95 protein-coding genes and 1 riboswitch (2 of these 96 cut by a window edge) are annotated in these 114534 nt (G+C 73.3%); of the genes, 57 read left to right on the top strand and 38 right to left on the bottom strand.

Annotated features, from left to right (window positions below; genetic code table 11):
• From ACIPN7_RS07935 to ACIPN7_RS07925, 3 genes are all read left to right on the top strand, one after another.
• On the top strand, positions 1 to 1328 hold the end of the coding sequence (locus tag ACIPN7_RS07935) for an MMPL family transporter (protein WP_400539798.1). Its footprint begins 1408 nt before the window's first position; the window shows 1328 of its 2736 coding nt (coding positions 1409-2736); its start codon lies beyond the left edge, outside the window; its stop codon occupies positions 1326 to 1328.
• Positions 1328 to 3556 carry a YhgE/Pip family protein gene (locus ACIPN7_RS07930; protein WP_400539796.1) on the top strand — a complete coding sequence of 743 codons (2229 nt, stop codon included), beginning with the start codon at positions 1328 to 1330 and terminating at the stop codon, positions 3554 to 3556. The genes ACIPN7_RS07935 and ACIPN7_RS07930 overlap by 1 nt, the downstream gene beginning before the upstream one ends.
• Positions 3557 to 3853: 297 nt before the next feature.
• Positions 3854 to 7264 carry a S8 family serine peptidase gene (locus ACIPN7_RS07925; protein ID WP_400539794.1) on the top strand — a complete coding sequence of 1137 codons (3411 nt, stop codon included), beginning with the start codon at positions 3854 to 3856 and terminating at the stop codon, positions 7262 to 7264.
• Positions 7265 to 7353: 89 nt separating this feature from the next.
• Here the strand turns inward: ACIPN7_RS07925 and ACIPN7_RS07920 are convergent, their stop codons facing one another.
• Positions 7354 to 11175, bottom strand: a complete 3822-nt coding sequence (locus tag ACIPN7_RS07920) for a S8 family serine peptidase (protein ID WP_400539792.1) — start codon at positions 11173 to 11175, stop codon at positions 7354 to 7356.
• Positions 11176 to 11322: 147 nt separating this feature from the next.
• Here ACIPN7_RS07920 and ACIPN7_RS07915 point away from each other — a divergent pair, with 147 nt between their 5' ends.
• From ACIPN7_RS07915 to ACIPN7_RS07890, 6 genes are all read left to right on the top strand, one after another.
• Positions 11323 to 14232 (top strand): ATP-binding protein, encoded by a 2910-nt coding sequence (locus ACIPN7_RS07915; protein ID WP_400539790.1) that lies wholly within the window; start codon positions 11323 to 11325, stop codon positions 14230 to 14232.
• 125 nt (positions 14233 to 14357) lie between these two features.
• Positions 14358 to 15395, top strand: coding sequence for a LacI family DNA-binding transcriptional regulator (locus ACIPN7_RS07910; protein WP_400539788.1), 1038 nt, complete (start codon positions 14358 to 14360; stop codon positions 15393 to 15395).
• Positions 15392 to 16678 (top strand): extracellular solute-binding protein, encoded by a 1287-nt coding sequence (locus tag ACIPN7_RS07905; protein ID WP_400539786.1) that lies wholly within the window; start codon positions 15392 to 15394, stop codon positions 16676 to 16678. Before ACIPN7_RS07910 ends, ACIPN7_RS07905 begins: the two co-directional genes overlap by 4 nt.
• 5 nt (positions 16679 to 16683) lie before the next feature.
• The gene (locus ACIPN7_RS07900) at positions 16684 to 17592 is read left to right on the top strand and encodes a carbohydrate ABC transporter permease (RefSeq protein WP_400539784.1); all 909 of its coding nucleotides are present in this window, start codon (positions 16684 to 16686) and stop codon (positions 17590 to 17592) included.
• Between the two features lies 1 nt (position 17593).
• Positions 17594 to 18427, top strand: a complete 834-nt coding sequence (locus ACIPN7_RS07895) for a carbohydrate ABC transporter permease (RefSeq protein ID WP_397393116.1) — start codon at positions 17594 to 17596, stop codon at positions 18425 to 18427.
• Between the two features lie 9 nt (positions 18428 to 18436).
• Entirely contained in the window at positions 18437 to 19423 is a 987-nt protein-coding gene (locus ACIPN7_RS07890; RefSeq protein WP_400539782.1) for a glycoside hydrolase family 130 protein, read from the top strand.
• A 79-nt stretch (positions 19424 to 19502) separates the two neighbouring features.
• Here the strand turns inward: ACIPN7_RS07890 and ACIPN7_RS07885 are convergent, their stop codons facing one another.
• Positions 19503 to 21161, bottom strand: a complete 1659-nt coding sequence (locus tag ACIPN7_RS07885; RefSeq protein ID WP_400539780.1) for an alpha-amylase family glycosyl hydrolase — start codon at positions 21159 to 21161, stop codon at positions 19503 to 19505.
• Between the two features lie 105 nt (positions 21162 to 21266).
• On the opposite strand from ACIPN7_RS07885, the gene ACIPN7_RS07880 reads away from it, so the two are divergent.
• Positions 21267 to 22505 (top strand): ROK family protein, encoded by a 1239-nt coding sequence (locus ACIPN7_RS07880; protein WP_400539778.1) that lies wholly within the window; start codon positions 21267 to 21269, stop codon positions 22503 to 22505.
• On the opposite strand, the gene ACIPN7_RS07875 is transcribed toward ACIPN7_RS07880, so the two are convergent.
• A complete protein-coding gene (locus ACIPN7_RS07875; protein WP_400539776.1) occupies positions 22502 to 24016 on the bottom strand; it encodes an RNA polymerase sigma factor in 1515 nt (504 codons plus the stop codon). The two genes, ACIPN7_RS07880 and ACIPN7_RS07875, sit on opposite strands and share 4 nt — an antisense overlap.
• A gap of 400 nt (positions 24017 to 24416) precedes the next feature.
• Here ACIPN7_RS07875 and ACIPN7_RS07870 point away from each other — a divergent pair, with 400 nt between their 5' ends.
• Together ACIPN7_RS07870 and ACIPN7_RS07865 are read left to right on the top strand one after the other, a co-directional pair.
• Positions 24417 to 25646, top strand: a complete 1230-nt coding sequence (locus ACIPN7_RS07870; protein ID WP_400539774.1) for an alpha/beta hydrolase family protein — start codon at positions 24417 to 24419, stop codon at positions 25644 to 25646.
• Between the two features lie 165 nt (positions 25647 to 25811).
• Positions 25812 to 26306 carry a YbaK/EbsC family protein gene (locus ACIPN7_RS07865; RefSeq protein ID WP_400539772.1) on the top strand — a complete coding sequence of 165 codons (495 nt, stop codon included), beginning with the start codon at positions 25812 to 25814 and terminating at the stop codon, positions 26304 to 26306.
• A gap of 43 nt (positions 26307 to 26349) precedes the next feature.
• Here ACIPN7_RS07865 and ACIPN7_RS07860 read toward each other — a convergent pair whose 3' ends face one another.
• Both ACIPN7_RS07860 and ACIPN7_RS07855 read right to left on the bottom strand, forming a co-directional pair.
• Positions 26350 to 26505, bottom strand: a complete 156-nt coding sequence (locus tag ACIPN7_RS07860) for a hypothetical protein (RefSeq protein WP_400539770.1) — start codon at positions 26503 to 26505, stop codon at positions 26350 to 26352.
• A 392-nt stretch (positions 26506 to 26897) separates the two neighbouring features.
• Positions 26898 to 27449: a hypothetical protein gene (locus tag ACIPN7_RS07855; protein ID WP_400539768.1), complete on the bottom strand. Its 552-nt coding sequence runs from the start codon at positions 27447 to 27449 to the stop codon at positions 26898 to 26900.
• 157 nt (positions 27450 to 27606) lie between these two features.
• On the opposite strand from ACIPN7_RS07855, the gene ACIPN7_RS07850 reads away from it, so the two are divergent.
• The gene (locus tag ACIPN7_RS07850; protein ID WP_400539766.1) at positions 27607 to 28908 is read left to right on the top strand and encodes an FAD-dependent monooxygenase; all 1302 of its coding nucleotides are present in this window, start codon (positions 27607 to 27609) and stop codon (positions 28906 to 28908) included.
• Here the strand turns inward: ACIPN7_RS07850 and ACIPN7_RS07845 are convergent.
• From ACIPN7_RS07845 to ACIPN7_RS07805, 9 genes are all read right to left on the bottom strand, one after another.
• Positions 28892 to 29785, bottom strand: a complete 894-nt coding sequence (locus ACIPN7_RS07845) for an SMP-30/gluconolactonase/LRE family protein (RefSeq protein ID WP_400539764.1) — start codon at positions 29783 to 29785, stop codon at positions 28892 to 28894. The two genes, ACIPN7_RS07850 and ACIPN7_RS07845, sit on opposite strands and share 17 nt — an antisense overlap.
• A gap of 265 nt (positions 29786 to 30050) precedes the next feature.
• Positions 30051 to 30647, bottom strand: a complete 597-nt coding sequence (locus ACIPN7_RS07840) for a cysteine hydrolase family protein (protein ID WP_400539762.1) — start codon at positions 30645 to 30647, stop codon at positions 30051 to 30053.
• Positions 30644 to 32071, bottom strand: a complete 1428-nt coding sequence (locus ACIPN7_RS07835; RefSeq protein WP_400539760.1) for a purine-cytosine permease family protein — start codon at positions 32069 to 32071, stop codon at positions 30644 to 30646. Before ACIPN7_RS07835 ends, ACIPN7_RS07840 begins: the two co-directional genes overlap by 4 nt.
• Positions 32072 to 32163: 92 nt before the next feature.
• Positions 32164 to 33003, bottom strand: coding sequence for a C40 family peptidase (locus ACIPN7_RS07830; protein ID WP_400539758.1), 840 nt, complete (start codon positions 33001 to 33003; stop codon positions 32164 to 32166).
• Position 33004: 1 nt separating this feature from the next.
• Positions 33005 to 33173, bottom strand: a riboswitch (cyclic di-AMP (ydaO/yuaA leader).
• Positions 33174 to 33367: 194 nt separating this feature from the next.
• Positions 33368 to 34717 carry an FAD-binding oxidoreductase gene (locus ACIPN7_RS07825; RefSeq protein WP_400539756.1) on the bottom strand — a complete coding sequence of 450 codons (1350 nt, stop codon included), beginning with the start codon at positions 34715 to 34717 and terminating at the stop codon, positions 33368 to 33370.
• Positions 34718 to 34830: 113 nt separating this feature from the next.
• Positions 34831 to 35145: a helix-turn-helix domain-containing protein gene (locus ACIPN7_RS07820; RefSeq protein ID WP_400539754.1), complete on the bottom strand. Its 315-nt coding sequence runs from the start codon at positions 35143 to 35145 to the stop codon at positions 34831 to 34833.
• A 22-nt stretch (positions 35146 to 35167) separates the two neighbouring features.
• Positions 35168 to 36154 carry an ornithine cyclodeaminase family protein gene (locus ACIPN7_RS07815; protein ID WP_400539753.1) on the bottom strand — a complete coding sequence of 329 codons (987 nt, stop codon included), beginning with the start codon at positions 36152 to 36154 and terminating at the stop codon, positions 35168 to 35170.
• Complete coding sequence (locus tag ACIPN7_RS07810; protein ID WP_400539751.1) at positions 36151 to 37173, bottom strand: proline racemase family protein; 1023 nt, start codon at positions 37171 to 37173, stop codon at positions 36151 to 36153. The genes ACIPN7_RS07815 and ACIPN7_RS07810 overlap by 4 nt, the downstream gene beginning before the upstream one ends.
• A 77-nt stretch (positions 37174 to 37250) precedes the next feature.
• Complete coding sequence (locus ACIPN7_RS07805) at positions 37251 to 37766, bottom strand: MarR family winged helix-turn-helix transcriptional regulator (protein ID WP_400539749.1); 516 nt, start codon at positions 37764 to 37766, stop codon at positions 37251 to 37253.
• Positions 37767 to 37795: 29 nt separating this feature from the next.
• Between ACIPN7_RS07805 and ACIPN7_RS07800 the strand changes: the two genes are divergently transcribed.
• The gene (locus ACIPN7_RS07800) at positions 37796 to 38884 is read left to right on the top strand and encodes a GNAT family N-acetyltransferase (protein ID WP_400539747.1); all 1089 of its coding nucleotides are present in this window, start codon (positions 37796 to 37798) and stop codon (positions 38882 to 38884) included.
• 37 nt (positions 38885 to 38921) lie between these two features.
• On the opposite strand, the gene ACIPN7_RS07795 is transcribed toward ACIPN7_RS07800, so the two are convergent.
• On the bottom strand, positions 38922 to 39500 hold the full coding sequence (locus tag ACIPN7_RS07795; protein WP_400539745.1) for a hypothetical protein: 579 nt from the start codon (positions 39498 to 39500) through the stop codon (positions 38922 to 38924).
• A 264-nt stretch (positions 39501 to 39764) separates the two neighbouring features.
• Here ACIPN7_RS07795 and ACIPN7_RS07790 point away from each other — a divergent pair, with 264 nt between their 5' ends.
• From ACIPN7_RS07790 to ACIPN7_RS07780, 3 genes are read left to right on the top strand one after another with little or no spacing between them, the layout of a single operon-like run.
• Complete coding sequence (locus ACIPN7_RS07790) at positions 39765 to 41849, top strand: serine hydrolase domain-containing protein (protein ID WP_400539743.1); 2085 nt, start codon at positions 39765 to 39767, stop codon at positions 41847 to 41849.
• A gap of 3 nt (positions 41850 to 41852) precedes the next feature.
• Positions 41853 to 43256: a sensor histidine kinase gene (locus tag ACIPN7_RS07785; RefSeq protein WP_400539741.1), complete on the top strand. Its 1404-nt coding sequence runs from the start codon at positions 41853 to 41855 to the stop codon at positions 43254 to 43256.
• A complete protein-coding gene (locus ACIPN7_RS07780) occupies positions 43253 to 43942 on the top strand; it encodes a response regulator (RefSeq protein WP_400539739.1) in 690 nt (229 codons plus the stop codon). Before ACIPN7_RS07785 ends, ACIPN7_RS07780 begins: the two co-directional genes overlap by 4 nt.
• A gap of 9 nt (positions 43943 to 43951) precedes the next feature.
• On the opposite strand, the gene ACIPN7_RS07775 is transcribed toward ACIPN7_RS07780, so the two are convergent.
• Positions 43952 to 47185, bottom strand: a complete 3234-nt coding sequence (locus ACIPN7_RS07775; protein WP_400539737.1) for a right-handed parallel beta-helix repeat-containing protein — start codon at positions 47183 to 47185, stop codon at positions 43952 to 43954.
• A 145-nt stretch (positions 47186 to 47330) separates the two neighbouring features.
• Between ACIPN7_RS07775 and ACIPN7_RS07770 the strand changes: the two genes are divergently transcribed.
• Positions 47331 to 48686, top strand: coding sequence for a DUF1254 domain-containing protein (locus ACIPN7_RS07770; protein WP_400539735.1), 1356 nt, complete (start codon positions 47331 to 47333; stop codon positions 48684 to 48686).
• Here the strand turns inward: ACIPN7_RS07770 and ACIPN7_RS07765 are convergent.
• The 3 genes from ACIPN7_RS07765 to ACIPN7_RS07755 form a co-directional block, all read right to left on the bottom strand.
• A complete protein-coding gene (locus tag ACIPN7_RS07765; RefSeq protein ID WP_400539733.1) occupies positions 48661 to 50178 on the bottom strand; it encodes a flavin-containing monooxygenase in 1518 nt (505 codons plus the stop codon). The genes ACIPN7_RS07770 and ACIPN7_RS07765 overlap by 26 nt on opposite strands.
• Positions 50175 to 52550: a 7,8-didemethyl-8-hydroxy-5-deazariboflavin synthase CofG gene (gene cofG, locus ACIPN7_RS07760; RefSeq protein ID WP_400539731.1), complete on the bottom strand. Its 2376-nt coding sequence runs from the start codon at positions 52548 to 52550 to the stop codon at positions 50175 to 50177. Before cofG ends, ACIPN7_RS07765 begins: the two co-directional genes overlap by 4 nt.
• A 73-nt stretch (positions 52551 to 52623) precedes the next feature.
• The gene (locus ACIPN7_RS07755) at positions 52624 to 52920 is read right to left on the bottom strand and encodes a hypothetical protein (RefSeq protein ID WP_400539729.1); all 297 of its coding nucleotides are present in this window, start codon (positions 52918 to 52920) and stop codon (positions 52624 to 52626) included.
• Between the two features lie 201 nt (positions 52921 to 53121).
• Here ACIPN7_RS07755 and ACIPN7_RS07750 point away from each other — a divergent pair, with 201 nt between their 5' ends.
• The 10 genes from ACIPN7_RS07750 (at position 53122) to clpX (ending at position 63812) form a co-directional block, all read left to right on the top strand.
• The gene (locus tag ACIPN7_RS07750) at positions 53122 to 54225 is read left to right on the top strand and encodes a glycoside hydrolase family 5 protein (RefSeq protein ID WP_400539727.1); all 1104 of its coding nucleotides are present in this window, start codon (positions 53122 to 53124) and stop codon (positions 54223 to 54225) included.
• Positions 54226 to 54357: 132 nt separating this feature from the next.
• Positions 54358 to 54747, top strand: coding sequence for a cupin domain-containing protein (locus ACIPN7_RS07745; RefSeq protein ID WP_400539725.1), 390 nt, complete (start codon positions 54358 to 54360; stop codon positions 54745 to 54747).
• Between the two features lie 29 nt (positions 54748 to 54776).
• On the top strand, positions 54777 to 55913 hold the full coding sequence (locus tag ACIPN7_RS07740) for a flavin-containing monooxygenase (RefSeq protein ID WP_400539723.1): 1137 nt from the start codon (positions 54777 to 54779) through the stop codon (positions 55911 to 55913).
• Positions 55914 to 55986: 73 nt separating this feature from the next.
• The gene (locus tag ACIPN7_RS07735) at positions 55987 to 57291 is read left to right on the top strand and encodes an ABC transporter substrate-binding protein (protein WP_400539721.1); all 1305 of its coding nucleotides are present in this window, start codon (positions 55987 to 55989) and stop codon (positions 57289 to 57291) included.
• Positions 57288 to 58211 carry a carbohydrate ABC transporter permease gene (locus ACIPN7_RS07730; protein WP_400539719.1) on the top strand — a complete coding sequence of 308 codons (924 nt, stop codon included), beginning with the start codon at positions 57288 to 57290 and terminating at the stop codon, positions 58209 to 58211. The genes ACIPN7_RS07735 and ACIPN7_RS07730 overlap by 4 nt, the downstream gene beginning before the upstream one ends.
• The gene (locus ACIPN7_RS07725; RefSeq protein ID WP_400539717.1) at positions 58208 to 59017 is read left to right on the top strand and encodes a carbohydrate ABC transporter permease; all 810 of its coding nucleotides are present in this window, start codon (positions 58208 to 58210) and stop codon (positions 59015 to 59017) included. Before ACIPN7_RS07730 ends, ACIPN7_RS07725 begins: the two co-directional genes overlap by 4 nt.
• Positions 59018 to 59220: 203 nt before the next feature.
• On the top strand, positions 59221 to 60609 hold the full coding sequence (gene tig, locus ACIPN7_RS07720; protein ID WP_400539715.1) for a trigger factor: 1389 nt from the start codon (positions 59221 to 59223) through the stop codon (positions 60607 to 60609).
• A 231-nt stretch (positions 60610 to 60840) separates the two neighbouring features.
• The gene (locus ACIPN7_RS07715; RefSeq protein ID WP_400539713.1) at positions 60841 to 61476 is read left to right on the top strand and encodes an ATP-dependent Clp protease proteolytic subunit; all 636 of its coding nucleotides are present in this window, start codon (positions 60841 to 60843) and stop codon (positions 61474 to 61476) included.
• A gap of 43 nt (positions 61477 to 61519) precedes the next feature.
• Positions 61520 to 62233: an ATP-dependent Clp protease proteolytic subunit gene (locus tag ACIPN7_RS07710; RefSeq protein WP_285105261.1), complete on the top strand. Its 714-nt coding sequence runs from the start codon at positions 61520 to 61522 to the stop codon at positions 62231 to 62233.
• A 289-nt stretch (positions 62234 to 62522) separates the two neighbouring features.
• Complete coding sequence (gene clpX, locus ACIPN7_RS07705; protein ID WP_400539711.1) at positions 62523 to 63812, top strand: ATP-dependent Clp protease ATP-binding subunit ClpX; 1290 nt, start codon at positions 62523 to 62525, stop codon at positions 63810 to 63812.
• A gap of 93 nt (positions 63813 to 63905) precedes the next feature.
• Here clpX and ACIPN7_RS07700 read toward each other — a convergent pair whose 3' ends face one another.
• The gene (locus ACIPN7_RS07700) at positions 63906 to 65738 is read right to left on the bottom strand and encodes an AMP-dependent synthetase/ligase (RefSeq protein ID WP_400539710.1); all 1833 of its coding nucleotides are present in this window, start codon (positions 65736 to 65738) and stop codon (positions 63906 to 63908) included.
• Between the two features lie 150 nt (positions 65739 to 65888).
• Here ACIPN7_RS07700 and ACIPN7_RS07695 point away from each other — a divergent pair, with 150 nt between their 5' ends.
• The 3 genes from ACIPN7_RS07695 (at position 65889) to ACIPN7_RS07685 (ending at position 68297) form a co-directional block, all read left to right on the top strand.
• Positions 65889 to 66236, top strand: a complete 348-nt coding sequence (locus ACIPN7_RS07695) for a chorismate mutase (RefSeq protein WP_285105256.1) — start codon at positions 65889 to 65891, stop codon at positions 66234 to 66236.
• A 201-nt stretch (positions 66237 to 66437) separates the two neighbouring features.
• Positions 66438 to 67616 (top strand): Vms1/Ankzf1 family peptidyl-tRNA hydrolase, encoded by a 1179-nt coding sequence (locus ACIPN7_RS07690; protein WP_400539707.1) that lies wholly within the window; start codon positions 66438 to 66440, stop codon positions 67614 to 67616.
• A gap of 174 nt (positions 67617 to 67790) precedes the next feature.
• The gene (locus ACIPN7_RS07685) at positions 67791 to 68297 is read left to right on the top strand and encodes a DUF1877 family protein (protein WP_400539704.1); all 507 of its coding nucleotides are present in this window, start codon (positions 67791 to 67793) and stop codon (positions 68295 to 68297) included.
• A 121-nt stretch (positions 68298 to 68418) separates the two neighbouring features.
• Here ACIPN7_RS07685 and valS read toward each other — a convergent pair whose 3' ends face one another.
• Complete coding sequence (gene valS / locus ACIPN7_RS07680) at positions 68419 to 71187, bottom strand: valine--tRNA ligase (RefSeq protein WP_400539701.1); 2769 nt, start codon at positions 71185 to 71187, stop codon at positions 68419 to 68421.
• A gap of 288 nt (positions 71188 to 71475) precedes the next feature.
• Between valS and ACIPN7_RS07675 the strand changes: the two genes are divergently transcribed.
• From ACIPN7_RS07675 to ACIPN7_RS07660, 4 genes are all read left to right on the top strand, one after another.
• Entirely contained in the window at positions 71476 to 72453 is a 978-nt protein-coding gene (locus ACIPN7_RS07675) for an ABC transporter permease (protein ID WP_400539698.1), read from the top strand.
• Entirely contained in the window at positions 72450 to 73457 is a 1008-nt protein-coding gene (locus ACIPN7_RS07670; RefSeq protein ID WP_400539695.1) for an ABC transporter permease, read from the top strand. Before ACIPN7_RS07675 ends, ACIPN7_RS07670 begins: the two co-directional genes overlap by 4 nt.
• Positions 73458 to 73552: 95 nt before the next feature.
• Complete coding sequence (locus ACIPN7_RS07665; RefSeq protein ID WP_400539692.1) at positions 73553 to 75259, top strand: ABC transporter substrate-binding protein; 1707 nt, start codon at positions 73553 to 73555, stop codon at positions 75257 to 75259.
• The gene (locus ACIPN7_RS07660) at positions 75256 to 76977 is read left to right on the top strand and encodes a dipeptide ABC transporter ATP-binding protein (RefSeq protein WP_400539690.1); all 1722 of its coding nucleotides are present in this window, start codon (positions 75256 to 75258) and stop codon (positions 76975 to 76977) included. The genes ACIPN7_RS07665 and ACIPN7_RS07660 overlap by 4 nt, the downstream gene beginning before the upstream one ends.
• Before the next feature lie 12 nt (positions 76978 to 76989).
• On the opposite strand, the gene ACIPN7_RS07655 is transcribed toward ACIPN7_RS07660, so the two are convergent.
• The gene (locus ACIPN7_RS07655) at positions 76990 to 80613 is read right to left on the bottom strand and encodes an ATP-binding cassette domain-containing protein (protein WP_400539687.1); all 3624 of its coding nucleotides are present in this window, start codon (positions 80611 to 80613) and stop codon (positions 76990 to 76992) included.
• Positions 80614 to 80739: 126 nt separating this feature from the next.
• Here ACIPN7_RS07655 and ACIPN7_RS07650 point away from each other — a divergent pair, with 126 nt between their 5' ends.
• The 3 genes from ACIPN7_RS07650 (at position 80740) to ACIPN7_RS07640 (ending at position 83431) form a co-directional block, all read left to right on the top strand.
• Entirely contained in the window at positions 80740 to 81468 is a 729-nt protein-coding gene (locus ACIPN7_RS07650; RefSeq protein WP_400539684.1) for a DUF6597 domain-containing transcriptional factor, read from the top strand.
• 10 nt (positions 81469 to 81478) lie between these two features.
• Positions 81479 to 82354 carry a hypothetical protein gene (locus tag ACIPN7_RS07645; protein ID WP_400539681.1) on the top strand — a complete coding sequence of 292 codons (876 nt, stop codon included), beginning with the start codon at positions 81479 to 81481 and terminating at the stop codon, positions 82352 to 82354.
• An 84-nt stretch (positions 82355 to 82438) separates the two neighbouring features.
• Positions 82439 to 83431 (top strand): TIGR03557 family F420-dependent LLM class oxidoreductase, encoded by a 993-nt coding sequence (locus ACIPN7_RS07640; protein ID WP_285105240.1) that lies wholly within the window; start codon positions 82439 to 82441, stop codon positions 83429 to 83431.
• Positions 83432 to 83480: 49 nt separating this feature from the next.
• Here ACIPN7_RS07640 and ACIPN7_RS07635 read toward each other — a convergent pair whose 3' ends face one another.
• Complete coding sequence (locus ACIPN7_RS07635; protein ID WP_400539678.1) at positions 83481 to 85055, bottom strand: protein kinase; 1575 nt, start codon at positions 85053 to 85055, stop codon at positions 83481 to 83483.
• Between the two features lie 110 nt (positions 85056 to 85165).
• Here ACIPN7_RS07635 and cofE point away from each other — a divergent pair, with 110 nt between their 5' ends.
• Entirely contained in the window at positions 85166 to 85954 is a 789-nt protein-coding gene (gene cofE, locus ACIPN7_RS07630) for a coenzyme F420-0:L-glutamate ligase (RefSeq protein ID WP_400539676.1), read from the top strand.
• Between the two features lie 116 nt (positions 85955 to 86070).
• Here cofE and ACIPN7_RS07625 read toward each other — a convergent pair whose 3' ends face one another.
• From ACIPN7_RS07625 to ACIPN7_RS07615, 3 genes are read right to left on the bottom strand one after another with little or no spacing between them, the layout of a single operon-like run.
• The gene (locus ACIPN7_RS07625; RefSeq protein WP_400539673.1) at positions 86071 to 89931 is read right to left on the bottom strand and encodes an ATP-binding protein; all 3861 of its coding nucleotides are present in this window, start codon (positions 89929 to 89931) and stop codon (positions 86071 to 86073) included.
• A complete protein-coding gene (locus ACIPN7_RS07620; protein WP_400539670.1) occupies positions 89928 to 90668 on the bottom strand; it encodes a DUF4194 domain-containing protein in 741 nt (246 codons plus the stop codon). Before ACIPN7_RS07620 ends, ACIPN7_RS07625 begins: the two co-directional genes overlap by 4 nt.
• Positions 90665 to 92179 (bottom strand): DUF3375 domain-containing protein, encoded by a 1515-nt coding sequence (locus ACIPN7_RS07615; protein WP_400539667.1) that lies wholly within the window; start codon positions 92177 to 92179, stop codon positions 90665 to 90667. Before ACIPN7_RS07615 ends, ACIPN7_RS07620 begins: the two co-directional genes overlap by 4 nt.
• A 206-nt stretch (positions 92180 to 92385) precedes the next feature.
• Between ACIPN7_RS07615 and ACIPN7_RS07610 the strand changes: the two genes are divergently transcribed.
• The 5 genes from ACIPN7_RS07610 to ACIPN7_RS07590 all read left to right on the top strand — a co-directional run bounded on the left by ACIPN7_RS07610 (position 92386) and on the right by ACIPN7_RS07590 (position 95997).
• Complete coding sequence (locus ACIPN7_RS07610) at positions 92386 to 92673, top strand: helix-turn-helix domain-containing protein (RefSeq protein WP_400539665.1); 288 nt, start codon at positions 92386 to 92388, stop codon at positions 92671 to 92673.
• A 189-nt stretch (positions 92674 to 92862) separates the two neighbouring features.
• Positions 92863 to 93546 (top strand): YdcF family protein, encoded by a 684-nt coding sequence (locus ACIPN7_RS07605; protein WP_400539662.1) that lies wholly within the window; start codon positions 92863 to 92865, stop codon positions 93544 to 93546.
• Between the two features lie 81 nt (positions 93547 to 93627).
• Positions 93628 to 93981 (top strand): DUF1232 domain-containing protein, encoded by a 354-nt coding sequence (locus ACIPN7_RS07600; protein WP_400539659.1) that lies wholly within the window; start codon positions 93628 to 93630, stop codon positions 93979 to 93981.
• Between the two features lie 51 nt (positions 93982 to 94032).
• Positions 94033 to 95292, top strand: a complete 1260-nt coding sequence (locus tag ACIPN7_RS07595) for an NAD(P)/FAD-dependent oxidoreductase (protein WP_400539657.1) — start codon at positions 94033 to 94035, stop codon at positions 95290 to 95292.
• A 114-nt stretch (positions 95293 to 95406) separates the two neighbouring features.
• Positions 95407 to 95997 (top strand): 1-acyl-sn-glycerol-3-phosphate acyltransferase, encoded by a 591-nt coding sequence (locus ACIPN7_RS07590; protein WP_400539654.1) that lies wholly within the window; start codon positions 95407 to 95409, stop codon positions 95995 to 95997.
• 12 nt (positions 95998 to 96009) lie between these two features.
• On the opposite strand, the gene ACIPN7_RS07585 is transcribed toward ACIPN7_RS07590, so the two are convergent.
• Entirely contained in the window at positions 96010 to 96732 is a 723-nt protein-coding gene (locus ACIPN7_RS07585; protein WP_400539651.1) for a TetR/AcrR family transcriptional regulator, read from the bottom strand.
• A gap of 107 nt (positions 96733 to 96839) precedes the next feature.
• On the opposite strand from ACIPN7_RS07585, the gene ACIPN7_RS07580 reads away from it, so the two are divergent.
• Positions 96840 to 97217 carry a VOC family protein gene (locus tag ACIPN7_RS07580; RefSeq protein ID WP_400539648.1) on the top strand — a complete coding sequence of 126 codons (378 nt, stop codon included), beginning with the start codon at positions 96840 to 96842 and terminating at the stop codon, positions 97215 to 97217.
• Between the two features lie 32 nt (positions 97218 to 97249).
• Here ACIPN7_RS07580 and ACIPN7_RS07575 read toward each other — a convergent pair whose 3' ends face one another.
• A complete protein-coding gene (locus ACIPN7_RS07575) occupies positions 97250 to 97699 on the bottom strand; it encodes a TIGR03668 family PPOX class F420-dependent oxidoreductase (protein WP_400539645.1) in 450 nt (149 codons plus the stop codon).
• A gap of 83 nt (positions 97700 to 97782) precedes the next feature.
• Here ACIPN7_RS07575 and ACIPN7_RS07570 point away from each other — a divergent pair, with 83 nt between their 5' ends.
• The 3 genes from ACIPN7_RS07570 to ACIPN7_RS07560 are packed head-to-tail and all read left to right on the top strand — an operon-like array spanning position 97783 to position 99657.
• Positions 97783 to 98241, top strand: coding sequence for a type II toxin-antitoxin system RelE/ParE family toxin (locus tag ACIPN7_RS07570; RefSeq protein WP_400539642.1), 459 nt, complete (start codon positions 97783 to 97785; stop codon positions 98239 to 98241).
• Positions 98228 to 98548 carry a helix-turn-helix domain-containing protein gene (locus tag ACIPN7_RS07565; RefSeq protein WP_400539639.1) on the top strand — a complete coding sequence of 107 codons (321 nt, stop codon included), beginning with the start codon at positions 98228 to 98230 and terminating at the stop codon, positions 98546 to 98548. Before ACIPN7_RS07570 ends, ACIPN7_RS07565 begins: the two co-directional genes overlap by 14 nt.
• 35 nt (positions 98549 to 98583) lie before the next feature.
• The gene (locus ACIPN7_RS07560; protein ID WP_400539636.1) at positions 98584 to 99657 is read left to right on the top strand and encodes a P1 family peptidase; all 1074 of its coding nucleotides are present in this window, start codon (positions 98584 to 98586) and stop codon (positions 99655 to 99657) included.
• Here ACIPN7_RS07560 and ACIPN7_RS07555 read toward each other — a convergent pair.
• The 3 genes from ACIPN7_RS07555 to ACIPN7_RS07545 all read right to left on the bottom strand — a co-directional run bounded on the left by ACIPN7_RS07555 (position 99627) and on the right by ACIPN7_RS07545 (position 102094).
• The gene (locus tag ACIPN7_RS07555; protein WP_400539633.1) at positions 99627 to 100310 is read right to left on the bottom strand and encodes an SIMPL domain-containing protein; all 684 of its coding nucleotides are present in this window, start codon (positions 100308 to 100310) and stop codon (positions 99627 to 99629) included. The two genes, ACIPN7_RS07560 and ACIPN7_RS07555, sit on opposite strands and share 31 nt — an antisense overlap.
• 73 nt (positions 100311 to 100383) lie before the next feature.
• Positions 100384 to 101487, bottom strand: a complete 1104-nt coding sequence (locus ACIPN7_RS07550) for a winged helix DNA-binding domain-containing protein (protein WP_400539630.1) — start codon at positions 101485 to 101487, stop codon at positions 100384 to 100386.
• On the bottom strand, positions 101471 to 102094 hold the full coding sequence (locus tag ACIPN7_RS07545) for a DUF4126 domain-containing protein (RefSeq protein ID WP_400539627.1): 624 nt from the start codon (positions 102092 to 102094) through the stop codon (positions 101471 to 101473). The genes ACIPN7_RS07550 and ACIPN7_RS07545 overlap by 17 nt, the downstream gene beginning before the upstream one ends.
• Positions 102095 to 102246: 152 nt before the next feature.
• Between ACIPN7_RS07545 and ACIPN7_RS07540 the strand changes: the two genes are divergently transcribed.
• A complete protein-coding gene (locus tag ACIPN7_RS07540; RefSeq protein ID WP_400539625.1) occupies positions 102247 to 102621 on the top strand; it encodes a helix-turn-helix domain-containing protein in 375 nt (124 codons plus the stop codon).
• Between the two features lie 3 nt (positions 102622 to 102624).
• On the opposite strand, the gene ACIPN7_RS07535 is transcribed toward ACIPN7_RS07540, so the two are convergent.
• Positions 102625 to 103092: a hypothetical protein gene (locus ACIPN7_RS07535; RefSeq protein WP_400539622.1), complete on the bottom strand. Its 468-nt coding sequence runs from the start codon at positions 103090 to 103092 to the stop codon at positions 102625 to 102627.
• A 161-nt stretch (positions 103093 to 103253) separates the two neighbouring features.
• Between ACIPN7_RS07535 and ACIPN7_RS07530 the strand changes: the two genes are divergently transcribed.
• From ACIPN7_RS07530 to ACIPN7_RS07510, 5 genes are read left to right on the top strand one after another with little or no spacing between them, the layout of a single operon-like run.
• Entirely contained in the window at positions 103254 to 103709 is a 456-nt protein-coding gene (locus ACIPN7_RS07530) for a DUF1772 domain-containing protein (RefSeq protein ID WP_400539619.1), read from the top strand.
• Between the two features lie 39 nt (positions 103710 to 103748).
• Positions 103749 to 104804, top strand: a complete 1056-nt coding sequence (locus tag ACIPN7_RS07525) for a diaminopropionate ammonia-lyase (protein ID WP_400539616.1) — start codon at positions 103749 to 103751, stop codon at positions 104802 to 104804.
• Between the two features lie 38 nt (positions 104805 to 104842).
• A complete protein-coding gene (locus ACIPN7_RS07520; RefSeq protein WP_400539613.1) occupies positions 104843 to 105721 on the top strand; it encodes a putative RNA methyltransferase in 879 nt (292 codons plus the stop codon).
• A 47-nt stretch (positions 105722 to 105768) separates the two neighbouring features.
• Positions 105769 to 105999, top strand: coding sequence for a hypothetical protein (locus ACIPN7_RS07515; RefSeq protein WP_020016915.1), 231 nt, complete (start codon positions 105769 to 105771; stop codon positions 105997 to 105999).
• Positions 105996 to 106418 (top strand): type II toxin-antitoxin system VapC family toxin, encoded by a 423-nt coding sequence (locus ACIPN7_RS07510; RefSeq protein ID WP_400539610.1) that lies wholly within the window; start codon positions 105996 to 105998, stop codon positions 106416 to 106418. The genes ACIPN7_RS07515 and ACIPN7_RS07510 overlap by 4 nt, the downstream gene beginning before the upstream one ends.
• 6 nt (positions 106419 to 106424) lie before the next feature.
• Here the strand turns inward: ACIPN7_RS07510 and ACIPN7_RS07505 are convergent, their stop codons facing one another.
• Both ACIPN7_RS07505 and ACIPN7_RS07500 read right to left on the bottom strand, forming a co-directional pair.
• The gene (locus tag ACIPN7_RS07505) at positions 106425 to 107711 is read right to left on the bottom strand and encodes a glycosyltransferase (protein WP_400539608.1); all 1287 of its coding nucleotides are present in this window, start codon (positions 107709 to 107711) and stop codon (positions 106425 to 106427) included.
• 33 nt (positions 107712 to 107744) lie between these two features.
• Positions 107745 to 108392 (bottom strand): TetR/AcrR family transcriptional regulator, encoded by a 648-nt coding sequence (locus ACIPN7_RS07500; protein ID WP_400539605.1) that lies wholly within the window; start codon positions 108390 to 108392, stop codon positions 107745 to 107747.
• Positions 108393 to 108594: 202 nt separating this feature from the next.
• Between ACIPN7_RS07500 and ACIPN7_RS07495 the strand changes: the two genes are divergently transcribed.
• On the top strand, positions 108595 to 109671 hold the full coding sequence (locus tag ACIPN7_RS07495; RefSeq protein WP_400539603.1) for a pentapeptide repeat-containing protein: 1077 nt from the start codon (positions 108595 to 108597) through the stop codon (positions 109669 to 109671).
• Positions 109672 to 109716: 45 nt separating this feature from the next.
• On the opposite strand, the gene ACIPN7_RS07490 is transcribed toward ACIPN7_RS07495, so the two are convergent.
• Entirely contained in the window at positions 109717 to 110310 is a 594-nt protein-coding gene (locus ACIPN7_RS07490; RefSeq protein WP_400539600.1) for an HhH-GPD-type base excision DNA repair protein, read from the bottom strand.
• Between the two features lie 99 nt (positions 110311 to 110409).
• Here ACIPN7_RS07490 and ACIPN7_RS07485 point away from each other — a divergent pair, with 99 nt between their 5' ends.
• Entirely contained in the window at positions 110410 to 110784 is a 375-nt protein-coding gene (locus ACIPN7_RS07485; protein ID WP_400539598.1) for a helix-turn-helix domain-containing protein, read from the top strand.
• A gap of 62 nt (positions 110785 to 110846) precedes the next feature.
• Here ACIPN7_RS07485 and ACIPN7_RS07480 read toward each other — a convergent pair whose 3' ends face one another.
• The 3 genes from ACIPN7_RS07480 to ACIPN7_RS07470 all read right to left on the bottom strand — a co-directional run bounded on the left by ACIPN7_RS07480 (position 110847) and on the right by ACIPN7_RS07470 (position 113764).
• Complete coding sequence (locus tag ACIPN7_RS07480; protein WP_400539595.1) at positions 110847 to 111434, bottom strand: ClpP family protease; 588 nt, start codon at positions 111432 to 111434, stop codon at positions 110847 to 110849.
• Positions 111431 to 112072 (bottom strand): ClpP family protease, encoded by a 642-nt coding sequence (locus tag ACIPN7_RS07475; RefSeq protein ID WP_400539592.1) that lies wholly within the window; start codon positions 112070 to 112072, stop codon positions 111431 to 111433. The genes ACIPN7_RS07480 and ACIPN7_RS07475 overlap by 4 nt, the downstream gene beginning before the upstream one ends.
• A gap of 105 nt (positions 112073 to 112177) precedes the next feature.
• Complete coding sequence (locus tag ACIPN7_RS07470) at positions 112178 to 113764, bottom strand: hypothetical protein (protein ID WP_400539591.1); 1587 nt, start codon at positions 113762 to 113764, stop codon at positions 112178 to 112180.
• A gap of 83 nt (positions 113765 to 113847) precedes the next feature.
• Here ACIPN7_RS07470 and ACIPN7_RS07465 point away from each other — a divergent pair, with 83 nt between their 5' ends.
• Positions 113848 to 114534 carry the 5' portion of an alpha/beta fold hydrolase gene (locus ACIPN7_RS07465; RefSeq protein WP_400539588.1) on the top strand. The gene runs 111 nt beyond the window's last position, so 687 of the gene's 798 nt are visible here — the first part of the coding sequence; its start codon is at positions 113848 to 113850; the stop codon falls past the right edge of the window.

Here is a 114534-nt window from a genome sequence, read left to right as displayed (position 1 = left end):
ACGAGAAGGGTGACACGGCCATCATCTCGGTGGTCCCCACCACGGCGCCGGACGACGCCCGCACCGACGCGCTCGTGGAGCGGATCCGGGACCAGGAACCGCACTGGCTCGCCGAGCACGACACCCAGACGGCCGTCACGGGCCTGACCGCCGTCGGCATCGACGTCTCCGCCCGGCTGGGGGCGGCGCTGGTCCCGTTCGGCCTGCTTGTGGCCGGGCTCTCGCTCGTGCTGCTGGCCATGGTGTTCCGCTCGGTCTGGGTGCCGGTCAAGGCGACCGTGGGCTACCTGCTCTCGATCGGTGCGGCGTTCGGCCTCACCTCGCTCGTGTTCCAGGAGGGGCACGGCGCCGCCCTGCTCGACGTCGCGCACGTCGGGAGCGTCATCAGCTTTCTGCCGATCATCCTCATGGGCGTGCTGTTCGGCCTCGCGATGGACTACGAGGTCTTCCTCGTCTCGCGGATCCGTGAGCACTACGCCCACCACGGCGGCGCGCACGAGGCGATCGAGGAGGGTTTCGTCTCCGCCTCCCGCGTCGTCGTCGCGGCCGCGCTCATCATGTTCGGCGTCTTCGCGGCGTTCGTGCCGGACGGGAGCGCGACCATCAAGCCGATCGCGTTCGCGCTGGCGGTGGGCGTCTTCATCGACGCGTTCATCGTCCGGATGACGTTCGTGCCCGCCGTGCTCGCGCTGCTCGGCGACCGGGCCTGGGGCCTGCCGCCCGCGCTCGACCGCCGCCTGCCCGTGTTCGACGCCGAGGGCGACGGGCTGCTGCACGAGCTGCGCCTGGCGGACTGGCCCGACCGGGGCAGCGACGAGGTGATCAGCGCGCAGGCCCTGAACCTGGACGACGACCGCGGCCGCCCGGTCTACCGCGACGTCGAGCTGAACGTGCCCCGGGGCGAGGTGCTGGTGCTGCACGGGTCCGGCGCGGTGGGCAAGTCGGCCCTGCTGCTCTCGCTCGCGGGGCGCGTGACCCGGCACCGCGGCGACCTGAAGGTGCTGGGGCAGGTGCTGCCGCAGCACGTGCACGCCCTGCGGCCGCGGGTCGCCGTCGTCGACGGCCGCGGCGACCGGGACCCCGCGGGAAAGGTCACCGAGGCCCTGGCCCGCGACATCGAGCTGATCCTGATCGACGACGCCGACCTGGTGCTCCGCTCCGAGGCCCGCGCCCGGCTGCGCGACCAGCTCGGCTTCCGCGTGACCTCCGGCGGCTCGCCCGCCACGTTCGTCCTGGCCTGCCAGGACCCCGACCGGGTGGTCGACCTGCTCCCGCTGGATGCCACCCAGCTCTACGCGATGACCCACCGACCCGCAGAGGTCCTGTGATGACCATGTCGTTCGCCGCCTCCGCCCGGTCGCTGACCACCCGGCCCCTGACCTGGCGCACCTGGACCGCCCTGGTGGCCGTACCGCTGCTCGTCATGGGCCTGCTCACCTGGGCCTTCTGGTCCCCGGGCACCGACCACCAGACCGCCCAGGCCGCCGTCGTGAACAACGACGAGCCCGTCGAGGTGAACGGGCAGCAGATCCCGCTCGGCCGCACGCTCGCCGGGAACCTGACCCATGACGACGACTCCGCGTACGCCTGGGTGCTCACCGACGCCGCCGACGCGCGCGACGGGCTCCGCAGCGGCACCTACGCCGCCGTCGTCACCATCCCGAAGGACTTCTCCACCCAGGGCATGTCGGCCGCGACCGCGGACGACCCGATGGACGCCGTCCAGGCCGGGCTGGAGGTACGGACCACCACGGCCGCCGGCGTCGCGGACCCGTACCTGGCGGGCGGAGTGGCCGACGACACCCAGGACGCCCTGAACCAGACCGTCGTGGAGTCCTACCTGGGCAACATCTACGGCAGCTTCACCACGCTGCACCAGCAGCTCGGGGACGCCTCCGACAGCGCCGGCCAGCTCGCCGACGGCACGGCCCAGCTCAGCGACGGCGCCGACGAGCTGTCCGGCGGTGTGGACCAGGTCGCCGAGGGGGCCGACGAGCTGTCCGGGGGCGCCGGGGCGCTCGCGGCCGGCACCGGCCAGCTCGCGGCCGGGGCGGCAGGGCTCACCTCGGGTGCGTCCGCGCTGGCCGGTGCCACCAGCGACCTCGCCGCCGGGGTCGGGCAGGTCGCCGACGGCACGGCGGCGCTGTCCTCCGGCCTGGACGACGCCGCGCAGCGCGCGGCGCGGCTGCCCGCGGCCGCCCAGGAGCTGGCCGACGGCGCCGGCCGGGTCGCCGACGGCAACAAGCGGCTCGCGGACCGGGTGGTCCCCGTGGCGAACCGGGCGATCGACGGACTGGACCGGCTCCCCGACACCCAGGACGTCGTCGCCGAGCTGGACCGGCTCGCCGAGCGGTGCGGCACGAGCGTGGTGGCCGACCGCGACTTCTGCCAGGCGCTGGAGCGCGCCGCCGGCCGGGCCGACTCCGCCGCGCAACGGATCGAGGACGGCAAGGCCCGGGTGCGGGACGACGTCGTGGCCGCGCGCGACGCGGTGCAGGCCCTGCGGACCGGCTCGCGGCAGGTGGCCCGGGGCAACGCGGAGCTGGCCATGCGGTCGGGGGAACTTGCCGCCGGCATCGCCGCGGCGGCGAGCGCCGCGGACGACCTGGACGCGGGGGCGCAGGGCGTCGCGTCGGGCACCCGGCAGGTCGACGCCGCGGCGGGGCAGCTCGCCGCGGGCGCCGCGGAGCTCGGCGCCGGGGTGGCGCAGACGGACGCGGCGGCGCAGCAGGTCGCCGTCGGCGCGAGCGGGCTGGCCACGGGCGCGGACGACCTGGTGCCAGGTGCGGACCAGGTCGCGAGCGGCGCCCACGACGCGGACGACGGCGCGGGACAGCTCGCCTCCGGACTGTCGGACTCCGTCGAGCAGGTGCCGACGTACACCGACGACGAGCAGGACCACCTCTCCGCCGTGGCGTCCGACCCGACGACGTCGACCACCACCTCCGCGGCGTTCGGCGTGCTGTCGATCGCGCTGTTCTCCGCGCTGGCGCTGTGGGCCCTCGCGTTGGTGACGTACCTGGCCACGCGCCCGCTGCCGGCCGGGATCCTGACGTCGCGCGAGCCGACGTGGAAGCTCACGCTGCGGGCCGCGGTGCCGGGGTCGGTCGCGGCGGCGAGCGCCGCGCTGGTCATCTCGGCCGTCGCGATCCCGGTGCTGCGGCTGCACCTGTCGGCGGCGGTGGGCTTCGTGCTGGTCGCGCTGCTGTCGGCGGCCACGTTCGTGGCGCTCAACCAGGCGCTCGCCGCGATCTTTGGCCCGGCGGGGCGGCTGGCGTCGCTCGCGGTCGCCGTCCTGACCGTGGCGACGGGCGTGGTGAGCACGCTGCCCGGTCCGCTGTACGCGCTCGGTGACGTGCTGCCGACGCACGGTGCGATCGTCGCGCTGCGGGCCGTGACGGCCGGTGACGCGAGCCTCGCCGGCGGCGTCGCGGAGCTTGTCGCCTGGCTGGTGGTGGGGCTGCTGGCCACGATCCTGGTGACGGACCGCCGCCGGTACGTGTCCCCGAGGGCGCTGCGCCTGGACGCTCCGGCGCGGCAGGCAGCGGCCGCGTAGGGACGCTGGCGCTGTTGGCGGGGGCGGTGGGCTCGGCCGGTCGGGGATCGCTTCCTTCGAGGCCGGGGTTCCTCCGCTTTGGACCGCCTCAAAAGGGAGAAACCCCGGCCTCGAAGAGGACCGCCGCGGCGGCGCTTCAGCGCCTGGCATCGCGGAAGAGGGCTGCGCCCGGATTCGCCCGTCGAATAAGTACGTTCCGAGTATTTTCGCAGGTCACGCAACCTCGCGGAGGTTCGCGTGCGTCTGGGATACGTGGCGCCGCACAGGCGGCGTGCTCGACTCGGACGGGAGAACCCGATGCGCAAGAGAGCAAGTGCAGCGGCGGTCGCTCTGGCGATCGCACTGGGCGGGGGGACGTGGGCGACCGCGGCCGTACCGCAGGACACACCGGCACCGCGCGACACCCAGGAGCGGCCCACGGCCGCCGGGCAGGGGCGCACCACGACGGTGACGCTGCTGACGGGCGACGTCGTCACCGTGGAGACCACGGCCGACGGCTCGCCGGACGCCGAGACCGTGACGGTGCGGCCCGGCCCGGGCCGGGAGCACATGGCGTTCTTCCAGCAGCGCGAGGGGGACCACCTCTATGTGATCCCGCGGGACGTGGCGCGGCTGGTGCCCGGCCGCCTGGACCGTGCGCTGTTCGACGTGACCGGCCTGGTCGAGGCCGGGTACGACGACGCCTCGCGCGACTCGCTGCCCGTGATCGTCCAGACGGCCGCGGCCGCCGACGCGGCCGCCGACGCCGCCGGTTCGGACGCCGCCGCGCGCGCCGCAGCACCCGCCGAGCAGGACTGGGCGGCGTCCGGCGTCACGCCCGACCGGGACCTGGAGTCCGTGGGCGCGGTGGCCGACGTGCTGCCCAGGGGCCGGGCGGAGAAGCTGCTCGACGCCCTCGCGCCGGTGGCGGAACCGGGCGCCGAGAAGCGGACCAAGCAAGCCGACCCCGACGCCGTCGGGTACGTCTGGCTGGACCAGCCGGTCCGCGCGTCGGACGCCGACTCGATGCCGCAGATCGGCGCGCCCGAGGCCTGGGACGCGGGGTACACGGGCGAAGGGGTGACGGTCGCCGTGCTCGACTCGGGCATCGACGCGACGCACCCCGACCTCGACGAGGTGGTGGTCGGCGAGCGCGACTTCACCGGCAAGGGTGACGTGACCGACGGCGCCGGCCACGGCACGCACGTCGCCTCGATCCTGGCCGGGTCGGGCGAGGCGTCCGGCGGCGTGAACCAGGGCGTGGCGCCGGACGCCGACCTCCTGGTCGGCAAGGTGCTGGACGACGACGGCTTCGGCGAGCTGTCCGGCGTCATCGAGGGCATGGAGTGGGCGGCCGCGGAGGGCGCCGACGTGGTCAACCTGTCGCTCGGCAGCCTGTTCTTCGACGTCCCGTCGCCGGACGCCGTGGCGGTGGACGAGCTGTCCGCACAGTTCGGGACGCTGTTCGTGGTGGCCGCGGGCAACGACGGTGACCTCGGGTACGGCACCGTCGGCTCGCCGGGGATCGCGGCATCGGCCCTCACGGTGGGCGCTGTGGACGACGACGACGCCGTCACCTGGTACTCCAGCCGCGGCGGCGTCGACCCGGGCCTGCTCAAGCCGGACGTCGTCGCGCCGGGTGACGGGATCGTCGCCGCGCGCGCCACGGGCACCACCGCGGGCGACGTGGTCGACGACCTGCACGTCGCGCTGAGCGGCACCTCCATGGCCACCCCGCACGTCGCGGGCGCGGCCGCGGTGCTCAAGCAGGCGCGGCCCGACCTGGACGGCCCGGCCCTCAAGTCCGCGCTGATGGCCTCGGCCGAGCCCACGGGCGCGGACGTCTGGTCCGAGGGCGCGGGGCGGATCACCATCCCCGGCGCCGTGGCGCAGGAGGTGACCGCCACCCCGGCGTCGCTCGCGCTGGGCACCTTCACCTGGCCGCACGACGGCGAGACCGCCGCCGGCACCCTGACGTACTCGAACGCGGGCGCCGACGACGTCACGCTCACCCTGGCGGCCGACGTCACCGACGCGGCGGGCGCCGCGCTGCCCGATGCGCTCACGCTGTCGGCCGGCTCGGTGGTCGTGCCGGCGGGCGGCACCGCCGAGGTCGACGTGACCGTGACCGACGGACCCGGCGCGATCGGCGCGATCGGCGGCACCGTCGTGGCGACCGCGGCGGACGGCACAGCGGTCCGCACGCCCGTCGGCTGGGCCAAGGAGCGCGAGTACGTGGACCTGACGGTGCGCGCCGTCGACCGCGAGGGCGAGCCCGTCAGCGCGGACACCTGGGGCGCGGCGATCCGCCTGGACGCGGACGCCGGCGAGCCGTACGCCACCAACCTGTTCTTCAGGGACGGCGTCGCCACGGCGCGCGTCATCCCGGGCATCTACAGCCCGGTGGCGTTCATCGAGACCCTCGACGACGACGGCGCGGTCACCGACGCGCTCTTCCTGGGCAGCGGGGAGGTCGACGCCACCGCCGACGCGGAGGTGCTGCTGGACGGGACCACGGCGCAGGAGATCACCACCTCGACGCAGCGCCCGGCAGACCTGGCGAGCCTGGGCCTCTCCCTGGAGACCGAGGACTCGCTGGAGTGGGTCTCGGCCAGCATCAACGTGAAGTACGGGCCGGAGACGGACCTCGCGCTCACACCCGTGCCGGCGGCGACCCACGGCGACTACGACACCATCGTCCAGGCGACGCTGCTGCCGTCGACCACGGGGGACGAGGCAGCCCCCTACCGCTACGACCTCGCGCACCACAGCGAGGGCGTCGAGGTGCCGGCGCTGCGGGGTGACCGCCGCACGACGGTCGCCGTGGAGACGACCTACGGCGCCTCGGTCGGCGACACGCACCTGGCGGAGCGCATGTACTGGGAGCCGGGCACGATCATCGCCGGCGGCCTCGTGGAGCCGGTCCCCGTGGGCACGCGGCGCACCGAGTACCTGACGGCGCTGCCGGGCTCGTGGTACCTCCGGTCCGAGATCCAGGAGGACGGCGTGGGCGTGGTGCTCGCCGAGGCCGAGACGCACGTCTGGAGCGAGCCGGGCCGTGTCCGGCAGGGTCTCGCGGCGGGTGCGCTGGCACCGGACATCTCGTCGATCACGCCGGTGGAGCACTGGGACGACCGCCTCTCGCTGGCGCCGACCGACCGGGCCGACGACGACGGCGGCGTGCTGTGGGGCGCGGACGTGGGGGAGCGGCTGCGTGTCTGGCAGGACGGCGAGCTGGTCGACGACGTCCCGGACCCCTACTCGTTCCCCACCGTGCCGGAGGGCGGGGCCGACTACCGCGTGCTGCTGGAGAGCACGCCCGGCGACCCGGCCTACCGGCTGGCCACCAGCGTGAGCGGCGAGTGGAGGTTCCACGCGCGGTCCGACGTCGCGGCCAACGCGCGCCCGCCGCTGCTCGACACGGCGTGGGACGTGCGCGGGCTCGACCCGTCCGGCTCGGCGCCCGCCACCACCCGGGTGCGGGTCACCGCCGTCCACCAGGACGACGCGTACGACCCCTCGGCGGTCCAGGACGTGCGCCTGTGGTGGTCGGCGGACGACGGCGCCACCTGGCACCGGGCCACGACGGTCCGGACCGGTGCGGACGTGCTCGTCGCGTCGGTCCGGGCACCGGCCGGGACCGAGCACGTCTCGCTCCGGACCGAGGCCCGGGACGCCGCCGGCGGCTCGGTGCGGAAGACGGTGATCCGGGCCTACGCCGTCGAGTGAGCGAGCCGGAACGATGAACGCGGGCCCGGTGGCACTCCGATCGAGTCGGAGTGCCACCGGGCCCGCGCTCACCTACCTCCGGAGAACCGTCAGCTCCACGGGACCAGGTAGGACACCGTCGCCATGTCGGCGTCGCTGGTCATCTCGTCGAGCTGGTAGTTGCTCTGGCCCGTGACCACCACGCGGGTCTGCGACCCCGGACCCTCGGTGACGGCCACGGCGTTGGCCACGTCGCCGGAACCACCGGCGTCGTACAGCGCCGACCAGACCTGCTCGCCCGTGGCGACCGAGTAGGCGACGGTCGCGAAGTCCTCCTTGGTCTCCGCCTCCGCGCTCTGGCCCGTGACCACCACGTGGTCACCGCTGGGGGTGAACGCCGCGGTGTACGCGACGTCGAGCCCGTGCGCCGACCCGTCGTACCGCGTCGACCAGCGCTTCTCGCCCGTCGCGGTGTCGTAGACGGCGGTGAGGTAGTCGCTGCCGGTGCCCTCGCCCCACGAGTTGCCGGTGATGGCGACGGAGCCGCCGTCCGGGCTCACCACGACCGAGCGGGGCACGTCCGTGTCGCCGGTGCCCCCGTCGAGGCGCTCGGTCCACAGGGCCTCGCCGGTCTCCAGCGAGTAGCCGATGGTGACCCAGTCCGTCGAGGTCGCGGTGCTCTGGTTGTCACCGGTCACCACCACGGTGCCGTCCGGGGTCACCGCCACCGCGCCGCCCGAGCCGCCCTTGTCGTCCGGGCTGTCGTAGGTGGCGGCCCAGAGCTGCTCGCCGGTGGCCGCGTCGAACGCCACGGTGCCCCAGTCGACGAGGCTCTTGCCCTCGCCGCGGCTCTGCCCGGTGACCACCACGGCCGAACCGTCCGGCGACGCGGCGATCGCGCGGGCGGCGTCCGTCTCGCCCACCGGGCCGTCGTACAGGGTGCGCCACAGCTCCTCGCCCGTGGCGGCGTCGTACGCGACGGTGCCGTAGTCCGCGCCACCCTCGTCGTCCAGGAGCGACATGCCGGTCACGTAGACCGCCGAGCCGTCGGGGCTCACGGCCAGGGCCTCGCCGTAGTCTGACACGCCGGCGGCGTCGTACACCGAGACCCACAGGCGCTCGCCGGTGGCGGCGTCGTAGGCGATGGTGACGTAGTCGGCCTCGTTCCCGTAGCCCCCGCCCGCGGCCAGCACGAACAGCGTGCTGCCGTCCGGGCTGAGGCCGAGGCCGGTCTGCTCACCGCCCACCCCGGTGGGGCCTCCGTACACGTCCGACCACAGCGGCCGGCCCGTCGCCGCGTCGTAGGCCGCGGTCACCGGGGAGTTCTGGAACCCGCCGAAGCTCGCGGGCGAGGTCTGACCGGCGGTGTAGACGATCTTTCCGTCCGGCGAGGTGAGCGTCTCGTTGCCGTTGTCGTCGTTGGCGCCCAGGCCGTTCTCGCCGCCGTTGAACCGGGCGGTCCAGGCCTCGGCGCCCATACGCAGCACGATGGGGGAGCGGACGCTGTGGCCGCCGCGCCCGTCGGACCAGGTCAGGTGGCCGGCGAGCCGCACGTTCAGCGCGGCCTCGCCGCGCGTGAACGTGACGGTGAACGACGCCGACTTCCCGGGCGACAGGGTCAGCCTGCGGGGGCTGACCTGCACCCCAAGCCCGTCCAGCCCCGTCACGTCGGCCGTGTACGTGGCGCGCTTCGTGCCCACGTTGGTCACCGTGCGGGTCACGGTCTGGCCCTCGGCGGCCCGCCCGATCGCGATCGAGGGGGTGTTCAGGTCGGACGGCGCGAGGGAGTGCCCGTCCTCCTGCAGCGCGTCGCAGGTGTCCTGCTGCACGCCGTCGGTCGCACCGCAGAGGAAGGCGAACCAGTCCTCCACGCTGCTGTCGTAGACCAGGCCGGGGTCGGTGGAGTCGTCCGCGGCCACGTGCCCGCCGCCCTGCTGGAACAGGGTGGCCGGGGTCGCGGGGTCGGCGTCCAGCACGTCCGTGCCGGTGGTCATCAGGGCCGACTTGACCGCCATCGGCGACCACCTCGGGTGCTCCTCGACCAGCGCCGCCGCCAGGCCCGCCACGTACGGCGCGGACATGCTGGTGCCGCTCATCAGGTTGAAGTCGAGGCCCTGCTGCCCCGGGGGTGCCACGGAGGCGAGGATGTCCTGGCCGGGCGCGGTGACGTCGGGCTTGAGGATGTCGCCGTTGCCCGCGAGCGACGGGCCGCGCGAGGAGAACGCCGCCGTGTACGGGGCGGGTGTCGAGGTGTCGACCGAGGCCGCGGCGATCGTGGCCGTGGCGCCGGAGGTCTTGGAGTACGCGATCAGCGCGTCGCGCTCGGTGTCGGCCACGTGCACGGACGGCACGGCCTGGACGTCGGTGTTGAGCGTGTCGCCCTCGACGGTGTTCACGAGGATCATGCCGACGCCGCCGGCCTCGGCCACCGCCGCGCCCTTGTTGACGCGGGGGTTCTCGCCACGGTCGCAGAGCACGATCTTGCCGGCCACCTTCGCCGGGTCGAGCGCGGGCTTGCCGTTGTTGTCCGCGGTGGTGAAGCACAGGCCCGCGTTCGAGACCGTGGCTCCCGCCGCGACGACGTCGCGCCCGTAGACGAACGACGCCGGGCCCACGACCTTCGCGGCCAGCGACGTGCCGGAGACGGTGGTGCCGTTGCCGAGCGTCGCGGTGGACCGCGCCGAGGTGGAGTGCGTGGCCGCGGCCACCGTGGTGATCCACGGGCTCGGGTGCGCCACCGTGCCGGACGCCGGGCCGCTGTTGCCCGCCGAGGCGGAGACGAACACGCCCGCCTGCGCCGCCGCGAGGAACGCGAGCTCCGTCGGGTCCAGGAAGTCGGTCAGCGTGCCCGAGACGGAGAAGTTGATGACGTCCACGCCGTCCGCGACGGCCTGGTCCACGGCAGCGACGATGTCGGAGGGGTACCCGCTCGCCGTCGAACCGTCCTCGGCGGACCACAGCGCCTTGTAGGCGGCGATCCGGGCGCGCGGCGCGATGCCGCTCACCGTGGAGCTGAACTTGTTGAGCGGACCGGTGACGGCGACGTCCTTGTTGCCGCCCGCGGTCGAGGCCGTGTGGGTGCCGTGCCCGTTGTAGTCACGCGCCGACTGGAACTCCCACGGCATCTCCTGGGCGATGCCGGCGTCGCCGCCCCACCCGTCGTTGAAGTGCCGGGCCGAGACGAGCTTGTTGTTGCACGCGTTGTCGTCCCACGAGTCGTCGCCGACCGTCTCCGCGTCGTCGCACTCGCCGTCGAACCCGCGCAGGCGCTGGTAGGCGGGGCGGCCGCGCTTGTCCTTGTCGGAGAAGCTGGCGCTGTCCGGCCAGATGCCGGAGTCGATGACGCCGATGACGACGTCCTCGCCCGCGGCGGAGTGCTTGGTCAGGCCCTGCGGGCTCTTGAGCTGCGCCGGGGCGTCGGAGCCGTCCTTCTGGTCGCTCCAGACGGTGATGCCCTGGTCGTCGTCGCCCTTGTCGTCGGCGGTGGTGGTGTGCACCAGCACGTCCTCGGTGACCGACACGACGCCCGGCTCGGTGCGCAGCTCGGCCGCCTGGGCGGACGTCAGCGACGTCGCGAACCCGTCGAACGAGTACACGTACTGGTACAGCGTCTCCTTGGCGCCCACGCTCGACAGGGCGGCGCGGTGCCGGCCCTTGAGGTGCTGGGCGTACTCGACCACCTCGGGGGCGGCCGGGTCGATCTTCTCGCCGTCGGCCGGCTTCGTGGCGGCCAGGCCGGCCACGCCACCCGTGTAGGTCGCGACGGGCTCCAGCGCCATCTGGACTATGTAGTTCTTCTTCGCCGTGGCCTCGGGCTGTGCCCCGGCCGCGGGAGTCGTCGCCGTCGCCGTGAGCGCGAGCGCGATCGTCACCGCCGCCGCGCGGCGCACATGCCCGCGTGACAGCCGGCGTTCGTCGGACCGTCGGTCCATGTGCCCTCCTCTGGATCAGCCACGGTGAATCCGCGGCTGATCAGTGAAGGTAATCGCGTCGATTGTCGGAAACATCAGTGCCATACACTGACTTTTGCCTCACGACGGGCACCCCGGCCCCCGGGTACGACACGGAGGGAGCGGCAGTTGAGTCTTCCCCAGACGGCTGCCGCGCCGGTCCGGCCGCGAGTTTCACCCGTCCTGGTGGGTCGCACCGCCGAGCTCGAGTCCCTGGTCCGCAAGGTCCTTCAGACCCCCTCGCTGGTCGTGATCGACGGCGAGGCGGGCGTCGGCAAGAGCCGGCTCGTCCGGGAGCTCGCCAACGACCCGGCGCTCGCGGGCCGGCCCGTGCTGATCGGGCACTGCGAGCACCTCCAGGAGCCGCTGCCGCTCGCGCCGGTGCTCGACGTGCTCTCGCACCACGCGGACCTGGTGCCGCCCGGCGACCACAACCCGATCGTCGGCGCGCTCGCCCCGCTGGTCCCTGAGCTCGGCGACCGGCTCCCGCCGCCGCCCCCCGAGCTGGCCGACCAGGGCGCCGCCCGGCACCGGGTGTTCCGCGCCGCTGCCGAGCTGCTGGACCGGATGGGACCCGCCGTGCTCGTGCTGGAGGACGTGCACTGGGCCGAGAGCAGCACGTTCGACTTCCTCACCTTCCTCGCCGCGCACCAGCCCGCGGGCCTGTGCATCGTGCTGACCCTGCGCAGCGGCGGGGCGCCGCTCCCGGTCCGGGAGTCGTTCGCCCGGGCGGCGTCCGGCCCGCCGCTGGCCCTCACCCTGCGCCCGCTCGACGCCGCCGGGGTGGGCGAGCTGGCCGGGCGGATCCTCGGCACCCAGGTCTCCGACGCGTTCGCCGCCTCGCTCCACGAGCGCACCGGCGGCATCCCGTTCGTCGCCGAGGAGGTGCTCGGCACCCTGCACGAGACCCCGCTGCCCGACGACGGCGCGCACCAGGACGACGTGCTCACCGACCTCGCGGTGCCCACCGCGCTGCGCGACGTCGTGCTCGGGCGGCTGGACGGCGTCGCCGAGGGCACCCGCGAGGTGCTGGGTGTCGCGTCCGTGCTCGACCACCCCGTCGACGTCGACCTGATCGCGGAGGTCACCGGGCTCCAAGCCGCCGACGTCGTCGCCGCCCTCGTCGACGCGATCACGGCAGGCCTCCTGCACGAGCAGGACGGGCAGGTGCGGTTCCGGCACGTGCTGGCCGAGCAGATCGTCTACGACGCGCTGCCCCTGCCCACCCGCCGGCTGCTGCACCGCACGGTCGCCCGCGCCATCGAGGACCGCGAGGGCCCGCGGCCCGTGGCGCGCCTGGCGCACCACTACCAGCGCGCGGGGGACACCATCCGGTTCGTCCGGTACGCGGAGGACGCCGCCGACCTGGCCGTCACGCACGGCGACGACGCCCACGCCGCGCGGCTCCTGGTGCAGGCCATGGAGACCGACCTGCCCACGGACCACCGGCTGCGGCTGGCGGTCAAGCTCGGCCGGGCGGCGGTCGACGGGCTGGCCCACATCGAGGCCGTGCCGCTGCTGCAGCAGCTCCTGGCCACGGAGCTGCTGCCGAGCGACGTGCGCGGCGAGCTCCGGTTCGCCCTGGGCCGGCTGCTCCGCCAGCAGGGCCTGGCCGACGCCGGCTACCGCGAGATCGAGCAGGCCCTGCCCGACCTCGCCGCGAACCCCGCGCTGCTCGCGCGGGCGCTCGCCGTGCTCGCCGCGCCCGAGACGGTGGCCGACCGCCCCATGACCGTGCACGCGGCGCGCGGGGAGCAGGCCCGCGACGCCGCCCGGCGCAGCGGGGCCACCGACGTGGAGCTCGCGGTGCGCATCGCCGACGCGTCGCTCCTGATCGAGCAGGGCCGGCCCGAGGGCTGGTCCGTCGTGGAGGAGCTGCTCGCCGACGAGGCCCTGGCCGACTTCCCGCGCGAGCACGCCCGCGCCTGCGTGAACTGGTCGCAGGCGGCGCTGCACGTGGGGCACGTGCGGCGCGCCGAGCGGCTGCTGGCCGAGGGGCGGCGCGTCGTGGCGGCCGCGGAGTACCTGCGGGTCACCGACGTGATCGAGCTGGTCGCGGCCGCCGTCGACTGCTCCGCCGGACGCTGGGCCGACCTGGCCGGCCGCGCGCACGAGCTGGTGGTCCGCCGTCCGGGCTACGACGCCGCCACGCTGGACGACCACCTGCTGCACGGCATCATGCTGGCCGCCTCCGGCGGCACCCAGGAGGCCGTCGCCCACTTCACCGCGCTCGTGGAGGACGCCGCCCGCGTGGGCGCCGTCTGGCCGCTGCTCGCCGGCCGCAGCGCGCTGGCCCGCCTGCTGCTCACGCTCGACGACGTCGAGGGCAGCGCCCACCAGGCCGGCCTCGCGGTGGCCACGGCACGGCAGAAGGGCAACTGGGTGTGGGCGGCGGAGCCCCTGCTGTGCCTGGTCGACGCGCTCGTCGCCCAGGGCCGCACCGCGCAGGCGCGCGCCCACGTCGCGGAGCTGGCCGCCGGGCTCGGCGTGGTCGACGCCCCGCTGGCCCTGGCGGCCCTGCACTCGTGCCGGGCGGTCGTGGCGCACGCCGACGGTGACCACCCCGCCGCCGTCGGGCTGCTGCGCCAGGCGCGCGCGGTCGTGGCCGACGCCGGTCTGCGCCACGAGGAGTCGCGCGTGGTCGAGCGGCTCGGGGTCTGGCTGGCCGAGGACGGCGACGCCGAGGGCGCCGCGCTCCTCGAGGAGGCGCTGCGCGGCTACGGCGGCCGCGCCGCGAGCAACGACGTCGCCCGGGTCACGCGGACCCTGCGCCGTCTGGGCCTGCCCGTGCCCTACCCGTGGCGCGGCGGACGGCGCTCCAACGGGCTCGGGCTGTCCGGCCGCGAGCGCGAGGTCGCGCTGCTCGCCGCGCAGGGCCGCACCAACCGGCAGATCGCGGCCGACCTGTTCCTCTCGCCGCGCACGGTCGAGAGCCACGTCCGCAACGCCCTGCGGAAGCTCGGCTGCAGCTCCCGGGCGGACCTCGCCGTCCACCTGCTCGACGACGCCGGCGAGGACCGCGCGGCCGTCGCGGGCTGATACGCCCTACCCGCCTCACCTCTCTCACCTGCCCTGATCCGGCGCTTCGAGACCTGATCGTCAAACCGGTTGACCGATTCGTCAAACCGGTTTTACGTTGACGGCCCCGATGACGGAGGAGCGTTATGGACAGGCCGACGATCGACGACGTCGCCCGCGCGGCGGGCGTCACCAAGGCGACCGTGTCCCACGCCTACAGCGGCAAGCGGCCGATCTCCGCGACCACGAAGGCCCGGGTGTTCGCCGCCGCGAAGCGGCTGGACTGGGTCCCGAGCTCACGGGCCCGCGCGCTCGCCGCGCGGCGCACCGATGCGGTGGGAGTCGTGCTGTCCCGCGATCCTTCGATCCTGGCGTCCGACGCCTTCTTCCCCGCGTTCATCTCCGGCGTGGAGGCGGTGCTCGCGGAGCACGAGATCGCTCTCGTGCTGCAGGTCGCGAGCACCCGCACGGCGGAGGAGCGCGCCTACCGGGCGATGGCGAGCGGGCGGGCGGACGGCGTGATCGTCCTCGACCTGCACCGCGTCGACTGGCGGGTGGGCTACCTCCAGCAGATCCGCCTGCCGGCGGTGCTGCTCGGGGCGTACGACGCCGAGAGCCCGTTCTCCACCGTCCGCACGGACGACGCCGCGCCGGTCCGCGACCTGGTCGCCCACCTGCGCGAGCTCGGCCACACCCGGATCGCCCACGTGTCGGGTCCGCTCGACTACGTGCACTCGCACGCCCGCGCGGGGGCGTACGTCCGCAGCGTCGGCAGCAAGGAGCTGCTGCGTGAGGGGGACTTCACCGCCGGGAGCGGCCGTGCCCTGACTGCCGAGCTGCTCGACCTGCCCGACCGGCCGACGGCGATCCTCTACGCCAACGACACGATGGCCATCGCCGGCTATTCCTATGCCCGGAGCCGGGGCCTGCTGGTCCCCGACGACCTCGCCGTCGCCGGCTTCGACGACGACCACCTCTCGGCTCACCTGAGCCCTGCCCTGACCAGTGTCTCGACCGACCCGTTCCGGCGGGGGCGGGTGGCCGCCGAGCGGCTGCTGGCCGACCTCGCCGGCGAGCCGCCCGAGTCCGTGACGGTCGACTGCAACGCGCTTCGCCTGCGAGCCAGCACTGCCGGCCCCGCACCCGAGGCACCCCACACCGAACTCGAGGAGGAGTTCTCATGAAGCACCCCCGAATGGCCGGAACGGCCGCCCTGCTCACCGCGGTGGCCCTGACCGCCGCCTGCTCGTCCGGCGGCGGCGGAGGTGACGGCGGCGGCGAGAGCCCCTCCGGCACCGGCCCCATCACGGTCTGGCTGTCCAACAACGAGCAGGAGGTCGGCTGGGGGCAGGACGTCGTCGACGCCTGGAACGCCGAGCACCCCGACGAGGAGGTCACCGCCCAGGAGATCCCGGCCGGCTCGTCGTCCGAGGAGGCCATCACCGCCGCGATCACCGCGGGCACGGCGCCCTGCCTGGTCTACAACATCTCCAGCGCCGCGGTACCCGGGTGGGTCCGCCAGGGCGGGCTCGTGAACCTGTCGCAGTTCGAGGACGGCACGAGCTACATCGAGGACCGCGTGGGCGAGGGCGCGCAGACGTACCTCACCGACGACGGCTACTACCAGCTCCCCTGGAAGTCGAACCCGGTCATGGTCATGTACAACAAGACGGTCTTCGAGAAGGCCGGCATCGACCCGGAGAACCCGGACATGGCCACCTACGACGACTTCCTCGCGGGCAGCCGCAAGATCGTGGACTCGGGCGCCGCGGACAGCGCCATCTGGCCCTCGCCGACCAACGAGTTCTTCCAGCCGTGGTTCGACTTCTACCCGCTGTACCTGGCCGAGTCGGGCGGCACGTCCCTGGTCGAGGACCAGCAGGCGACGTTCGACGACGAGAACGGGAAGGCCGTCGCCGACTTCTGGGCGACGATCTACTCCGAGGGCCTCGCGCCGCAGGAGGCGTCGACGGACGACGCCATGTCGGCCGGCACCACCGCCATGCAGCTCGCGGGGCCGTGGGCCATCGCGTCGTACGCCGAGAGCGTCGACGTCGGCTTCATGCCGGTGCCGACGTCGAGCGGCGAGGCGGAGCCGATCACGTTCGCCGACTCCAAGAACGTCTCCATGTTCACCTCGTGCGAGAACCAGGCCACCGCCTGGGAGTTCCTCAAGTTCTCCACCAGCGAGGAGAGCGACGGCCAGCTCCTGGAGGCCACCGGCCAGATGCCCCTGCGCACCGACCTGGCCACCACCTACGCCGACTACTTCGAGGCGAACCCCGCCTACGAGGTGTTCGCCGACCAGGCGCAGCGCACCGGCGACGTGCCGAGCATCCCGAACTCGGTCGAGGTGTGGCAGGCCTTCCGCGACGACTACTCGTCTGCCGTGATCTTCGGCAAGACCAGCGTGGACGAGTTCCTGAGCGGCGCCGCGGAGACCATCAACGGGCTCGTCCAGGGCTGATCCGGGTGAGCACGGCATCAGGTGAGCTGCGCACCACGCGGCAGAGATGGTGGGGGCGGCAGCCGATCGGCACGCTGTTCGCGCTGCCCTACCTCGTCTTCGTCCTCGCGATCTTCGCCTACCCGCTCGGGTTCGCCGTCTACATCGCGTTCCACGACTACTTCTTCACCGCGCCCGGTGTCGACGTGCCCAAGCCGTTCGTGGGGTTCGACAACTTCGCCGCCGTGCTCACCGACCCGCAGGTCCTGGAGGCCTTCCGGAACATCGGGGTCTTCCTGGTCATCAACGTGCCGCTCACGGTGGTGCTGTCGATGGTGCTGGCCACGGCCCTGAACGCGGGGATCCGCTGGGCGGCGGCGTACCGCATCGCCTTCTACGTGCCCTACCTGACGGCGAGCGTGTCGCTGGTCGGGGTGTGGATGCTGCTGTTCTCGTCGGGCGGGCTGGTCAACTCCGTCCTCGGGCCGCTGGCCCCGGACCCGTCCTGGCTGGTCAACTCCTCGCTCGCCATGCCGACCATCGCGCTCTACGTGACCTGGAAGCAGCTCGGCTTCTACATCCTGCTGTACCTCGCGGCGCTGCAGAGCGTGCCGCGCGAGCTGCACGAGTCGGCAGCGACCGACGGCGCGAACGCCTGGCAGCGGTTCCGCAACGTGACCGTGCCCGGCGTCCGGGCCACCACCGTGCTGGTGCTCGTGCTCGCGATCATCACCGGGGCCAACCTGTTCACCGAGCCCTACCTGCTGACGAACGGCGGCGGCCCCGACGGCGCGTCCGTGACCCCGGTGCTGCTGATCTACCAGCGCGGCATCCAGCAGCAGAACCCGGACACCGCGGCGGCGATCGGCATGCTGCTGGTCATCGTCGTCGGCGTCCTCTCGCTCGCCGCCAACCGCATCAACCGGGAGCGCTGACATGCGACGACAACGCGGGACCTGGGTGCGCTACCTCCTGCTCACCCTCGCGGCGGCCGTGTTCGCCTTTCCCTTCTGGTTCATGGTGGTGGGGGCGTTCCAGGAGAGCCCCACCAACACCCCCGACCAGCTCCTGCCGACCTCCGGCTGGACGCTCGACAACTTCGCGGCGATCGACTCACGGATCGACCTGCTCGGCTCGCTGGGCAACTCGCTGATCTTCACCGCCGGCGTGCTGCTGGGCACGGTGACGTTCGGGCTCCTGGCCGGCTACGCGATGGCCCGGCTGGACTTCCGCGGCCGGGGCGCCACCTGGGTGCTCATGCTGCTGGTCCAGATGGTGCCGTTCCAGCTGCTGATGATCCCGCTGTACGTGCAGATCACGCGGGGCTTCGGCCTCGGCGACACGTACCTCGGGATGATCCTGCCGTTCGCGATCAACACCACCGCCGTCTTCATCTTCACGCAGTTCTTCCGGGCGCTGCCGCAGGAGATGTTCGAGGCGGCGCGGATCGACGGCGCGAGCGAGCTGCGCATCCTGCGCTCGATCGCCGTGCCGCTGGTCAAGCCGGCCCTGACGACGGTCGTGCTGGTCACGTTCATCGGGCCGTGGAACGAGTTCCTCTGGCCGTTCCTCATCACCAAGGACGCCACGCTGCAGCCGCTCGCGGTCTCCCTGGCGAACTACATCTCCAACGTGGCCCAGTCCACCGCCAACCCGAACGGCGCGATCCTCGCGGGCGCCACCACGCTCGCGTTCCCCGTCGTCATCCTCTTCTGCCTGTTCCAGCGGTACTTCACCGCATCCAACATCGGCTCCGCCGTGAAGGGCTGACCCACCACCATGGACGTCACCAGCATGTTCACCCACGCCACGTTCCCGCTCGGGCCGTTCGTCCCGTACGAGAACAACCCGATCCTGCGCCCTCGCGGGGGCAGTTGGGAGTCGGCGAACCTCTACAACCCGGCGGCCCTCGTGGTCGACGACGAGGTGGTGCTCCTGTACCGGGCCCACGCCGAGGACATCGTGTCCCACATCGGGCTGGCCCGGAGCAGCGACGGGTTCCACTTCGAGCGCGAGGCCGAGCCGATCCTCTCGCCGGTGGAGGACTACGAGCGCTACGGGTGCGAGGACCCCCGCATCGCGTACATCGACGGCACCTTCTACCTGACCTACACCGGCTGGGACCGGCACAGCGCCCAGCTCTGCCTCGCCACGTCCACCGACCTGCACGACTGGACCCGGCACGGGCCGATGTTCGAGTCGTTCGACACGTTCGCCACCGTGGACCCGCGCGGCTTCAACTGGTCCAAGGCCGGCGTGATCGTCCCGGTGCGGATGCAGGGCAAGTGGTGGATGTACTTCGGCGAGGGCGCGATCTACTGGGCCACCAGCGACGACCTGATCCACTGGACGCCCGGCACCCCCGACACCGAGCCCATGTACTCGCCGACGCCGGGGTCCTTCGACGCCGACCTCGTGGAGATCGGCACCTCGCCGGTGCTGACGGAGAACGGCCTGCTCGTCATGCTCACCAACGGGGCGACGCGCACCATCAACCCGGACGGGAGCGTCGACGTCGACTACCGGTGCGGCCAGATCGCGATCGACCCCGACGACCCGACCAAGGTGCTCGCCCGGCTGCAGGACCCGTGGCTGCGGCCGCAGACGTTCGAGGACCGCAACGGGCTGGTGTCCAACGTGACGTTCGTCGAGGGCCTGGTGCACTTCCAGGGCCGGTGGCTGGCGTACTACGGCCAGTCCGACACCACGCTGGCCGTGGCCGTGCACGACCCGAAGCAGACCTGGGGCGCGACGCTGGGCGCCTGAGCCGGCCCGCCGGCCCCGGTGACCATGCGGTTGCTGCCAGGACGAGTCCCGTCCTGGCGGCAACCGCACGGTCCTGCGATCACGCCGTGCGGACCCACGCCGTCGTCGCGCCCGGGAGCAGGCCGCCGGCCAGGGGCTCGCTGGTGAGCAGCACCTCGCCGTCGGGCAGCGGCGTCGGCTCCGCGCCGAAGTTCGTCACCACGCGCCAGCCGCCCGGCCGCGCGAAGTGGACGACGTCGTCGGGCGCGTCCACCCACTCCAGCGTCTCGTCGGTCTGCAGCTCGTCGCGCAGCGCGAGCGCCGCCCGGTAGAGCTCCAGCGTCGAGCCTGCGACGCCGTCCTGCGCCTCGACCGACAGGTCGCCGTAGCCCGCGGGCTGCGGCAGGTGCGCGCCCGCCGTGCCGAAGCCGAACGACGCGCCCTCGCGCGTCCACGGCAGCGGCACGCGGCAGCCGTCCCGGCCCGGGTCCACGCCCGGGTTGCGGAAGAACGCCGGGTCCTGGTGCTGGTCGGCCGGGATGTCGGCGACCTCGGGCAGGCCGAGCTCCTCACCCTGGTACAGGTAGGCGCTGCCCGGCAGGCCCAGCATGAGCAGCGTCCCCGCGCGGGCGCGGCGCAGGCCCAGCTCGACGTCGGCGGCGGGCTCGGTGCCGCCCGACAGCAGCCAGGCCTGCCCCTGCTTGCCCGGCTTGCCGTCGCGCGGCGGCAGGGCGTAGCGGGTGGCGTGGCGGACGACGTCGTGGTTGGAGAACACCCACGTCGTCGACGACCCCGACGCGGCGGACAGCGCCAGGTTGTCGGTGATGATCTTCTTGTACTGGGCCGCGTCGAAGTCGGCCTCCAGCAGGTCGAAGTTGAACGCCTGGCCCAGGCCGTCGGCGCTCGCGTACCGGGGCCGCCGGGGCGTGTCGACCCAGGCCTCGGCCACGGCGATGCGCGGCGGGGTGTACTCGTCGAACACCTGGCGCCAGCCCGCGTAGATCTCGTGCACCTCGTCGCGGTCCCACAGGGGGTGGGCGCCGGGCTCGGTGATGGCGTCGAGCTCCGCCTGGCTCGGCAGCGTCTCCGCGAGCTCCTTGGTCAGCCCGTGGGCCACGTCGATGCGGAACCCGTCGACGCCGCGGTCCGACCAGAAGCGCAGGGTCTGGTGGAAGTCCTCGCGGACCTCGGGGTTGTCCCAGTTGAAGTCGGGCTGCTCCTTGGCGAACAGGTGCAGGTACCACTGGCCGTCGGGCACGCGGGTCCACGACGGGCCGCCGAAGATGCTCGTCCAGTCGGCGGGCGGCTGCGCGCCGTCCGCGCCCAGGCCGTCGCGGAAGATGTAGCGGTCCCGCTCGGGGCTGCCCGGCGCCGCGGCCAGCGCCTGCTGGAACCAGACGTGGAGGTCCGAGGAGTGGTTCGGCACGATGTCGACGATGACGCGGATGCCCACGCCGTGCAGGGCCTGGACCATCTGGTCGAACTCGTCCAGCGTGCCGATCCGCGGGTCGACGTCGCGGTAGTCGGCCACGTCGTAGCCGCCGTCGGCCAGGGCCGACGGGTAGAAGGGGCTCAGCCAGACGGCGTCGATCCCGAGGCGCTTGAGGTACGGCACACGCGAGATGATGCCCCGCAGGTCGCCGATGCCGTCGCCGTTCGCGTCGGCGAAGCTGCGCGGGTAGATCTGGTAGACGGTGGCCTGCCGCCACCAGGTGGGGTCGTCGACGAGGAGCTGCTGCTCGCTGAGGGTGCTGGTCACGGTGCGGGATCCTTTGCTGTCGTGGTCGAGCGGTCGCAATTTTATGCAAGCGTTAGATTTAATGCCCTGGGGAGAGCCTCCAGCGTCGGGGACGAAAGGTCAAGCGTGAGCCGAGCACCCCAGAACGCGTCGTCGTCCGGACTGCTGAGACGCATCAACGCCGTGAGCGTGCTCGACTTCGCCTGGGCCAACGACGTCTTCACCGCCACCGAGGCCATGGACGCGACCGGGCTGACCCGGTCCACCGTGATCAGCCGGTGCGCCGAGCTGATCGAGCTCGGCTGGATGCGCGAGGTCGAGCGCGCACCCGAGCCCGCGGGCAAGGGCCGGCCCGCCCGGCTCTACCAGCTGAGGGCCGACGCCGGGTACGTGGTGGGGGTCGACGCCGGACAGCACCGCGTGCTCGCCACCGTCAGCGACCTCCGGGGCGCCGAGGTGGGGCGGCAGGAGCACCCGATCGACCGGGCGCACGACAACGCGCCCGACCGGCTCGCCGTCACCGATGCCACGATCGACGAGGCGCTCGCCGCGGCCGGCGTCGACCCGTCGCGAGTGCTGGGGATCGCCGTCGGCGTGCCGGCCCTGACGGACGCGCAGGGCGCGACCCCGCCGGGCCCGAACACGTTCTGGGCGCGGATGAACCCGGGCTTCGCCGAGCACTTCCGTGAGCGCGGCTGGCACGTGACCGTCGAGAACGACGCCAACCTCGCCGCGCACGCCGAGCGCGCGCTCGGGGCGGGGCGCGACGTCGGCTCGTTCGCCGCGCTCCTGTCCGGCGAGCGGTTCGGCGCCGGCATCGTGGTGGACGGCGCCCTCGTGCGCGGCAGCAACGGCGGGGCCGGCGAGATGCGCCTGCTCGACTACGTGGTCGGCGTGGGCAGCCCGCACGGCCTCGGCCACCTCGCCCGTGCCTGGGGCCGGGAGGCGCACGAGTCGGGCGTGCTGCCCGCCGACAGCGCGCTGGGCGCCCTGCCCACGAGCGCGATCGACGCCCCGGCGGTGTTCGCGGCGGCCGCGGCCGGCGACGTCGGCGCCATCGCCGTCGTCGACCGCCTGGCCGACCGGCTCGCGCGGGTGTGCGCCGTCATCGACGGCATGCTCGACGTGGACCGGATCGTCGTGGCGGGCGGCGTGGCGCCCGTGGTCGGCGACCTGCTGCGACGGACCGCGGCCCTCCTGGACTCGATGGTGCACCCGCCCGCCCCGGAGCTCGTCGCCTCGTCCTTCGGGGCGGACGCCGTGATCGTCGGCGCGTCCACGCTCGCGCTGGAGCGTGTGCGGACGGACGCGCTCGACCTGGCCCTGGGGGTCGAGGACCAGGGGCGTGCGCCGGTGACGGGCTAGCGGCCTCGGCCGTTGGGGTGGCCGTTCCCGTGGCCCGTGCCGGAGCCCTTGGCCTGGTCGCTGCCCTTGTCCTTGCCGTGACCCTTGCCGTTGCCGTGGCTCTTGTCGTTGCTGCTGCCGGGGCCCTGGCCACTGCCGTTGCCGTTGCCCGGGCCGTTGCCCTTGGCCGGGCCCTGGTCGTTCTCCTTCGCCGGCCCCTTGCCGTGGTCGTTGGAGGGGTTGCCGGGCGGGCCGCCGGGGCCCTTGTCGGGCGGGCCGGGTGCCGGGGGTGTCTCGGGTTCCGGCTCGGGGGCCGGCGGGGCCGGCGGCGTCTCCGGCTCGGCCGGGTCGGGGTCCTTCGGCGCGGGCGCGGGCTTGTCCTTCGCCGGTGCGGGGGCTTTCCGGGGCGGTGCGGGGGTCGCCGCGGGCTCGGGCGGGGTCTCCGCCGTCACCGCGGACGCGGGCACGGCGGTGGTGACCTGGTCCGGCGCCGCGACCGGCTCGGCGTCGGTGTGTTCCTCGGCGGGCGCGGCCGGACGCCGCGGCGGGTCGGCGGGCGGCGACGGGTCCTGCGGCGGGTCCGACTCGACGGGCGCCTCCGTGCCCCCGCCGTCGAACGGCTCGCCGTCGGCCTGGATGGAGGGGCTGTCGGGCTGGACGGCGATCAGGGCCATGGCGCCGGCACCGATGGCCAGCGCGGCGGCCACACCCGCCGCGACCGCGGCGTGCTTGGTGCCGAACGAGCGGAGCCTTGTCGTGCGGGTGGATCTTGTCGTGCGGGTGGATCCGGCGGCGCCCGCGATACCCGCACCGGCGGCGGTGCCGGTGAGGAGTCCGCCGGCGATGAGGTGCTGGCCGAGGTCGCGGAGCATCCAGGAGACCTCGCGGACGTCGATGAACGCGCGGGTGCATTCGCCGCAGCCGTCCATGTGGACTTCCAGGCGGCGTTGCCGGCGGGGCAGGAGGCGGCCTTTGAGGTAGTCGTGCATGGCGGCGCGGGTGGTGCGGCACTCGGGTTCGTTGACGGTTTGTGCGTGGGCGGCGGCGAAGGCGCCGGCGAGGCGTTCCTCGGCGCGGCGCAGGCGCATGGTCACGGCGTGGGGTCGGACGCCGAGGCCGGTGGCGATGTCGGTGACGGCCATGTCGTGGACGTGGCGGTCCAGGAGGATCTTGCGGTCGTCGTCGGCCAGGTCGGACAGTGCGGTGCGGAGCATGGAGACGTCGGCTTCGCGTTCGGCGTCCAGCTCTGCGCCGGCGACGGGGGGTGTCAGGCCGTCGAGGGTGTCGTCCTCGACGGGGCGGGCGCGGCCGGCCTCGCGGGTCATGGAGATGGCTTCGTTGACCGCGGCGCGTCGCCAGTAGGGGGCGGGGTCGTCGATGGTGCCGCCGGTGGAGACGATCCGGACCATCTTTTCCAGCGCGCGGCTGGTGGCTTCTTCGGCGTCGATGCCGGGTACGCGTGCTGCGACGGAGCGTACGACGTTGGGCCGGTGCACCACCCAGTCGTCGACCGGTGCGTCATCAGTGGTCACGCCGACCTCACCCCTTTCCACACAGAGCTGTCCCCACTCAGACGATCCCGGGAGGCGCAGCCTGGGGTGCGCTGCACTGGTAGGAGATACGGGCGAAATGCGTTGATCGGCCTACACGTGATTGATGTCTGAAATGGCACGTGAAAGGCGACGTTCCGCCCGATCCCGTTCGGCCCAGCATACGTAACGCAGCTTCAATATGGCCCGCCACCGCGGATGAAATGTGTCTCAGGACGGCCGTCCGGACGTCGGCCTGCGACATCGCGCGGTGCCGTGGACAAAGGCCCGTAGAGGACAACCCCGACATTTCGGTCTGGCCCGTTCAGGGATCGCCCGGGCGCGCCCCTGGAACCCTCGCGGAACTCTTGGCCCGCTCCTCGCGGTGTGAAAAAACTCTGGCATGAGGACACCTGAACACCTGGTCAGATCCGCTTTTGTCGCGACGGCGGTCGTGGCGTGCACGGCCCTCGTGGCACCGAGCGCGGTGGCGCTCGCCGGGGCGGCGGCGGGCCCGACGTCGGTCGTGGCGGCGTCCGCGGCTCCGACGTCGGCGGTCGCGCCGTCGGAGGCAACGCCGTCGGACGCGGACGAACCGACGCTCGCGCTGCCCGAGCCGACGGGGCGGTACCCCGTCGGCTTGATGCCGCTCCACCTCGTCGACGAGGACCGTGCCGATCCGTGGGTGCCCGAGGCGCGCCGCGAGCTCATGGTGTCGCTGTGGTACCCGGCGGTGCCGCGCGGCAGGATCGCGCCGTACACGTCCGAGGCGGTCTCCACGGCGATCATCGAGGGCGCGCGGCTGCCGGTCGCGCCCGACATCCTGACGACCGTCGAGACCCATGCCCACGACCGGGCCCCGGCACTTCCCGGGCGACGTCCGCTCGTCGTGCTCTCGCCGGGCGCGAGCCTCAGCCGCGAGTCGCTGACGTCGCTCGCGGAGGACCTGGCCTCCCGCGGGTACGTCGTGGTCGGCGTCGACCACACGTACGAGGCGCGCGTGGTGGAGCTGCCGGGCGGCCGCGTCGCCGGATGCCTGCTCTGCGAGCGGGAGAACACCGCGGAGCTCGGCGCCTGGGTCGCGCGCGGGCGCAGCGCCGACGTCAGCTTCGTGCTGGACGAGCTCACCCGCGGCTGGCTCGGGACCCACGCGCCGGTGATCGACGCGCGGCGCATCGCCGTCGTCGGGCACTCGATCGGCGGGGCCTCCGCGGCGGTCTCGATCATGGACGACCCGCGTGTGGACGCGGGGGTCAACCTGGACGGCACGTTCCAGGTGGACTTCCCCGAGGGTGGGACGGACCGGCCGTTCCTCATGCTGGGCGGTGCCGCGCACGAGCCGGGCGCCGGCGACGGGACGGACTGGCCCGACAACTTCGCGCGGCTGGGCGCGACCAGCCGGTGGCTGCAGGTCCCGACCGCGAACCACGGCTCCTTCACGGACCAGCTCATGTTCCTCGACCAGCTCGGGGTGCCGCTGCCCGGCGGCCCGGGCACGATCGGCGGCGAGCGCGGCGTGCGGATCACCACTGCGTACGTGGGCGCGTTCCTGGACCGGCACCTGCGCGGGCTGGACGCCCCGCTGCTCGACGGCCCGTCGGCGGCGTACCCGGAGGTCGAGCTCCAGGACTGACGCGGGGTGCCGGCCGACCGCGGCGGCCGCCGATGTGCGCTTCTACCCAGCCATTGGGCCCGGATCTCGCGTGTTTTCGGGCCCAATGGCTGGGTAGAAGCGCACCTTCGTGCCCGTGGGCGCAAAGAGGTGGGGGGTTGTGGGTCGGGTGCCTAGGATCGACGCATGTCGAACTCCGTGCCCGCACCGATCCACCCCGCCGTCGAGAAGGTCACCGCAGCACTCGCCGAGGCGGGCGCCACCGGCCAGGTCCGCTGGCTGGACGACGCCGCGACGACCGCCGCGCTGGCCGCCGAGTTCCTCGGCATCGGCGTCGGCCAGATCGCCAACTCCCTGGTGTTCCTGTTCGACGGCACGCCCACCCTCGTGCTCACCTCCGGGGCCCACCGCGTGGACACCGCCTGGCTGGGCGAGCAGGTGGGCGCCACCGTCACGCGCGCGTCGAAGGAGCAGGTCCGCGAGGCGACGGGCCAGGTCATCGGCGGCGTCGCGCCCGTGGGCCACCCGGCGCCCGTGCGCACCTACATCGACACCGCGCTCGGCGCGTACGACGAGGTGTGGGCGGCGGCGGGGCACGCCAAGACGGTCTTCCCGACGACGTTCGACGAGCTGGTCCGCATCACGGGCGGCACCCCGACGGCGGTCACGCCGGAGAACTGACGCCGCCCGCTCAGGCCCCGTTCGCCGGACGGGTGGACGTCGCTCATCTCGCCGGGACCGTGTGCCAGTAGGCGGCGTTCTCGCTGACCTGCTGAAGGATCGCGTCCGCGGTCGGCGGCGCCGGCCAGAGCTGGAGCAGGTAGGAGTCCGGAGCCGTCTGGTCGTCGCCGGGCGTGTCCATGTCGTGGCCCGCGTCCATCGCGTGCAGGTTGTACCTGGCCCGGTGCCACCCGGTGCGCGGGGATCCGCAGCGGGTGGCACTCGTTGAACGTGTCGAGTGAGTACGCTCCGGCGCGGACGTCGACCGAGGCTTCGACGACGTCCTCCCAGGCGGCGCCGATCGGCGGTTCCGTCTCGGTCCACTCGACGCGGAACGCCACCTCGCCCGTGTGCAGCCCGGTGATTCCTCCGAGCCGGTGCGGTTCCCGGGCGCCCAGCAGGCCGTTCCTTTGGTCGCGCCGGGCGGCGATCAGGTCCTCGACGAACTCGCCGTCCGGGGCGACGGAGAAGTAGCCGTAGTGGACCGAGAGCCAGCCGTCGAAGAGAACTGTCATGGCGGCAGTCTGCCGGGAGCCACTGACACTGCGGCTGTCAGCCGAGCGCACTCCGGCCTGCGACGAGCGAGATCGTGCCCAGCACCAGGAACACCGGGGACGCCAGGATGCCGCACCAGAAGCTCGGGGCCGCGACCCGGCTGGGCAGGAACAGGCTCACGACGCCCGCCACAGTGATGAGGACGGCCGCGAGCATCAGGATGGGCTGCTCGAACACGAGGGCCAGCGGCGCGAAGTGGGTGCCGACGACGATGAGCACGGTCGGCGCCAGCAGATGCTGCCGGTCGGTGCGCGCGTAGAAGATCGCGAGCCCGGCGATGACGGCGACCTCCAGCCAGAACACCACGATGTAGGCGATCACCGCGAGGCTTCCCGAGGACATCGCAGTAGGCGTGCCCCAGCTGCGGATCAGCGTCGGCAGGCCGAGGCCGAGCAGCACCAGGCCGCCGGCGCCGAGCGCGCCGAGAACGACCCGCCAGACGACGCCGGCCGGCGGCCGCTCCTGCGCCCACCCGGCCCACACGAAGGTGACCGTGCCGAACAGCACCGCGGTGAACACCAGGTCACGAGCGAACTCCAGGTTCAGCATCCCGGACCACCTCCCGGCGCAACGCTAGCGAACAACGCGCCCGTTTTGCTCCGAAATGGACCCGACCTCCTGTGTGTCAACCAGGGTTGACAAACAGGCCCGCTGTCAACCATGGTTGACACCTCGAACCGGCACACCCTCGCCACCTGGAGGCGTCATGGACTCACCCGCGCGCAGCATCGCCACCGACGTCGTCGTGATCGGGGCCGGACCGACCGGCCTCTTCCTGGCCGGTGAGCTGGCCGCCCGGGGGGTGGGCGTCACGGTGGTCGAGCGCGCGCTCGAACCGGATCGGCTGCCGCGCGCGAACGGTGTGGTGGGCGACGCCGTCCGGCTGCTCGACGAGCGCGGGGTCTACCGGGAGCTCGCCGGGCACGACCGCAGCCTGCGCGGCCTGCTGCACCGGGTCGGCACACGGAACCTCGGACGGCACCCGCGTCCGGCGCCGGTCTTCGCCTACGCGGGCTTCCGCCTGCCCCTGCATCGCGTGCGCGACCACGCGGTCCACGTGCTCCCGGTGCCGCAGCGCACCCTCGAGCTCACCCTGGAGCGGTACGCGCGCGAACAGGGGGCGGTCGTGCGGCGGGGCCACGAGCTGCGGTCCTCCACCCAGCACGCGGACGGGGTGCAGGTCGAGATCGTCACCCCGGACGGGACGGACCGGCTCTCGGCCGCCTACCTCGTCGGGTGCGACGGCGCGCACAGCACGGTACGCAAGAGCGCCGGCATCGACCTTCCTGGCGTGACGCTCGACGGGGCGGTGTCGCGCATCGCGCACGTCACGATCCCGCGGTACGAGCTCACGCCGGGCGGCGCCCTGCGGATGCCCGGCGGGTCCGGTCTGCGGGCGTTCGTGCCCCACCGGACGGCGCGGGGTGTGCTCACCTTCGGCTCGTTCGGCACGGGGCTGACGACGATCAGCACCCTGGAGTGGGGCGGGGCCGCGCCGGACGACGACGTCCCGATGACCATCGGCGAGATGCGCGAGAGCGTCGCACGGGTCGTCGGCCGGCCCGTCGACGTCGAGCCGCCGCGCGGCCCCGGCCCGCACCAGCTGCGCCGGACGAACAGCAGGAACGCGCGGGTCGCCGCGACGTTCCGCGCCGGCCGGGTCTTCCTTGCCGGCGACGCGGCCCACGTGTTCACCGGCTACGGCGCGCCGTCGCTCAACGCCGGGCTGCTCGACGCCGCCGACCTGGCGCGCCGGGTGGCGGACGCGGTCGGAGGAGCCGCCGAGGCGGCACTCGACCAGTACGACGCCGTCCGGCGCGCCCAGGCGTTGCGGACCGTGGAGCACGGCGCCGCCCAGGAGGGCCTGCTCGCGCCGGGCGACGACGTGACGGCGCGGCGCGCCGAGTTCGCCGTCCGGCTGGGCGACCGGACGTTCCTGGCGGCCCTGGCGGACGAGCTGGCCGGCCGGGCGCCCGGCGCGGCCGGGCGGGTCAGCGCAGCCCCGTGACCGTCACCCGGATCGAGAGCAGCAGGTTGGTCGCCGTCACGAACAGCACGTTGCGCTTGACCCCGCCGAACGTGAGGTTCGAGCAGACCTCGGGCAGCAGCAGCTTGCCCAGCAGTGTGCCGTCCGGGTCGATGCAGTGCAGGCCGTCGTGCGCGGCCGCCCAGATCCGGCCGCCGTCGTCGACCCGGACGCCGTCGAAGGTGCCGGCGTCGCAGGTCGCGAGCACCTCGCCGCCGGACAGGGTCAGGTCCGGTGCGACGTCGAAGCGCCGCAGGTGCTTGCGCTCGCTGTCCGCGATGTAGAGGGTCCGCTCGTCGGCGGAGAAGGCCAGGCCGTTGGGTCCGGCGAAGTCGTCGGCGACCCGGGCGACCGAGCCGTCCGGGTCCCGGCGGTAGACGTGGGTGCCGCCGGCCTCGGGCACGGCGGCGAAGCCCTCGTAGTCGCTCTGGATCCCGTAGGTCGGGTCGGTGAACCACACGCTCCCGCCGCTGTGCTCGACCAGGTCGTTCGGGCTGTTCAGGCGCTTGTCCTGCCAGCGGTCGGCCAGCGTGGTGACGGTGCCGTCGGGCTCGGTGCGCGTGACCGACCGGGTGCCGTGCTCGCACTGGAGCATCCGGCCCGCGCGGTCGACGGTCCGGCCGTTGGCGTGGCCGCCGGGGCTGCGCCAGACGCCGACGCCGCCCGTGGCCCCGTCCCACGCGAGGACCCGGTCGTTCGGGATGTCGCTGAACAGCAGCGTGCGCCAGGCGGGCGAGTACGCCGGGCCCTCGAGCCAGCTGCCCTCGTCGAAGAGCACCTCGGCGAACGTGTCGCCGCGGACGGGCGCGAACCGCTCGTCGTGTCGCTCCCACCGGGCGCGAATCCTGTCCAGCGTCACGTGTGTACTCCTTTGTCCGGTTGCTCACCTGTGGGGGTGGGCGGTGACGTGCATGAGATCCGGGGGTGGCCGGGTCGGCTTCATCGCGTTCGGGCTGGCCCCGAAGAGTTCATCCTGGCTGGACAGTCCAGCACAGCCGGAGATCGCGGGTGCCGGCCGAACGAAGTTCAGCGCACCCGGCCACCCCTCGAACAGTGCTGTCTGCCTCGGCGAGGCCCGAACGGCGGCGCGCAGGCCCTACACCGCGCAGGCCCGACGGCGGACGTCAGCCGGCTCCGAGCACCTCGGCCGCCGTCGTGACCTCGATCAGCGGCGCGTACAGCCGCATGATCTCCAGGGCGCGTTCGTGGTTCTCCGGCGTCGAGCCCGCGCAGGCGTCCTCGACGACCAGGACCCGGCGGCCCGCGTCGGCGGCCGCCAGGGCGGTGGAGATCACGCAGCAGTCGGTGGCCACGCCCGCCAGCACCAGCGTGCCGGCGTCTCCGGTGGCGGCCGCCAGCTCCGGGCCCCACTTGCCGAACGTGGTGCGCGTGACGACGGGTGCGCCGGCGGCGACGACGTCGGCGAGGTCGGTGATCTCGTACAGCGGGTCGTCCTCGGGCACGAGCGCGAACGGCCACTGGTCGAAGTAGGCGCGCCAGGCGCCGTCGGGCACGCCGGGGGCGACGTAGCGCGTCAGGACGGTGCGCCCGGCGAACGCGGGGAGCAGGCGCCGCGTCCCGGCGAGCGCGCGCGGGTAGTCGGGGGAGGCCCAGGGGCTGGGCGGGACGGCGAACACGTCCTGCATGTCGATCACGACCAGGGCGGCGTCCGGCCCGACATCGGCGGCGTCCGGCCCGACGGCGTCCGAACCGCCGCTCACCGCTCCTCCTGCCGGCGCACCGCGCGGGAGCTCAGCAGGAGCGTCCCCACGAACCCGAGGGTCAGGGCCACCAGCACCCCGAGGTTCGCGAATGCCCAGTTCCCGTCCACCCCGCCGAGGGGACCGAGCAGGTAGCCCTGCCACTGCAGCCAGGGCGCGTAGGTGTTGGTCACCAGGCCCCAGCCGATGCCCGTTCCGACCACGACGAGCAGCACGGCGGCCCAGTTCACGGACCCGTAGCGGCCGTCGGCGTCGTACAGGTCGGCGTCGGCGTAGTCACGGCGGCGCAGCAGGATGTCGGCGAGCAGCACGCCGCACCACGCGGCGACCGGCACGCCGAGGGTGATGAGGAAGCCCTGGAAGGGGCCGATGAAGGAGTCGGCGACGAAGACGACGTAGATCGCGCCGACGACCATGAGGGCGCCGTCGATCGCGGCGGCCACCCAGCGCGGCGCGGGCAGCCCCAGGGAGAGCAGCGCGAGCCCGGAGGAGTAGATGTCGAGGGCGGCGCCGCCGATCAGCCCGGCGAGGGCGACCACGATGAACGGGATGAGGAACCAGGTGGGCAGGATCGTGGACAGCGCCCCGATCGGGTCGGCGCCGATCGCCTCGTTGAGCACGGGGTCGGAGCCGGCGAGCAGCAGGCCGAACACGAGCAGCACGACGGGGGCCAGCGAGGCGCCCAGCGTGGTCCACCCGACGATGCCGCGCCCCGAGGCGGAGCGCGGCAGGTAGCGCGAGTAGTCGGCGGCCATGTTGACCCAGCCCAGCCCGAAGCCGGTCATCATGAACACGAGCCCGCCGATCACCTGCGGGCTGCCTCCGGCGGGGATGGCGGCGACCGTGGCCCAGTCGATGTGGTCGAGCACCAGCACGATGTAGACGACGGTGAGCACGGCGGTCAGCACCGTGATGACGACCTGGAGCCGCATGACGAGGTCGAACCCGAAGACGCCCGCGACCACCACGATGCCCGCCACCACCACGAGGGCCACGACCTTGGTGACCGTGCCGCCGCCCCAGCCGAGCGTGCCGAGCACGGTCGAGGTCGCGAGCGTCGCCAGCGCGACGAGCACCGTCTCCCAGCCGACCGTGAGGATCCACGACAGCAGCGACGGCAGCTTGTTGCCCCGCACGCCGAACGCGGCCCGGGACAGCACCATGGTGGGCGCCGACCCGCGCTTGCCGGCCAGGGAGATGAACCCGCAGAACAGGAACGACACCACGATGCCGATGGTGCCGACCACGACCGCCTGCCAGAACGACACGGCGAACCCCAACAGGTAGGAGCCGTACCCGAGCCCGAGCACCGAGACGTTGGCCCCGAACCACGGCCAGAACAGGTTGCGCGGCGAACCGCGCCGTTCGGCCTCGTCGATGGTGTTCAGGGCATTGGTCTCGACGCTCGTGGGCGCGCTGCTCATGGTGGTGATCCTGCCACGACGCACGAAGGGCCCGCACCGTCCTGGTGCGGGCCCTTCGTGAACCGGTGTCGGACGGAGCCGACCCGGGTGTGTCAGCCGATCCGGAGGTAGACCGGGTTGTCCTGCCAGATCTCGGTGTACCGGACGGTCTGTCCGGGGACCGGCGCCTCGATCTGCATGCCGTCGCCCGCGTAGATGGCGACGTGGCCCGGGGACCAGATGATGTCGCCCGGCAGCGCGTCGGCGACCGAGACCTCGGTGCCGGAGTAGCGCTGCTCCGCCGAGGAGTGCGGCAGGGTGATGCCGACCTGGGCGTAGACGTAGGACGTGAAGCCCGAGCAGTCGAACCCGGCGGGGGTCGCACCGGCCCAGACGTAGGGGACGCCGAGGTACTGCATGGCGATGTCGACGATCTTGGACCCGGAGGTGGCGGCCGGGGCAGCCTTCTCCTCGGGCTCCTCGGCGGCGGGGGCCGCCGCAGGCTCGGCCGCGGCGGGCTCGGCCTCGACGACGGGCTCGGGCTCCGGCTCCGGCTCGGGCTCGGGCTCCGGCTCGGGGGCCGGCGTCACCTTGATGGTGCCGGACTCCAGCGCGAACTCGCTGTCGGCGGCGACCTTCACGGCGGGGGCGGTGTCCACCTTCGCCGTGGTCAGGGCGGCGGTGGCCACCTCGACGTCGGTCGGCTTCTGCGCGGCGTCCTGGACGACGTCACGCACGGCCTCGAGCTCGGCCGTGTTCGTGCTGGGGTCGTTCGCCGGGGCGGCGTTGGCCGGGATGGCGAGGAGCGAGACGAGCAGACCCGATCCGGCGGCGACGACCGCGCCACGGCGGGCGGTTGCGGAGATGCCGCGGGCAGCGGCGCGCGAGATGGGTGTCAGCGGGGTGATGGGTGGGTGGGCAGCACGATGGCGCCCGGGCATGCGTGTGGTCACAGCATTTTCTCCCGGCGCCTACGAGGTGAGCTGTCGGATTCGGATCGGAGAATGACCCGGCCGCGTCGTGCTGGTGCGGCTTCACCCCAAGGGCACCTCGCGGTGCCCACGTACTTGGTTCCCCCGTCCCTGTCATCTGTTCAGAGCAGATCTCGCGGCGGTGACAGGGCTCGGCGTCCACCACGAGTGCCCACGGAATTCCCCGTGAGCGGGACCGACCGTAGCCCGCCTCAGCGCGAAAGTCACGATCGCGTTACGGACATCCCGGCCCGCGCTGGAGCTATTGACCGGAATGTCCGACCTGCGCTAATGCGGTGGGCGCCGTCCGGATCGAGGACGGCGCCCACCGGGCCGAAGGTCCCGACTAGGACATCTGTCCAGGTCGCACATTGTGGTTGCGGGCGAACAGGTTGTCCGGGTCGTACCGCCGCTTGACCGACGCGAGCCGCTCGTAGGTCGACTTCGGGTAGACGTCTGTGACGTCCGTCTCATCCGCTGTCGTGAGGAAGTTCGCGTACGCCCCGCTGAGATACGGAGCGAGCCGGCCCCAGAGCCCGTCCAGCACCGGCCGCGCGGCCTCGATCACGGGTGCCGGGCCCCCGGCGAAGGTCGTGACCATGAGTTCCGCGCCCCGGTGGGCGTAGGCGGTGGCATCGCCCGGCACCCGGGACATCGCGCCGCCGAGGCTCCGGATCGAGATCGACGGCGCACCCGGCGACGTGCCGGCCTCGGTGAGGATCCGCAGGGTCTCCGCGACCGACTCCCGGTCCACGAGGCCGTCGTGGGCCACCACGTGGATGCCGGGCGGCGGCGTCGCGCCCTCCACCAGGACGTCCGCGTAGGCCATCAGCTCGACGTCGTCCGCGACGACCGTCCCGAGCGCGCGGAGGGGCTCCAGCGCGCGGGCCGCGGCGTCCGGGTCGTCGCCGTCGAAGGCCACGTGGATCTCCACCGGGGCCTCCGGCCCGCCTGCGAACGGGTTGGCGAGGTTGGCGATGGACGTGAGCTCCTCCGGCGCGGTGCGCAGGTAGTCCGCCCAGCCCTGGAGCACGGTCGCGGCCTCGGCCGCGGGGAACGAGACCTTGCCGAAGAAGACGCGCGTGGTGCGGTGCGCCGCGAAGTCGAACGACGTCACGACGCCGAAGTTGCCGCCGCCGCCACGGATCGCCCAGAACAGGTCCGGGTGCTCGTCGGCGCTCGCGGTCACGACCGCGCCGTCGGCGGTGACCACCTGGGCGGCCACGACGTTGTCCAGGGCCAGCCCGTACCGGCGGACCTTCCAGCCGATGCCGCCGCTCAGCGTCAGGCCGCCGACGCCGACGCTCCGGGTGTCGCCCGAGGAGATCGCGAGGTCGTGCGGGGCCAGCGCGTCCGCGACCTGGCCCCAGGTGGCGCCGCCGCCGATCCGCACCAGGTTGCGCTCGGTGTCGACCACCTCGATGTCGGCGAGCTCGCAGAGGTCGATCACGATGCCGCCGTCGTTGGTGCCGAAGCCCGGGAAGCCGTGGCCGCCGCCGCGGACCGACAGGGCGAGGCCCGAGCCGGCGGCGAATCGGACGGCCGCCTGCACGTCGCCCACGGTCTTGGGCCGCAGGACGTGGGCCGGGCTGCCCGCGACCAGCCGCGAGCGCGCGGCCGACTCGTAGTCGGCGTCGCCCGGCTCGATGATGTCGCCGCCGAAGTCGCGGCGCAGGGTGTCGAGTGCTGAGGTCATGACGTTCCTTCCACAGGGGTGGTGCGGCGTGCCGCACCGGACGAAGTCATGACTCCCCAGCCCCGGAAGGTGTGACAGGGCAACCGTGCGACCCCGGTCACACGGTTGCCGGGTCAGCGCCTCACAGCTCGCCCATCAGGTCGAAGTCGAAGCCCCTGCTCGCCCGGCCGCATCACCCGGAGCTGGAGCATCGCGCCGAACCGGGCCTCCGGGTCGTCGAGGTCGATCCCGCTCACCTCGGCGACCCGGCGCAGCCGGTACCGGAACGTGTTGGGGTGCACGAACTCCGCCGCGGCAGCCGCGGTCACGTCCCCGAACGCGTCCAGCCACGCCCGCAGCGTCGCGACCAGGCCGGCGCTGTGCTCGGCGTCGTAGTCGACCGGCCGGGCCAGCGGTCCGGCCACCTCGTCGCCGCGCGCCGCCACCACGTCGCGCAGAGTTTCGGGCGCCTCAGCGCGCGCCCGACAGCACCGCCTCGGCCACCACGAGGTCCTCCCACGACATGCCCGTGCTCTTGAACACGAGCGGCCGCGCGGGGTCGGGGCGGACGGCGCCCGTGACGACGTCGCGCATCGGCACCAGGTCGCCCGCCGTCAGGGCGCCGTCGGCGATCGCGAGCACCACGTCGCCCGCCTCGCGCAGCGCGGCACCCGGATCCTCGACCACGACGGTCGCGTGCGCCAGCAGGCCGGCGGGCAGCTCCCGGGCGTCCGGCTCGTGCGAGCCCACCGCGACGACGACGGCGCGGTCCGCGATCAGCGCGGCGTCGAACAGCGGCTCGCGGGCCGACGTCGCGCACACGACGACGTCGGCGGCGCGCAGGGCGTCGTCGGAGGCCAGGCCGCCCAGCCGGATCACCCGGGCGCCGTCGATCCGCGCGCCCTCGGCCGCCGCCGTACGGGCCGGGTCGCGGACGAGCTGGGTCACGTTGACCGGCCGGCCGGTCAGCGTGTCCGCGAGGGTCGCGACGTGCCCGTGCGCCTGCGGGCCCGCGCCGATGACCGCGACCTGGAGCGGGCCGGTGGCGCTCGGCGGGTCCGGAACGCCGGCCGGGCCCGCGGTGTCGCGGAGTCGGTCCAGCACCGCCGCGACCGACACGGCGGGCGTGCGCAGCGTGGTCAGCGCGATGCCGTCCAGCGCGGCCACGACGCCGAGCGTCGCGGCGTCGAACAGCACGTACGACCCCTGGATGCGGGGCAGGCCGAGGGCGGCGTTGCCGGGCGCGACCGTGGCCAGCTTGATCCCGACGTGCCGCAGGCCGCCGCCGTCCGACGGCATGAGCAGGAGCTCGCCGGCCCCCAGGGACACCCCCTGGCGGGGCAGGTCCGCGGCCGGGTCGAGCCCGCCGGCGAGGGCGGCCCGCAGCGCGGCGACCGCGTCGGCGGGGGAGCAGGCGGCGGCCACCGCCGCGGCGTCCAGGACGAGGGGCGCGCTCATCGCAGCACGAACCCGGGTACGAGGGTGTCGGCGGGGTCGACGACGAACCGGTGCTCGCCCGTGCGGTACGCCATGCCCGTGACCTGCGGGATCACGGCGGACAGGTCGCCCACCCTCGTGGTCCCGACGACGGCGCCCGTGAAGGCGGACCCGACGATCGAGGTGTGCTCCAGCACCGGGCCGCCGACGCCGACCCGGCCGTCGTCGGCCAGCACGGCCAGCCGGGCGCAGGTGCCCGAACCGCAGGGCGACCGGTCGACCTGGCCGTCCGCGAAGATCGTCACGTTGCGCTGGCGCACCGTCCCGTCCGGGCCGTCGCCCAGCTCCTCGTACAGGATCGTCCCGTACACACCGCTCAGGCGCGGGTCGGTGGGGTGGACGGCCAGGCTCTCGGCGTCGATCGCCTGCTTGATCTCGCGGCCCACGGCGATGAGGTCGGCGTAGGAGGCCGGCTCCACCGCCAGGCCGAGGCTCGTCGCGTCGACGCTCGCGTAGATCGCGCCGCCGTAGGTCAGGGTCGCGGACGCCGTGCCGCGCTGGGTGGGCACGGGCACGTCGCGGGCCAGCACGTAGCTCGGCACGTTGACGAAGTCGACGCCGACCGTGCGCCCGCCGGCCCGGTGCACGCGCGCCGTGACGCGGCCGGACGGCACGTCCACGACGACGTCGGCCGTGCCGTCGTCGGGCGCCGCCACCAGGCCGGTGTCGACGGCCCAGGCGCCCAGCGCGATGGTGCCGTGCCCGCAGGCGGTGGAGAACCCGTCCTTGTGCCAGAAGAGCACGCCGAGGTGGGCGCCGTCGTCGTCCGGCGGCACGATGAACCCGCCGTACATGTCGGCGTGCCCGCGCGGCTCGGAGCACAGCAGCCGCCGCAGCTCCTGGGCCTCGGTGCTCGCCAGGGCGCGGGTGCGGCGGTCGGCCACGGAGTCACCCGGCAGGGGCACGGGCGGCTCCGCGACGATCCGGAACGGCTCACCCGCCGTGTGGTAGTCGGTGGTGGCGACGGTCTGCGTGATCACGCCGCCATCCTCGGACATCTGACGGGGGCCGTCCACGTGCCCTGCGCGCCGGGTCGCCGGCGCGATCTCTGACGTCGTCACGAGTTCAGGGCCTGGCCGGGTGCGCGGTCGTCCCGGCCGTCGGCGATCCGGATGGCCAGCCCCCGGATCGTCTCGAGCTCGTCGGGGCTGAGGTGATCGACGAACCTGTTCCGTACCGACGCGAGATGCGTGGCGGTCGCCCCTCGCAGCGCCGCGTACCCGGCCTCCGTGAGCTGGAGCACCACACCGCGGCCGTCGGCGTCGTCGGGCAGCCGGTCGACGAGACCTCGGGTCTGCATCCGGCTGATCTGGTGCGAGAGACGGCTGCGGGACCACTCCATCTTCGCCGCCAGGTCCCGCAGTCCCCACCGGTGGTGGTCCCGCTCCGCGAGCGTGCTGAGCACGTCGTAGTCGGGCAGCGACAGGCTGGTGCCGGCGAGGTCCTTCGCGGTCCGCTCGGTGACGGCCACGAGCATCCGGCGGAACGCCCGCCACGCCGCCTCCTCGTCCGGGGTCAGCCAGCGCCGCGTGCCGCGGTGCTCGGGGTAGGGCGCCGAACTGGTCGTTGACATGTCCACGATCCTACCTCTACGGTCATTTCATGTACACGTCAACGAAATCGCGCAACGTCCTGGTCATCGTGCCGAGCACCCGGCCGGGGCGGCGGGGGCCGGTCGTGTCCGACTGGTTCACCTCGTCGGTCGCCGGGCGCGCGAGCGAGCTCCAGGTGCGGTGCACCGTCGCGGACCTGGCCGAGATCGGCCTGCCGTTCCTCGACGAGCCGGAGGAGCCGTCGACCGGGCGCTACGTGCACGAGCACACCCGGCGCTGGAGCGAGCTGGTCGAAGGCTCGGACGCGTTCGTGGTGTGCACGCCCGAGTACAACCACGCCATGCCGGCGGCCCTGAAGAACGCTTTCGACGCGCTGTCCGCCGAGTGGGCCCACAAGCCTGTCGCGTTCGTCAGCTACGGCAACACGTCAGCAGGCACGCGCGCCGCCCAGATGGCCAAGAGCGTCGCCGTCACGCTGGGCATGGTGCCGGTCAGCGCGACGGTGAACCTGCGTATCGCCGACAGCTTCGCCGGTGAGGGGCTTGTCGCGGACCCTCGGCGTGACGCCTCGGCCGTGCGGATCCTCGACGAGCTGCACGAGCTCGCCGGGCTGCTGGACGCCCTGCGCGTCCCCGGGCGGACCAGGGTCGACGGAGCGGGACCGGCCGGGCTCACCATCGCCCCGGCCCGGGACGTCGACGCGGGCGAGCTGCTGGTTCTCCAGCGGTGCTGCTGGGTCGACGAGGCTCTGGCCAACACGACCCTCGACATCCACGCGCTCCACGAGCCGCTCGACGTCGTCCTGCGGGGGATCCGCGAGCAGGCCACCTGGGTGGTCCGCGACGGTGCGCGCATCGTGGGTGCCGTGCGGGCGCAGAGCCGGGGAACGACCTGGGAGATCGGGCGGCTCATGGTGGCGCCGGACCACCGGGGTCGCGGGCTGGGCCGGTACCTCCTGTCCTGGGCCGAGAACCAGGCGCCGAAGGGTACGGAGCGCTTCGAGCTGTTCACCGGCGCCATGAGCACCAGGAACCTGCGCCTCTACGGCCGGGCCGGATACCACCACGAGTCCACGTCCGCCGGGGTGGCCCACCTCGTCAAGGCGGTGGCGAGAGGCACCGAGCCGGTCGCGGCGTGAGGGCGGCGCGCTCTGGACGCTCAGATCGCGCCGGGGCTCAGACCCCGTCGGCGGGAGCCGGCGCCGGAACGTCCTCCGGCGCCGGCTCCGTCGTGTCCGGCGCCTCCGTGTCGGCGTTCTGCTTCGTGTCGGCGCCCTTCTTCGCGGACCGGTCCTTCTTCTCGCCGTCCTCGTCCTTGAACACGTTGTCGAGCGTCACGACGAACGTCGTGAAGAGGGTCACGAGGATCGCGACGACCCACAGCGTCCACTGCAGGAACGGCCAGGGCGCCAGCGACCCGAGCCACCAGAACACCCAGGCGATGCCGCCGCCGACCCCGACGATCATGATCGCGCCGATCACCTTGCCGGCGTCCAGCCTGCGGCGTGGTCGCTGCTTGGCGGTGGTTCGGGTACCGACCGCACGGCGCGCGGCGCGGACCGCGAGCTCGTTGATCGAGTCCTCCAGGGCGTCCCTGCCCTCGCCCGCCGGCATGTCCCGGTGGATGGTGACGAGCCGGTGCAGCTTGCGGTCCGTGCCGGGCACCACGCCCAGGAACGCCGCGAACGCCGACACCACGGCGCCGAGCGCGGGCAGCCCCACCGACAGGATCGACACCATCTCCGAGGGGATCACGGCGCAGAGCCTACCCACGTGCGGGTGAGTTTTGCCCGGAATTGAGCACAGCAGTTTCTGCCAGAAGTGGCGCCTCGCCGGCAGCAACCGCTGTGCTCGATGCCCTGGGGTCGGAGGGCGCCCGCAGCAGCCTCCGCCAAAGGTCGTAGACGGAATGCCTGCCTGCGGGCGATGTGTTCGCGCCGGCCGGCCGACAGGCTGGTCACGTCCGGAAAAACACTCCCGGACCAGCCCGAACACCTGCCGAGCGCGAGGAGCGCGACGATGTTCTCGTCCCACGACCACACACCCACCGAGCGGCCCGACGACCCCGCGCCGGGCCGCGCCGGACGCCGAGCGCTCGCGGCCCTCGGCGTCCTGACGGCGCTCGCTCTCACCGTCACCGGGGCGCCCGCCGCCACGGCCGCCGAGCAGCCGACGCCGCCCCCGCCGGTCAGCGCCCCGTCCGGCGAGCACGCCCTGGTGGCGTCCGACGTCGACGCCTGGCTCGACGGCCTGCTGCCGGCCGCGCTGGAGAGCGCGAGCATCGCCGGCGGCGTCGTCACGGTGGTGCACGACGGCGAGATCCTCACCACCCGCGGCTACGGCCACTCCGACACGGGCACCACGGGCGGCGAGGCCGTGCCGGTCGACCCCGAGCGGACCCTCTTCCGTCCCGGCTCCGTCTCGAAGCTCTTCACCGCCACCGCGGTGATGCAGCTCGTCGAGAGCGGCGACCTCGACCTGGACACCGACGTGGCCGAGTACCTCGACTTCGACGTGCCGCGCCGGTTCGACGAGCCGATCACGCTCCGGTACCTGCTTACCCACACCGCCGGGTTCGAGGAGCGGGTGGGCGGCCTGATCGGGTTCGGCGACCAGCCGGTCGTGCTCCGCGACGCCCTGGCCACCGACCCGCCCGAGCAGGTCTACGAGCCCGGCACCGTCCCCGCCTACTCCAACTACGGCAACGCGCTCGCCGGCTACATCGTGGAGCGCGTCAGCGGCGTCCCGTTCGAGGAGTACGTCGAGCGCAACGTCCTCGAGCCCACCGGCATGACGTCGTCCACCTTCGCGCAGCCGCTGCCGGGCGACCTGAGCGACCGGATGTCCCACGGGTACCCCTCGTCCGACGCCGCCCCCGGGCAGTTCGAGATCGTCGGCACCCCGCCGGCCGGCTCGCTCACGGCGTCCGCGCCCGACATGGCGCGCTTCATGCTGGCCCAGCTCGGCGAGCCCGGTGCGGGGTCGCTGCTGGAGCCCGAGACCCTCGACCTGATGCACTCGCCCGCCCTCGACGAGAGCACGCTGGGCGACCTCGCCGCCGCGCCCCGGATGACGCTCGGGTTCTTCGACGAGAGCCGCAACGGCCACCGCATCATCGGCCACGGCGGCGACACCCAGTTCTTCCACTCGCACCTGCAGCTCTACCCCGAGGAGCGCACGGGCATCTTCATCTCGCTGAACAGCTCGGGCGACGACGGCTACGCCACCATCCCGCTGCGGGAGGCCGTGCTGCAGGGCTTCACCGACCGGTACTTCCCGGCGGACGACGCCGGCACCGGCTCCGCTGACGCCGCCGGCACCGCGGACACCGCCACCACCGCGGACGCCGCCGTCGTCGACCAGGACACCGCCCGCGAGCACGCCGCGATCGCCGAGGGCAGCTACGTCTCCTCGCGCGGCGTCCGGAGCAACTTCCTCGCGGCGCTCGACCTGCTGAGCACCACCCAGCTCACCGCCCGCGCCGACGGCCGCCTGCTCATCACGCCCGGCCCCGGGGCGACGACCCCCGCCCTGTACGAGGAGATCGCGCCGTGGGTCTGGCGCGAGGTCGACGGGCAGCGCACCATCGCCATGCGGGTGGCCGACGACCAGGTCCAGGCCGTCGTCTACGAGGGCGCGTTCACGCTGCTGCCCGGCGAACCGGCGCGGGCCCAGGGCGTGGCGCTGCCCGTGCTCGGGGCGTCCGCGCTGATCCTGCTCGTGGCCGCCGTCGCCTGGCCGGTCGGCGCGATCCGCCGCCGCGTCCGCAAGCAGTCCCTGCCGCAGGGCACCGGGCGCGTCACGCGCATCCTGACCAAGGTCGCGGCGCTGTCCACCGTGCTCGCGCTCGTGGGCTGGGCCACCGTCGTCACGGTGGTCATGGGCCTGCAGGACGTCTCGGAGGCGTCCCTGCGCCAGCTCCAGGTGCTGCAGGCGATCGGCGCGCTCGGCGTCGTCCCCGCCGTGCTGCAGGTGGTCGGCGCCGTCCGGCACCGGCACGGCTGGCGCCGCGTGCTCGGCACCGCGCTCGTGGTGCTCGCCCTGGCCGCGGTCGCCTGGTACGCCGTCGACCTCCGCCTGCTCGCGCCGTCGGTATCGTACTGAGCCATGTCCACGACAGGCAGGTCCAGCACAGGCCGGCCCACGACAGGGCGGCCCACCACGGACGGCCACGCGGTGCTCGACGACCTGACCCTCCCGGTGCGTCCTCGCCGGTTCGACGAGCTGCTGAACCGGGCCGGCCTGACCAGCCCCGTGTCGCGTGACGCCCTCCTCGCGGCGGTCGTCCTGATCCTGACCGCCGTCCTCCTGCTCGGGCTGTTCGAGATCGTGCTCGGGGCCGAGGGCCTGACCCTCGGCCCCGTGCAGGGCGTGGTGCTCACGGTCGGCGCGTGCGTCCAGGCGCTGCCGCTCGTCCTGCGCCGGGTCCGCCCGGTCCTCTGCCTGGCGCTCGTGGTGGCCTGCCAGGTGGTCATCGTCATGGCCTCGCCCGACGACCTGTCCGTCGGCGGCATCCCGCAGATCATCGCCGGCTACACCGTCGGCACGCTGCTGCCGATCCGCCGGGCGCTGGCCGTGACCGGGGCGGCGGCCCCGGTCGCGGCGCTCGCCGCGGCCGCGACCGCCCTCGTGACCGGGAACGACCTGCTGGTCCCGGTCCTCAACCACCTCGCGTCGGGCCTGATCACCTACGTGGTCAGCGCGCTGGTCGGCAATACCGTGGCCACGCGCCGCAACTACACCGAGCTGGTGCGGCTCCGGGCCGCCGAGGTGGTCCGCACCCAGGAGGCGACCACCCAGGCGGCCGTCTTCGCCGAGCGCTCCCGCATGGCGCGCGAGCTGCACGACGTCGCCGCGCACCACCTCTCGGGGCTGGTCGTGCAGGCGGCCGCCGTCGAGCGGCAGATCGACAGCGACCCCGAGGCCGCGAAGCAGGGCACCGCCTGGATCCGCGGGCAGGGCAAGGAGACGCTCGACAGCCTGCGGCTCATCGTCGGCGTGCTGCGGGAGCGCCCGGGATCCGGCGGGCCCGGCGAGGACCCGCACGACGCGCCGCCGCCCGGGCTCGGCGCCCTCGACGACCTGGTCCGGTCGGCGCGCGCCCTGGGCGACACCGTGGACCTGGACCGGACCGGGCGGCCGCGGCCGCTGGCACCCATCGCCGACGCCGCGTTCTACCGGGTGGCCCAGGAGTCGCTGTCCAACGCGCGCCAGCACGCGCCCGGCGCACCGGTCCGGATCGCCGTGCGCTTCGAGGACCGGGAGGTGGCGCTGGAGGTGACGAACGAGCGGGCGCCCGGGCGCACCTCCAGCGGGACCGCGCGGGGCTCGGACCGGCAGGGCATGGGGCTGATCGGCATGGGGGAGCGCGCGCACCTGGTGGGCGCCACGCTGAGCACGGACACCACGCCGGACGGCGGCTGGCGGGTGCGCCTGGCGCTCCCGCTGTACCGCGAGGTCACGACCGCGACGCCGGCGCGCCCGGCGCTCGCCGAGGGGGGACAGGGATGATCAGGGTCATGCTCGTCGACGACCAGACGGTGGTCCGGGCGGGGTTCCGGTTCCTCCTGGAGCAGGCCGACGACATCGAGGTGGTCGCCGAGGCGTCGAACGGCCCGGCGGCGGTCGAGCTCGCGCGCCGGCACCACCCCGACGTCGTCTGCATGGACGTGCGCATGCCGGGCGGCGACGGCCTCGCGGCGACGCGCGAGATCGTGGCGCGCGGGGTTGCCGGGGAGGCCGGGCCGACGACGCCGGCCGTGCTGGTCGTGACCACGTTCGACCTCGACGAGTACGTGTTCGGCGCCCTGGAGGCGGGCGCGAGCGGCTTCATCCTCAAGGACTGCGAGCCGGAGGAGCTGATCGACGCCGTCCGCCGGCTCGCCGACGGGCACGGCCTCATCGACCAGGCGGTCACCCGCCGGGTCATCACGGAGTTCGCCCGCCGCACGGCCCCGCCGCAGCCGGACACCGACGTCGCGCCCCAGCTCACGGCCCGCGAGGTTGAGATCGTGCGGCAGCTCGCGCGCGGGCTGTCCAACGCCGAGATCGCCCAGGAGCTCGTCGTCGAGACGAGCACGGTGAAGTCCCACCTGGGCCGCGCCATGGCCAAGGTGGGCACGCGCGACCGCCTCCAGACGGTGGTCTGGGCCTACCAGAACGGCCTGGCCCCGAGCTCCGCACGACCGGCACACTGATCCGCCGGTCTAGCCGGCGGATCCTCGACGCCGTGACACGACCGATCCGGTGAGCCCAGCGCCGACCAGCAGGAGCGCGACCAACGCCAGGACCAGCGCGTTCGTGCCCGTGGCCGCCAGGCCGTCGCTCCCGCTGCCCGTGGCGGTGCCGCCCTCTGTGCCTGTGCCCGGGGTGTCGCCGTCACCGCCCTGTGCGGGTGGAGTCGGCGGGGAGGGGGGTTCCGGTGCCGGCTCGCCGAGCGTCGTCCAGACACCCTGGGCGTCGTTGTCGGTCGGCGAGGCGTCGGTGTCGGTGTCGATCGTCGGTACGACGAGCGGGCTGAGGTGCTCGACGATCGCGTCGACGACCCCGTCCTCGTCGAGGTCGGTGTCGGGGGCCGGGGCGACGTAGGCGACGTTGCGCATTGTCGCCTCACCGGGTGCGGGGTCGGTGACCCGCACGGTCACCGTCAGGGCGGGTCCGTCGGCATCGACCGGCAGGTCGGCCGCGGCCGTCGCGGTGCCGCCGTCGATCGTGTAGCCGTCGCCGGTGATCGAGACGAGCTCGGCGCCGTCGGGCAGGAGCTGGGTGACCGACCAGCCGGCCGGCGCGACGCGCGGCCCCACGTTGTGCGGGGTGAGGGTCCAGGTGAGCAGGTCGCCCGCGCGCAGGACGCTGCCTGGTTCGACGTCGAGCTCCTGGGTGAGCGACAGGTCGATGCAGCTCATCGGGTAGAGCACGGGGGCCTCGGTGGGCTCGTGCACCTCGGCGCCGCCCCCGTCGTAGTACGGGGCGCCGTCGAGGAACCCGGTCGCGCGGCAGACCGAGCCCCAGTCGTTCGGGTCGTCGTGGTCGCGCGCGTCGACTGCGACGGGGCCGTCGACCGGGAGTGCGCGGGCGGGCGAGGGCGCGGTGTCGTCGCCGACGACGGCGTTCGCGTACGTACGGATCGCCGCGGTGCCGGCGGGAAACGTGTTGCCCGTGACGAGCACGTCGTCGCGCAGCGTGCGGCGGGCCGCCTCCGGGGCGTCGGCGTCGGCCGTACCCACCTGGATCCAGGTGCCGTCGCCCGCGAACGTGTTGCCCGTGATCTCGACGTCCGACGACGAGTACGAGCCGGCGAGCGCGCCGTCGGCCCAGAGCGGTGCGACGGTGATCGCGGCGAGCCCGTCGCCGCCGCTCTGGTCGACGGTGTTGTCCGCCACGAGCAGGTCGTGGGCGGGGCCGGCGGTGACGACGTCGGACTGGCCGCTCACGTCGTTGCGCTGGATCCGCACGTCGGTCGTGCCCTGCAGCACATGGATCCCGCTGTCGTTGCCGGTCATGGTGCTGTCGTGCACGGCGATGTCGTGGCTGATGCCGTTGGCGGGAGTCGTCACGACGAACAGGCCCACTGCCGAGTTGTCGTCGAACGTCGTCGCGCTGACGTCCAGGTTCCCGACGCTGCGTCCGTACAGGCCGTACTCGACGACGTTCGCGACGGTCGCGTCGGTCACGGTCGACCCGTCGGTGGCGGAGTAGAAGAAGCCGTACGAGCCGCCGTCGATCGAGGCGCGGTCGACGTCGACGTCCTGCGAGCCGTAGGCGCGCAGGATCGCGGCGCCGGTCACCGGCGTCGGCCCCTCCCGGCCCGTGACCGTGATGTCCTCCGCCTGGACGCCCACGGACTGGTGGATCACGAGGGCGGCGCCCGTGAGCTCGGCCGTGACGCGCGAGATCGTCGCGTTCTCGGCGCCCAGCAGGTACACCCCGCTCGAGGCGTCGGGCGCCCCGACGACGTCGATGTCGGAGATGGAGATGTCCACCCGGTCCGAGGTCGGGTCGGTGCTGGACTGCGCGCCGATCGCGTAGAGGAACCCGGTGGCGCTCACCTCCGAGACCGTGACCCGGCCGGCGTTGACGAGGTTGATGCCGGTGCCGGCGGGCCCCCACGTGCCGCTGTCGAGCACCGCCCCGGTGACGACGGCACCCTGGGTCGAACCCAGCAGGATGCCGCCGAACGCGGTGATCACCGGGTCCGTGATCGTCGGACCGGCGCCGGTGTTCGCCGCGCTCGTGGTGATGCCGTACATCGCCCCTGTGATCGTGGGCCGCTCGATCACCACCCCGGTCGCCCCGAGCGTGACGATCCCCGTCGACTGGGCGGCGCCCGCGAGCGTGATGTCGGCGTCCAGGATCCTCGCGTCGGTCGTCGCGCCGAGGGCAATGCCCTCGCGGCCGCTGCCGTCGACGACCGCGTCGGTGATCGTCGGGCCCGATCGGGTGTTCGTGGGTGAGATGCCGATGCCCCGGGCGAAACCGCGCACGACGGGGGTGTCGACGACGGCGCCGGAGGAGTTCGCGAGGTCGATCCCGGTTCCCGTGCTCCCCGCGGCACCGGTGACGTCGATTCCCGACACGGTCGGCGTGGTCGTCGTGCCGAGGGAGATGCCGGAGGTCGCGGCCACGATCGAGCCGCCGGAGACGACGACGCCGGTCGCGGTCGACGCCGCGGTCGCGACGATGCCCGTCGCGACGCCGGCGATCTCCGCTCCGGTGACGGTCGCGGCCCCCGTCGTGAGGTTGATCCCGTACGACGAGGCCTCGCCCGCGCCGTCGACGTCGAGCCCCTCGATCGTGACGCCGGTGACGCCCGCCCCGAGCTGGACGCTCGTCGGGCGGGCCACCGGCGTGGGGTTGCGGATGGTGAGGTTCGACAGCACGGCGCCCGACGCGGTGACGGAGACGATCGCACCCGTGTTGGCGGCACCGATCACGACGTCGTCGTCCAGCGTGAGCCCGCCCCCGCTGACGGTGAACCGGGCGTAGAGCGTCGAGGCGGCACCGCTGTCGAGCGTCACGGCCCGCGGGAGGGTCAGCGCACCGGTGAACGCGTAGCCGTTCGGGTCGAACGAGACGGTGGCACCGGCGGGGGCGGCGTTGATCGCCGCCTGGAGCGTGAGCAGGTCCGCGTCCGCCGGGCGCTGGTCCGGTGTGCCGACCCAGGCCATCGGTACGGTGTTCGCGTTCGCCACGATGGCGGGTGACGGCGGCGGCGGGACCTCGGTGATGCTGTCGTCCGGGACGGCCGCCGGTTCCTCGAGGGCGTCCGGGGTCGTCGGGTCCGCGGGTGGTGGCGGGTCACCGGTGTCGACGGTGTCGGGCGGAGAGGCACCCGTGGCCGGGAGGGCCGCGGGCATCATGACGGCTCCGGCGAGCAGCACGGTCGTGGAGAGCGCGGCCACGCCGGTCCACCACCGATGCGGGCCGACAAGCCGCGTCATCTCGTCATCTCGCCTCATCGTGTCGAGATGGTGGTTGATCCAGCAGTCGTCGTTCTCACCCGAACTGGGTGAGCCGGGCGCCGGGCAGGACGGCCAGGGTGTTGGCCACCTCCGCCCCCTCGGGCCAGCTGGTCGAAAGGACGCCATGAGCAGCACCGACATCGACACCGACACGGATCTGATCACCAAGGCGTACCTCTACGGGTTCCCGCTGGTGTTCAACCTCGATCAGGTCACCAGGTACGTCCAGGAGGGGGTCGGCGCCAACCCGGCTGCCCCGTTCAACACGTTCAGCCATGCCCGGACGCTGGCGGGCCCCCAGGACACCTTCGTGACCATCAACAACGACACGCTGTACTCGATGGCGCAGCTCGACCTGAGCGTGGGGCCCCTCGCCCTGCACGTCCCCGATACCGGCGGCCGGTACTACGTGCTGCAGTTCGTCGACGCCTGGACCAACAACTTCGCCTACGTCGGGCACCGCGCCACGGGTACGGGCGAGGGACGGTTCCTGCTGGTTCCGCCGACATGGGACGGCGAGGCACCCGGCGGCACCACCGTCATCCGGCTTCCCACCCTCGTCGCGTCCGTCGTGGGCCGGTGGGCGGTGTCCAGCGGCGAAGACCTCGCCGAGGTCCACGCACTGCAGGACGCCACGACCCTCACGCCGCTGGACGCGACAGCGCACCCGGTGGGTCTCGCGGTACCCGACCCCTCCGCACCCGACGAGCTCGCGTTCTTCGAGAAGCTGCGGGTCTGGTCCCAGCAGCTCCCTCCGGCCGACCGCGACAAGCCGCTGCAGCAGAGCCTCGCCCCGCTCGGCCTGACGACACCGGGCCCTTCCCCTTACGCGGGTCTCCCCGCCTCCCGGGGCGCCGCCCTGACCGACGGTCTGGCGCGCGCCGAGGCCACGCTGCACGAGGCCCTGGTCTCGGGCAGCTCGCCGGAGGTCAACGGCTGGAAGCTCGTCTTCCATGCCTTCGACTACAACCTCGACTACTTCGAGGTCGGGACCATCGACGACGACCGGTACAAGATCCTCGACCCGAAGCTTCGGATCGAGGAGCGCGCAGCCGCGGCGATCGGCGGCCTGTGGGGCAACCATCCCTACGAGGCCGCGTACGTCATGACCTACGTCGACGACCAGGGAGAGCAGCTGACCGGGACCCGGACGTACACGCTGCGCCTCGACCCCATGCCGCCGGTAGACGCGTTCTGGTCGCTCACGATGTACTCGGTGCCCGACTTCTACCTCGTCGACAACCCTGTGGGTCGCTACTCCCTCGGTGACCGTACCCAGGGCGTGGTCCTCGACGACGACGGAGCGCTGACCATCACCATCAGCCACGACGAGCCCACTGACCCCAAGGCCGCGGCGAACTGGCTCCCCAGCCCGGCGGGCGACTTCCGGCCCGTCATGCGCATGTACGAACCCCACGCCGCCGTCCTGGACCAGAGCTACGTGCTGCCCCCGATCACCCGCAGGCCTGACCAGGTGTGATGCCCAGGCGGTCCATGCGGTGGCCTGCCTGCCGGTGGGCCACCGCGGCGAACGGGGCCGGGTCGAACGTGCCGAAGCGTTCGCCGAACTCTCTGGCCCGGCCCGGCCACAGGAGCGTCAGGCGGTTCGAGCGTTCGTCCACGTACCAGCTGCGGCAGCCGCCGCGCAGCCACACCGTCCCGGCGGCGCGGCGGTCCACCTCGCGGGTGTAGGCGTCCTCGGCCGCCGCGGACACCTCCAGCGGCTCGCCGGTCGCGTCCAGGTGGTCGAGCGCGCCCAGCACGTAGCCGATCTGCGCCTCGATCACCTCCAGGGCCGAGTGGTGCCCGAGCCCCGCGTTGGGGCCGTCGAGCACGAACAGGTTCGGGAACCCGTGCACCACCGTCGAGGCGTGGCTCGTCATGCCCTCCACCCAGTGCTCGGCGAGCGTTCGCCCCTCGCGTCCCGTGACGAGGTGCGCGAACGGCGGGCGCGTGGTCTCGAAACCCGTGGCCAGCACGATCACGTCCACCTCGTACCGGGCGCCGGAGGCCGCGACCAGCGTGGACCCCTCGACCGCGAGGGGTGCGCCCGGCTCCAGCGTCACGTGCGGCTGCTGGAGGGCGGGGTACCAGTCGTCGCTGAACAGCGCGCGCTTGCAGCCCACCGCGTAGTCCGGGGTGAGCAGCGCGCGCAGCGCCGGGTCCGGCACCTGGGCGCGCAGGTGCGCCCGTGCCCGCTGCTGGAGCTCGGCTTCGGCGCGCGTGCCCGCGATCCGCGCGTCGAACAGCCGCTCCGCCTCCGCGGCGAGCGCCGCCCGGTCGGGCGGCGTCTCACCGGGCGCGTACGCCCGGTCGCCGCGCGGCAGCACCCAGGGTGGGGTGCGTTGCAGCACGACGACGGACGCCGCCCGCCGGGCCACCTCCGGCACGAGCTGCACGGCGCTCGCGCCGGTGCCGACCACGGCGACGCGCAGCCCGGCGGGTACCTCGCGGTCCCAGCGGGCGGAGTGGAACACCTGGCCCGGAAAGGTGCCGAGCCCCGGGATCTCGGGCACGCGTGGCTCGCTCAGCCGGCCGACGGCGGTGGCCAGCACCCGCGCCGTCAGCGGCCCGCGGGACGTCGTCAGGCGCCAGGCGCCGGCGTCGTCGTCCCAGCGGGCCCCCATGAGGTCCGTGCCGAGCCGCAGGTGCGGGGCCAGGCCCTCGGAGCGCACGACGTCGCGGACGTACCGGTGGATCTCCGCGCCCGGCGCGAACACGCGTGACCAGGCGGGCTGCGGCAGGAAGGAGTAGGAGTACAGGGCGCTCGGGATGTCGCACGCGACGCCCGGGTAGACGTTGTCGCGCCAGGTGCCGCCCACGTCGTCGGCCCGCTCCAGGACGGTGAACCCGGTGCGCCCGGCGCGCCGCAGGCGGGCGCCGAGCCCGACGCCGGCGAGGCCCGCGCCGACGACCGCCACGTCCACGTCGGGGGCTGGGCCGTCGTGCCTGTCCGGGTACGCCGCCGTCACCCCACCTGCTCGTACGTGGTGGTGCGCTGCCGCACCGGCCGGCCGAGCTCGGCGGCCAGCCGGGTCACGTCCGTCACCGTCAGCTCGCGGCCCTGCTCCGGCCCGGCGTCCGGGTCCAGCACGCCGTCGAGCAGCACGCCGCCCAGGTCGTCCGCGCCGCCCGCGAGCACCCGCTGCGCGCCGCGCATCCCGAGCTTGGTCCACGCCGCCTGCACGTGGTCGATCCGGCCGGCCAGCATGAGTCGCGCCACGGCGTGCAGGGCGCGGCTCTCGCGCAGGGTCGCGACGCGCGCACCGGGCACGGGCACCGGCGACTCGGACGGCAGCCACGGCATCGGGATCAGCTCCGTGAACCCGCCGGTCGCGTCCTGGATCCGGGCCAGGGCGCGCAGGTGCCGCACCTGGTCGCGCGCCGACTCGACGTGGCCGTACACGATCGTCGCCGTCGAGCGCAGGCCCGCCGTGTGCGCGGCGGTGACGAGCTCGATCCAGCGCTCCGCCGGGATGTCGGTGTCGCCGGTGAGCAGGCCGCGGATCCGGTCGTCGAGGATGCGCGCGCCGGTGCCCGGCACCGTGTCGACGCCGGCCTCGCGCAGGAGCGCGAGCCAGTCGGCCGGCGGCAGGCCGGCGCGGGCGGCGCCGTCGGCCAGCTCGGCCGGGCGGAACGCGTGCAGGTGCAGCCCGGGCCCGCCCTGCTTCACCGCCCGGGCGAGGTCGAGGTAGGCCTCGGCGCCGCGCGCCGTCGGCGGGAGGCCCTGCGCGCACACCTCCGTGGCGCCCAGCGTGACCGCCTCGGCCGCGAGCTCCGTGAGCCGCTCCGGCGGCAGGCCCAGCGACGCGTCGATGTTCCGGTTCACGGCGTACGTCACGGCGGCGCCGACCCGGTCGCGCCGCACCTGGTCCGCGAGCGCGGTGAGCTCCTCGAGGTCAGCGCCGTCGGCGCCGAGCAGCTCGACCCAGGCGGCGTCGTCCGCCCCGCCCGGATCCTGCTGGACGTCGCCCAACAGCCCCGCCAACCGCCCGCCCGAACCGGCCGCACTCGACGAGACGGAGGAGGGGAACTCGCCCAGGAGGGCGTCGTGGCGGGCCAGGCCGTAGTCGTCCGCGAGGGCCAGGACCCGGTCGCGGAGCCGGTCGTCGAGCCAGTCGCCGCCCGTGCGCGCCTCGCGCAGGTAGTGCGGGTGCGCGGTGAGGCGCTCGCGGAGGGTGTACCCGCCCTCGGCGGTGAGCCGGGCCAGGTCCTCGATGTGCGGCCAGGGCCGCTCGGGGTTCACGTGATCCGGGGTGAGGGGGCTGACGCCGCCCCAGTCGTCGATGCCGGCGCGCACCAGGAGCTGCAGCTCGGCCGTGTCGGTCAGGTTCGGCGGGGCCTGCACGCGCATCCCGGGGCCGAGCAGCACGCGCGTGACGGCGACGGCGGCCGCGTACTCCTGGGTCCCCAGGTCGGCGGCGCCCATCATCGCCGTGGCCGACTTCGCGCGGAAGTTCTGCACGATCACCTCCTGCACGTGACCGTGCCGGGCGTGCGCGTCGCGCAGCGCGAGGATCGAGTCGACCCGCTCGGCGTAGTTCTCGCCGATGCCGAGCAGCACGCCGGTGGTGAACGGGACACGGGAGCGGCCGGCGTCGTCGATCACGCGCAGGCGCAGGGCGGGATCCTTGTCGGGGGAGCCGAAGTGCGCCTCGCCCTTCTCGGTCCACAGCCGCGAGGAGGTGGTCTCCAGCATCATGCCCATCGACGGGCCGACCGGCTTGAGCCGCTGCAGCTCCGCCCACGACATCACGCCGGGGTTGAGATGGGGGAGCAGCCCCGTCTCGTCGAGGATGAGCTGGGCCATGTGACCCACGTAGTCGAGCGTCGAGGCGTAACCGTGGTCGTCGAGCCACTGCCGGGCCACCGGCCAGCGGTTCTCGGGGCGGTCGCCGAGCGTGAGCAGCGCCTCCTTGCAGCCCAGCGCGGCGCCCTGCCGGGCGACCTCCAGCACCTCCTCGGCCGACATGTACGGCGAGATGCCGGCCTTGGCGAGCTTGCCGGGCGTCTGCACGAAGATGCAGTAGTGGCACCGGTCCTGGCACAGGTGCGTCAGCGGGACGAACACCTTGCGGGAGTAGGTGAGGACGCCGGGCCGGCCGGCCTCCTGCAGGCCCTGGTCGCGGAGCGCCCCTGCGACGGCGAGCAGCCGGTCCAGGTCGGCGCCGCGGGCGTGCAGCAGCACCTCGGCGTCCGCCCGCGTCTCGGGGTCCGCCCTGCCCGGCGCTCCGCCGTCGTGCTCCTCCAGCCGGTCGAGGGCCGCGGCCAGGACCGTGGGGTCCGGGGGCTGCGGCTGGTCGGCGGGTCGCGCGGGCGTGCGCAGGGTCAGGGGAACAGTCATGGGCCCACCTCGGGTGCGGGAACCGGATCGCGATGGTCCGGAGGGGACGGCCCGACACTATGTCATCCCCGTGTCACCCGAGCTCGGCGAGCGTGCCCTCCTCGGCGGTCACCAGGGAGCTGATCGTCGCGAAGAACGCGGCGATCCCCGGCCGGTTGGCGCCCTTCTGGCGGGACGCCGCGAAGTCCTCCGACGTGGCCCACTCCACGATGTCGAGCCACTCGTCGTCCGGCAGCTGCACGAGGCGCGCCCCGAGGAAACCGGTGCGGTCGTCCTCGAAGTCGGCGATCATCGCGGGCCGCGCGGCCAGCATCGCGTCGATCCTCTCGGGCAGCACCCGGAATCGGGTCAGCTCCACGGACGTGCTCATGGTCTCTCCTGGGGTGAGCGGATCATGCGTTCGGGGATCACCGTAGGGCAAGGAACGCCAATCCCGACCGTCCCGTCCCGTACTCGCGGTGTGGGAATCCCGGATATCACCCGCTCGGTCATCTTGCTAGCGTCCCTGGGACCAGCAGGCGGGCAATGCCGCCGGTCTGCTCCGGCTCCTGACCGACTGAGGTGGTCTCCCATGGTTCTCCGCCGCGCCCCGATCATCGTCGCCGTCGCCACGGCCGCGCTCCTGGCGACAGGGGCGTCCGTCGTGCCCACCCTCGCGGCCACGGCCGTGGCCACCCACGAGACGCCGACGGCGGCCCGGCCCGCCGTGGCGCCCGCCGACGCCGAGCCCGCCCCCGCACCGGAGGCCGCCACCCCCGTCGAGGCGAACGGTCAGCTCAGCGTCTGCGGCGTGCGCCTGTGCAACGAGCAGGGCAAGCAGATCCAGCTGCGCGGCATGAGCACGCACGGCACCCAGTGGTACTCGCAGTGCGTGGACGACGCGTCGCTCGACACCCTCGCGTACGACTGGAACGCCGACGTCATGCGGATCTCGACGTACGTGCAGGAGGACGGCTACGAGACCGACCCGGCCCGGTTCACCGCGCTGGTCAACCAGTACATCGACATGCTCACCGAGCGCGGCCTCTACGCCATCGTCGACTGGCACATGCTCGACCCGGGCGACCCGAACTTCAACCTCGAGCGCGCCAAGACGTTCTTCACGGCCATCGCCGAGCGCAACAACGGCAGGAACAACATCATCTACGAGGTCGCGAACGAGCCCAACGGGGTGTCGTGGCAGACCATCAAGGGCTACCACGAGCAGATCGTCCCGGTGGTCCGCGCCAAGGACCCGGACGCCGTCATCCTGCTCGGCACCCGCGCCTGGTCCTCGCTGGGGGTCTCGGACGGCGCGAGCGAGGCCGAGGTCGTGAACAACCCGGTCAACGCCTCCAACGTCATGTACACGTTCCACTTCTACGCGGCGTCGCACGACCAGGAGTACCTGGACACCCTGTCCCGCGCCGCCGACCAGATCCCGATGTTCATCACCGAGTTCGGCACCCAGGACTACGCGGGCGAGGGCGCCAACGACTTCGCCATGGCGCAGCGGTACCTCGACCTGGCGGCGCAGAAGAAGATCAGCTGGGTCAACTGGAACTTCTCCGACGACCATCGCTCCGGCGCCGTCTTCACCGAGGGGACCTGCGGGAGCGGCTCCTACGGGACCGACCGCCTCAAGGAGGCCGGCACCTGGATCCGCGACCGGATCCGCACGGCGGACGACTTCTAGGCGGCACGCGGGGCGGGGCCGGGCCTCGCCCCGCGTGCCGGACGCCGGACGCCGGACGCCGCTGCGGGTGGCAAGGCCGGCACCTCTCACCTTCGTGCCGTGCACCTCGGAGGCTTGCGAGAAGATTGTCCGATGCGCATCCTCCAGCTCCCGGCGCGGGAGATCACCCGGTTCGGCAGCGACGGCGTCGACATGGACTTCCTGCCGCAGGTGCCCGACGCCGAGCGCACCACGGTGCACGTCGCCCGGATCGTCGCGGGCGGCGTGCTGGGCGAGCATCCGGCGACGTCGCTCCAGGTCTTCGCCGTCCTGGCCGGCGAGGGCGTGGTCACGTCGAAGGGCGCCGACGGCGACGCGGACGAGCGCTGGGACATCGAACCCGGTCAGGCCGCGGTCTGGGAGCCCGGCGAGATCCACGCGACGACAGCGACCACCGATCTGCTCGCCGTGATCGTCGAGACCACGGCCGACGAGCTGCTCTTCCGCGACCACACGGTGCTGTACGGCCCGCCCGTGGACTGACCCGGAGCAGGGAGCACTACGCTCCCTCCATGGTTCTCACCGTGTCCGTCATCGGCGCCGGACCCGCCGGCCTGGCCGCCGCGGCCGCCCTGAAGGCCCGCGGCGCCGACGTCACCGTGCTCGAGAAGTCCGAGCACGTCGCCAACGCCTGGCGTCACCACTACGACCGCCTGCACCTGCACACCACGCGCGGGCTGTCGAAGCTGCCGGGCCTCGCGATCCCGCGGGAGTACGGCCGCTGGGTCGCGCGGGACGACGTCGTCCGCTACCTGGAGGCGTACGCCGTCCATCACGACCTGCGGGTCGAGCACGGCGTCGAGGTCACGCGCCTCGACCGGCCCGCCGCCGCCGCCGACGCCGCGGACCGCCGCTGGACGATCACCACCACGGACGGCACCCGCACCGCGGACGCCGCCGTCGTCGCCACGGGCTACAACCACACGCCGCACCTGCCCGACTGGCCCGGCCAGGACGGGTTCACCGGCGAGGTCGTGCACGCGAGCCGGTACCGCAACCCCGCCCCGTACGCGGGCCGGCACGTGCTGGTGGCCGGCGTGGGCAACACGGGCGCCGAGATCGCGCAGGACCTCGCCGAGCACGGCGCGGCGAGCGTGCACCTCGCCGTCCGGACGCCGCCGCACATCGTGCCCCGCAACCAGGGCCCGTGGGCCGCCCAGTACACGGGCGTCCTGGTGCGCCACCTGCCCGACCGCCTCGTCGACGCCGTCGGCGTGGCCGTCCGCAGGGCCAGCATCCCGGACCTGTCCGGCCTCGGGCTGCCGATCCCGGACGTGGGCATCGCGAGCCGCGTCGCCCAGGGCTCCGTGCCCCTGCAGGACATCGGCATCGTGGCCGCCGTCCAGGCCGGCACCGTCCGCGTCGTCCGCGCGATCGAGCGGTTCGACGGCGCCGAGGTGGTCCTGGCCGACGGCGCCCGGCTCGCCCCCGACGTCGTGCTGGCCGCGACCGGGTACCGGCGCGCGCTCGAACCCGTCGTGGGCCACCTGGGCGTGCTCGGTGACCGCGGCAAGCCCCTCGCGACCAACGGCCGCCCGGCCGCGCCCGGCCTCTACTTCACCGGCTTCACCAACCCGATCAGCGGCATGTTCCTCGAGATGGCGGCCGACGCCCGCCGGATCGCGCGGCACGCGACCCGCGGCAGGTAGGCAGATCCGACACGACGTATCGATTCGGTCGAAATGCTTGACACCTCGACCTCCGACCGGCAGCGTCCCGCGCATGAGCCGCCGAACGACCCTTGCCACCGCCGCCGCAGCTCTCGTGGCGCTGACCCTCGGCGCGTGCGCGCCGTCCGCGGACAGCCCCGAGCCGGGCGCGGCGGCAGGGGAGGGGTGCGACGGCGACGCCGTCGCGCTCGACGTCTGGTCCTGGCGGACCGAGGACGTGAAGACGTACGAGCAGATCTTCGACGTCTTCGAGCAGGCCAACCCGTGCATCACGGTGAACTTCCAGGCCCACCTCAACACCGAGTACGACCAGATCCTGCGCACCGGCCTGACCGGGTCGGACGGCCCCGACATCGCGCAGGTGCGCTCCTACGGCCTGCTCCAGCCGCTCGTCGAGGGCGGCAACCTGGAGCCGCTGGAGGACGTCGTCCCGGCGCTCGCCGACTTCGACGACGCGATCCTCGATGGCTCCCGCGGCCGTGCGGACGGCGCCGTCTACGGCGTGCCGCTGGCCAGCCAGACGATCCAGGTCTACTACAACACCGCGATCTTCGAGGAGCACGGCCTGGAGGAGCCCGAGACCTGGGACGACTTCCTCGCCCTGAACGACACGCTCCTGGAGCACGACGTGACGCCGCTCGCCGTCGGCGCGCGCGACGGCTGGTTCGTGCCGACCGTGCACGACGCCCTGACGGCCGCCCAGTACGGCGGCGCCGACTTCCAGCAGGCCCTGCGCGACGGAGCGACGGACTTCACGGACCCGGCCTACGTGGACTCGATCCAGACGCTGAAGGACCTGCAGAAGTACATGCCCGACGACGTGACGGGCGTTCCGTACACGGACGCGCAGGTCCTGTTCACCTCGGAGCAGGCCGCGATGTTCGCCGGCGGCTCGTACGAGCTCGCGTTCTTCCAGGACGCCAACCCCGACCTGGACCTCGGCGTCTTCCAGGTGCCGCCGCCGCCCGGCTCGGCCCTGGACCACCCGGTCAGCGCGGGCTACGCGGACGGGAGCTGGGGCCTGTCGGCCTCGACGCAGCACCCCGAGGAGGCCAGGACGCTGCTGAACTGGCTGGCCACGCCCGAGTTCGGGCAGCTCGTGGCCGACGAGCTCAAGCAGTTCTCGCCCATCCCCGGCGTCGAGTTCTCCGACCCGCTGCAGCAGGAGATGTGGGACCTGTACCAGGAGAACCCCGCACCGTACCTGCTGCTCGTGGACTACCGCTACGGCGACCCCGTCGGCACCGACCTGATGGGTGAGGCGGGGCAGAAGCTCTTTCTCGGCGACACCGACGCCGAGGGTGCCGCCGACGTGATCCAGGACGGCCTGTCGGCCTGGTGGACGCCGGGCGAGTGAGCCGCCGCCGTCGAGCCGCGGCACTGCCCACGCCGGTCGCACTGCTCTTCATCCTGCCCGCCGCGGCGCTGTTCGTGGTCTTCGTGCTCTACCCGATGGCCACGGCGCTGACCTACTCCCTGTTCTCCTGGCGCGGCACCGCGCAGGACGCGTTCGTGGGCCTGGACAACTTCGTCGCGCTGTTCACCACCGAGCCCTACCGCAGCCAGCTCCCGCGGGCGTTCGGGCACAACGCGCTCCTGTTCGCCGGGGCCATGGTGGTGCAGAACTCGCTGGGTCTCCTGCTGGCGTACGTGCTGCACCGGCGGGGGCGGCTCCGGCGGCTGTTCCAGGTGCTGTACACGATGCCGTACCTCGTCTCGCCGCTGGTGGTCGGCTACCTGTGGTCCCTGCTGCTCTCGCCGCTGTTCGGCCCGGTCAACGCCGCCCTGCGCGCCGTCGGCCTCGACGCGGTGGCCCAGCCCTGGCTCGGCGACCCCGACACCGCCCTCTGGGTCGTCGTCCTGGTCACCGCCTGGCAATGGGTCGGCTTCCCGCTCCTGGTCTACGGCGCCGCCCTCGGCGCGCTCGACCCGACGCTGGAGGAGGCCGCCATGCTCGACGGCGCCAGCTCCCGCCAGCGCTTCTGGCACGTGACACTGCCCCTGCTGACGCCGGTGATCGGCACCGTGAGCGTGCTGACCTTCATCTTCTCCATGGAGGCGTTCCCGATCCCGTACGCACTGGGCGGGTCCAGCGGCAGCCCGGCCGGCGCCACCGACGTCATGTCGCTCCTCTTCTACCGCACCGCGTTCCACTCGGGGGCGTCCAACGCCATCGGCATCTCGTCGGCGATCGCGATCGTGCTGTTCGTCGTGATCGTCGGGGTCTCGGTGGCGTTCACGCGCTGGTTCCGCCGCGTCGAACGGCGGCTGACGTGAGGCGGGCCGCGGTCGGCACGCTGCTGTGGGGCTACGCCGCCGTCGCGCTGCTGCCCCTGCTGATCATGGTGTGGAACTCGTTCCGGACCGACCAGGAGCTCGTGGTCGAGCCCCTCGGCCTGCCGCACAGCCCGTCGCTGGACGCATACCGCGAGGCGTGGGTCGAGGCGTCGTTCTCCACCTACTTCGTCAACTCGGTGCTGGTCACCACGGTCTCCGTGGTGCTGTCGACGGCGGTCTCGCTGCTGGCCGCGTACGCGCTGGCGCGGTCGCGCTCGCGCCTGATGGCCGTGATCGAGCAGGTCTTCGTCTCGGGCCTGATGATGCCCGTGTTCCTCATGATCGTGCCGATCTTCTACCTCCTGGACACGATCGGGCTCGCGTCGACCCGGACCGGGCTGATCCTGGTCTACTCGGCGGTCTCGATCCCGTTCTCGGTGTTCGTCCTGGCCACGTTCCTGCGCCAGCTCCCGGACGAGCTGGAGGACGCCGCCCGGATCGACGGCGCCGGCCCGCTGCGCACGTTCTGGTCGGTGCTGCTGCCGCTCGTGCGGCCCGCGGTCGCCACCGTGGTGGTCTTCCGCTTCGTGCCCATCTGGAACGACTTCTTCTACCCGCTGATCCTCGTGCGCGACCGGACGCAGTACACGCTGCCCGTGGGCCTGACCACCTTCTTCGGGGAGTACCAGACGTCGTGGTCCACCCTGTTCGCCGGCCTGGTCATCGCGACGCTGCCGCTGGTGGTGCTGTTCCTCGTCGCGACGCGGCAGATCGTGGCGGGTCTCACCGCCGGGATGGGCCGGTGACCGGGGGCCCCGCCGGGCTGTGCCGCACGACACCCGACTGCATTCGGCACCCGTGGACTCCAGGCGTACTATTGATGGGTTGCCCGTGCGCCTGTCGCACACGGCTGTCAGCGAGCAGCTGCAACTGAGCAGAGCATCCCCGCGCCACCCGGGACGCAGTACGCCGGCGTGCGCGCACCCCCGACATTCTGGAGACCATCGAAGTGAAGAGCGCCGTCGAGACCTTGGAGCCCACCAAGGTCAAGCTGACCGTCGAGGTGGACTACGACGAGCTCAAGCCGAGCATCGATCACGCCTACGAGCACATCGCAGAGCAGGTGAACGTCCCCGGCTTCCGCAAGGGCAAGGTCCCCCCGCGCATCATCGAGCAGCGGGTCGGTTGGGGTGCCGTGATCGAGCACGCCGTGAACGACGGGCTCTCCGGTTTCTACCGTGACGCGCTCGGCGAGACCGACCTGCGCCCGCTCGCCCAGCCCGAGGTCGACGTGACCGAGGTCCCGGCCAAGGCCGGCGAGGGCCAGCTGAAGTTCACGGCCGAGGTCGAGGTGCGCCCCGAGATCGAGCTCCCGGAGCTCTCCGACGTCGAGCTGACCGTCGACTCCACCGAGGTGACGGACGAGGACGTCACCGAGCGCCTGGACGCCCTGCGTGAGCGTTTCGGCACCCTGGTGGGCGTGGACCGTCCGGCCGTCGAGGGCGACTACATCGTCATCGACCTGAAGGCCGTCATCGGTGACGAGGAGGTCGACTCCGTGTCGGGCGTCTCGTACCAGATCGGCTCGGGCAACATGCTCGAGGGGCTCGACGAGGCCCTGACCGGCCTGTCCGCGGCCGAGACCACCACCTTCAAGGCGCCGCTCGCCGGTGGCGACCACGAGGGCCAGGACGCCGACGTGACCGTCACCGCGACGTCGGTCAAGCAGCGCGACCTGCCCGAGGTGGACGACGACTTCGCCCAGCTCGCCTCGGAGTTCGACACGCTGGAGGAGCTGACGGCGGACCTGCGGACGCAGGTCGCCGGCATCAAGACCTCCAACCAGGCCGTCACCGCGCGTGACGCCCTCATGGAGAAGCTCCTGGAGACCGTCGAGGTCCCCGTGCCGTCCGGCGTGGTCGAGGCCGAGGTGCACCGTCACCTCGAGTCCGAGAGCCGCCTGGAGGACGACGAGCACCGCGCCGAGGTCACCGAGGACGCGACCAAGGCGATCAAGAACCAGATCCTGCTCGACACCCTCGCCGAGAAGCTCAAGGTGCAGGTGAGCCAGGGCGAGCTCGTCGAGTACCTGGTGAGCGCCTCGCAGCAGTACGGCATGGAGCCGAGCGAGTTCATCAAGACCCTCGAGCAGGGCGGTCAGATCCCCGCCATGGTCGGCGAGGTCGCGCGCTCGAAGGCCCTCGCGGTCGCCCTGCGCCAGATCGAGGTCAAGGACTCCGACGGCAACGTCGTGGACCTGAGCGAGTTCATCGGCTCGGACGAGGCCGACGAGGCGCAGGCCGCCCTGAGCGACGCCGTGGCGCAGGCCCAGGAGGCCGCCGACGCCGAGGCGCCCGAGGCCACCGAGCCCGAGTCGTCGGAGCCCGCGAAGGCCTGACACACCCCCGGCACACCAGGGCCGGAGCAGGTCGTCCGACGGCGGTCCGCACCCTTCGCGCGAGGGTGCGGACCGCCGTCCGCGTTCCCCTCGGCTTCGCCGTGGGCAGCACCGGTGCGCTGTAGGCGAAACGGCCGTCGAATCGGAAGTTCTGGCGGCATGAGGCACGTTAGGGTCGAGCGACACGACGTCTTAGGACGTGGTCCACAGACGAGAGTCAGAACCGAGGAGATGGACGTGAACGATCTGCTGCGGATGGATGCTGGGCCGGTAGCGCGGACGGAGGGTGCTGGCTTCGGGCTCAACGACTCCATCTACAACCGGCTGCTCAAGGAGCGCATCATCTGGCTGGGGTCGGAGGTGCGCGACGAGAACGCGAACGCGATCAGCGCGCAGATGATGCTTCTCGCGGCCGAGGACCCCGACAAGGACATCTGGCTGTACATCAACTCGCCCGGCGGCTCCATCACGGCCGGTATGGCGATCTACGACACCATGCAGTTCATCAAGCCGGACGTGGCGACGGTCGCGATGGGTATGGCCGCCTCCATGGGGCAGTTCCTGCTGTCCTCCGGCACCAAGGGCAAGCGGTACATCACGCCGCACGCCCGCGTGCTGATGCACCAGCCGTCCGGCGGCATCGGTGGTACGGCCACCGACGTGCGGATCGGGGCGCAGCTCATCATGCACATGAAGAAGGTGCTCGCCGAGCTGACTGCCGAGCAGACCGGTCAGTCGCTCGAGACGATCATCAAGGACAACGACCGCGACAACTGGTTCACGGCCTCCGAGGCACTGGAGTACGGCTTCGTCGACCACGTCGTCGAGACCGCTGCGCTGGCCGGCGGCGGCGGCATGAACAGCTGACCGCCCGGAAACGCATCAAGAGCTTTCTCAAGAGGAGATGACCGTGAGTCCTGAAGCCCAGTTCGTCGCAGCCGCGGAGCGCCTTGCCGGCGCCCGTTCGGGTGCACGGATGCCATTTGCCACCGCCGGCGCCATGCCGTCCGCACGCTACGTGCTCCCGCAGTTCGAGGAGCGCACCGCGTACGGCTTCAAGCGCCAGGACCCGTACACCAAGCTGTTCGAGGACCGCATCATCTTCCTGGGCGTCCAGGTCGACGACGCGTCCGCGGACGACGTCATGGCCCAGCTCCTGGTCCTGGAGACCCAGGACCCGGACCGCGACGTGATGATGTACATCAACTCGCCGGGTGGTTCGTTCACGGCCATGACGGCGCTGTACGACACCATGCAGTTCATCAAGCCGCAGATCCAGACCGTGTGCCTGGGCCAGGCGGCGTCGGCTGCGGCCGTCCTGCTGGCCGCCGGCCAGCCGGGCAAGCGGCTCGCGCTGCCGAACTCCCGCGTGCTGATCCACCAGCCCGCGATGGAGGGTGGCGGCTACGCGCAGGCCTCGGACATCGAGATCCACGCGAACGAGCTGATCCGCATGCGCGAGTGGCTCGAGCTGACGCTCGCGACGCACAGCGGCAAGACGCAGGAACAGGTGCGTGACGACATCGAGCGCGACAAGATCCTCACCGCCGCCCAGGCCAAGGAGTACGGCCTGGTCGACGAGGTGCTCGAGTCGCGCAAGCCCGTCGCGGTCGTGACGAACTGACCGCTCCGGTCGGGTCCGTCGAGACCGCAGGCGTCCGACGCCGGGGCCGTGCCACCAATACCGGTGGACGATCCGCCCCGGCGTCGGGCATTGTGGGACACGCCGCGCAGAATCTGACAAAATTGTCATGATCTGGTGAAAATCGGTCAGGCGACCCGCCGGGCCGCCGGGCTGACAACAGGCCACCGGTGGTGTGGAATGGATCTGAGACCGCTCGACGTCGCGGATCTGCTGGGCCAGCCGGCCCGTGCAGGACTCCGCGAGGGTGCACAAGGCGAGGAGACAGGTAGTGGCGCGAATCGGTGACGGCGCGGAACTGCTGAAGTGCAACTTCTGTGGCAAGTCGCAGAAGCAGGTGAAGAAGCTGATCGCCGGACCCGGCGTCTACATCTGCGACGAGTGCATCGAGCTGTGCAACGAGATCATCGAGGAAGAACTCGGTGAGGCTGCGGAGCTCGGCCTGACAGAGTTGCCCAAGCCCCGCGAGATCTTCGACTTCCTCGAGCAGTACATCATCGGCCAGGACCCCGCCAAGCGCGCCCTGGCCGTTGCCGTCTACAACCACTACAAGCGGATCCAGGCCGGCGAGGCGGGGCGCTCCATCAACCCCGACGACCAGGACCCGGTCGAGATCGCCAAGTCGAACATCCTGCTCATCGGCCCCACCGGCACCGGCAAGACCTATCTGGCGCAGACGCTCGCCAAGATGCTGAACGTCCCGTTCGCCATCGCCGACGCCACCGCGCTGACCGAGGCCGGCTACGTGGGCGAGGACGTCGAGAACATCCTGCTCAAGCTCATCCAGGCGGCGGACTACGACGTCAAGAAGGCCGAGACGGGCATCATCTACATCGACGAGGTCGACAAGGTGGCCCGCAAGGCCGAGAACCCGTCGATCACCCGCGACGTCTCCGGTGAGGGCGTGCAACAGGCGCTCCTGAAGATCATCGAGGGCACCACGGCGTCCGTGCCCCCGCAGGGCGGGCGCAAGCACCCGCACCAGGAGTTCATCCAGATCGACACGACGAACGTGCTGTTCATCGTGGCCGGCGCCTTCGCGGGGCTGGACGACATCGTCGCCGCCCGCTCCCGCAAGCGCGGCATCGGGTTCAGCGCCCCCATGGAGTCCATCGCCCGGGACGAGGACCTCTTCGCCGAGGTGCGGCCCGAGGACCTGCAGAAGTACGGCCTGATCCCCGAGTTCATCGGCCGCCTGCCCGTCATCGCCTCCGTCTCGTCGCTCGACCGCGAAGCCCTGGTGCGGATCCTGACGGAGCCCAAGAACGCGCTCGTGAAGCAGTACAAGCGCATGTTCGAGATCGACGGCGTGGAGCTCGAGTTCGACGAGCCGGCCGTCGAGGCCATCGCCGAGCAGGCGCTGCTCCGCGGCACCGGGGCGCGCGGCCTGCGGGCGATCCTCGAGGAGGTGCTCCAGCAGGTCATGTTCGACGTGCCGAGCCGTGACGACGTCGAGCGTGTGGTCATCACCCGGTCCGTGGTGCTGGACAACGTGAACCCGACCGTGGTGCCCCGCAAGAGCCCCGTGCGCGGCCGTCAGCCGCGCGAGAAGAGCGCGTAGCACCGCAGAACAGACGAGAGCGGGGCCGGAGCGCTGATCAAGCGCTCCGGCCCCGTTCTCTGTCTGCTTGCGGTCCTGCCGCAGCGGCTGCGGTCAGTGCGTGCGGGCCGCCTGCGAGCTCGCGACCGGGGCGCCGTACAGGGCGTCGACGGTGTCCGCGAAGTCGGCGAGCACCTTGGCTCGCTTCACCTTGATGGACGGCGTGAGGTATCCGTTGGCCTCGGTGAAGTCGAGGTCGAGCACCGTGATCTTGCGGATCGACTCGGCCTTGGAGACCGCCTCGTTCGCCTGCGCGACCACCTTGTCCAGCTCGGCCAGCACCTTCGGGTGCACGCGCGCGTCGGCCACCGAGAGCTTGGGCAGGCCGTTCGCGGCGCACCAGCCGGGCAGCATCTCGGCGTCGAGCGTGACGAGGGCGCCGATGAACGGGCGCTGGTCACCGACCACCACGACCTGGCTCACGATCGGGTGCGCCCGCATCCGGTCCTCGAGCACGGCCGGGGCGACGTTCTTGCCGCCGGCGGTCACGATGATCTCCTTCTTGCGCCCCGTGATGTGCAGGTGGCCGTGCTCGTCGAGCCGGCCGAGGTCCCCGGTCCGGAACCACCCGTCGACGAGGGCCTCGGCCGTCAGCTCCGGCTGGTTGCGGTAGCCGCGGAAGATGTGCGGCCCGCTCAGCAGCACCTCGCCGTCGTCGGCGATGCGGATGCCCGTGCCGAAGAAGGCCGGGCCCACCGAGCCCATGACGATCTTGCCGGGCAGGTTCACCGCCGTGGGGGCGGTGGTCTCCGTGAGGCCGTAGCCCTCCAGAATGGTGACGCACGCGCCCCGGAAGAAGTGGCCCAGGCGCTCGCCCAGCGGCGCGCCGCCCGAGACGGCCCAGCTGAGCTGCCCGCCCATGGTGGCCTTGAGCTTGCTGAACACCAGCCGGTCGGCGATCGCGTGCTTGACCTTGAGCGCGCCGCCCGGGCCCTCAGGCAGGTCCAGGGCCCGCGAGTAGTCCTCGGCGACGCGTGCGGACCAGGCGAAGATCTTCGCCTTGAGGCCGGAGGACGCCTTCTGCTCGGCGCTGTTGTAGACCTTCTCGAACACGCGCGGCACGGCCAGGAGGTACGTCGGGCGGAACGAGCCCAGGTCGGCCACCAGGTTCTTGATGTCCGGGGCGTGGCCCAGCACGGCCTGGCCGGCGATGGTCGCGACCTCGACGAAGCGCGCGAACACGTGCGCCAGCGGCAGGAACAGGAGCGTGCGCGCGTTCTCGGCGCCGAGCAGCTCGGGGATGCCGGCGGCGGCGTTCAGGGTCAGGTGCGCGAAGTTGCCGTGCGTGAGCTCGACGCCCTTGGGGCGGCCCGTCGACCCGGACGTGTAGATGATGGTCGCCAGGTCGTCGCGCCGCACGGCGTCGCGCCGCTCGGCCACGATGCCGGCGGAGAGGTTGGTGCCGGCCTTGCGCAGGTCGAGCACGGCGTCCTCGTCGATCAGCAGGATGTCCTCGAGCCCGGGCAGGCTGGGCCGTACCTGCTTGACGGTCTCCGCGTGCGCGCTTGACTCGACCACGACGAGGCGCACGTCGGCGTCGGACAGGATCCACTGGACCTGCTCGGCCGACGAGGTCTCGTAGACCGGCACGGCGACGGCGCCGGCGGCCCAGATGGCGAAGTCGAGCAGCGTCCACTCGTACCGGGTGCGGGACATGATCGCGACGCGGTCGCCGGCCTTGATGCCGCGCGCCACCAGGCCGCGGGCGACGGCGAGCACCTCGTCCTCGAACTGGCTCGCCGACACCTTGATCCACGGGCCGTCTGGTGCGTCACGCCGCTCGATCAGCGCCTCGTCTCCGGAGCGGGCCACACGGTCCGCGAGGATCGTGTTGATGCTGGTGCCCTCTGGCACCTCCACCAACGCCGGCGACGTGGCAAGTGTCATGTGCTGCTCTCCGTTGAAGTCTTGAAGAGGTGAAGCCCCAGTACCGGGCCTTCACCAAGTTGCGGCCTGCTCGGCAGACTGTAGCGGATCCCCGTCTCAGGTCGGAACAGTCTTTCGCCCGCGACGGCCATGGGCGGTTAGCCTCTTCTTGTGTCTGACAACGAACCGACCAGCGCTCCGGTGCCGTCCGAGATCATCCGCCTCCGCGGGAGCATCGACAACATCGACGCGGCGCTGGTCTACCTCCTGGCCGAGCGGTTCCGGGTGACGCGCCGGGTCGGGGAGCTCAAGGCGGTCGGCGGGCTGCCCCCGGCGGACCCGGCCCGCGAGCAGGAGCAGATCGCCCGGCTCACGAGCATCGCCGAGGAGTCCGGCCTGGACCCCGAGTTCGCCGAGCAGTTCCGCCAGTTCATCGTCAGCGAGGTGATCCGCCACCACGAGCTGATCGCCGCGCAGCACAAGGGTGACAACCTGCCCGAGGTCGACACCTACGCTTGAAGGTGACCTGCACCTGACGCATTCTTGCCCTCTCCGGGAGCTTGGCGTGCATCGGGTCCGAATATCTCCTGTACAGGTCACAGAAATTTCCCCCACAGGGGTGGCGTGTGCCCGGGATCCGTCGTTTCCTGGAGTCAACGCCGGGGCGGGGTCATGCGGTAGGGCATCGCCTCGACCTCGGCGGGTGATGCGGAGGTGTGTATGAAGATCGATTGGCTCAAACCCCTCCTCGGCCACCCGGGACCGTTCGCCACCCTGTGCCTGGACGCTACGCCGTCCGAGCACGCCGCCGACCGCGACGTCGGCGGGCGCTGGAACGCAGTGCGCAGGGACCTGGCGCAGCAGAAGGCCCCGGATGCCGTGCTGGACGCGATCGAAGAGGTGGTGCTGCGACCCACGAGGGTCCCGGGACCGCACGGCCGGGTCGTCATCGCCGACGAGACGGGCGTGCTGGTGGACCGCGTGGTGAACAACCCGCCGACCGCGAGCTCCGGCTCCTGGGAGGCCGTGCCGGCCCTGTTGCAGGCAGCGCTCGCCGCCGACGAGTCGGTGGAGGTGCTCAAGGTGACGGTGGACCGGGCGGGCGCGGACTTTCTCCGCGCGGGGCCGGACGCCAAGGTGCACAGCACCTTCCAGGCGCCGCACGACGAGATCGAGAAGACCAGCTCCTCGGGGATCAAACGCGCGCGGATCGAGTCCCGTGCCGAGGACTCCTGGGAGCGCAACGCCGCCGCCGTAGCGGCCGAGATCGAACGGCACGTGGGGGAGTCCGACCCGGAGCTGGTGCTGCTCACCGGGGACAAGCGCGCGGTGTCGCTCACCCGGGCCGCGCTGACGGCGCCGACCGCGGAGAAGCTCGTCGAGGTGACCGGTGGCGGACGCGGCGGCGGGGTGCACGAGGGTGCCTTCGCCGAACGGGTCTCCGACGCTCTCGACTCCTACCGGGAGCGACGGCGCGAGCGTGTGTTGGCGGAGCTTCGGCAGGAGCTCGGCCGAGAGTCGAACGCCGTGACCTCGGTGGACGACGTCGTCGCCGTGCTCTCGCGCGGGCAGGTCAAGGAGCTCGTGCTGGCCGAGGAGTACGGGACGGGTCCCGGGCGCATGAACGGGCGCAAGCTGTGGATCGGCCCCGACCCGATGCACATCGCGGCCGACCGGTCGGACCTGGAGGCGATGGGGGTGACGGAGCGGCTGGAGGAGTTGCCTGCCACGGTCGCGCTCGTGCGCGCGGCGGTCGGCCAGGACGCCGGCCTCACGTTCGCGCCCGAGGGCTCGGTGGAGCTGATGGACGGTGTCGGCGCGACCCTGCGCTGGCGGGACGACGGGACGCCCACGGAGGTGCTCGCGAGCATGTCCGGCGACGACCGTCGGCTGCACTGACCTCCCACGTGAATTCGATGTGAATTCTCGGGCGGTTGATCGGACAAAAGGCGCTCAGAACGGGCGCCAGACTGGATGGAATTTCCGATTTACCGCGTATGAGAAATTGTTGCGCCGGAATGTGTCCGTTTTGCCCATACACACGGAAACGCATTATCGGTACGGTCTCGGGCCATGGGGATGATTCATTGTGAGTACGCGCGGCTTGCCGCCGACGACTTCGACAAGGCACGTACAGACCTGACCTGGGCGCTGGAGCACATCGACGAGCTCGCGGGCGAGTGGACGCAGGTAGACCTTCCGGCACAGGAGGCGAGGTACTTCAGCATCGGCACCGTGTGGGGTCCGCTCCACACGGTGCTCCGGGTGCACGGCGGCATGCCGGTGGATCCGGTGCACGGCGGCGCTGAGCTTGCGTCGACGGGCGGGATCACGCCTGCGCGCTACCTCGGCCCGGAGGACGTGGAGAAGGCCGCCGCGTTCCTGGTGGGCACGTCGTTCGACGCCCTGGCGCCGCTCGCCGTCGCTGATCACGTGTGCGACGAGGACGTCTGCCCGGACCCGGGTGAGCACGCCGCGGAGACCGACCCGGAGGCACTGGCGGTGGCCTACGCCGAGCTCGCCGCTTTCTACGGTGCGGCGGCCGAGGCCGGCGACGCGGTGGTGCTGATGCTCAACTGACGGTGCCGACGCAGAACTGTGGCGAGACAGAACTGTGGCGAGATAGAACTGGGGCGGTGGTGCTGATCAACACCACCGCCCCAGTTCTATCTCGCCACAGTTCTATCTCGGCAGAGCGGGCTCAGCCCTTGTTGCGCGGCGGGGCCTCGCCCAGCTCGCTGGTGGTGACGACGATCCCGCCCTGGACGGCCGGGTCGCCCTGGCCCTCCGCGGCGGTGAGGAGGTCGAGCGGGCCGGTGACGCGGCCGGCGGCCTTGACGTCCTCGACCGCGGTCTCGACCGCCGTCAGCGACGCGGCCGGGACGGCCAGCGACGCCGCCACGATGGGCGTGCGCATCGAAGCCTTGGCCTCGGACTTCACCTTGCGCAGCGCGGCGAGCGCGTGCCCGGCGGCCGCGAGGTCGGCCGGGTCGGCGGCGCCGCCGGCCGCGCGCAGCGGCTCGGCCACGGGCCACGGTGCGCGGTGCACCGAACCCTCGCGCCACCAGGACCAGACCTCTTCCGTGGCGAACGGGAGGTAGGGCGCCAGCAGGCGGAGCATGGTGTCGAGCGCGATGGCCAGGGCGGTGCGGGCCGAGGCGGTCTCCGGCGTGATGTCCGCCGCGTCGGCGCCCGCGCCGTACGCACGGTCCTTGACGAGCTCCAGGTAGTCGTCGCAGAACGTCCAGAAGAACGTCTCCGTCAGCTCGAGCGCGCGGGTGTGGTCGTAGGCCTCCAGCGCGGCCGTGGCCTGCTCGACCACGCCCGCCAGGCCCGCGAGCATCGACCGGTCCAGGGAGACCGTGACCGCCGCCGGGTCGAGCGCGATCTCGCTGCCCGCTCCGCCGCCGAACGACAGCGCGAACTTCGAGGCGTTGAGGACCTTGATCGCCAGGCGGCGACCGATCTTCATCTGACCCACCTCGAACGCCGCGTCGGTGCCCAGGCGAGCCGAGGCCGCCCAGTACCGCACCGCGTCCGAGCCGTGCTCCACGAGCAGGTCCATCGGCGTGACGACGTTGCCCTTGGACTTGGACATCTTCTTGCGGTCCGGGTCGAGGATCCAGCCGCTGATCGTCGCGTTCTTCCAGGGCAGCACCTTGTTCTCCAGGTGCGAGCGCACCACGGTGGAGAACAGCCACGTGCGGATGATGTCCTGGCCCTGGGGGCGCAGGTCCATCGGGTACACGCGCTCGAAGAGGTCCTGGTCCCGCTCCCAGCCGCCGACGATCTGCGGGGTCAGGGACGAGGTGGCCCAGGTGTCCATGACGTCCGCGTCACCCACGAAGCCGCCGGCCTGGCCGCGCTGCTCCTCGGTGTAGCCGGCGGGCGCCTGCGACGTCGGGTCGACGGGCAGGGCCTCCTCGGCCGGGACGATCGGGTGGGCGTAGTCCACCTCGCCCGACGCGTCGACCGGGTACCAGAGCGGGATCGCGACGCCGAAGAAGCGCTGGCGGCTGACCAGCCAGTCGCCGTTGAGGCCGTTGACCCAGTTCTGGTAGCGCACCCGCATGAAGTCCGGGTGGAAGTCGAGCTCCTTGCCGCGGGCCAGCAGCTCCTCGCGCAGCTCCTGGTCGCGGCCGCCGTTGCGGATGTACCACTGGCGCGAGGTCACGATCTCGAGGGGCTTGTCGCCCTTCTCGAAGAAGTTGGCCTTGCGCTGGGTGGCGACGGGCTCGGTCGGCATGTCGCCCGACGCGGTGAGCGCCTCGACGATGGCCTTGCGGGCGCTGAAGGTCGTCTTGCCCGCGACCTCGGCCTCGAACAGCTCCGCGCCCGGGCCGCCCGTGAGCCACTCCGGCAGCTCGCGCGTGATGCGGCCGTCGCGGTTGATGATCGAGCGCGTCGGAAGCTGCAGCTCGCGCCACCACTGCACGTCGGTGAGGTCACCGAAGGTGCAGCACATCGCGATGCCGGCGCCCTTGTCGGGCTCCGCCAGGTGGTGCGCCAGGACCGGGATCTCGACCCCGAACAGCGGGGACGTCACCGTCGTGCCGAACAGGTGCTGGTAGCGCTCGTCGTCCGGGTGCGCGATGAGCGCGACCGCCGCGGGGATCAGCTCGGGGCGCGTGGTCTCGATGTAGACCGGCTCACCGCCGGCCTTGTGGAACGCGACCTTGTGGAAGTGCCCGGGGTAGTCGCGGGCCTCCAGCTCGGCCTGGGCCACGGCGGTCTGGAACGTGACGTCCCACAGGCCCGGGGCCTCGGCCTGGTAGGCCTCGCCGCGCTGGAAGTTGCGGACGAACGCCCGCTGCGCCGTGGCCCGCGAGGAGTCGCTGATGGTCTGGTAGGTCTGTGCCCAGTCCACGGAGACGCCGAGGCGCCGCCAGAGCACCTCGAACTCCTTCTCGTCCTCGGCCGTCAGCCGCTCGCAGAGCTCGATGAAGTTGCGGCGGCTGACCGGGACCTGGTCGGCGGCCTTGACGTTCTTGTCGGTGCCCTCGAACGGCGGCGTGAAGTCGGGGTCGTAGGGCAGGGAGAGGTCCACGCGCACGCCGTAGTAGTTCTGCACGCGGCGCTCGGTGGGCAGGCCGTTGTCGTCCCAGCCCATGGGGTAGAAGACCTCGAGGCCGCGCATGCGCTTGTAGCGCGCCACGATGTCCGTGTGCGTGTAGCTGAACACGTGCCCCACGTGCAGGGAGCCCGACACCGTGGGCGGCGGGGTGTCGATCGAGAAGACCTCGGCACGGGTCCTGGTGCGGTCGAAGGCGAAGGTCTGCTCGGCGGTCCAGCGCTCGTCGAACTTGGCCTCGAGGCCGTCCGCACTGACCTTGTCCGGTACCTCCTTGACCACCGCGCGTACGACCTCGGCGCCCGGTACCGCGGCGGCGGCGTGGGTCGGTGTCGTGTCAGGTGCGGGTGTGGTGGTCGCAGCCGGGTCCGTCGGCCCGGTGGAGGCGGGAATGCTCATGCGCACCAGTGTCCCAGATTCGAGCAAGCCGAAGCGCACGTTTTCCACAGGTCGCGACGGCGGTGCGCGCGGGGTGCGCGGGCGAGACGTGCGCCACAGATCGTTCGAGATGGTCGATAGGTGCCAGAGGCATCGACTATGGTTCTGCCTGGCCCAGAACCGGGCACACCGGTCAGGGCGGTCAACCCGGCCGTCCGACGCTCTCCAGGAGACGAATCGTGCGCATGTCGTGTTGTCGGTGCTCGCCGCACCGCCTCCCCGTCATGTCCCGTCGTACCTAGGAGTCCCATGTCGCTCGACCGCTCCGACGAGCTGGTCGCCCCGACCGCACCGGCCGGCAGCGCCGTCGCCCGCCGCGCGCCGCTGTGGCGCCGTCTGGCCCGCGACCGGTTCGCCCTGGCGGGCGCCGTCGTGGTCGTGGCGTACGCGCTCGTGGCGCTGGCCGCGCCCCTGATCACCCGGGCGCTCGGCGTGGACCCCTACACCTACGACCTCGACGCGCTCGGGCCGACCGGCGCGCCCGCCGGACCGCTGGGCGGCGTCAGCGCGGAGCACTGGTTCGGCGTCGAACCGCTGACGGGCCGCGACCTGTTCGCCGTCGTGGTCCTGGGCTCGCGCACGTCGCTCCTGGTCGGCCTCGGTGCGACGGTCGTGGCGGTGCTGGTCGGGACGGTGCTGGGCCTGGTCGCCGGCTACTTCGGCGGCTGGGTGGACTGGGTCGTGGCCCGGCTGATCGACGTCCTCATCGGGCTGCCCGCGCTCGTGTTCATGATCGCCGTCGGCGCGGTCGCGCCCGACTGGTTCCCCCGCCTGCTGCTCCTGGTGCTCGTGATCGGGCTGTTCGGCTGGTCGTCGATCGCCCGCGTGGTGCGCGGCCAGGTCATGGCGCTGCGCGCCGCCGGGTTCGTGCGCGCCTCCCAGGCGCTGGGCGCCTCGCACGCGCACGTGCTGTTCCGGCAGGTGCTGCCCAACCTCGCCTCGACCGTCGTGGTGTTCGCGACCATCTCCATCCCGGGCGCGATCGGCTCGGAGGCCGCGCTGTCGTTCCTGGGCGTGGGCGTGCCGCCGCCCACGCCGTCCTGGGGCCGGTCGATCGGCGACGCCGTCACCTGGTTCTCCGTGGACCCCGTCTACCTGCTGTTCCCGGGGCTCGCGCTGTTCGGCGTCACCCTCGCGTTCAACGCGTTCGGCGACGGCCTGCGGGACGCGCTCGACCCGCGGGGCGGCGGCCCGAGGCGGCGCCGACGGCGCGGGGGTGCGCGATGACGCTCCTCAGGTTCCTGGGGACCCGGCTCGCGACGCTCGTGTTCGTGCTGCTCACGGTCTCGTTCCTCACCTACGCGCTGTTCGTGCTGCTGCCCGCGGACCCGGCGCAGCTCGCCTGCGGCCGGCCCTGCACGCCCGAACGGCTGGAGACGGCGCGGGCGTTCATGGGGCTCGACAAGTCCGTCGTCGAGCAGTGGTGGGAGTTCGTGCGCGGCGTGTTCACCGGTCGCACCTTCGGCTCGGCGGGCGCGACCATCGACTGCCCGCAGCCGTGCCTCGGCTACTCCTTCGTCCGGAACGCGCCGGTCACCGAGCTGATCGTGGGGCGCTTCGGCGTGACGGCGTCGCTCGCGATCGGCGCGGCGGTGCTCTGGCTGGTGGTCGGTGTGGGCGCCGGCGCCGTGGCCGCGGTGCGCCGCGGCACGGTCCTGGACCGCGGGCTCATGATCGGGGCGATCACGGGGGTCTCCGCGCCCAGCTACCTGGTGGGCCTGCTCGGGATCCTGCTGTTCGGCTTCACGCTCGACATGGTCCCGGTGTCCGGCTACGTGCCGTTCGCCCAGAGCCCGGTGGACTGGGCGTGGCACCTGGTGCTGCCGTGGTCCGTGCTGGCGCTGCTGTCGGCGGCCGTCTACACGCGGCTGACGCGCTCGCAGATGCTGGAGGAGCTCGGCTCGCCGTACGTCCGCACCGCCCGCGCCAAGGGCATCACGGAACGCCGGGTCGTCACCCGGCACGCGCTGCGCAACGCGGCGATCCCCGTGGTCACGCTCTTCGCGCTGGACCTCGGCGCGCTGCTCGGCGGCGCCGTCATCACCGAGCGGGTGTTCTCGATGCCCGGGCTCGGTGCCCTGCTCATGGAGGCGGTCGGCGCCACCGACGTGCCGCTGCTGGTGGGCGTCACGGTGTTCACCGCGGCCATCGTGGTGATCGCGAACCTGGCGGTCGACGTCGTCTACGGCGTGCTCGACCCGCGGGTGCGGCGCGGAGGGAGAACCCGATGACCCGGCGATGTCGTCGGTGACGTCCGACCCCCGTACCTGCAGGACCGGTATTACCCCAGAACTCCGCAGCACCTCGTAGAGACGAGAAGGACCAGATGAATCTCGCACCACGCTCCACCCGCAGGCCCGCCCGCCGGGTGGCGGTCGCCGGCATCGCCGTCGCCGCCACGCTCGCGCTGACGGCCTGCAACGCCAACTCGCAGCCGGGCGCGGCCACGAGCGACGAGGCGACCGCCGTCCAGCAGGGCGGCGAGCTGCACATCCTGACCGCGGCGCCGTCGATCAACTGGGACCCGGCCACGAGCCAGAACCTCGCGATCACCACGCTCGGCCTGGTCGAGCGCCGGCTCACCGCGTGGCAGACCGACGCCGACGGCACCACCGAGGTGGTCCCGGACCTCGCGACCGACACCGGCACGCCGTCGGACGACGGGGCGAGCTGGACCTACACGCTGAAGGACGGCCTGAAGTTCGAGGACGGCACGCCGATCACCTCGGCGGACGTCAAGTACTCCGTGGAGCGCTCGTTCGCCCCGGAGCTGTCGGGCGGCCTGAGCTACCACAAGAACCTGCTGGAGGGGGCCGGCGAGTACAGCGGCCCGTACCAGGGCGACGAGCTCGACTCGATCGAGACGCCGGACGACAAGACGATCGTCTTCCACCTGGACAGCGCGTACGGCGACTGGCCGTGGATCGTCTCGATGCCGGCGTTCGGCGCCGTCCCCGAGGCGAAGGACGACATCCAGACCTACACGACCCAGCCCGTCGCCACCGGCCCCTACCGGGTGGCGGACACGGTCGAGGGCACCTCGGTGACCCTGGAGCGCAACCCCGAGTGGGACCAGGCCACGGACGACGCCCGCACCGCGGGCCCGGACTCGGTGGTCTTCGAGCTGAGCCAGGACGAGACGGTCGTGGCCCAGCGGCTCATCGCCGACTCCGGTACCGACGCCTCCGCGTTCGGCGCCACGTTCGTGCCGCCCGCGCAGCTCGCGCAGGTCCAGCAGGGCCCGGCCAAGGACCGTCTGGTCACCTCCGGCCCGGGGGCGCTCGCGTACCTCGCGATCAACACCGAGGCCGACGGCCTGGACGACCTCGACGTCCGCAAGGCGATCAGCCTGGCCGTGGACAAGAACGCGTACCGCGTCGCGTCCGGCGGCGAGATCGCGGGCGACTTCGCGACGACGCTGGTGACGCCCGGCATCCCCGGACGCGAGGAGTACTCGAACGGCGTGAACGACGTGGCCCCGGAGGGCGACGTCGAGCAGGCCGAGAAGCTGCTGGACGACGCCGGCTGGTCGGGCCGCGAGCTGCGCCTCGTCGTGACCGACGACGCCCCGACGCTCGCCAAGGCCCAGGCGATCCAGCAGGGCCTGGAGCGTGCCGGCCTCAAGGTGAAGATCGTGCCGCAGGCCGACGACGTGTGGACCGAGACGGTCACGCAGGGCGACGGCTCGAAGTACGACCTCACGCTGTCGTCGTGGCAGCCGGACTTCCCGAGCGCGAACGGCAACATCCAGCCGCTGTTCCACTCGTCCCAGGTGGGCGACGGCGGGTACAACCTGGCCCGGTACGGCAACCCGGAGGCGGACGACCTGATCGACCGGGCGACCGAGGAGACCGACGTGGACGCCGCGGCCGCGCTGTGGGTCGAGGCCGACCAGCTCATCCTGGGCGACGCCCCGGTGGTCCCGCTGATCTACACGAAGAACTCGTTCCTGCACGGTTCGAAGGTCGAGAACTTCCGGATCCCGGACTTCCCGGCCTACCCGAACTACCTCCAGGTCTCGCTGGCTCCGTGAGCGACGTCCTGGTGACCGATGGGCAGCCCCTCCTGCAGGTGGAGGGGCTGTCCGTCGTGTTCGACGCCGCCGAGCGGCCCGCCGTCGACGGCGCGTCCTGGGCGCTGCGCCCCGGGCGGGTGACCGCCCTGGTGGGCGAGTCCGGCTCGGGCAAGACGGTGTCCGCGATGGCGGTGCTGGGCCTGCTGCCCGACGCCGCGGCCGTGGGCGGGTCGATCCGGCTGGGCGGTGCGTTCGGTGGCGGGGCGGCGACCGAGCTGGTCGGCGCGTCGCCGGAGACCTTCCGCCAGGTCCGCGGCGCGGTGCTCTCGCTCGTCTCGCAGGAGCCGATGAGTGCCTGGAACCCCGTGCTGACGATCGGCGACCAGGTCGCCGAGGCGCTGCGGGCACACCGGCGCGGGCCGGACCGGCCGACCCGGCGGGCGGCGCACGAGCGCGTGCTCGAGCTGCTGGCCGAGGTCGGGCTGCGCGACCCGGAGCGGGTGGCCGCTGCATACCCGCACCAGCTCTCCGGCGGCCAGCTCCAGCGCGCGCTCGTCGCGATGGGGCTGTCGCAGGACCCGGTGGCGATCATCGCGGACGAGCCGACGACGGCCCTGGACGTGACCGTCCAGGCCGGGATCCTCGACCTGCTGCGCGGGCTGCGGGACGAGCGCGGCACGGCCGTGCTGCTCATCACCCACGACATGGGTGTGGTGGCCGACCTCGCGGACGACGTGGTGGTGATGCGCGACGGGCGGATCGTCGAGGCGGCGCCGGTGCGCGAGCTCTTCGCGGCGCCGCGCGAGGAGTACACGCGCACGCTGCTCGCGGCGGTGCCGCGGCTGGGGGAGCCCGCGGTGGAGCCTGCCGGGGCGGGGCCGCGGGCGGAGGTGTCGCCGCGGGCCGAGACTGTCGGCGTGCCCGTCGAGCACGCGCCCGGCGCCGTCGTGCTGCTCGACGACGTGACCGTCACCTACGGCGGCCTGCACCCCGTGGTCGCGGCCGACGGCGTCACGCTCTCGATCGGCCGGGGCGAGGTGCTGGGCCTGGTGGGGGAGTCGGGCTCGGGCAAGTCGACCCTCGGTCAGGTGGTGGCGGGGCTGCTGCGGCCGAGGTCGGGCCGGGCGGTCGTGGACGGCGTCGACCTGGCGCGGACGTCGCGCCGGGAGCGGGCCGAGCGCCGTCGGGCCACGGGCGTGGTGTTCCAGGACCCGGCCTCGACGCTGAACCCGCGCTGGACCGTGGCGCAGTCGGTCGACGAGCCGCTGCGGCTGCACTCCGGCCTGGGCCGGGACGCGCGGGACGCCCGCGTGCGCGAGCTGCTGGAGCTGGTCCGGCTCGGTCCCGGGTACGGGCTGCGGTACCCGCACGAGCTGTCCGGCGGGCAGCGGCAGCGGGTCGCGATCGCCCGGGCCGTGGCGCTCGGGCCGCAGGTGCTCGTGGCGGACGAGCCGACGTCGGCGCTCGACGTCTCCGTCCAGGCGCACGTGCTGGACCTGTTCCGGGACCTCCAGGCGGAGCTCGGTTTCGCGTGCCTGTTCGTGTCCCACGACCTCGCGGTCGTCGAGCGGGTGGCCGACCGGGTCGCCGTCATGCGGGAGGGGCGCATCGTCGAGACCGGCCCGACGGCGCAGGTGCTGGGCGCGCCCGCTGACCCGTACACCCGGGCCCTCGTGACCGCCGCACCCGTGGCGGACCCGGACGCGCAGGCGGAACGCCGGGCGGTGCGGGTCTGACCGTCTGCCGGGTCAGCCGGCCAGGTGGGACCAGCGCGGCGCCAGGTCGCGCCAGCGCCCGACGGCGGCCACGCGCCCGCCGTCGAGCACCACCACCCGGTCGGCGACGGCGAGGGTCGCGGCGCGCGACGTGGTACCCAGCACCGTGGTGCCCGCCGCCCGCAGACCGGTCCACACCTCGGCCTCGGTGACGGCGTCTAGGGCGGAGGAGACGTCGTCCACGAGCAGCAGGTCGGAACCCGTGGCCAGGGCGCGCGCCAGGCCGAGCCGCTGGACCTGGCCGCCCGAGAGCCGCAGCCCGCGGTGCCCCACGATCGTGCCGGTGCCGCCCGCCTCGGCGACGTCCCGGTCGAGCCCCGCGGACCGCACGGGACCGTCGACCGGGCGGTCGTGGTCGAGCCGCACGTTGTCCGCGACGGTCCCGGAGACGACGTGCGGCACCTGGGCGACGTGCGCGACACGCGGCGGGCGCAGGAACGTCTGCGGATCGGTGACGGGGGCACCGTTCCAGGACAGCCGCCCGCCGACGTCGACCAGTCCCGACAGCGCGCCGAGCAGGGACGACTTGCCGGAGCCGACCCGGCCGACCACGAGCACCAGGTCGCCGCGCCGCACCGTGAGGTCCACGCCGGAGACACCGACGGTGCCGTCGTCGTGCGTCGCGCTGACGCCGTCGAGGCGGAGCTCGCGCAGGCGGCCCGGTGCGGCGAGGGCTCCGGCGCGCGAGCCGGCCGGGAGTGCCGTGCCCGCGAACAGGTCGACGTCGTCGGGCACGTCGGCCAGGCGTTCGGTGCCCGCGTACCGGGAGGTGACCTCGACCCAGCGGCGGGCGGACGCGGCGCTGGTGACGAGGGCGCCCAGGCTGTAGCCGATCCAGCTGAACGTGCCGATCGACGTGCTGACCAGGAGCGTCGTGCCCAGCGACCACGTGCCGGCGAGGTGCAGCGTCCAGGCGAGCACCGTCGCGACGCGGCTCAGCACGGACGGCGCCAGGCCGACCAGGAAGTTGGTCCGCTCCTCCACCAGTGACGCGTGCACGCGGCGCCCGTCGACCCGGGCGACCTGCGCGAGCACGCCCCCGGTGGCCGAGGCGAGCTTGACGGTGCGCACGGAGTCGAGGGCCGAGCCGAGCAGCCGGCCCAGCTCCGCCGCGGCGTCGCCCGCCCGTCGTGCCGCCGCGGCGACCGACCGGCTGCCCAGCACCTGCGCCGCGAACATCACGCCCGCCATGGCCAGGCCGATCGCGCCGGCCAGCCAGCTGCCGCTCAGCACCACCAGGACGGCGAACGTGATCGGCGCCGTGAGCACCTCGCTCCAGGCCTGGGTGTGGCCCGTGAGGCGGTAGTCCTCCTGCGCCCGCGCCGCGATCTCGCCCGGGGCGTCGCGGACGGTGCGGCGCTGCGCCGTCTGCCCGCGCAGCAGGGAGAGGTGCAGCCGCAGCCGGGAGTCGACCCACCACCGGGTGCTCGTCAGCCGGACCGTCAGCGGCAGCAGGGTGTTGGTCACGATCGCCGCGAGGATGGCGCCCACCAGCAGCCAGGGCGCCGAACCGTGCTCCAGGCCCACGACGGCCGACGCCCACAGCCAGCCGACCACCAGACCCGTCGAGGTGAGGTAGTCGGCCACCTCGAACACGATCGCCGGAACCAGCATGCCGTGCGGACGGGCGCGCAGCGTGCTCCAGACCGCGCGCACCATCGACGGCCGCGGTGCGGCCGGGCGTGGCTCGGCGGGAGGAGACCCGGCCGTGTGCGGGCCGGCGGCGCCCGCTTTCCTGCCGGCGACGTCGCCGGTCCCGTCCCCGTCGGCCAGGGCCAGGTCGGGGGCCAGGCCCGTCGGCGCGGCGGGCTCCGGCGTGGGCACCGGCTCGCCGTCCGTGAGCCCCGCCGCCGCGACGAGCCGGGCGAAGTGGCCGCCCGACGCCGCCAGCCGGTCCCAGGGCCCGTGCTCCACGAGGCGGCCGCCGTCGAGCACGGCCACGGTGTCGGCATGCCGCGCGGTGGGCAGCCGGTGGGCGACGACGATCGCCGTCCGCCCCGCCAGGAGTGTCCGCGCGGCCAGGGTGACCCGCTCCGCCGTGGCGGGGTCCATGCGCGCGGTGGCCTCGTCGAGCACCACGACGTCGACGTCGCGCACCAGGAGCCGCGCGAAGGCGACGAGCTGCTCCTCGCCCGCGGACAGGGTCACGCCGTCGGGCCCCAGCCGGGTGTCCAGCCCGGCGGGCAGCGACGCGACCCACGCCCGCAGGCCCAGCGCGTCCACGGCCTGCTCCACCCGGGCGGCCGGGACCGGTGCCCAGAGCGTGATGTTGTCGGCGAGCGTCGCCGCCAGGATCTCGGTGCGCTGCCCGACGACGCCGACCCGCGTGCGCAGCCCGTGCACGTCCAGGCTCGTGACGTCCCGGCCGTCCAGGAACACGCTCCCGGCGGGCGGCTCGACCGCGCGCGACAGCATCTTGGTCACCGTGGTCTTGCCGGACCCCGTGCGTCCCACGAGCGCGCAGGTGGTGCCCGCCGGGACGGTCAGGGAGAGGGGACCCAGGGCGAAGCCCTCGCCGTAGGCGAAGCTCAGGTCGCGCAGCTCCACCTCGACCCCGCCCGGGCTGCCGGACCCGGGCGCTCGCCCGCCGGTGCCGGACCTGCCGGGGAACGGCGCGCCGCCCGCGGGCTCCTGGGGCGCCGCGAGCAGGTCGCGCACCCGGTGGAACGTGCCGATCGCCTCCTCGACCCGGGGCAGCAGGCGGCCCAGCACGTCGACCCGGCCCACGAACCCCGTCACCAGCAGCCACAGCGTGACCAGCCGGGCGACGTCCAGGGCACCGCCGCTCACCGCCCACACCCCGCCCACGAGCACCGCGCCCACCAGCGCGTCCAGCGGCAGCTCGGTGCGCAGCCGCACGCGGGAGAACGCGACGGACCAGTCCTCCCGCAGCCGGATCTGGCGCGCGGCCAGCTCGGCGTACCGGCGCAGCACGTACCGCTGCCCCTGCGCGGTGCGCAGGTCGTCCCGCGCCGCCACGGCCTCCTCGAACTGCGCCATGTGCTCCGATCCGGCCTCGGAGCTCCGCCTGCTCAGGTCACGCAACGGCCGCGCCGACCGGCGAGCGAACACCAGCACCGCCACCGCGACCAGCGGGAACGCCACCCAGGCGGGCCACCACACCAGGCCGGCGGCCACCCACCCCACCACGAGGCTGATCGCGGCCTGGCCGAGCGTGATGCCGATCCCGCTGATCGCGCGGGTGAGTCGTTCGGGGTCACCGTTGACCCGGTCCAGGAGCTCGCCCACGGCCTGCTCCTCCAGCTCCGGCAGGGGCTGGCCCAGGGCGGCCGCGGCCAGCTCGGAGCGCAGCGTGGCCTCCGCGCGGGCGACACCCCGCTGCACCACCAGCCACGTCACGGCGTCCAGCGCGACCACGGCCGCGCTCACCGCCGCGAGCACGATCAGGGTGTCCCGGGCCGGGTCCGCGGCCATGTGCCCCGTGACCACCGCGGCGTACGACGACGCACCCGCCGCCAGCAGCGCGGCCGGGACCGCAACGACGGCGACCCGCAGCGCGCGACGGCGCCACGGGCTGTGGCGCTCGTCGCGGGGCAGGCGGAGCCTGCGGCTCGGTCGAGCCGGTACGAGGGGCATGACACGACTCTGCCACCGGACACTGACACTCGATCCGGCCCCGACCTGTCGGACGGACAGGGCCCTCGGGGGACCTGTCCGTCCGACACGGGTGGAGTGTCGGACGCGGCGCGTAGCGTGGACGCCGTGACCCCCTATCGTGAGCTCGCACCGCCGGCCGGCCTGCTGCCGGTCGTCGCCTGCCTGTGGGAGCACGACGTCCCGCCGGGCCACGAGCAGCGCATCATCCCGGACGGCTGCGTGGACCTCGTGCGGATCGACGGCGACCTCGTGATCGTCGGTGCGGACACCGGCCCGGTCGTCGCCAGCTCCGGTTCGGCCCCGACGTCGCGCACCAGCGGCATCCGGCTCCGGCCCGGCGCGGCCGGCGCCGTCCTGGGCATCCCGGCGTCCGAGGTTCGCGACCAGCGCGTTCCCCTCGCGGAGGTGTGGCCCGACGTCGGCCCGGCGCTCGCCGACGCGCTCGACGCGGCCGACCCGGCCGTCCGCCTGGACCTGCTCGCGCGCACCGTGCTGCGCCGCAAGGCAGAGCGGGACGCGCTCGTCGCGGCCGCCGCGCGGCGGCTCGGCGCGCCGGGTTCGCGCATCTCCGGCGTCGCGCAGGAGCTCGGCGTCAGCGAGCGGCACCTGCACCGGCGCACGGTGGACGCCGTCGGCTACGGGCCCAAGATGCTGGGGCGGGTGGCCCGGCTGCGGCGGCTGATCGCCCTCTCGACCGCCGCGCCGGCGTCCCTCGCGGAACGTGCCGCCGCGGCCGGCTACGCGAGCCAGGCGCACATGTCGGACGAGGTGCGGCGGCTCACCGGCCTCACACCCGTCCGATTTCTGGAAGACGCGACCCTGACCGCCGCCTAGCGTCGATGACATGAGCACATCGACGAGCATCGACCTCGAAGCAGCCCGGCGGTTCGTCTACGACGACGCCCGCCTGCTGGACCGGCACCGCCTCGCGGTGCTGCTCGACGGCGCCCCGCCCGCCCGGGTCCTGGACGCCCTCCGCCCCTACCGCAACGCCGACCACGGCTGGGGCCACGCCCTGGAACCCGACCTGCGCGGGCCGGACAGCCAGGTCTCGGGCGCGCTGTCCGCGCTGGAGGTGCTGGCCGAGCTGGGCACGGCCGCCGACCCCGAGGTCACGACGCTGGCCCGCGAGACCGCCGACTGGCTCGCCGGCGTCGCGCTGCCCGACGGCCGTGCGCCGCACGTGCTGCCCACCGCCGCCGGCTACCCGGCCGCGCCCTGGATGGTGCCGAACGACGGTGGCTTCCTCACCTACGCGATCGCCGGGCACCTGTGGGAGCTGGGCCTGGACCACCCGTGGCTCGACGCCGCGACCGCCTGGTGCTGGAAGCAGCTCGACGGCGAGCACCCCGGGGACGGGTACACGGTCATGTTCGCGCTCCGCTTCCTCGACGCCGTGCCCGAGCCGGGCCGGGTCGCGGCCGCCGTCGAGCGACTGCGGCCCGCCCTGCGCGACGACGGGACCATCTCCGTCTCGGGCGGGGAGGACGACGAGCAGCTCCGGCCCCTGCTGCTGTCGCCGCGGCCCGGCGCACCCAGCCGGGCGCTGTTCCCCGAGCCGCTGGTCGCGGCCGAGCTGGACCGGCTGGAGCGCGAGCAGCTCGACGACGGCGGCTGGGACTTCGACTACCTGCACTGGTCGCCGGGCCAGACCGTGGACGCGCGCGGCCTCGTGACGCTGGGCGCGCTCAAGACGCTCCGGTTGCACGGCCGTCTCTGAACCCGGCGTGACAGACGCTCAGGTCACACTCTGGTGGCCTGAGCGTCTGACACGTCCGGGAGCGTGGGCCGTAGGCTGTCCCGCGTGGTGACCATCGGCTATGCCGCGATGCTCGAACAGTTCGCGCCCCGCGAGGCGGTGGAGCTCGCGGCGCTCGCCGAGGCGCACGGCTTCTCCGGCGTCATGGCCGCCGACCACTTCCAGCCCTGGACCCCGCAGCAGGGCCAGGCGGGCTTCGTCTGGAACGTGCTCGCGGCCGCCGCGGAGCACACCACGGGCGACCTTGGGCCGGTGACCGCGCCGACCTTCCGGTGGCACCCCGCGGTCGTGGCCCAGGCGTCGGCGACCCTCGCGGCGATGAACCCCGGCCGGCACTGGCTCGGCGTCGGCTCGGGGGAGGCGCTCAACGAGCACGTGGTGGGCGGCTACTGGCCCGAGGCGGCCGAGCGGATCAACCGGATGTTCGAGGCCGTCGAGATCATCCGGAAGCTCTTCGCCGGGTCCCTCGCGGGGCGCGACGTCAAGCACGCGGGCACCTACTTCAAGCTGGAGTCGACCCGGCTGTGGACCATGCCGGACGCCGCCCCCGAGATCCTGGTCGCCACGGCGGGCCCGGTCACGGCGCGCCGCGCCGGGCGTACGGCGGATGGGCTGATCACGCAGGCCGCGCCCCTGGACCGGATGGCGTCCCTGCTGACCCGGTTCGCGGACGGCGCCCGCGAGTCGGGCCGCGACCCGGCCCGGATGCCCAAGGCGCTCCAGCTCCATCTCTCCTGGGCGCCCACCCACGACGAGGCGGTCGCGAACGCCCTGACCGAGTGGCCGGTCGGCGGCATGCGGTTCCCGCGGTCCGACATCCGCTCGCCGCACGACTTCGCGCAGCTCGCCCGGATGGTCCGGCCCGAGGACTTCGAGGGGCGCCTGCTCGTCTCCGCCGACCCCGACGAGCACCGGGCGTCGATCCAGCGGTACGTCGACCTCGGGTTCGACCGCATCTACCTGCACAACGCGGGCCGCAACCAGCGCGAGTGGATCGAGACGTTCGGGCGCGAGGTGCTGCCCAAGCTGGTGCGCTGACGGGCCGCCCGCACGTGACCGGGTACCCCTACGTCACGGCACGCCTGCGTCACCGTGCGGCCCAGTACCAGCCCTTGCTGTCCGTGTTCTGCACGGCCACCGAGGCGAGCGGCCCGACGTCGGGCAGGCTGACGGTGGCGGTCACGTCGGCCGTGTCCGCGAGGTTGCCGTACGTCCAGAACGTGTCCTGCGCTCCGGCGTCCGCGGCGGTGGCGCGGCGGACGGTGCCGTCGGCGCCCACGGCGTAGACCCTGAGCCAGGCGCTCGGCGTCGGGTGCTGGTACTCGGGGGTGCCCACGCCGTCGCACGAGAACGTCAGCGTGACCTGCTGCCCCTCGACCCGGTCGACGCTGGCGGTCCAGCACGACTCCTCGGTGAGGAGCTGCGCGGTGCCCAGCGCCCACGGGTCGCCCGCGCTGCCGTCGTCGTCCGCGGCCGGGGCGCCCGTGACCGGTGTGCCCGCCTCGGGGCCGGCGCTGCCGCCCGGCGACTGCTCCACGGGGTCCTGCGGCGGACCGGCTGTCTCGGACTGCCCCAGGTCGGTGCGCTCCGCGTCGTCCCCCGTGAGCGCGTCCCAGAGGCCGAACGCGGAGCCGGCCAGCACCAGCGCCCCCGCCGTCACGGCTCCCACCGTGAGCAGGGGCCGTCCGCGCGTCCGTCGCGGGGAGCGGCCGGCACGACCCGCCGCTGCTGCCCCTGGGCCGGTACGCGCCGCCTGCCCAGGCGCGGACGCCGGGCCCCCGCCCGCCGGGGTGGCGAGGGTCGGCTCGGCGCCGGCGGGTTGCGGCACGCCGAGCGACCGCAGGATCGCGTCGAGGGACGGCCGCAGCTCCGGGTCCTTGACCAGGAGGGCGTCGAGGAACGGCCGGAGGTACGCGGGGCTGTCGGCGTAGGACGGGTCCTCCGCCGACACCCGGTACAGGACGACGGCGGGGTGGTCGCCCTCGAAGAGGTGGTTGCCCGTGGCGGCGTAGTAGGCGAGCGCGCCCAGGGCCCAGACGTCGGCGGCCGACGTCGCGCGGCTGCCGGTCGCCTGCTCCGGCGCCATGTACATCGGCGTGCCCACGGGCTGCCCGGTCAGGGTCAGCCGCGTCGCGTCGATCGCCGCGACCACGCCCAGGTCGATCAGGCGCGGCCCGTCCGGCCCGAGGATCACGTTGGCCGGCTTGACGTCGCGGTGCACCAGCCCGGCGCGGTGGATCTCGAACAGCGCCTCGGCGACACCCGCGACCAGGTTCAGCACGTCCGCCTCGGCCAGCGGCCCGTTGGCCGCCAGCTCCTGCGAGAGCGTCGGCCCGGCCACGTACTCGGTCGCGAGCCAGGGGAGGTCCGCGTCGGCGTCGGCGTCGACCAGGTTCGCGATGAAGCGGCTGCGTACCTTGGCCGCGGCACGCGCCTCGCGCCGGAACCGGGTGCGGAACTCGTCGTCGTCGAGCTGGGCCCCGCGGATCAGCTTGATCGCGACCTGCTGACCCCGGCGCGTGGTCCCGAGGTAGACGTCCCCCATGCCGCCGCTGCCGAGCCTGTTGCGGATCCGGAACGGTCCGATCGCGCGGGGTTCGCCGGGGCGCAGGGCCGCGGGTTCCGGTACGGGCGCCGTCCTTCGTGCGGGCGGGTCGTGCAACACCGGACGGTTCCCCCATCGATCGCGGTATCAAACAGACAATTGTGACGAACGCCTGGCAGGATATCGCGCCGACATGGTCGCCCGCTGGTCGATGTGAGGATGGTCCCGTGGAACGACTGAGCGTCTGGGCCCCCGACGGGCTGCCCGAGATCACCCCCGGCGACGACCTCGGCGAGCTGATCGCCGACCTCCTGGCGGGGCTGGAGGAGCAGGACCGGCCGCGCGACGGCGACGTCGTCGTCGTGACCTCGAAGATCGTGTCCAAGGCGGAGGGCCGCGTCGTGGCCGCCGACGACCGCGAGCAGGCGATCACGGACGAGACCGTCCGGGTGGTCGCCCAGCGGGCGCGGCCGGGGCTGCCGCCGCTGCGGATCGTCGAGAACAAGCTCGGCCTCGTGATGGCCGCGGCGGGCGTGGACGCCAGCAACACCCCGGAGGGCACCGTGCTGCTGCTCCCCGTGGACCCCGACGCCTCGGCCCGCACCGTCCGGTCGGCGCTGATCCAGCGGCTGGGCCTGGAGCGGATCGGCGTGGTCGTCACCGACACGGCCGGCCGGCCCTGGCGCGACGCGCTGGTCGACATCGCGATCGGCTGCGCGGGCATCAGCCCGACCGACGACCTGCGGGGCAGCACCGACACGCACGGGCGGCCGCTCAACGTGACGGTCACCGCCGTCGTCGACGAGATCGCCGCGGCGTCCGAGCTGGTGCGCGGCAAGTCCGCGGGCCGGGCCGTCGCCGTCGTGCGCGGCATGGGCCGGCACGTCACCGCCGAGGACGGCCCCGGCGCCCGCGCGCTGGTGCGGGCCAGCGTGGACGACCTGTTCCGCGAGGGGTCGGCGGAGGCCTACGCCCGCGGCCTGGCCGATGGCCGGGCGGACGCCGACGCCGGCTGACGGCCGACCAGCCTGCTGACTCACGCTCCTCGGTGTGCCGAGTCAGCGGGCGGGTCGGACCACGACCCTGACTCGCCCCACACCGGGCGCCGAGTCAGTGCCGTGGTCCGGCGGGCCTACAGCGACGGTCGGCGCGACGTCATCCGGACGACGGGCGACGCGCCGTCGGACTCCTCGGCCGTCACCGTCGCGGACCAGTCCGGCGCAGGCTCGTCCTCGTCGGCCGTCGCGGACGCCGACGTCGGCGGGGTCGTCGACGCAGGCGTCGGCACCGTCGCAGCCGGCACCGCCGCGGTCGGCGCCGTCGGCCCCGGCGGGGGAGGCGGCACCGCGGGGACCCCGCGCGGCGGGGTGGCGCCGGCATCGGTGGCGGGGTCACCGGCATCGGTCGGCGCGGCCCCGGGCTGCTGAGGTGCAGGTGCAGGTGCAGGTGCCGCGGCCCCCGCCGGCGCCTGCGCAGTCCCCGCAGGCGCCACCTGAACCCCCGGCTGAACCACCCCGGCCCCACCACCGGACCCGCCCCGCGTCGCGGAGGCGACCGGGTCGACGTCGGGCAGCGGGGTCTCCAGGAGCACCACGTCCACGCGCGACTCCCGCATCTCGCGGCAGGTCGCCAGGCCGATGCCACCCACGTAGTCCTCGAGGGTCTGCAGCAGCTTGAGCGGCGTGGCCAGGATCATGTGGAACCCGAACGCGGTGAACGTGTCCATCGCGGTGCGGGTGAACGCCGTGTCGGCCTTGTCGAAGGCCTCGTCCAGCAGGATCGTGCCGTAGGCGGGCGTCGCCGAGTCGGAGGCACCGGCGAGCTGGTACCGCAGGGCCGCGGCCAGGCAGAACACCACGAGCTTCTGCCGCTGACCGCCGGAGAGGCCCGCGGAGGAGTCGTGCACGGCCAGCGCGATTCCGCCCGCCGTGACCTCCACGCCGGTGAAGTGCACGTGCCGCCGCGTGTCCAGGCACAGGGTCCGCCAGGCCCGGTCGGCGGGGTCGCTGGACCCGAGCCTGCGCACCAGTCGCTCCAGTACCTCGTACTCGGGCTCGGTGTCGCCGGTGAGGGTGTCGAGCGTGGTCAGGAACTCCTCGACGGCCGCCGGGCGGCGCTCCTTGACCCGGATCTCCAGGAACCGGTCGGTGTCGAAGGGGGAGCGGCGCAGCGAGGTGTTCACCCCGACGATCCGCTCGCGGATGGTCGCCGGCGCCTGCCGGATCTCGGCGGCGAGCTTGCGCAGGGCGCGGCGGGCCTGGTCGGTCAGGAGGTCCGAGAACCGGGCCTCCTGCTCGGGTAGCCGCGACGTCCGGATGCGCTCCAGCACCTCCAGGTACCGCGCCCGGTCGCCCACCTGGGCCGTCAGGTCACGGGTGATGGCGGGCCAGCGGCGCCGGAACTCGGCCAGCAGCCCGACGATCTCCCGCTCGGCCGCGCCCGACGTGCGCAGCCCGGCCTCACGTTCCGCGTCCAGCGTGCGGGACACGGTCAGGGAGACGTCGTCGATCACCTCGTGCGTCACCGTCTTGCGGACGGCGGCGTAGCGCTTCTCCAGCTCGTGGCGGTGCGCGAGCGGGATCGCGTTCGTCGGCGCGTCCCCGAGCTCGGCGACCACGTGCTCCAGGGACCGGCGGTGCGCGCGGGCCTCGGCGAGCGCGTCCGCGGCCTCGGCGGCGGCGGCGCGCGCCTGGTCGAGCCGGGTCTCGGCTGCCGCGACGTCCTGCGACGCCTGCAGCAGGTCCATCGTGCCGTCCAGCAGCCGGTCGAACGACGCCTGGGCGTCCGTCAGGTCGGCCTCGGCGGTCTCGATGTCCACCTCGCGCCACTCCCGGCGCGCCACATGCCGCAGCGTGAGCTGGCGGCGCACGGCCTCGCGCTGCTCGGCGACGGCGTCGGCCACGGCCTCGTCCGCCTGGGCGAGGCGGGCCTGCGTCGCGCGGGCGAGCTCCAGGAGCTGGTCGAGCCGGTCGTCGGCGTCCCAGCCGAGCGCCCAGTCCTCGACGCCGGGCAGCAGCGGCTGCTCGATCTCCTCCGGCCCGTGCTTGATCAGGCCCTCGCGGGTCACGGCGCGCTCGTGCAGGTCGAGCCCGGCGGGCTCCTCGACGCACAGGTAGTCGTACTGCTCGGACAGGCGGCGGTGCAGCCAGCCGGACGCCGGGCCGTCCTTGACCTCGACCTTGCGCACCAGCGACGAGTCGTCGGTGGACCGCGGCGCGTCGTTGCGCACCCCGACCACGCGGTAGCGCAGACCGGGCCCGGCCTCCACGGCCCGCGCGACGGCGGCGCGGTGCGCGGGGGAGACCAGCACGAGCGTGGCCAGCGGGCGCAGGATCTCCTCGATCACGGGCCGCCAGGCGGCATCCTCCTCGCGCACGCGCAGCAGCTCGGCAGCGAACGGGAGCATCGAGACGTCGAGCCCGGCGGCCTCGGCCACCGCCCGGCGGGCCGTGGCGAGCCCGGCCGGCACGTTCGTCTGGGTCTGCCGCACGGCCTGGATCCGCGTGGCGACGGCCTCGTGCCGCTGCCCGACGGCGGAGCGCGTGGCCAGGGCGTCGCGGATGCCGCCGTCCAGCGCCTCGGGCGCGCGGGAGCGGCCGACCGTGGCCACGGCGCCCGTCGCCACGACGGGCAGCGCCTCCGTGGTCACCGCCGGGACGGCGCCGGTCGCGACGGCGGCGACCTGCCCGGTCGACGCGGCGGCCACGGCGGGCACCGCCCCCGTCAGGGTCGGCACCGCACCCGTGGCCGGCGGCCTGGCGCCGCCCAGCTCCCACCGGGCCTTCTCCTTGAGCGCCGCGAACTCGGCGAAGGTCTCGGGCATGTTCATGCCCACGGACTCGAGGTCGGTCGCGAGCTCGCCGCGCCGCGTGCGGACCAGGGCGGCGATCTCGCCCGCCCGCTGCAGGCGGTCGGCCTGCGTGGCCAGGGCCTGCCCGCCGCGGGCGCCCAGCACGTTGACGGCCTGCTGGTGGGTGTTCGCGGCGACGTCGACCTCGGTGTCGGCGGCCTTGCGGTGGTGCTGCGCCCGCTCCTCCGCCGCCCGCGCGCCCGCGAGCGCACCGTGGGCGAGGTCGAGCTTCCACGCGTCCTTGAACGTCTCGAGCGAGCCGCGCAGCGTCGCGGCGCGCACCCCGGCCGCCGAACCCTCGTCGTACGTCTTGGTCAGGGCGGCGAGCCGGCCCAGGTGCTCGATCTGCCGGCGGGAGGTCTCGATGTCGGCGTACGCGCGGGCCACGTCCGCGAACTGCTGCACGGCCTGTGCCGCCAGCTCGAAGGTGCCGGGCTCGTCCAGCATGTGCCCGCGGAACAGGTCGTCCAGGCTGCCCAGGTTCTTGGCCGACTGCGTGCGGTGCAGCAGCACCAGCGCCTGCTCCGAGCCGATGCCCAGGGCCTGCGTGAACGCCGCCGCGAACGGCGCGTGCCGCTCGCTCACGGTCGCGTCGGGCCAGGCGGCGGTCACGCCCCCGACGTCGGGCCCGGAACGCACGAACCGCTCGAAGTCCAGCAGCCCCACCTCGCCGGGCACCACCACGTGCAGCGTCGCCGGGGCGGACGAGCCCCGGGTGAGGTGGAACAGCCGCACCAGCGTGACGGTGCCGTCGTCGGCGTCGGTGCCGTTCGAGTACCGCAGCAGCACGCCCGACCAGGTGGCGCCCTGGCGCAGGTGGTCGGCCACCACCTCGCCCGTGCTCTCGTCGGTCCGGTGCCGCCACGCGCCGCGCACGTACGAGACGACGTCGCGGTCGCCCGCCTCGCGCTCCGTGGCGGCCGTGCCGGCGGCGGCCACGTTGAACCGCAGGTGCTCGGGCGGCGTCAGCACCGCGGCGACCGCGTCGACCAGCGACGACTTGCCCGAGCCCGAGTGGCCCGTGAGCAGGAACCCCTCGCGCGGCACGGGCACCACGTGGTGGCCCGAGAACGTGCCCCAGTTGACCAGCTCGACGCGCGACAGGCGCCACTGCCCGGTCGGGGACGGGTGCGGGGTCTTCATGCGCTCTCCTTCGCCAGCCGGACGTACTCGGCGCTCAGCGCCGCGACCTGGTCCGCCCCGAACACGGTCCGGAGCACGGGGGAGACCGTGCACCGGTCGCCGCTGAGCGGCTCCAGGATGCCCGACTCGATCAACCGGGCCCACGTCGCGTCGAGCTGCCGGCTGAAGTCCATCGGCGAACCGCCGCCGCGCCGCCGGTACACGGCGAGATGGTCGGCCGCCTCGTCGCGGCTGATCGCCACGCGGCCGTCGGACGAGTCCAGCAGCAGCGCGCGCAGGTGCAGCAGCAGCGCCGTGTCCAGGAACGTCAGCGCCACCTCGCGCACCACCTGCGGCGCGTCGGCCGCCGGCACGTCCCGCACGAACGCGACCTGCGCGTCGGCGTCGACCACCAGGTCGAGGTACTGGTCGGCGAGGCGCTCGCGGACCACGTCCTCGTGGGCCAGCAGCGCGCGCCAGGTGTCGGGCTCGGGCTCGGCCGCCAGGTAGGGGCCGCGCACGAGGCGCGCCAGCGCGAGGCGCGCGGGCGCGGGGAGCGTGCCGTGGTCGCCGGGCCAGAGGTGGCTGCCGGCCTCGCCGCCGGTTCCGGGGGCGCCGCCCGCTCCGGGAGCGCCGGCGCGGGACGTCGTCGAGCCGCTGCCCGACGGCGTGCCCGCCGGCCGGCCGGGGCGCGCGGTGCGGAGGTCTGCCGGGTCGGGCCGCGCCGGGCCGGATCCGGGTACGCCGGGTTCTGTCACGGGACATGCTCCTCGAACTGGTGCTGGGGTAGTGCGGCCCGGCGCGCGACGCCGCGCGAGGACCGCCAGCTGACGTCCTCGCGGTCGCCGGTGGGGGTGCCGTGCTGCTCGGCGAGCGTCAGCAGGCCGACGACGCTCGCGGCGCCCTGCGTGGCGGGGTGCGCGCCGAGCACGGAGCCGACCGTGGCCCGGCCGGCCCGGTCGACCACGTCGTTGACGTGCCCGCGCAGCTCGTCCACGTCGATCTCCGAGTCGCGGGCCATGGCGCGCAGAGCCGTGAGCGAGACCGGCCGCGGCGGCAGGGCCGGGGCGGCGGACGGCGCCTCGGCGTCCTCGCCGCCGGGGTTGTGCGGCGTCAGGCCGCCCACGGACCGGGGCGCCACGGCGCCCAGCGGCAGGGTCAGGCGCAGGTCCGCGCCGGGCGCGACGTCGGGGGCCGCGGCGAGGGCGGCGTCCTGCGCCTCGCCGATCAGGCGCCGTAGCGCGCGCTCGGCCGGGAGCTCACCGGACCGCACCGTCCGCTGCAGGGCGCGGCGCAGCACACCCATGGTGTCGGTGAGCTCGTCGGCGGCGTCCTGCAGGGTGGGCAGCAGGCGGCGCAGCGCGGAGGCCTCGCCGGGCGCCAGGTGGACGAAGTCGAGCACGCGCCCGAGGTCGTCCTGCGCGGTGTGCTCCGACTGCCGCAGCAGCTCGCGGAACCCGACCAGGCCGCGGCCCGCCTCCGACTCGGCGAGGTGGTCCACGCCGCGGTAGATGTCGTCGAGAAAGGTGTCGCGGGACCCGTCGGACTCCAGGAGCCGGCGGCGCAGCTCGCGGTCGGTGCGCTCCAGCTCGGTGCGTACGCGGGCCAGGTCGGCGGGGATGTCGCCGGCCAGGGCCAGGATCTCGCGGGCCCGCTCGGCCGCGACGTCCGCCGGCAGGGCCGCGGAGTCGCCGCGCCGGGCGCGCTCGATCCGGGCGTCGAGGGCGGCGCTCTGCTCCAGGAGGGCGGCGAGCCGGGCCTCCGGGTCGGGGTCGGCCTCGTCGGCCAGGTGGTGCAGTCCGTCGAGCACCGCGCCGAGGCGGGACGGCGTCACCGCGGGGTGCGGCCGCCTCAGGCGGGAGACGAAGCGGATGGCGAGCAGGGCGCCGTCGGACAGCTCGACCGTCTCCGCGCCGGGCTCGCCCCCGGTCTGCGGGGCCCGCCGGCGTACCAGCACGCCCTCGTCGATCCACTCGGAGACGTAGAAGTAGCCCGAGTAGGGCAGCTCGAACCCGGCCCGGCGCAGCTCGGGCACGTCGTCGTCGATCCGGTCGGCGAGCTGCTCCACGGGCAGCCGGCGGCGGGACGCGCCGAGGTTGCGGTCGAGCAGCACGACGGCGGCCGCGGCGTTCCTCGACCGCAGCAGCACCCACGCGGGGTGCTCCTGGAGAAGGGCGCGCACGGCGCGCGCCGCCTGGCCGCGGCGACCTGTCCCGTGCCCGGCGGCCGGCCGGGGCGCGGCGTCCCCCGGTGAGCTCGCAGTACCCATGGGGGCTGAGAGTAGTAGGCCAACGTGTCGGTGCGGCACCCCCGGGGGAAACATGGCGACACTTGCTCCGTCGCTGCGCCGCGACGGCCATAGACGTATAGAGTCAGGTCCCACAGGGCTTGCCGGAAAACAGATCTCTACTTTCCGGCAGGCCCTGTCGTGCGTCATGGCACGTTTCGATGGCAGAGCGTCGACGGGAGGGCACCTTGCTCACGAACGCAGCCCAGATCATTGCCCGGATCCGCGCCGAGCGAGAGCTCAGCATGAGCTCCCTGGCGGTGCTCGCGGGCGTGCCCACGTCGACGATCAGCCGCATCGAGTCCGGGCAGATCGAACCGACGCTCGGAATGATCCGGCGCATCGCGCTGGGGGCCGGCTACCACCTGCACCTGCAGTACCTCGACCTGTTCTCGGGCAAGCTCGAGGACGACGTCGTGGCGGTCGCCGCCGAGCCGGCCGGCGAGGGGGAGGACGAGGACGATCCCGCGCGCTAGGGCGGTTTCATCCGGTCCGCTACCTTATCTGCGTATGGGATGTCGGTGCGGGGGGCACGGGGACGCGGAGGGACGACGGCGGCGGTGCGTTCCCGATGAATGTGACATTGCACGCAATTCCAGTGGAAACCGGGCGTGCACTCTCACTCAGGTTGTGCCCCCCATTCCTCCGAGCAATATGGTCGTCATATGCCGAACGTCATGATCCCCGCCGAAGTGCGGGAGGACGTAGAGACACTGTGGGTGTTCCACGACCTGCAGCACGAGCCGCGGCCGGTCGACGTCGGCATCGGCCTGGGCGGTCATGACCTCGGCGTGGCCGTCTACACCGCCGAGCTCTACCACGCGGGGCTGTTCCCGCAGATCGTCTTCACGGGTGCGAACGCGCCCACCACGGTTGACGCGTTCCCCCAGGGCGAGGCGCTCGGCTACCGCGACCGCGCCATCGCGGAGGGCGTGCCCGCGGAGGCGGTGCTGGTCGAGCCGGCCGCCACCAACACCAGCGAGAACCTGGAGTACAGCCGCAAGCTGCTCGCCGAGAACGAGGTCGAGCCGTCCTCCGTGCTGCTCGTCTCGCATCCCTACCAGCAGCGGCGCGCGTTCGCGACGGCCCAGATGGTCTGGCCGGACGTCGACGTGCTGTGCGTGTCCCGGCCCATGTCGCTCGACGCGTACGTGCGCACGATCGGTGACGCCGACCGGGTCGTCGACATGCTCGTGGGCGAGACGCAGCGCCTCACGCTCTACGCCGAGCTCGGGTTCATCTCCCACGAGGAGGACGTGCCCGCCGACGTGATGGGCGCCTTCGACCGGCTCGTGGCGGCCGGGTACACGTCGCGGCTGGTGGAGGATCGCCGCCCGATCGACGTGTGACCGCGGCCTGAGGCCGGTGTCACAAAACGGGCTTCCGGGACATCCCTGGCGAGCCGCCCCGTTCTCCGTTACGTTCCGAGGATGCGCGAGGAAAACAAGCGGGGCAAGGATCCCAGGAAGTTCACCTGGCAGGAGATCCTCACGTTCGTCGCGGGCGCCGGGTACGTGGCCAGCCCGATCGACCTCCTGTCCGAGGGCGTGCTGGGCCCGCTCGGCCTCGGAGACGACGCGATAGCGATCGTCATCGCGGGCGTCACCCTCTACAAGGCCATCCGCCGGTTCCGGCAGCACCGCACCGTGCCGGGCACCACCAGGGACGCGACCCCGGGTGGCCCCGCACAGGGTGGTTCCACGCAGGGCGGCACGGCGCCGCACGGCAAGACCGTGCCGGGGACCGCCGAGGACGTGACGCCCAACCGCAAGCCGCACCGCTGACCGGTTCGCCCGCCCTGGCCCGTCGGCCCGGGCGGGTCTAGGGTCGACGACGTGACCGGCGACAACGCACCCAGGGTCCTCGTCGTCGGGGGCGGCCCCGCAGGCGCTGCCACGGCGATCGCACTGCGGCGCGAGCTCCCGGGCGCGCACGTCTCCCTGGTTGACAAGGCGACGTTCCCGCGCGACAAGACCTGCGGCGACGGGCTGGGCCCGGGCGCGCGCCGGGTGCTGGACGGGCTCGGCCTGACGGAGCTGCTGAAGCCGTTCCACATGCCGATGTCGGTGGCGATCAGCGGCCCGGGCGGCGTCGAGGCGCTCGCGCGCGGCCCGCTCATGGAGGGCCGCGACCTCGCCGGCTACGTCACGCCGCGGCTCGCCCTGGACGACCTGCTGCTGAACGCCGCGCGCGACGCCGGCGCCGAGGTGCGCGAGGGCGTCGCGTTCGAGGGGATGACGGCGGCCGACGGCGGGCGCGAGCAGGTCACCCTGTCCGGCGACGACACGACGTTCGACCTCGTCGTCGGCGCGGACGGGGCCTACTCCACGGTGCGGCGCGCCATCGGCGTCGAGCGCCCCGCGATGCGGCACACCCACATCGCGATGCGCGCCTACGGCCGGGTCACCCACCCGGACAAGCCCGTGAGCGACACCCTCCGGTTCGACTTCCTGGAGTCCCTCCTGCCGGTCTACGGCTGGGTCTTCCCGCTGCCTGACGACGGCGCGAACATCGGCGTCGGCCTCCCCGTGAACCACCTCAAGCGCCAGACCGCGCGCCACGGCCGCAAGCTGCGCGACCTCTTCGACCTGTACGTCGAGGACCTGGAGCGGCGGGGCTTCTCGGTGTCCGGGCTGGAGCGGGTCGCCGCCCACCAGCTCCCGCACGCCGCCGCCCGCACGCCGATGACGGCCCCAGGGCGGGCCGCGGTGCTGGTCGGGGACGCCGCCGCGACGATCAACCCGCTCAGCGGCGAAGGGATCTTCTACGGGATGGCCGCGGGGGTGCAGCTCGCGGAGCACCTCGGCGAGCTGGACCGTTCCGGCACCGCCTGGCACGGGGCGGGACTGCCCGGCGCCCTGGCAGGGTTCGAGCGGGCGCACCGCCGTCGGTTCGCGCGGCACTACCGGGAGTGCTACCTGGCGCAGCAGCTCATGCGCTCCAAGACGTGGGCGGGGATCGCGACGCGCGCCGTCGCGGCGTCCGACGAGGCCATGGCGCACGTGGCGCTCATGCTGTTCGACGAGCAGTCGGCGGGGTCCCGGGGCCTGCTGCGCCTCGCGGCGCACAGCATGCGGCCGCTGCTGCGACGCTGAGGAACGGGCAGCGGACGGCGATCGTTGACCACTCGGTCGGTCTGTCAGACTTGCAGACCCCGAAGCTCGGCGCCGCCTGAGGTTCCCTCCGCCCCACCTGACTCGAGGACGACGATGTCACGCACCATCCGCCGAGCCGTTGCACGACTGATCTGGGCCGGCACCGGCTACCGGATGCGTTCGGAACCCGCCCCGACCAGGCCCACCGTGTTCATCGGGGCGCCGCACACGTCCAACACGGACTTCTTCCTCATGCTGGCCATCGCGTTCGACATGGACCTCGACATCCGGTTCCTCATCAAGGACTCCTGGTTCAAGGGGCCGATGGCCGGCATCATGCGGTCGCTGGGCGGCATCCCCGTGGACCGCAAGGACCCGGCCAGCATCGTCGACGAGATCCTGGCCGCCGTCGGCCGGGGCGAGGAGTTCCACCTGGTCGTGACGCCGGAGGGCACCCGCGGCGCCGGGTCGGGCTACTGGAAGTCGGGCTTCTACCGCATCGCGCTCAAGGCGGGCTTCCCGGTCACGCTCGGCTACGTCGACGGCGTCGCCAAGGTCGCCGGCCTCGGCCCGAGCATCGAGCTGACGGGCGACGTGAGCGCGGACATGGACGTGATCCGCGCGTTCTACAAGGACAAGTCCGGCGTCAAGCCGGTCAACCGCACGGAACCCCGCCTCCGCTCGGAAGACCCGGAACCGGTCTGACGCTCCCCGCACTCAACGATCGCCGGTCGGGGTGAGCGCGTCCAGGATGCGGTCCAGGCCGTAGGTCCAGGCGTGGGCCGGGCTGTAGGGGGCGTTCATCGCCTCGCCCGCCGCGCCGCCGACCCGCTGGGCGAGCTGGTGCTCGTCGCCGAGGTACTGGGCGAGCCGGCCGGCCCACCGCCCCCAGAGCTCCGGCATCTCGTCGGCCCGCGGGTCCGGCCGCCGGGCCCGGGCGGCCGCGCGGACGAAGTCGAGCACGAACGTGAGCGCGGCGTCGCGGGCGACGTCGTCCAGGGGTAGCGGGTCCAGCGCGTGCAGCTCGTGGTCGTACTTGGCGATGGTGCCGGGCCCGAACGCCGTGCGGTCGTCGTCGATCTCCAGGAGCCACGGGTGCTCGTCCAGGAGCGCGAGGTTCGTGTCGGCGACCCGCCGCACCCTGGTGCGCCACCCGGCGCTCCCGTACGCGGGCCGCGGCATGCGCGCGAACGCGGCGTCGGCCATCAGCACCAGCAGGTCGTCGCGGCTGTTGACGTGCGTGTAGACCGACATGGGCGAGACGCCCAGCACGTCGCCGAGCCGGCGGACGGTGACGGCGGCGAGGCCCTCGGCGTCCGCGACCGTGCCCGCGGCGTCGACCACCGCGCCCGTCGTGACGGCGGCCCGCGGGCCCCGCGCGCCGCCCCGCGGTGCGGCCGGGTGATCGCGCCAGAGCAGGTCGATCAGCTCGCGGGGCATCGGGTCTCCAGGATCGGGGTGACGGGCCGGGAACATTCTGCAACCATCTTACGTTGTACGCCGTACAAGGTTATGGGATGCAAGGTCATGAGATGCAAGGAGTCAGCTTGAAGATCACCGGTACCGCCCTGTCCCTCAACGTGCCCGACGTCGCCGCGTCGGCCGAGTTCGCCACGCAGCACCTCGGGTTCACCGAGGCCATGTCGGACGACGGGTTCGTGTCGCTGCAGCACGAGTCGGCCGGCGTCAACCTCGTGTTCCTGCGGGTCGGCCTCGGCACGTTCAAGCCCGAACGGATCGCCGGCCCCGCGGGCCAGGGTTTGCTGATCGCGTTCGTCGTGGACGACCTCGACACCGAGTTCGCCCGCATCTCCGCCGCCGGGGCGGAGGTCGTCACGCCCCCCGAGACCGAGCCCTGGGGCGAGCGCTACTGCCAGTTCGCCGACCCCAACGGGATCGTGTGGCAGCTCGTCCAGTGGGTCTGACCCGCCCTTGACCTGTCGGGCTGGGAGCGCGGTCAGCCGTGCGCCCAGCCCGACCAGCGGGTCACCCGGACCCGGATCACCGGGCCGTCCGGGCGGCGCTCGCGGTACTGCGGGTACCGCGCGGCGAGCGCGTCCAGCGCCGCCGCGCGGGGCTCGCCGTCGTGCTCCACCGTGGCGACGCCGTCGGCCCGCACCCACCAGAGGTGGGTCCAGTCGTCGTCGTACCGGTCCACGAGCAGGGCGACGTTCGGGTTCTCCGTGATGTTGCGCAGCCGCTTGAGGTCCCGTGTGGTCTTGGGCTTGTGGTCGACGGCGACGACGATCTCGTGGGCCTGCGCTTCTGGCACCGGGCCGTGCGCCGCGCTGAACAGGGCGAACGTGACCGGCACGAGCTGGGGCACGCCGTCGGCGCCGGCCGTGGCGAGGTAGGCGTGCCGGGCCGCGGCGAACCGGGAGCGGCAGGTTTCGGCATCGAGGTGCACCCTGCCATTCTGCCGAGCCGCGGGAGTCGGTTCCGACCGTGCCTGCCGGGCTGTTGCGTATACGCAACGAATGCCGGCACGGCGTGCGAGCGCTCACCGGGGCTGACAGCCTTTCCCTCGAACGAGAATCAAGGATATTCTTAAGAGGGGAACTCGCCTTGGCATGGGAGATCCTGATCACGGACGGCGTCGAGGAGTTTCTCGATGAGCTGTACGCATCAGATCGTGAGTCGCATCAACTGGTGAACGAGGCGATCCAGGTCCTGGAAGACAACGGTCCGATGGAGGGGCGGCCACTTGTGGACAGCATCGTGGGATCGACGATCTCGAACCTCAAGGAGCTGAGACCTCCGTCGCGAGGGCGTACCGAGGTGCGAGTGCTCTTCTGCTTCGACCCGTGGCGGTCCGCGATCCTGCTCGTTGCCGGCGACAAGTCCGGACGGTGGCGGCGCTGGCATCTGGAGGCGATTCCGGCGGCGGAGCGGATCTACGCCACGTACCTGGACGAACGTGAGGGTGAGGTAGCTGATGGACGGTGCTAAGCACTGGCGAGAGACCCGGCACCGTGGTCTGGCCGTCGAGACGGCAGGCGGTGAGCAATCGTTCGACGACGGCGTCCGCAGACTGCTCGATGAGTCGCGGGGCTGGCGACTGGCCGAGATGCGCCGGAAGCGGCGGATGACGCAGGCCCAGGTCGCGGTGCAGATGAACATCTCCGTCGCGCGCGTGTCCCAGATCGAGGCGGGCGACGTGTCGACTCAGGACGTGCTGCGACGCTACATCGCCGCGCTCGGTGGGACGCTGCACCTCGTCGCCGACTTCGGGGACGAACAGCTGAAGGTGGGCTGAGTCGCCGAACCCGGCCGATCGGCGATGCTGTGGCCATGACGAACCACAGCCGACAGCCCCGGCGGGTGCGCGACCTCGGGATCATGGTCGGGCCGCTGAGCACGGGGCCGTTGAACGCGATCACGGACGTGCCCGGCGTGCGGGTGGGGCACACCACGATCGTGGACCCGCCCCGCCTGCACACCGGGGTCACGGCGATCGTGCCGGACGCGCTGGAGGAGGGCCGGCGCAGCCTGCCGTGCGGGCTGTTCGTCGGCAACGGGTTCGGCAAGCTGATCGGGGCCACCCAGGTCGCCGAGCTGGGCGCCGTCGAGACGCCGATCCTGCTGACCGCCACCCTGAGCGCGTTCCGTGCCGCGGACGCCCTGGTCACGCACGTGCTGGCCGGCCCGGGCCACGAGGAGACGCGCACGCTCAACCCGGTGGTGGGCGAGACCAACGACGGCCGGCTCAGCGACATCCGCGCCCGGCCGGTCACCGAGGCGCACGTGCTCGCCGCCCTCGACGGCGCGACGTCCGACCTGCCCGGCGAGGGCTGCGTCGGCGCCGGGACGGGCACCATGGCACTCGGGTTCAAGGGCGGGATCGGCACGTCGTCGCGGGTGGTCGGCGGCTGGACGGTGGGTGTGCTGGTGCAGTCCAACTTCTCGGGCACGCTCACGGTGCGGGGCGTCCCGATCGGGGCGGACGACGGTGGCGGACCGCCCGCCCCCACCGCCGGGCTCCAGCCCGAGGGCAACTCCTGCATGATCGTGGTCGCCACCGACGCCCCGCTCGACGCGCGTCAGCTCGGCCGCGTCGCCCGCCGGGCCGTGTTCGCGATGGCGCGCGTGGGCTCCGACTTCGCGGGCGGCAGCGGCGACTACGCGCTGGCGTTCAGCGCGCCGGGAGCGCCGTCGTCGGGCGGCGTGGACGACGGCGACCTCGACCCGGTCTTCGCCGCGACGATGGACGCCGTCGAGGAGGCCCTGCTCAACTCGCTGTTCATGGCGACCACGACCGTGGGGCACCGCGGTACGGCGACCGCGGTGCCCCACGCCCTGGTGCTCGACCGGCTGCGCGCCGCCGCCGTGCTGCCTCAGCCCTCGGCGACGGGGCCCGTCTCGTAGTCGGCGGACAGCGTGATCTCGACGTCGATGTCCCGGGGCTGCAGCTCGACCTGGGCGCCGCCGCCCGGGGCGGCCATCGTGCCGGCCCGCATGGCGTACATCGGCGCGCCGCCGCCGTCGTTGCCGCCCCGCAGGCCCGCCTCGTAGATCGCGACGGGCGCCACCGGGCCGAGGCCCAGGGCGTCGGCGTACGACTGGGCGCGCACCACGGTCTCCCCGGCGGCCTCGACGCGGGCCTCCGCCTGGAGCGTCTTGCGGGTCTCGTCGGTCAGGGTCCAGTTCAGCCAGTCGATCTCGACGCCCTCGACGTCCATGATGTCGGCGAGCCACGTGGACAGGACCTCGAAGTCGCGGAACGTGACCGACAGGCGGGCCGAGGCCCGGAACCGCCGGATCCGCTGCTTGCCGCCCGTCTCGGAGTTCTTGACCCGGTCGTCGTAGACGTACGAGTGCACCGACGCGGAGTCCCACTTCTCCGCCGCGCCCGCCGCGACGTGCGCCTTGGCCTGGTCCACGAGGATCGTGTGGGTGCGGGCCACCTGCTCCACGACGTCGTTGCGGAGCGTGCCCGAGAACGCGACGTGCAGGTTGACGGTCCCGCGCTCGGCGGGATGGGTGCGCTTGGCCTGGCCTTCGACGGCGATGCGAGTCATGTGCGGAGTCTGCCCACGATGCCGCGGACCACGCCACCCCGCCGCGCCGGACGGCGCGCTCGCCGGCGACGCGTCAGCCGATGGTTCCCTTGCCCACCGTGCCGCGGACCAGGGTCGGTTCGAGCCCGCAGAACGTCCCGTAGCGACTGGCCTCGGTCTCCAGCGCCGACCACACCGTGGCCGAGGGGTCGTCCGTGAGCTCGACGGTGATCTCCACGGTCTCGGCCTTGAGGACCCGCGACCACCCGCCCGCGATCAGCCCGTCCACGGCCACCAGCCCGGTGTACAGCCAGCGGCTCGGCATGCCGTCCCTGGTCAGGGAAGGCCAGCTCTTGAAGTCGTGGCAGAAGAACTCGTCGTAGACGGACAGCAGGCGCGCGGTGCCCGCCGGGGCGGGCTCGGGCAGGTCGCCGTCGGTCCAGAGGGTCAGGCCGGCGATCTCGTGGCGGGTCAGCCCGGCGTCGGCGACCGCGGCACGGGCCGCCGTCTTGGTCAGGGTGCCCCACCAGGCGACGTCCTCCGCGCGGCAGGGGCCGTGCCCCCGCACGTACGCGCGCGCCAGGTGCACGCGGGCCTCGTCCTCGTCCCAGGACCGCTGCTCCGGGAGCAGCCGGTAGGTGGCCTGCTTGCCGCGCATCGGGCCGCTCGCCACGATCAGGTCCAGCTCCGCGTGCATCATGACCTGGCCCAGGTGCCAGGCGTCCAGCGGGGCGTCCTCGTGCTCGGCGAGCGCGACGCCGAGCTCCTTGCGCGTGCGCGGACCATCCGCCAGTGCGTCGGCGAGGACGGCGTGCCGGCGGGGGAGCAGCGAGTGGTCGAAGTCGTAGGACCGCTCCGTCGACGCCATCGCCTGACGGACCCGCGGTGCGGTGGCCGTCATGAGCGGCGCCAGGTCCTCGGGGACCACGTAGTGCCAGGTGGGACGGAGGATGTGGGTGCGCAGGACCGACCCGTCGGCCAGCGCCGCCTGCACCTGTTCGAGCGTGGCCGGCGCGGCGAGGCGCTGCGCCACGCCCCACGCGGACGAGTGCAGCTCCTGCGACTGGACGGCGCCGAGCCGGGCGACGACGCGGGCCACCGCGCCGTCGTCGGCGGAAGGGGCGGGGTCCAGCGTGCCCAGGCCGACCGAGGTGAGCCGGGCTCGCTGGATCTCCTGGACGTCAGACGTAGTAGGCATCCCCGCCGCCATGTCCCGCCGCTCGGGCGCGTCGGTGCTTGGTCAGGCTCCGGATCAGCATGATCACCCCGACCACAAACAGGATCAGCACCGGGATGATCGCGAGAGGGGCCAGGACGGCCAGGAACGAGACACCGATGCTCGTCGCGTCCTCCGCCGCGCTGACCACGGGCGCCGCCGTGCCGCCCGAGACCGTGTTGGCGACCACGCGCCCGCCGGCCTTCGCCGCGTGGGTGCCGAGCGCGAGCACCACGCCCGCGACGATCGGGATCCACTGGCCCGACTGCACGAACGCCCCCGGGTCCGTGACCGTCGCCGTCTCCGACATCGAGCCGGCGCCGAACGCGATGCCGCCGGCGGTGGGGCGGATGACGGTCTGCACCACGTCGTTGATCGAGTCGAGCACCGGGATCTTGTCCGCGGCGAACTCGAGCACCAGGAGCACGACCAGGATCGTCATCACCCAGCCGTTCTCCAGCCACGCCCATGTGCTCGGCAGCTCCACGAGGTCCGTGAAGCGCGAGAGCGCGCCGAGGAAGATGAGCGGGATCCATGCGTTGAGGCCCGCCGACAAGGCGAGTCCGCTACCGGTGGCAATTTCGAGCATGACCCGAAGTGTTCCACGGCACACCGACACTCCGTGGGCGAAACGTGTCCGGTGTGCCCGATCTGTTACCCGAGCGTCGTGCGCGCCCACCTGCTAATCTGTATCGCAGAAGTTACACATTGATGGGTAGGTGTCGCCGACGGGAGAGTGGGATGCGCAGCGCGTTCTGGGAGGATCACGAGCGCGACCTCAGTGATCCCGAGTATGCCCGTGAGTTCGCGGCCGAGTCCGCACGGATCGCGGCGCTCGACGCACTGGTCAATGCTTTTGAGGCTGCGCGCAAGGCCGAGGGGCTCACAAAGGCCGACCTGGCCCGCGCGACCGGGATCACGGGGTCGGCGGTGCGTCGTCTCCTGACGGCGGCGAACCCGAACCCGACGCTGGGCACGGTGGTCGAGATCGCCGCGGCGCTGGGCCTCAAGCTGTCCGTCGAGCCGATGGCGGCGGACGAGCGTCGCGTGGTGACGGAACCGATGCTGCGCGGCATCCGCAGGCCGGCGTCGGGACCTGGTCGGGACGTGGCGTGACCGTCAACCCACGGACCGCGGATTCTTCGACCAGTAGCCGGCGACATGCTTTCTCACGGCGGCGTAGTCGCGCTCGGTGAGGGTGGTCCTGAAGGGTTTCCGTCGCCCGTCGATCACGGCGAGCAGGGGCTTGTCGAATCCCTTGGCCTGGTAGTCGAGTACGCAGTAAAGGCGGTAGTGGGTGCGACGTGGGGTGCCGTCGACGCGTACCTCGAAGATTCCTCGCATCTCGCCGTGCATCGCTTCCCACATGCCTCCGCCTGAAAAGCGGATCGGCGGAGCCGCAGCGACCTCGATCACGACGGCACGGAGGCGAGCGCGGATCGTCGTCGGGCACTCGTCGATGAAGTCGCGGGCCGGGAGCGAATTGTCCGGGGCCCGATAGAACACGACGACGTGGGCGTCGCTGGGGAGAGGGCCGGTTCGGGCTTCCCCAGGTCGATCGATCTTGTTGCGCTTGGATGGCGACATGTGTCGACAACCAAGATGTGTAGTCCACTCTCCGCCACCGGGAGCTGTGATGCGTGCCGCGGGCCCCGGTTCGCCTGTCGGCGAAGTTCTGGAACTGCCGGGCCCGTTCGTGGAAGAGTTGTCGACGACCGCCGCACCGCCGCGCTGACCTGGAGGCCAGGATGATCTGGACGATCTTCGCCGTCGCATCGGTGGTGCTGCTCGGCCTGTCGGCCGGGGTGTTCTTCGGGTTCTCGTCGTTCGTCATGAGCGGCATCGCCCGCGCCTCCGACGAGGCCGCCGGGGCGGCGATGAACGGCATCAACGAGACCGCGCCGATGCCCGCGTTCATGAGCGTCTTCTTCGGTGCGCTCCTCGTCCCGGCGGCCACCGGCATCTGGGGCCTCGTCGACGGCCACGACGGCGGCGTCTGGATCCTCGCGGCCGCGGCGGTCTACCTGGTCGGCACCTTCGGCGTGACGATGGCCCTGAACGTGCCGCTCAACAACCGGCTCCTGGCCGCACACGACAAGGCCGCCGGCTGGCGCGCCTACTGGCGTCCCTGGACCGCGTGGAACCACGTGCGCACCCTCGCGGGCGTCGTGGCGACGGCGCTCGCGGCGGTCGGGCTGCTCTGACGGGCGGTCTCCGGGCGGGGTGTCGGGGACAATCGTCGGGTGCCCGCCATCGACTTCCACCGCACCCTGCCCGGATACGCGCCCACGCCGCTGCGTGACGTGCCGCGGCTTGCCGCGGAGCTCGGGGTCGGGCGGGTGCTGGTCAAGGAGGAGTCGAGCCGGCTCGGCCTGCCGGCCTTCAAGGTGCTGGGCGCGTCCTACGCGATCGCCCGCGCGCTGGGGGAGCGGTTCGGCCTGGCGACGATCTCGCTGGACGCGGTGCGCGACGCCGTCCGCGGTACCGACGTCCGGCTGTACGCCGCCACCGACGGGAACCACGGCCGCGCCGTCGCTCACGTGGCCGCGCTGATCGGCGCCGCGGCGACGATCTACTACCCGCCGGGTATCACGCAGGCCGCCAAGAAGGCGATCGCGGCCGAGGGCGCGCGAACGGTCGAGTCCGACGGCGACTATGACGACGTCGTGGCCCGTGCCGCGGCCGACGCCGCCGCCGACCCGGCGGCGGTCCTGGTGCAGGACACCTCGTGGCCCGGGTACACGGACATCCCGCAGTGGATCGTCGACGGCTACGGGACGCTGTGCGTCGAGACCGACGAGCAGCTCGCCGCCCTGGGCGTCGCACGGCCCGACCTGGTGGTCGTCCCGGTCGGCGTCGGCTCGTTCGCCCAGGCCGTGGTGAGCCACTACCGGGCCGCGGGGGCCGACGGCGGCACACTGCTCGCCGTCGAGCCCGACCGTGCGGCCGGGCTGGTCGCATCCCTGCGTGCGGGCCGGCCGGTCACCGCTCCGGTGGGGGACACGATCATGACGGGGCTCTGCTGCGGCACGGTCTCCACGCTCGCGTGGCCCGTGCTCCGCGACGGGCTCGACGGCGCGGTCACGGTCTCCGACGACCAGGCGGCCGCCGCCGTCGACGACCTGGCCCGCTCCGGCGTCGACGCGGGCCCGTGCGGCGCCGCGACCCTCGCCGCGGCCCGCCTCGTGCTGGGGCAACCGGGGTGGCGGGAGGCGATCGGGCTGCGGCCGGACGCCGTCGTGCTGCTCCTCTCGACCGAGGGCCGGGCGGCGAACCCGGTCCCGGCGGACCGCGTCTAGCCCTGCCCGTCCTGATCACCGCTGCCAGGAGTCCGCTCGTGCCCGTTGCCGTCCCCGCCGCCCTCGACCCGATCCTCCCGCTGCTGCGCTGCCCGTCGTGCGGCGCGGAGCTCGCACCCGCGCCCGGCGCGCTGCGCTGCCCGCGCCGGCACAGCTTCGACGTCGCCCGCCACGGGTACGTCAGCCTGCTGACCGGCACGCGGGCGACCAGCGGCGACGACGGGCCGATGGCCCGGGCGCGCCGCGACTTCCTGGCCGCGGGCCGGTACGCGCCCGTGCGGGACGCCGTCGCGGACCTGGCGGGCGAGACGGACCTCGCGGGCCGGGGCGACGACGGCCGGCCGGGACCGCCCGCCACCGTCGTCGACGTCGGTTGCGGCACCGGCTATTACCTCGCGGGCGTGCTGGACGCGCTGCCCGGCGCCGTCGGCCTGGGCCTGGACACCTCCGCGCACGCCTTGCGGACGGCGGCCAAGACGCATGACCGGGCCGCGGCCGCGACCTGGGACGTCTTCCGGCCGTTCCCGATCGCGTCGGAGCAGGTCGACGTGGTGCTGGACGTGTTCGCCCCGCGCAACCCGGCCGAGTTCCACCGCGTGCTGCGGCCGGGCGGGGTGCTGGTCGTCGTGCGGCCGTTCGGCGGGCACCTGGCCGAGCTGCGCCGTCAGGTCCCCGGGATGGTGACCGTCGACCCCGCCAAGGAGGAGCGCCTGCACCAGGCGCTGGACCCGTACTTCGAGGCCGCGCGCACGGAGGAGGTCGAGTACACGACGCCCCTGACCCGGCAGGAGGCGGTCGACCTGGTGCTCATGACGCCGAGCGCGCGCCACGTCACGGAGGCGGACCTGAACGACGAGGACACCCTGCCTTCGGAGGTCACGGTCTCGGTCCTGGCCACGGCCTACCGGCGGCGGTGACGGCGCCGGCCCTGGCCCGCTATTCCTACTCCAAGTAGGATTGGCGTATGTCTGCTGCCGCCGGTATCGAGAAGCATTCCGTCTCCATGCCCGTGTCCACCTCCGAGGGCGTGCGCGCTCGGGCAGGGTCACGCGGGTTCTCCGCCTATGTCGCCGGCGCAGTCGCACGGCAGCTCGAACGGGATGCCCTCGACGACGTCCTGCAGGGCATGGAGGCTGAGCACGGCGCCGTCGACGAGGACGAGGTCGCGGCGATCATGGCAAGGCTTGCCCGGTGATCGTCGGCCCCCACTCGATCTTGCTGGACTCCGAGGCGCTGTCCGCCCTCGCCGACGACGGGCGGCAGATGCAGGCCTGGGCAACTGTCGCCCGTCGCACTGACTCGACCCTGCACGCTTCGGCCGTCACGCTCGCGGAGGTCACCGACGGAACCGCCCGAGACGCGAGAGTCCGGCGTGCGGCCAAAGCCCTCCGGGTCGAGGAGGTCACCGCGGAGATCGGGTACGACGCCGGACGCCTGCGCGCGAGCGCGACCTCGTCACGGCGCAAGGCTCGTGACATGACCGTCGATGCCGTGGTCGCGGCGACCGCGCTGACGCTGCGCGGCCCGGTGGTCGTCCTCACCGCTGACGACGGGGACCTGGATCTCCTGCTGACCGGCACCCCGGTCAAGGTCGAGCGGGTCGGCAAGAGGTAGGCGGGGTCAGCGGGCCGCCGGGGCCCGGGCCGTGCGCAGGTAGTCCGTGAACAGCTCCGCCGTCCGGCCGATGCCGTCCTCCTGACGCAGCCGTTCGCCCAGCCGGGCGGCCCGCTCGCGCATTGCGTCGTCGGAGATGGCCTGGGTCAGCGCGGCGGTGAGGCGGTCGGCGTCGAGCACCTTGACGGGGACGGGCTCCGGGCCGACGCCGAGGTCGGCCACGCGCCGGCCCCAGCTGAACTGGTCCACGGCCACCGGCGTCAGGATCGTGGGGATGCCGGCGCGCAGGCCCGCCGCCGTCGTGCCGGCGCCACCGTGGTGGATCGCCGCCGCGAGGCGCGGGAACAGCCAGTCGTACGGGGCGGACTCGATACGCAGCACGTGGTCGGGGAGCTCGCGGTCCCGGCCGAGGTCGGCCCAGCCGCCGATGAGGATGCCGCGGCGCCCGGTGCGGTCGAGGGCCTCCAGGAAAGCGTCGACCAGCCGGCCGGGCTGCGCCGTCGGCACGCTGCCGAGGCCGAACGACACCGGCGGCTCGCCCGCGGCGAGGAACCGGGCGAGCTCCGCGGGCGGCTCCCAGCCCGCCGGGGCGCTCGTGGGCAGGTAGCCGGTGACCTGGATCCGGGGGTGCCAGTCGGCCGGGCGGGGCAGCACGAGCGGGCTGTAGGCGTAGTACAGCGGCATGTCCTGCCGGTCCTGCAGCAGGCGCGCGTTGGTGCGCAGCGGGGGCAGGCCGAGCACCTCGCGCCGCTGCCGGTTCACGCCGGGCCGTTGCATGGTGCGCCAGATCAGCTGGTCGGTGCCCCACCAGCCCGCCCGGTCCAGGAGCGCGCCGCGGCTGCGGCCGTCGCCGAGAAAGAACGTCGGGAACTCGCGGGTGGGCGTGACCGGGAAGAACTGCAGGTCGGCGCACGGGATGCCGAGCTTCTCCGCGACGCTGTACCCGTACAGCGTCGTCGGGCCCTTGTAGAGGATGGCCTCGCTGTGCTTCGTGGCGCGCCAGATGTCGTCGATGATCTGCGGCAGCATCTGCTTGCGGGTCTTGGCGCCGTAGGCCATGAACCGCAGCATGTTGCCCGACTCGACCAGGTCGACAAGCTCCGGGTTGTCCGCGTACTTGGGCAGGACCGGCCCGAACGGCTCGAACTCGGTGCCGTAGGACGCCGCCAGCTCCGCGAAGTCCGGCGAGCCGACGACGGTCGGGTGGTGGCCCTGGTCGCGGAGCGCCACGGCCAGGCCGAGCAACGGCTCGACGTCGCCGCGCGAGCCGGCGGTGAGGATCGTGATCTGCATGTTCGTCCTTCGTCGAAGAGGGAAGATGACGAGCTAGCGCCGGTCGAGCAGGCCGTCGAGCAGCGCCATGGCGGCCGCGGTGTCCGGCTCGTCCGGCGTCAGCATCCGGTCGATCATCTCGGTGACCGTGTCGATCAACGCCTCGGGTGACGGGCTGTCCGGCCGGTCCTGGTGCTGCTGGATGGCGGTCATGATCGCGGCCGTGAGGGCCTCCAGGACGATGGCGACGGACGCGAGGTCCACGCCGTCGCGGATCACGCCGGCCTGCTGCTGCAGGGCGAGGAAGTCGCCGAGGAACCCCGGACCCGCCGGGCCGGGCATGGTCGCCGCGGGGTCGCGCAGGTACCGGCCGAAGACGTCGCGGTCCCGGGTGGCGATCGCGGTGAGCAGCGGGTCGCGGGCCACCACGCGGAAACCCGCCCGGTAGATGCTCGCGGGCGTTCCCGGCGTGGGCTCGTCACGCAGCCCCCGGCGCCAGCGGACGGCGTAGTCGGCCAGGGCGCGAGCCGCCACCGCGTCCACCAGCTCCCGCTTCGAGGCGAAGTGGCGGTAGACGATGGTCCGGCTGAGGTCGGCCGCCTCGGCGACGTCGACCATGGTCAGCTTGTCGTAGCCGCGGCTCAGCAGCAGGACGACGGCGGCGTCGAGCAGCGCGTCCCGGCGCCTGGTGCTGTCGACCATGCTTCCTCCTGCTGCGACCCCGCGCCGCTGTGACACTGCAACGATATCTGTCACAGCGTGCTCCCGGAACGTGCCGGAGTCAAGCGCCGTCCTGCCCGTGGATACCGCCGGTTCCCGGCCCGCCCGACTTACCTTGCGCTGCCCCGGGACCTTGGGCATGCTGTGTCCGCTTTGTTCGAAATGACTGGAGACAGCGCACGCGATGAACGCACTTCTCGAGGAGGCTCCGCCGCGGCCCGAGCCCTCGCCCGGGCCGGCCGAGCCGCCGTCCGACACCCCGCCGACCCGGGAACGGCCGGACCGCCGCTGGCTGATCGACGTGACGATCGGCGTCGTCTCCAGCCTGGTGGTCGGCGTGTTGCTGGCCGGTTACCAGGCCTGGATCGACGACGAGCGGGAGAGCCGGACGCAGGCGGTCGAGGCCGAGCGTGCCGAGCGGGACCAGGTGCTCGCCAACGTGACCTTCATCCGCGAGACGATCCGCGACGCGCCGGAAGGGGTCAAGCCGTTCCGCGGGATGAACCTGCGGGGCGCCGACCTCTCCGGGATGGACCTCGGGTGCCCGGTCCACTTCGACGCCGCCGGTGGCTGGTCGAGGGACCGGGTGGAGACCTGCGCGGACTTCACGGGGGCGGACCTGACCGGCGCGAAGCTGGACGGCGCGAACCTCACGGGCGCCCTCCTGGTGGACGGTTCGTTGGAGGGCGTCTCGGCCGTCAACCTCTTCGCACCGTCGGCGGAGATCGGCGGGAAGCTCGAGGGCTCGCGCTTTGACGGGGCGGTGCTGTTCGGGTCGGTGTTCCGGTCGGCGTCGGGCACCTCGTCGTTCGAGGACACGAGCCTCGACGGTGTCCAGGTCGAGCCAGGTCAGGAGGCGGGGGCGACGTTCGCCCTGGCCGGGGTGTCGATGACGGGCCTGCAGAACGGTTCTGCCGGCGAGGAGTCCGCCGGCGGCTGGACGTCGATCGACTGCGCGTCGGGATTTGCCCAGGCGCGCCGGGGCGGAGACGTGCAGCAGGTGGCGTCGTACGTCGACCTGGGTGACGGTGGCCGCGTCCAGTGCGGCGACTACGGGCAGCGGTGCGACTTCGACCGGTTCCCGCAGGTGGGCGCGCAGCTGGTGGCGGGCGGCGTCTGGAAGATGCCGGCTCCCGGGTGCGAGGACGGGTTCTCCGGCAAGTCGCCGGAGGACACGCCCGCCGAGGAGGTCGCCGAGTTCTACGACCACCTGCTGCCCGACTGGACGCGCGAGGACATCGCTCAGGCCGAGAGCCTGTGACGGGTTCACCGCGGTCCGGGCGTGACCCGGGCCGCGGTGAGCGGGTCAGGCCTTGGACTTGGCGGCCGCCTTCTGCGCCTTCTTGAACGCGCGGACCTCCTGCAGCGTCTCCGCGCTGGTCACGTCCGCGATGGAGCGGCGGGACCCGTCCTCGCCGAACTCGCCCGCCGCTTCCCGCCAGCCCGCCGGCTGGACGCCGCGCTGCTTGCCGAGCAGGGCGAGGAAGATCTTGGCCTTGCGCTCGCCGTAGCCCGGCAGGGCGTTGAGCCGCTTGAGCACCTCGGCGCCGGTCGGGGCGTCGCCGTCGGCGCCGGGTGCGGTCCAGATGCGCGCGGCGTCGCCGTCGTACTCGTCCACGACGGTGTGGGCGAGCTCCAGCACGCGGCCCGCCATCGACCGCCCGTAGCGGTGGATCGCCGGGGGAGTGGTCGCCATCGTCACGAACTCGTCCGGGTCGGCCTCGGCGATGGCGCGGACGTCGAACGAGCCCATCCGGTCGCGGATCTTGCCGGGGCCGGCGAAGGCGTGCTCCATCGGGAACTGCTGGTCGAGCAGCATGCCGACCAGCAGGGCGAACGGGTCGTCGCTCAGCAGCCGGTCGGTGTCGGGGTCGCCGGTGATCCAGAGCTCGGTAGCCATGCCTCCATAGTGCCTGATGGCGCCTGCGACGTCCCGGTCGCCCGCTGCTCTGAGCAGAACCCCAGGACCGGCCGGCCGGGCGGCCCTACCCTCGGAGGCATGGCCGATACCGCCCCGCCACAGCCCACAGCCCATGACGGGGCGCCCGAGGAGACCGGGCCCCCGCCGCCGTCGACCCGGACGGGCCGTGAGCCGCTGTTGCGGCACATGCTCGGCGAACGCCTGCGGCACCTGCGGCACGTGCGCGGCGAGACCCTCGACCAGACGGCGCGCCGGGCCGGGATCTCGCCGCAGTACCTCTCGGAGATCGAGCGCGGGGTCAAGGAGCCGTCGAGCGAGATGATCGCGGCGATCACCGGGGCGCTGGACGTCACGCTGGTCGACCTGGTCAGCGCCGTCGCCGATCGGCTGGTCACCGTTCGGGACGCCTGGGGGCAGCCGACCTGCCAGGCGGCCTTCGCGCTGGCGGCGTAGGCCCCGCCGACCGGGCGTCCGGGCCTGATCGCCACCGCGACCAGGCCCGGACCACGGCCAGGTCAGCGCTGCTCGATCACGTGGTCCAGCAGGCCGTACTCGCGCGCGGCGCCCGCCGTGAAGATGCGGTCCCGGTCGGTGTCGGTACGCAGCGTGCCGAGGCTCTGCCCGGTGTGCCGGGAGAGCGCCGCCTCCATGTCGGCACGGATGCGCACCACCTCGTCGGCCTGCAGGATCAGGTCCGGGATCGCCCCGCGGCCCTGCGCCGCGGGCTGGTGGAGGATGACGCGGGCGTGCGGCAGCGCGGCCCGCTTGCCCTCGGCCCCCGCGGCGAGCAGCACGGCGCCGACGGCGACGGCCTGCCCCACGACGGTGGTCGACACCTGCGGCCGGATGTACCGCATGGTGTCGTAGATGGCCATGCCGGCGCTCGGGTCGCCGCCCTCGCAGTTGATGTAGAGCTGGATGTCGCTGTCCGGGCTGCTCGACTCCAGGTGGATGAGCTGGGCGATCAGGGCGTTGGCCACACCGGCGTCGATCGCGGTGCCCAGGTAGATGATCCGCTCGCTGAGGAGCTGCGAGTAGACGTCCATGATCCGCTCGCCCCGCGGGTGCGCGGCGATGACGTTCGGGATGGTGTAGCTGCTCATCGGGCATCCCCCTCGGTGGCCGTTCCGACGGTCGCGGCGAACCCGGTCCGGGCGCGCTCCCGCGGCCGGATGCCGTCGAAGCCGCCCACGATCGTGTCGATGAACCCGAACTCCCGCGCCTCCTCGGCGGTGTACCAGTGGTCGTGCAGCGAGTCCTCGAAGACCCGCTCGACCGGCTGCCCGGTGTCCTCGGAGACCAGCCGCAGAATGGTGTCGCGAGTGTGCCGCAGGTCGTCCGCCTGCAGCTCGATGTCGACGGCGGTGCCCGCGATCCCGGCGGACCCCTGGTGCATCAGCACCCGGGCGTTGGGCAGCGCGCGGCGCTTGCCGTGCGTGCCCGCCGAGAGCAGGAACTGGCCCGCGCTGTAGGCGATGCCCAGCACGAGCGTGGAGACGTCGTTGGGAATGGTCCGCATGATGTCGCGGATGGCGAGCATCGCCGGCACCGACCCGCCGGGCGAGTGGATCCAGAGGTCGATGTCCGACGACGGGTCCTCCGTCGCCAGCGTGATGAGCTGTGTCATCAGAAGCGTGCCGTTGTCGTCGTCGAGCGATCCGTCCAGGACCAGGACACGCCGCTCGAACAGGTCGCGCCGGGAGCGCTCGCCGAACTGCGGGGGCTGCGGTGATTCGGTCATGACCTCACCGTGCCTCCCCGGGCCGGCCCCGGGGAGGCGGATCTGCCGTGAGCAGCACTGCTCAGAGCAGCGAGGCCCGTCGGCGCCGGACGACGGCGAGACTCGTCAGCCCAGGCGGTCGGCGCGCAGGCCGATCCGGAACCGCACGGGCCGACCGGCGGGAACGGCGCGGGCCACGTAGCGCAGCCACCAGGTGTTGTCCGTGGCGTCGGGCTCGACGGCGACCAGCTCGGCGGCCGTGTCCAGCGTGACCTCAAGGCCGGGCAGCGCCCAGCGCTCGGCCGTCAGATCAGCGAAGGGGACACCGTCTGTGACCAGGTCGCGCGCCGAGCGGCCGCCCAGGTCGGCCTCCGGGACCCGGACGTGGAACGCGAACGCGAGGTCCCCGCCGTCGTGCCGCGCGCAGGTCAGTGTCAGTGACGGCCCGTCGGCCCGGGCGTCGACGGCCAGGTCGCAGACCAGCCGGATCCAGCCCGCGTCGGCGGCAGCGCCGCCTGCACCAGCGCCACCGTCAACCAGCCAGTGCACCGTCGCCGGGTGGAACTGGTCGGCCAGGTTCCCGCGCTCGCCCCCGACGTCCTCCGCGCCGACCAGCAGGCGCTCGCCGACCCATGAGGTGGCGACCCGGAGCGGGTCGCGCACGATCACCTGGTCCACCTGCCGCTCGCCGCGGAACCCTGTCAGGTGCGCCAGGGCGTCGTCCGGCACCTCGGCGCCCAGGACCGCGACCACGGGGCCGAGCGCCAGGTCCCACGCGTGCCGGAACGGCCGTTCGGTCTCGGGGAACGGCGCCAGGTCGCGCCCGACGGCCGCCCAGATCCACAGCCCGATCCCCGAGGCGTAGTGCCGCAGGTCCATGCCGTAGCTGCGGTCGTAGGGGCCGGCGAGGTTGCGCAGGCCCGCGTGGTACCGCCGCGCGGTGTCCTGCCAGAGGACCGCCTCCATCTCCGCGCCGCCGTCGCGCAGCAGGGGCTGGTGCGCGTACCGGCGCCACAGCGCCAGCGCGTACAGGTCGATGCCGTAGTAGGTGGGCGAGTTGTACTCGTCGAACGTGCCGTCCACCCGGAACCGGGCCAGCACCTGCTCGGCGAGCCGCAGCGCCGGCGCCTCCCAGGCGGGTTCGCCCAGGCGGACGGCGGCGTCCTGCAGCAGGAATGCCGCCATCAGCGCGATGTTCGTGTAGTGCGCGCCGACGCCGCGCGCGAGCGACCCCTCGACGGCCAGCCGCAGCGCGGCCTGGACGCGTGGGCCCAGGTCACCCGCCAGGGCCTCGGGGAACTCGTTGGCCACGACCACCAGGGTCGTGCCGATGAACTCGCGCCAGTTCGGGTCGTAGTCGCGCCACGCGACGGAGTCCGCCGTCGGGAGCGGCTCGTGCGGGCTGCGCAGCCAGGTGCCGTGAAACGGCGTCCCCGGGGCGTCGAGCTGATGGTCCAGCACCCGGCCCAGGGCGTGCCGGGCGCGTTCGGCGTCGGCCTCCGCGTCGTCCCGGGCGGGCAGGTTCCGCGCGAGCAGGCCGACGGCGTACCAGCCGGTCTCGCGGACCAGGTGCCCCACCGGCGCGCCGTGGCCGCCGCCGGGTTCCTCGGGCGCTCGCAGCAGCCCTGCTGCGGGGTCCCACTGCTGGTCCATCCAGTCCAGGGAGCGTGTCGTCAGGTCACGGGCATGGAGAGTGAGCCGTTCGGGTCGCATCGCCGCCAGTATGTCGCGGCGGCCCGCCGGTGGCCGACCGTCTCGCAGGGCGGTCCGCCGCCGGCCCTGGCTACTGTGGCCGCATGCACCTGCGCACCGCTGACGGCGTCCGGCTCGACCTCACCGAGCGGGGTCCCGCCGACGGCAGACCGGTGGTGCTGCTCGCGGGGTTCAGGGCGGCCGCCACCTCCTGGCGGTTCCAGCTCCCCGCACTGGCGCGGGCGGGCTACCGCGTGCTCGCCGTCGACCTGCCGGGGCACGGCGCCACCGAGCCGATGGCGCCCGGCACCACGATGCGGCGGCGTGCCCGCGACGTCGGGGCGGTGCTGGAGCAGCTCGACCTGCACGACGTGACCCTGGTGGGCGGGTCGATGGGCGGCAACACCGTGTGGGCGTACGTGGACGAGCACGGCACGGCGCGCCTGCGCAGCGTCGTGATCGTGGACCAGACGCCGAAGATGCTCAACACCGCCGACTGGCCGTACGGGTACTACGGCTACGACGAGTCGAACCGCGACACGTACTTCGCGGCCGGCCCGCCGCCCACCGGGCACGGCAGGTCTGTGTGGGCACGCGGGATGCGCACCGTGCGCCTGCTGCGGGCGCTGGCCGGCGGCTCCCGCACCATCACCGACCCGGAGCTGGAGGTTCTCGCCGACCACGCCCGGGCCGACTGGCGGCCGGTGATCGAACGGTGCGACGTACCCGCCCTGTTCGTGGCGGGCGCCGAGAGCGAGCTCTGGCCCCCCGGCCACGCTGCAGCGGCGGCC

The sequence above is a fragment of the Promicromonospora sp. NPDC090134 genome (assembly GCF_044746965.1).
In the GTDB taxonomy this organism is placed as follows: domain Bacteria; phylum Actinomycetota; class Actinomycetes; order Actinomycetales; family Cellulomonadaceae; genus Promicromonospora.
Note: the sequence above shows the minus strand (reverse complement) of the source record. Positions and strands in the feature narration are given on the sequence as shown.

Excerpts from the sequence above, each read along its gene's own strand:
- ACIPN7_RS07930 (WP_400539796.1), top strand. The coding sequence starts at position 1,328 with ATGACCATGTCGTTCGCCGCCTCCGCCCGGTCGCTGACCACCCGGCCC.
- ACIPN7_RS07925 (WP_400539794.1), top strand. The coding sequence starts at position 3,854 with ATGCGCAAGAGAGCAAGTGCAGCGGCGGTCGCTCTGGCGATCGCACTG.
- ACIPN7_RS07920 (WP_400539792.1), bottom strand. The coding sequence starts at position 11,175 with ATGGACCGACGGTCCGACGAACGCCGGCTGTCACGCGGGCATGTGCGC.
- ACIPN7_RS07910 (WP_400539788.1), top strand. The coding sequence starts at position 14,358 with ATGGACAGGCCGACGATCGACGACGTCGCCCGCGCGGCGGGCGTCACC.
- ACIPN7_RS07905 (WP_400539786.1), top strand. The coding sequence starts at position 15,392 with ATGAAGCACCCCCGAATGGCCGGAACGGCCGCCCTGCTCACCGCGGTG.
- ACIPN7_RS07895 (WP_397393116.1), top strand. The coding sequence starts at position 17,594 with ATGCGACGACAACGCGGGACCTGGGTGCGCTACCTCCTGCTCACCCTC.
- ACIPN7_RS07890 (WP_400539782.1), top strand. The coding sequence starts at position 18,437 with ATGGACGTCACCAGCATGTTCACCCACGCCACGTTCCCGCTCGGGCCG.
- ACIPN7_RS07870 (WP_400539774.1), top strand. The coding sequence starts at position 24,417 with ATGAGGACACCTGAACACCTGGTCAGATCCGCTTTTGTCGCGACGGCG.
- ACIPN7_RS07865 (WP_400539772.1), top strand. The coding sequence starts at position 25,812 with ATGTCGAACTCCGTGCCCGCACCGATCCACCCCGCCGTCGAGAAGGTC.
- ACIPN7_RS07860 (WP_400539770.1), bottom strand. The coding sequence starts at position 26,505 with ATGGACGCGGGCCACGACATGGACACGCCCGGCGACGACCAGACGGCT.
- ACIPN7_RS07855 (WP_400539768.1), bottom strand. The coding sequence starts at position 27,449 with ATGCTGAACCTGGAGTTCGCTCGTGACCTGGTGTTCACCGCGGTGCTG.
- ACIPN7_RS07850 (WP_400539766.1), top strand. The coding sequence starts at position 27,607 with ATGGACTCACCCGCGCGCAGCATCGCCACCGACGTCGTCGTGATCGGG.
- ACIPN7_RS07835 (WP_400539760.1), bottom strand. The coding sequence starts at position 32,071 with ATGAGCAGCGCGCCCACGAGCGTCGAGACCAATGCCCTGAACACCATC.
- ACIPN7_RS07825 (WP_400539756.1), bottom strand. The coding sequence starts at position 34,717 with ATGACCTCAGCACTCGACACCCTGCGCCGCGACTTCGGCGGCGACATC.
- ACIPN7_RS07815 (WP_400539753.1), bottom strand. The coding sequence starts at position 36,154 with ATGAGCGCGCCCCTCGTCCTGGACGCCGCGGCGGTGGCCGCCGCCTGC.
- ACIPN7_RS07805 (WP_400539749.1), bottom strand. The coding sequence starts at position 37,766 with ATGTCAACGACCAGTTCGGCGCCCTACCCCGAGCACCGCGGCACGCGG.
- ACIPN7_RS07800 (WP_400539747.1), top strand. The coding sequence starts at position 37,796 with ATGTACACGTCAACGAAATCGCGCAACGTCCTGGTCATCGTGCCGAGC.
- ACIPN7_RS07790 (WP_400539743.1), top strand. The coding sequence starts at position 39,765 with ATGTTCTCGTCCCACGACCACACACCCACCGAGCGGCCCGACGACCCC.
- ACIPN7_RS07785 (WP_400539741.1), top strand. The coding sequence starts at position 41,853 with ATGTCCACGACAGGCAGGTCCAGCACAGGCCGGCCCACGACAGGGCGG.
- ACIPN7_RS07780 (WP_400539739.1), top strand. The coding sequence starts at position 43,253 with ATGATCAGGGTCATGCTCGTCGACGACCAGACGGTGGTCCGGGCGGGG.
- ACIPN7_RS07775 (WP_400539737.1), bottom strand. The coding sequence starts at position 47,185 with ATGACGCGGCTTGTCGGCCCGCATCGGTGGTGGACCGGCGTGGCCGCG.
- ACIPN7_RS07770 (WP_400539735.1), top strand. The coding sequence starts at position 47,331 with ATGAGCAGCACCGACATCGACACCGACACGGATCTGATCACCAAGGCG.
- cofG (WP_400539731.1), bottom strand. The coding sequence starts at position 52,550 with ATGACTGTTCCCCTGACCCTGCGCACGCCCGCGCGACCCGCCGACCAG.
- ACIPN7_RS07755 (WP_400539729.1), bottom strand. The coding sequence starts at position 52,920 with ATGAGCACGTCCGTGGAGCTGACCCGATTCCGGGTGCTGCCCGAGAGG.
- ACIPN7_RS07750 (WP_400539727.1), top strand. The coding sequence starts at position 53,122 with ATGGTTCTCCGCCGCGCCCCGATCATCGTCGCCGTCGCCACGGCCGCG.
- ACIPN7_RS07745 (WP_400539725.1), top strand. The coding sequence starts at position 54,358 with ATGCGCATCCTCCAGCTCCCGGCGCGGGAGATCACCCGGTTCGGCAGC.
- ACIPN7_RS07740 (WP_400539723.1), top strand. The coding sequence starts at position 54,777 with ATGGTTCTCACCGTGTCCGTCATCGGCGCCGGACCCGCCGGCCTGGCC.
- ACIPN7_RS07735 (WP_400539721.1), top strand. The coding sequence starts at position 55,987 with ATGAGCCGCCGAACGACCCTTGCCACCGCCGCCGCAGCTCTCGTGGCG.
- ACIPN7_RS07715 (WP_400539713.1), top strand. The coding sequence starts at position 60,841 with ATGGACGTGAACGATCTGCTGCGGATGGATGCTGGGCCGGTAGCGCGG.
- ACIPN7_RS07700 (WP_400539710.1), bottom strand. The coding sequence starts at position 65,738 with ATGACACTTGCCACGTCGCCGGCGTTGGTGGAGGTGCCAGAGGGCACC.
- ACIPN7_RS07690 (WP_400539707.1), top strand. The coding sequence starts at position 66,438 with ATGAAGATCGATTGGCTCAAACCCCTCCTCGGCCACCCGGGACCGTTC.
- ACIPN7_RS07685 (WP_400539704.1), top strand. The coding sequence starts at position 67,791 with ATGGGGATGATTCATTGTGAGTACGCGCGGCTTGCCGCCGACGACTTC.
- valS (WP_400539701.1), bottom strand. The coding sequence starts at position 71,187 with ATGAGCATTCCCGCCTCCACCGGGCCGACGGACCCGGCTGCGACCACC.
- ACIPN7_RS07675 (WP_400539698.1), top strand. The coding sequence starts at position 71,476 with ATGTCGCTCGACCGCTCCGACGAGCTGGTCGCCCCGACCGCACCGGCC.
- ACIPN7_RS07670 (WP_400539695.1), top strand. The coding sequence starts at position 72,450 with ATGACGCTCCTCAGGTTCCTGGGGACCCGGCTCGCGACGCTCGTGTTC.
- ACIPN7_RS07665 (WP_400539692.1), top strand. The coding sequence starts at position 73,553 with ATGAATCTCGCACCACGCTCCACCCGCAGGCCCGCCCGCCGGGTGGCG.
- ACIPN7_RS07655 (WP_400539687.1), bottom strand. The coding sequence starts at position 80,613 with ATGCCCCTCGTACCGGCTCGACCGAGCCGCAGGCTCCGCCTGCCCCGC.
- ACIPN7_RS07645 (WP_400539681.1), top strand. The coding sequence starts at position 81,479 with ATGAGCACATCGACGAGCATCGACCTCGAAGCAGCCCGGCGGTTCGTC.
- ACIPN7_RS07625 (WP_400539673.1), bottom strand. The coding sequence starts at position 89,931 with ATGAAGACCCCGCACCCGTCCCCGACCGGGCAGTGGCGCCTGTCGCGC.
- ACIPN7_RS07615 (WP_400539667.1), bottom strand. The coding sequence starts at position 92,179 with ATGGGTACTGCGAGCTCACCGGGGGACGCCGCGCCCCGGCCGGCCGCC.
- ACIPN7_RS07605 (WP_400539662.1), top strand. The coding sequence starts at position 92,863 with ATGCCGAACGTCATGATCCCCGCCGAAGTGCGGGAGGACGTAGAGACA.
- ACIPN7_RS07600 (WP_400539659.1), top strand. The coding sequence starts at position 93,628 with ATGCGCGAGGAAAACAAGCGGGGCAAGGATCCCAGGAAGTTCACCTGG.
- ACIPN7_RS07590 (WP_400539654.1), top strand. The coding sequence starts at position 95,407 with ATGTCACGCACCATCCGCCGAGCCGTTGCACGACTGATCTGGGCCGGC.
- ACIPN7_RS07585 (WP_400539651.1), bottom strand. The coding sequence starts at position 96,732 with ATGCCCCGCGAGCTGATCGACCTGCTCTGGCGCGATCACCCGGCCGCA.
- ACIPN7_RS07565 (WP_400539639.1), top strand. The coding sequence starts at position 98,228 with ATGGACGGTGCTAAGCACTGGCGAGAGACCCGGCACCGTGGTCTGGCC.
- ACIPN7_RS07560 (WP_400539636.1), top strand. The coding sequence starts at position 98,584 with ATGACGAACCACAGCCGACAGCCCCGGCGGGTGCGCGACCTCGGGATC.
- ACIPN7_RS07555 (WP_400539633.1), bottom strand. The coding sequence starts at position 100,310 with ATGACTCGCATCGCCGTCGAAGGCCAGGCCAAGCGCACCCATCCCGCC.
- ACIPN7_RS07550 (WP_400539630.1), bottom strand. The coding sequence starts at position 101,487 with ATGCCTACTACGTCTGACGTCCAGGAGATCCAGCGAGCCCGGCTCACC.
- ACIPN7_RS07545 (WP_400539627.1), bottom strand. The coding sequence starts at position 102,094 with ATGCTCGAAATTGCCACCGGTAGCGGACTCGCCTTGTCGGCGGGCCTC.
- ACIPN7_RS07540 (WP_400539625.1), top strand. The coding sequence starts at position 102,247 with ATGCGCAGCGCGTTCTGGGAGGATCACGAGCGCGACCTCAGTGATCCC.
- ACIPN7_RS07535 (WP_400539622.1), bottom strand. The coding sequence starts at position 103,092 with ATGTCGCCATCCAAGCGCAACAAGATCGATCGACCTGGGGAAGCCCGA.
- ACIPN7_RS07530 (WP_400539619.1), top strand. The coding sequence starts at position 103,254 with ATGATCTGGACGATCTTCGCCGTCGCATCGGTGGTGCTGCTCGGCCTG.
- ACIPN7_RS07515 (WP_020016915.1), top strand. The coding sequence starts at position 105,769 with ATGTCTGCTGCCGCCGGTATCGAGAAGCATTCCGTCTCCATGCCCGTG.
- ACIPN7_RS07505 (WP_400539608.1), bottom strand. The coding sequence starts at position 107,711 with ATGCAGATCACGATCCTCACCGCCGGCTCGCGCGGCGACGTCGAGCCG.
- ACIPN7_RS07500 (WP_400539605.1), bottom strand. The coding sequence starts at position 108,392 with ATGGTCGACAGCACCAGGCGCCGGGACGCGCTGCTCGACGCCGCCGTC.
- ACIPN7_RS07495 (WP_400539603.1), top strand. The coding sequence starts at position 108,595 with ATGAACGCACTTCTCGAGGAGGCTCCGCCGCGGCCCGAGCCCTCGCCC.
- ACIPN7_RS07490 (WP_400539600.1), bottom strand. The coding sequence starts at position 110,310 with ATGGCTACCGAGCTCTGGATCACCGGCGACCCCGACACCGACCGGCTG.
- ACIPN7_RS07485 (WP_400539598.1), top strand. The coding sequence starts at position 110,410 with ATGGCCGATACCGCCCCGCCACAGCCCACAGCCCATGACGGGGCGCCC.
- ACIPN7_RS07480 (WP_400539595.1), bottom strand. The coding sequence starts at position 111,434 with ATGAGCAGCTACACCATCCCGAACGTCATCGCCGCGCACCCGCGGGGC.
- ACIPN7_RS07475 (WP_400539592.1), bottom strand. The coding sequence starts at position 112,072 with ATGACCGAATCACCGCAGCCCCCGCAGTTCGGCGAGCGCTCCCGGCGC.
- ACIPN7_RS07470 (WP_400539591.1), bottom strand. The coding sequence starts at position 113,764 with ATGCGACCCGAACGGCTCACTCTCCATGCCCGTGACCTGACGACACGC.